The 114,121-nt window shown below is 72.0% G+C and carries 117 protein-coding genes (1 of these 117 running past the window's edge); 50 read left to right on the forward strand and 67 right to left on the reverse strand.

Translation table 11 applies throughout. From position 1 onward, the window contains the following. Positions 1-171: 171 nt before the first annotated feature. Complete coding sequence (gene lexA, locus M6B22_RS01345; protein ID WP_269443969.1) at positions 172-966, forward strand: transcriptional repressor LexA; 795 nt, start codon at positions 172-174, stop codon at positions 964-966. Between the two features lie 24 nt (positions 967-990). Here the strand turns inward: lexA and eccCa are convergent, their stop codons facing one another. Then, positions 991-4,953 (reverse strand): type VII secretion protein EccCa, encoded by a 3,963-nt coding sequence (gene eccCa / locus M6B22_RS01350; RefSeq protein WP_269443970.1) that lies wholly within the window; start codon positions 4,951-4,953, stop codon positions 991-993. A 122-nt stretch (positions 4,954-5,075) separates the two neighbouring features. On the opposite strand from eccCa, the gene eccD reads away from it, so the two are divergent. Next, entirely contained in the window at positions 5,076-6,467 is a 1,392-nt protein-coding gene (gene eccD / locus M6B22_RS01355; RefSeq protein WP_269443971.1) for a type VII secretion integral membrane protein EccD, read from the forward strand. Positions 6,468-6,485: 18 nt separating this feature from the next. On the opposite strand, the gene M6B22_RS01360 is transcribed toward eccD, so the two are convergent. Both M6B22_RS01360 and M6B22_RS01365 read right to left on the reverse strand, forming a co-directional pair. Beyond that, positions 6,486-7,115: a hypothetical protein gene (locus M6B22_RS01360; protein WP_269443972.1), complete on the reverse strand. Its 630-nt coding sequence runs from the start codon at positions 7,113-7,115 to the stop codon at positions 6,486-6,488. Between the two features lie 22 nt (positions 7,116-7,137). Beyond that, entirely contained in the window at positions 7,138-8,226 is a 1,089-nt protein-coding gene (locus tag M6B22_RS01365; protein ID WP_269443973.1) for a type VII secretion protein EccE, read from the reverse strand. A gap of 130 nt (positions 8,227-8,356) precedes the next feature. Between M6B22_RS01365 and eccB the strand changes: the two genes are divergently transcribed. The 10 genes from eccB to M6B22_RS01415 all read left to right on the forward strand — a co-directional run bounded on the left by eccB (position 8,357) and on the right by M6B22_RS01415 (position 15,722). Next, positions 8,357-9,775 (forward strand): type VII secretion protein EccB, encoded by a 1,419-nt coding sequence (eccB, locus tag M6B22_RS01370; RefSeq protein ID WP_269443974.1) that lies wholly within the window; start codon positions 8,357-8,359, stop codon positions 9,773-9,775. 175 nt (positions 9,776-9,950) lie between these two features. Further along, positions 9,951-10,262, forward strand: a complete 312-nt coding sequence (locus M6B22_RS01375; RefSeq protein ID WP_269443975.1) for a WXG100 family type VII secretion target — start codon at positions 9,951-9,953, stop codon at positions 10,260-10,262. Between the two features lie 23 nt (positions 10,263-10,285). Beyond that, on the forward strand, positions 10,286-10,573 hold the full coding sequence (locus tag M6B22_RS01380) for a WXG100 family type VII secretion target (RefSeq protein WP_269443976.1): 288 nt from the start codon (positions 10,286-10,288) through the stop codon (positions 10,571-10,573). A 59-nt stretch (positions 10,574-10,632) separates the two neighbouring features. Beyond that, positions 10,633-11,004 (forward strand): WXG100 family type VII secretion target, encoded by a 372-nt coding sequence (locus M6B22_RS01385; protein WP_269443977.1) that lies wholly within the window; start codon positions 10,633-10,635, stop codon positions 11,002-11,004. 16 nt (positions 11,005-11,020) lie between these two features. Beyond that, the gene (locus M6B22_RS01390) at positions 11,021-12,166 is read left to right on the forward strand and encodes a hypothetical protein (RefSeq protein WP_269443978.1); all 1,146 of its coding nucleotides are present in this window, start codon (positions 11,021-11,023) and stop codon (positions 12,164-12,166) included. Then, on the forward strand, positions 12,163-13,431 hold the full coding sequence (locus M6B22_RS01395) for a S8 family peptidase (RefSeq protein WP_269443979.1): 1,269 nt from the start codon (positions 12,163-12,165) through the stop codon (positions 13,429-13,431). The genes M6B22_RS01390 and M6B22_RS01395 overlap by 4 nt, the downstream gene beginning before the upstream one ends. Next, positions 13,428-14,228: a 2OG-Fe(II) oxygenase gene (locus M6B22_RS01400; RefSeq protein WP_269443980.1), complete on the forward strand. Its 801-nt coding sequence runs from the start codon at positions 13,428-13,430 to the stop codon at positions 14,226-14,228. The genes M6B22_RS01395 and M6B22_RS01400 overlap by 4 nt, the downstream gene beginning before the upstream one ends. Further along, a complete protein-coding gene (locus M6B22_RS01405) occupies positions 14,215-14,970 on the forward strand; it encodes an SDR family NAD(P)-dependent oxidoreductase (protein WP_269443981.1) in 756 nt (251 codons plus the stop codon). The genes M6B22_RS01400 and M6B22_RS01405 overlap by 14 nt, the downstream gene beginning before the upstream one ends. 129 nt (positions 14,971-15,099) lie before the next feature. Beyond that, positions 15,100-15,411 carry a WXG100 family type VII secretion target gene (locus M6B22_RS01410; RefSeq protein WP_269443975.1) on the forward strand — a complete coding sequence of 104 codons (312 nt, stop codon included), beginning with the start codon at positions 15,100-15,102 and terminating at the stop codon, positions 15,409-15,411. A 23-nt stretch (positions 15,412-15,434) separates the two neighbouring features. Next, positions 15,435-15,722 carry a WXG100 family type VII secretion target gene (locus M6B22_RS01415; RefSeq protein ID WP_269443982.1) on the forward strand — a complete coding sequence of 96 codons (288 nt, stop codon included), beginning with the start codon at positions 15,435-15,437 and terminating at the stop codon, positions 15,720-15,722. 44 nt (positions 15,723-15,766) lie between these two features. Here M6B22_RS01415 and M6B22_RS01420 read toward each other — a convergent pair whose 3' ends face one another. Genes M6B22_RS01420 through M6B22_RS01445 form a run of 6 tightly spaced genes read right to left on the reverse strand, consistent with a single transcriptional unit; the run spans position 15,767 to position 21,284 of the window. After that, positions 15,767-17,038: a S8 family serine peptidase gene (locus M6B22_RS01420; RefSeq protein WP_269443983.1), complete on the reverse strand. Its 1,272-nt coding sequence runs from the start codon at positions 17,036-17,038 to the stop codon at positions 15,767-15,769. Then, positions 17,028-17,309, reverse strand: coding sequence for a Sec-independent protein translocase subunit TatA (gene tatA / locus M6B22_RS01425; RefSeq protein ID WP_269443984.1), 282 nt, complete (start codon positions 17,307-17,309; stop codon positions 17,028-17,030). Before tatA ends, M6B22_RS01420 begins: the two co-directional genes overlap by 11 nt. Before the next feature lie 38 nt (positions 17,310-17,347). Then, positions 17,348-18,784, reverse strand: a complete 1,437-nt coding sequence (gene hflX / locus M6B22_RS01430) for a GTPase HflX (RefSeq protein WP_269443985.1) — start codon at positions 18,782-18,784, stop codon at positions 17,348-17,350. 31 nt (positions 18,785-18,815) lie between these two features. Next, positions 18,816-19,676 (reverse strand): diaminopimelate epimerase, encoded by an 861-nt coding sequence (dapF, locus tag M6B22_RS01435; protein ID WP_269443986.1) that lies wholly within the window; start codon positions 19,674-19,676, stop codon positions 18,816-18,818. 2 nt (positions 19,677-19,678) lie between these two features. After that, on the reverse strand, positions 19,679-20,617 hold the full coding sequence (gene miaA / locus M6B22_RS01440; protein WP_407935583.1) for a tRNA (adenosine(37)-N6)-dimethylallyltransferase MiaA: 939 nt from the start codon (positions 20,615-20,617) through the stop codon (positions 19,679-19,681). Further along, on the reverse strand, positions 20,577-21,284 hold the full coding sequence (locus M6B22_RS01445) for a class III extradiol ring-cleavage dioxygenase family protein (protein ID WP_269443988.1): 708 nt from the start codon (positions 21,282-21,284) through the stop codon (positions 20,577-20,579). The genes miaA and M6B22_RS01445 overlap by 41 nt, the downstream gene beginning before the upstream one ends. A gap of 66 nt (positions 21,285-21,350) precedes the next feature. On the opposite strand from M6B22_RS01445, the gene M6B22_RS01450 reads away from it, so the two are divergent. Together M6B22_RS01450 and M6B22_RS01455 are read left to right on the forward strand one after the other, a co-directional pair. Then, positions 21,351-22,535 (forward strand): DUF349 domain-containing protein, encoded by a 1,185-nt coding sequence (locus M6B22_RS01450; protein WP_269443989.1) that lies wholly within the window; start codon positions 21,351-21,353, stop codon positions 22,533-22,535. Positions 22,536-22,584: 49 nt separating this feature from the next. Beyond that, on the forward strand, positions 22,585-23,043 hold the full coding sequence (locus tag M6B22_RS01455) for a limonene-1,2-epoxide hydrolase family protein (protein ID WP_269443990.1): 459 nt from the start codon (positions 22,585-22,587) through the stop codon (positions 23,041-23,043). Positions 23,044-23,063: 20 nt separating this feature from the next. On the opposite strand, the gene miaB is transcribed toward M6B22_RS01455, so the two are convergent. Then, on the reverse strand, positions 23,064-24,473 hold the full coding sequence (gene miaB, locus M6B22_RS01460) for a tRNA (N6-isopentenyl adenosine(37)-C2)-methylthiotransferase MiaB (protein WP_269443991.1): 1,410 nt from the start codon (positions 24,471-24,473) through the stop codon (positions 23,064-23,066). Positions 24,474-24,560: 87 nt separating this feature from the next. Between miaB and M6B22_RS01465 the strand changes: the two genes are divergently transcribed. Beyond that, complete coding sequence (locus tag M6B22_RS01465) at positions 24,561-24,782, forward strand: hypothetical protein (protein WP_269443992.1); 222 nt, start codon at positions 24,561-24,563, stop codon at positions 24,780-24,782. A gap of 182 nt (positions 24,783-24,964) precedes the next feature. Here the strand turns inward: M6B22_RS01465 and rny are convergent, their stop codons facing one another. From rny to M6B22_RS01485, 4 genes are all read right to left on the reverse strand, one after another. Then, entirely contained in the window at positions 24,965-26,698 is a 1,734-nt protein-coding gene (rny, locus tag M6B22_RS01470; protein WP_269443993.1) for a ribonuclease Y, read from the reverse strand. 248 nt (positions 26,699-26,946) lie between these two features. Further along, complete coding sequence (locus M6B22_RS01475; RefSeq protein WP_269443994.1) at positions 26,947-27,540, reverse strand: regulatory protein RecX; 594 nt, start codon at positions 27,538-27,540, stop codon at positions 26,947-26,949. A gap of 3 nt (positions 27,541-27,543) precedes the next feature. Continuing rightward, the gene (recA, locus tag M6B22_RS01480) at positions 27,544-28,587 is read right to left on the reverse strand and encodes a recombinase RecA (protein ID WP_269443995.1); all 1,044 of its coding nucleotides are present in this window, start codon (positions 28,585-28,587) and stop codon (positions 27,544-27,546) included. A 193-nt stretch (positions 28,588-28,780) separates the two neighbouring features. Next, positions 28,781-28,972 (reverse strand): DUF3046 domain-containing protein, encoded by a 192-nt coding sequence (locus M6B22_RS01485; RefSeq protein ID WP_269443996.1) that lies wholly within the window; start codon positions 28,970-28,972, stop codon positions 28,781-28,783. Between the two features lie 139 nt (positions 28,973-29,111). Between M6B22_RS01485 and M6B22_RS01490 the strand changes: the two genes are divergently transcribed. The 5 genes from M6B22_RS01490 (at position 29,112) to M6B22_RS01510 (ending at position 36,831) form a co-directional block, all read left to right on the forward strand. Further along, on the forward strand, positions 29,112-29,681 hold the full coding sequence (locus M6B22_RS01490) for an isochorismatase family protein (RefSeq protein ID WP_269443997.1): 570 nt from the start codon (positions 29,112-29,114) through the stop codon (positions 29,679-29,681). Positions 29,682-29,691: 10 nt separating this feature from the next. Beyond that, positions 29,692-30,600, forward strand: a complete 909-nt coding sequence (locus tag M6B22_RS01495) for a GlxA family transcriptional regulator (protein WP_269443998.1) — start codon at positions 29,692-29,694, stop codon at positions 30,598-30,600. Positions 30,601-30,666: 66 nt separating this feature from the next. Next, a complete protein-coding gene (locus M6B22_RS01500; protein ID WP_269443999.1) occupies positions 30,667-31,299 on the forward strand; it encodes a GNAT family N-acetyltransferase in 633 nt (210 codons plus the stop codon). Between the two features lie 75 nt (positions 31,300-31,374). After that, positions 31,375-36,012 (forward strand): ATP-dependent helicase, encoded by a 4,638-nt coding sequence (locus M6B22_RS01505; RefSeq protein WP_269444000.1) that lies wholly within the window; start codon positions 31,375-31,377, stop codon positions 36,010-36,012. Positions 36,013-36,015: 3 nt separating this feature from the next. Continuing rightward, positions 36,016-36,831, forward strand: coding sequence for an Fpg/Nei family DNA glycosylase (locus M6B22_RS01510; RefSeq protein ID WP_269444001.1), 816 nt, complete (start codon positions 36,016-36,018; stop codon positions 36,829-36,831). A gap of 119 nt (positions 36,832-36,950) precedes the next feature. On the opposite strand, the gene M6B22_RS01515 is transcribed toward M6B22_RS01510, so the two are convergent. The 5 genes from M6B22_RS01515 to rimO all read right to left on the reverse strand — a co-directional run bounded on the left by M6B22_RS01515 (position 36,951) and on the right by rimO (position 40,826). Next, positions 36,951-37,493 carry a hypothetical protein gene (locus M6B22_RS01515; protein ID WP_269444002.1) on the reverse strand — a complete coding sequence of 181 codons (543 nt, stop codon included), beginning with the start codon at positions 37,491-37,493 and terminating at the stop codon, positions 36,951-36,953. A gap of 7 nt (positions 37,494-37,500) precedes the next feature. Next, on the reverse strand, positions 37,501-38,154 hold the full coding sequence (locus M6B22_RS01520; protein WP_269444003.1) for a TetR family transcriptional regulator: 654 nt from the start codon (positions 38,152-38,154) through the stop codon (positions 37,501-37,503). Between the two features lie 136 nt (positions 38,155-38,290). Continuing rightward, positions 38,291-38,638, reverse strand: a complete 348-nt coding sequence (locus M6B22_RS01525) for a helix-turn-helix domain-containing protein (RefSeq protein ID WP_269444004.1) — start codon at positions 38,636-38,638, stop codon at positions 38,291-38,293. Positions 38,639-38,781: 143 nt separating this feature from the next. Continuing rightward, positions 38,782-39,432 carry a CDP-diacylglycerol--glycerol-3-phosphate 3-phosphatidyltransferase gene (pgsA, locus tag M6B22_RS01530; RefSeq protein WP_456237618.1) on the reverse strand — a complete coding sequence of 217 codons (651 nt, stop codon included), beginning with the start codon at positions 39,430-39,432 and terminating at the stop codon, positions 38,782-38,784. Beyond that, positions 39,429-40,826, reverse strand: coding sequence for a 30S ribosomal protein S12 methylthiotransferase RimO (rimO, locus tag M6B22_RS01535; protein ID WP_269444006.1), 1,398 nt, complete (start codon positions 40,824-40,826; stop codon positions 39,429-39,431). The genes pgsA and rimO overlap by 4 nt, the downstream gene beginning before the upstream one ends. Positions 40,827-41,015: 189 nt before the next feature. On the opposite strand from rimO, the gene M6B22_RS01540 reads away from it, so the two are divergent. The 6 genes from M6B22_RS01540 (at position 41,016) to M6B22_RS01565 (ending at position 45,064) form a co-directional block, all read left to right on the forward strand. Continuing rightward, positions 41,016-41,252 (forward strand): hypothetical protein, encoded by a 237-nt coding sequence (locus tag M6B22_RS01540; RefSeq protein WP_269444007.1) that lies wholly within the window; start codon positions 41,016-41,018, stop codon positions 41,250-41,252. A gap of 417 nt (positions 41,253-41,669) precedes the next feature. Further along, positions 41,670-42,611: an MBL fold metallo-hydrolase gene (locus M6B22_RS01545; RefSeq protein WP_269444008.1), complete on the forward strand. Its 942-nt coding sequence runs from the start codon at positions 41,670-41,672 to the stop codon at positions 42,609-42,611. 50 nt (positions 42,612-42,661) lie between these two features. Beyond that, positions 42,662-43,174 carry a SigE family RNA polymerase sigma factor gene (locus tag M6B22_RS01550; RefSeq protein WP_269444009.1) on the forward strand — a complete coding sequence of 171 codons (513 nt, stop codon included), beginning with the start codon at positions 42,662-42,664 and terminating at the stop codon, positions 43,172-43,174. Beyond that, complete coding sequence (locus tag M6B22_RS01555) at positions 43,171-44,274, forward strand: hypothetical protein (protein ID WP_269444010.1); 1,104 nt, start codon at positions 43,171-43,173, stop codon at positions 44,272-44,274. Before M6B22_RS01550 ends, M6B22_RS01555 begins: the two co-directional genes overlap by 4 nt. Before the next feature lie 29 nt (positions 44,275-44,303). Next, a complete protein-coding gene (locus M6B22_RS01560; RefSeq protein WP_269444011.1) occupies positions 44,304-44,810 on the forward strand; it encodes an amino-acid N-acetyltransferase in 507 nt (168 codons plus the stop codon). A 71-nt stretch (positions 44,811-44,881) separates the two neighbouring features. Beyond that, on the forward strand, positions 44,882-45,064 hold the full coding sequence (locus M6B22_RS01565) for a hypothetical protein (RefSeq protein WP_269444012.1): 183 nt from the start codon (positions 44,882-44,884) through the stop codon (positions 45,062-45,064). 23 nt (positions 45,065-45,087) lie between these two features. Here the strand turns inward: M6B22_RS01565 and M6B22_RS01570 are convergent, their stop codons facing one another. The 3 genes from M6B22_RS01570 to thyX all read right to left on the reverse strand — a co-directional run bounded on the left by M6B22_RS01570 (position 45,088) and on the right by thyX (position 49,314). Next, complete coding sequence (locus tag M6B22_RS01570) at positions 45,088-47,439, reverse strand: FtsK/SpoIIIE family DNA translocase (protein WP_407935617.1); 2,352 nt, start codon at positions 47,437-47,439, stop codon at positions 45,088-45,090. A gap of 201 nt (positions 47,440-47,640) precedes the next feature. Then, positions 47,641-48,537, reverse strand: coding sequence for a 4-hydroxy-tetrahydrodipicolinate synthase (dapA, locus tag M6B22_RS01575; protein ID WP_269444014.1), 897 nt, complete (start codon positions 48,535-48,537; stop codon positions 47,641-47,643). Between the two features lie 24 nt (positions 48,538-48,561). Next, positions 48,562-49,314: an FAD-dependent thymidylate synthase gene (gene thyX / locus M6B22_RS01580; RefSeq protein ID WP_269444015.1), complete on the reverse strand. Its 753-nt coding sequence runs from the start codon at positions 49,312-49,314 to the stop codon at positions 48,562-48,564. Positions 49,315-49,458: 144 nt separating this feature from the next. Between thyX and M6B22_RS01585 the strand changes: the two genes are divergently transcribed. The 4 genes from M6B22_RS01585 (at position 49,459) to M6B22_RS01600 (ending at position 51,666) form a co-directional block, all read left to right on the forward strand. Next, a complete protein-coding gene (locus M6B22_RS01585; protein ID WP_269444016.1) occupies positions 49,459-49,980 on the forward strand; it encodes a hypothetical protein in 522 nt (173 codons plus the stop codon). A gap of 16 nt (positions 49,981-49,996) precedes the next feature. Further along, on the forward strand, positions 49,997-50,803 hold the full coding sequence (locus tag M6B22_RS01590) for a DUF4097 family beta strand repeat-containing protein (RefSeq protein WP_269444017.1): 807 nt from the start codon (positions 49,997-49,999) through the stop codon (positions 50,801-50,803). Positions 50,804-50,885: 82 nt separating this feature from the next. Continuing rightward, positions 50,886-51,461 carry a dienelactone hydrolase family protein gene (locus tag M6B22_RS01595; RefSeq protein ID WP_269444018.1) on the forward strand — a complete coding sequence of 192 codons (576 nt, stop codon included), beginning with the start codon at positions 50,886-50,888 and terminating at the stop codon, positions 51,459-51,461. A gap of 67 nt (positions 51,462-51,528) precedes the next feature. Further along, positions 51,529-51,666 (forward strand): hypothetical protein, encoded by a 138-nt coding sequence (locus tag M6B22_RS01600; RefSeq protein ID WP_269444019.1) that lies wholly within the window; start codon positions 51,529-51,531, stop codon positions 51,664-51,666. Here the strand turns inward: M6B22_RS01600 and M6B22_RS01605 are convergent. The 3 genes from M6B22_RS01605 to M6B22_RS01615 are packed head-to-tail and all read right to left on the reverse strand — an operon-like array spanning position 51,663 to position 55,179. Further along, the gene (locus tag M6B22_RS01605) at positions 51,663-53,453 is read right to left on the reverse strand and encodes an ABC transporter ATP-binding protein (protein WP_269444020.1); all 1,791 of its coding nucleotides are present in this window, start codon (positions 53,451-53,453) and stop codon (positions 51,663-51,665) included. The two genes, M6B22_RS01600 and M6B22_RS01605, sit on opposite strands and share 4 nt — an antisense overlap. Continuing rightward, a complete protein-coding gene (locus M6B22_RS01610; RefSeq protein ID WP_269444021.1) occupies positions 53,450-53,911 on the reverse strand; it encodes a MarR family transcriptional regulator in 462 nt (153 codons plus the stop codon). The genes M6B22_RS01605 and M6B22_RS01610 overlap by 4 nt, the downstream gene beginning before the upstream one ends. Positions 53,912-53,940: 29 nt before the next feature. Then, positions 53,941-55,179, reverse strand: coding sequence for a winged helix-turn-helix domain-containing protein (locus tag M6B22_RS01615; RefSeq protein WP_269444022.1), 1,239 nt, complete (start codon positions 55,177-55,179; stop codon positions 53,941-53,943). 112 nt (positions 55,180-55,291) lie between these two features. On the opposite strand from M6B22_RS01615, the gene M6B22_RS01620 reads away from it, so the two are divergent. The 7 genes from M6B22_RS01620 to M6B22_RS01650 all read left to right on the forward strand — a co-directional run bounded on the left by M6B22_RS01620 (position 55,292) and on the right by M6B22_RS01650 (position 59,579). Further along, positions 55,292-55,948 (forward strand): DedA family protein, encoded by a 657-nt coding sequence (locus tag M6B22_RS01620; RefSeq protein WP_269444023.1) that lies wholly within the window; start codon positions 55,292-55,294, stop codon positions 55,946-55,948. A 38-nt stretch (positions 55,949-55,986) separates the two neighbouring features. Next, positions 55,987-56,178: a hypothetical protein gene (locus tag M6B22_RS01625; RefSeq protein ID WP_269444024.1), complete on the forward strand. Its 192-nt coding sequence runs from the start codon at positions 55,987-55,989 to the stop codon at positions 56,176-56,178. Between the two features lie 28 nt (positions 56,179-56,206). After that, complete coding sequence (locus M6B22_RS01630) at positions 56,207-56,398, forward strand: hypothetical protein (RefSeq protein ID WP_269444025.1); 192 nt, start codon at positions 56,207-56,209, stop codon at positions 56,396-56,398. 69 nt (positions 56,399-56,467) lie between these two features. Further along, on the forward strand, positions 56,468-57,721 hold the full coding sequence (locus tag M6B22_RS01635) for a hypothetical protein (RefSeq protein WP_269444026.1): 1,254 nt from the start codon (positions 56,468-56,470) through the stop codon (positions 57,719-57,721). Positions 57,722-57,731: 10 nt separating this feature from the next. After that, the gene (locus M6B22_RS01640; protein ID WP_269444027.1) at positions 57,732-58,322 is read left to right on the forward strand and encodes a GNAT family N-acetyltransferase; all 591 of its coding nucleotides are present in this window, start codon (positions 57,732-57,734) and stop codon (positions 58,320-58,322) included. After that, on the forward strand, positions 58,319-58,945 hold the full coding sequence (locus M6B22_RS01645) for a DUF2461 domain-containing protein (RefSeq protein WP_269444028.1): 627 nt from the start codon (positions 58,319-58,321) through the stop codon (positions 58,943-58,945). Before M6B22_RS01640 ends, M6B22_RS01645 begins: the two co-directional genes overlap by 4 nt. A 16-nt stretch (positions 58,946-58,961) precedes the next feature. Continuing rightward, positions 58,962-59,579, forward strand: coding sequence for a mismatch-specific DNA-glycosylase (locus M6B22_RS01650; protein WP_269444029.1), 618 nt, complete (start codon positions 58,962-58,964; stop codon positions 59,577-59,579). A gap of 544 nt (positions 59,580-60,123) precedes the next feature. On the opposite strand, the gene M6B22_RS01655 is transcribed toward M6B22_RS01650, so the two are convergent. From M6B22_RS01655 to M6B22_RS01680, 6 genes are all read right to left on the reverse strand, one after another. Continuing rightward, positions 60,124-60,570 (reverse strand): hypothetical protein, encoded by a 447-nt coding sequence (locus M6B22_RS01655; RefSeq protein ID WP_269444030.1) that lies wholly within the window; start codon positions 60,568-60,570, stop codon positions 60,124-60,126. Between the two features lie 10 nt (positions 60,571-60,580). Next, entirely contained in the window at positions 60,581-61,333 is a 753-nt protein-coding gene (dapB, locus tag M6B22_RS01660) for a 4-hydroxy-tetrahydrodipicolinate reductase (protein ID WP_269444031.1), read from the reverse strand. An 11-nt stretch (positions 61,334-61,344) separates the two neighbouring features. Further along, positions 61,345-62,682 (reverse strand): M16 family metallopeptidase, encoded by a 1,338-nt coding sequence (locus M6B22_RS01665; RefSeq protein WP_269444032.1) that lies wholly within the window; start codon positions 62,680-62,682, stop codon positions 61,345-61,347. Between the two features lie 52 nt (positions 62,683-62,734). Beyond that, on the reverse strand, positions 62,735-62,917 hold the full coding sequence (locus tag M6B22_RS01670) for a hypothetical protein (protein ID WP_269444033.1): 183 nt from the start codon (positions 62,915-62,917) through the stop codon (positions 62,735-62,737). Between the two features lie 64 nt (positions 62,918-62,981). Beyond that, positions 62,982-63,437 (reverse strand): RrF2 family transcriptional regulator, encoded by a 456-nt coding sequence (locus tag M6B22_RS01675; protein WP_269444034.1) that lies wholly within the window; start codon positions 63,435-63,437, stop codon positions 62,982-62,984. Positions 63,438-63,457: 20 nt separating this feature from the next. Continuing rightward, positions 63,458-64,393, reverse strand: coding sequence for a sulfate/molybdate ABC transporter ATP-binding protein (locus tag M6B22_RS01680; RefSeq protein ID WP_269444035.1), 936 nt, complete (start codon positions 64,391-64,393; stop codon positions 63,458-63,460). Between the two features lie 263 nt (positions 64,394-64,656). Between M6B22_RS01680 and M6B22_RS01685 the strand changes: the two genes are divergently transcribed. Beyond that, positions 64,657-65,922 carry an IS110 family RNA-guided transposase gene (locus tag M6B22_RS01685; protein WP_269444036.1) on the forward strand — a complete coding sequence of 422 codons (1,266 nt, stop codon included), beginning with the start codon at positions 64,657-64,659 and terminating at the stop codon, positions 65,920-65,922. A gap of 11 nt (positions 65,923-65,933) precedes the next feature. Here M6B22_RS01685 and M6B22_RS01690 read toward each other — a convergent pair whose 3' ends face one another. From M6B22_RS01690 to M6B22_RS01705, 4 genes are all read right to left on the reverse strand, one after another. Continuing rightward, entirely contained in the window at positions 65,934-66,764 is an 831-nt protein-coding gene (locus M6B22_RS01690) for a sulfate ABC transporter permease subunit (RefSeq protein ID WP_269444037.1), read from the reverse strand. Continuing rightward, positions 66,757-67,497 (reverse strand): sulfate ABC transporter permease subunit CysT, encoded by a 741-nt coding sequence (cysT, locus tag M6B22_RS01695; protein ID WP_331459778.1) that lies wholly within the window; start codon positions 67,495-67,497, stop codon positions 66,757-66,759. The genes M6B22_RS01690 and cysT overlap by 8 nt, the downstream gene beginning before the upstream one ends. A gap of 137 nt (positions 67,498-67,634) precedes the next feature. Beyond that, on the reverse strand, positions 67,635-68,645 hold the full coding sequence (locus M6B22_RS01700; protein WP_269444039.1) for an extracellular solute-binding protein: 1,011 nt from the start codon (positions 68,643-68,645) through the stop codon (positions 67,635-67,637). Positions 68,646-68,729: 84 nt separating this feature from the next. Beyond that, positions 68,730-69,989: an MFS transporter gene (locus M6B22_RS01705; protein WP_269444040.1), complete on the reverse strand. Its 1,260-nt coding sequence runs from the start codon at positions 69,987-69,989 to the stop codon at positions 68,730-68,732. A gap of 70 nt (positions 69,990-70,059) precedes the next feature. On the opposite strand from M6B22_RS01705, the gene M6B22_RS01710 reads away from it, so the two are divergent. From M6B22_RS01710 to M6B22_RS01720, 3 genes are read left to right on the forward strand one after another with little or no spacing between them, the layout of a single operon-like run. Further along, a complete protein-coding gene (locus M6B22_RS01710; protein WP_269444041.1) occupies positions 70,060-70,380 on the forward strand; it encodes an ArsR/SmtB family transcription factor in 321 nt (106 codons plus the stop codon). Next, entirely contained in the window at positions 70,377-70,910 is a 534-nt protein-coding gene (locus M6B22_RS01715) for an SRPBCC domain-containing protein (RefSeq protein ID WP_269444042.1), read from the forward strand. Before M6B22_RS01710 ends, M6B22_RS01715 begins: the two co-directional genes overlap by 4 nt. Continuing rightward, positions 70,907-71,383: an SRPBCC domain-containing protein gene (locus M6B22_RS01720; RefSeq protein ID WP_269444043.1), complete on the forward strand. Its 477-nt coding sequence runs from the start codon at positions 70,907-70,909 to the stop codon at positions 71,381-71,383. Before M6B22_RS01715 ends, M6B22_RS01720 begins: the two co-directional genes overlap by 4 nt. A 144-nt stretch (positions 71,384-71,527) precedes the next feature. On the opposite strand, the gene M6B22_RS01725 is transcribed toward M6B22_RS01720, so the two are convergent. The 5 genes from M6B22_RS01725 to M6B22_RS01745 all read right to left on the reverse strand — a co-directional run bounded on the left by M6B22_RS01725 (position 71,528) and on the right by M6B22_RS01745 (position 78,131). After that, complete coding sequence (locus tag M6B22_RS01725; RefSeq protein WP_269444044.1) at positions 71,528-73,768, reverse strand: polyribonucleotide nucleotidyltransferase; 2,241 nt, start codon at positions 73,766-73,768, stop codon at positions 71,528-71,530. Between the two features lie 271 nt (positions 73,769-74,039). Then, entirely contained in the window at positions 74,040-74,309 is a 270-nt protein-coding gene (gene rpsO / locus M6B22_RS01730) for a 30S ribosomal protein S15 (RefSeq protein WP_269444045.1), read from the reverse strand. Positions 74,310-74,439: 130 nt separating this feature from the next. Next, positions 74,440-75,087 (reverse strand): bifunctional 4-hydroxy-2-oxoglutarate aldolase/2-dehydro-3-deoxy-phosphogluconate aldolase, encoded by a 648-nt coding sequence (gene eda / locus M6B22_RS01735; RefSeq protein ID WP_269444046.1) that lies wholly within the window; start codon positions 75,085-75,087, stop codon positions 74,440-74,442. After that, the gene (edd, locus tag M6B22_RS01740) at positions 75,084-76,979 is read right to left on the reverse strand and encodes a phosphogluconate dehydratase (RefSeq protein WP_269444047.1); all 1,896 of its coding nucleotides are present in this window, start codon (positions 76,977-76,979) and stop codon (positions 75,084-75,086) included. The genes eda and edd overlap by 4 nt, the downstream gene beginning before the upstream one ends. 201 nt (positions 76,980-77,180) lie before the next feature. Further along, positions 77,181-78,131, reverse strand: a complete 951-nt coding sequence (locus M6B22_RS01745) for a bifunctional riboflavin kinase/FAD synthetase (RefSeq protein WP_269444048.1) — start codon at positions 78,129-78,131, stop codon at positions 77,181-77,183. Positions 78,132-78,308: 177 nt separating this feature from the next. Here M6B22_RS01745 and M6B22_RS01750 point away from each other — a divergent pair, with 177 nt between their 5' ends. Then, complete coding sequence (locus M6B22_RS01750) at positions 78,309-78,875, forward strand: hypothetical protein (protein ID WP_269444049.1); 567 nt, start codon at positions 78,309-78,311, stop codon at positions 78,873-78,875. Positions 78,876-78,912: 37 nt separating this feature from the next. On the opposite strand, the gene M6B22_RS01755 is transcribed toward M6B22_RS01750, so the two are convergent. Beyond that, the gene (locus M6B22_RS01755; RefSeq protein ID WP_269444050.1) at positions 78,913-79,584 is read right to left on the reverse strand and encodes a hemerythrin domain-containing protein; all 672 of its coding nucleotides are present in this window, start codon (positions 79,582-79,584) and stop codon (positions 78,913-78,915) included. Positions 79,585-79,697: 113 nt separating this feature from the next. Between M6B22_RS01755 and M6B22_RS01760 the strand changes: the two genes are divergently transcribed. Next, positions 79,698-81,425, forward strand: a complete 1,728-nt coding sequence (locus M6B22_RS01760) for a BTAD domain-containing putative transcriptional regulator (RefSeq protein WP_269444051.1) — start codon at positions 79,698-79,700, stop codon at positions 81,423-81,425. A gap of 1,571 nt (positions 81,426-82,996) precedes the next feature. On the opposite strand, the gene truB is transcribed toward M6B22_RS01760, so the two are convergent. The 8 genes from truB to rimP all read right to left on the reverse strand — a co-directional run bounded on the left by truB (position 82,997) and on the right by rimP (position 90,908). Then, complete coding sequence (gene truB / locus M6B22_RS01765) at positions 82,997-83,875, reverse strand: tRNA pseudouridine(55) synthase TruB (protein WP_269444052.1); 879 nt, start codon at positions 83,873-83,875, stop codon at positions 82,997-82,999. Then, entirely contained in the window at positions 83,868-85,202 is a 1,335-nt protein-coding gene (locus tag M6B22_RS01770; RefSeq protein WP_269444053.1) for an MATE family efflux transporter, read from the reverse strand. The genes truB and M6B22_RS01770 overlap by 8 nt, the downstream gene beginning before the upstream one ends. Positions 85,203-85,210: 8 nt before the next feature. Then, positions 85,211-85,657 carry a 30S ribosome-binding factor RbfA gene (gene rbfA, locus M6B22_RS01775; RefSeq protein ID WP_269444054.1) on the reverse strand — a complete coding sequence of 149 codons (447 nt, stop codon included), beginning with the start codon at positions 85,655-85,657 and terminating at the stop codon, positions 85,211-85,213. A 9-nt stretch (positions 85,658-85,666) separates the two neighbouring features. Beyond that, positions 85,667-85,966 carry a DUF503 domain-containing protein gene (locus tag M6B22_RS01780; protein ID WP_407935584.1) on the reverse strand — a complete coding sequence of 100 codons (300 nt, stop codon included), beginning with the start codon at positions 85,964-85,966 and terminating at the stop codon, positions 85,667-85,669. 106 nt (positions 85,967-86,072) lie between these two features. Next, on the reverse strand, positions 86,073-88,868 hold the full coding sequence (gene infB / locus M6B22_RS01785) for a translation initiation factor IF-2 (RefSeq protein ID WP_269444056.1): 2,796 nt from the start codon (positions 88,866-88,868) through the stop codon (positions 86,073-86,075). A 94-nt stretch (positions 88,869-88,962) separates the two neighbouring features. After that, the gene (locus tag M6B22_RS01790; protein ID WP_269444057.1) at positions 88,963-89,358 is read right to left on the reverse strand and encodes a YlxR family protein; all 396 of its coding nucleotides are present in this window, start codon (positions 89,356-89,358) and stop codon (positions 88,963-88,965) included. 8 nt (positions 89,359-89,366) lie between these two features. Continuing rightward, complete coding sequence (gene nusA / locus M6B22_RS01795) at positions 89,367-90,404, reverse strand: transcription termination factor NusA (RefSeq protein WP_407935618.1); 1,038 nt, start codon at positions 90,402-90,404, stop codon at positions 89,367-89,369. Positions 90,405-90,410: 6 nt separating this feature from the next. Further along, positions 90,411-90,908: a ribosome maturation factor RimP gene (gene rimP / locus M6B22_RS01800; RefSeq protein WP_269444059.1), complete on the reverse strand. Its 498-nt coding sequence runs from the start codon at positions 90,906-90,908 to the stop codon at positions 90,411-90,413. 61 nt (positions 90,909-90,969) lie between these two features. Between rimP and M6B22_RS01805 the strand changes: the two genes are divergently transcribed. Together M6B22_RS01805 and M6B22_RS01810 are read left to right on the forward strand one after the other, a co-directional pair. After that, a complete protein-coding gene (locus tag M6B22_RS01805; protein ID WP_269444060.1) occupies positions 90,970-91,479 on the forward strand; it encodes a hypothetical protein in 510 nt (169 codons plus the stop codon). Then, positions 91,476-91,907: a DUF4439 domain-containing protein gene (locus tag M6B22_RS01810; protein ID WP_269444061.1), complete on the forward strand. Its 432-nt coding sequence runs from the start codon at positions 91,476-91,478 to the stop codon at positions 91,905-91,907. Before M6B22_RS01805 ends, M6B22_RS01810 begins: the two co-directional genes overlap by 4 nt. Positions 91,908-91,960: 53 nt before the next feature. On the opposite strand, the gene M6B22_RS01815 is transcribed toward M6B22_RS01810, so the two are convergent. The 6 genes from M6B22_RS01815 to M6B22_RS01840 all read right to left on the reverse strand — a co-directional run bounded on the left by M6B22_RS01815 (position 91,961) and on the right by M6B22_RS01840 (position 98,635). Then, positions 91,961-93,196, reverse strand: a complete 1,236-nt coding sequence (locus tag M6B22_RS01815) for a GNAT family N-acetyltransferase (RefSeq protein WP_269444062.1) — start codon at positions 93,194-93,196, stop codon at positions 91,961-91,963. A 40-nt stretch (positions 93,197-93,236) separates the two neighbouring features. Beyond that, positions 93,237-95,276: an ABC transporter ATP-binding protein gene (locus M6B22_RS01820; RefSeq protein ID WP_269444063.1), complete on the reverse strand. Its 2,040-nt coding sequence runs from the start codon at positions 95,274-95,276 to the stop codon at positions 93,237-93,239. After that, positions 95,273-97,018: an ABC transporter ATP-binding protein gene (locus M6B22_RS01825; protein WP_407935619.1), complete on the reverse strand. Its 1,746-nt coding sequence runs from the start codon at positions 97,016-97,018 to the stop codon at positions 95,273-95,275. Before M6B22_RS01825 ends, M6B22_RS01820 begins: the two co-directional genes overlap by 4 nt. A gap of 76 nt (positions 97,019-97,094) precedes the next feature. Beyond that, positions 97,095-97,220, reverse strand: a complete 126-nt coding sequence (locus M6B22_RS01830; RefSeq protein WP_269444065.1) for a hypothetical protein — start codon at positions 97,218-97,220, stop codon at positions 97,095-97,097. 2 nt (positions 97,221-97,222) lie between these two features. Next, complete coding sequence (locus M6B22_RS01835) at positions 97,223-97,768, reverse strand: HAD family hydrolase (protein ID WP_269444066.1); 546 nt, start codon at positions 97,766-97,768, stop codon at positions 97,223-97,225. Beyond that, entirely contained in the window at positions 97,769-98,635 is an 867-nt protein-coding gene (locus M6B22_RS01840; protein WP_269444067.1) for a GNAT family N-acetyltransferase, read from the reverse strand. A gap of 73 nt (positions 98,636-98,708) precedes the next feature. Between M6B22_RS01840 and M6B22_RS01845 the strand changes: the two genes are divergently transcribed. Continuing rightward, the gene (locus M6B22_RS01845) at positions 98,709-98,831 is read left to right on the forward strand and encodes a hypothetical protein (protein ID WP_269444068.1); all 123 of its coding nucleotides are present in this window, start codon (positions 98,709-98,711) and stop codon (positions 98,829-98,831) included. 49 nt (positions 98,832-98,880) lie between these two features. Here M6B22_RS01845 and ispG read toward each other — a convergent pair whose 3' ends face one another. The 7 genes from ispG to efeU form a co-directional block, all read right to left on the reverse strand. After that, positions 98,881-100,035 (reverse strand): flavodoxin-dependent (E)-4-hydroxy-3-methylbut-2-enyl-diphosphate synthase, encoded by a 1,155-nt coding sequence (ispG, locus tag M6B22_RS01850; protein WP_269444069.1) that lies wholly within the window; start codon positions 100,033-100,035, stop codon positions 98,881-98,883. An 8-nt stretch (positions 100,036-100,043) separates the two neighbouring features. Then, entirely contained in the window at positions 100,044-101,387 is a 1,344-nt protein-coding gene (locus M6B22_RS01855) for a M50 family metallopeptidase (RefSeq protein WP_269444070.1), read from the reverse strand. 36 nt (positions 101,388-101,423) lie between these two features. After that, a complete protein-coding gene (gene dxr / locus M6B22_RS01860; RefSeq protein WP_269444071.1) occupies positions 101,424-102,617 on the reverse strand; it encodes a 1-deoxy-D-xylulose-5-phosphate reductoisomerase in 1,194 nt (397 codons plus the stop codon). A 35-nt stretch (positions 102,618-102,652) separates the two neighbouring features. Then, entirely contained in the window at positions 102,653-103,816 is a 1,164-nt protein-coding gene (locus tag M6B22_RS01865; RefSeq protein ID WP_269444072.1) for an alpha-hydroxy-acid oxidizing protein, read from the reverse strand. Between the two features lie 13 nt (positions 103,817-103,829). Then, positions 103,830-105,071, reverse strand: coding sequence for an iron uptake transporter deferrochelatase/peroxidase subunit (gene efeB, locus M6B22_RS01870; protein WP_269444073.1), 1,242 nt, complete (start codon positions 105,069-105,071; stop codon positions 103,830-103,832). Continuing rightward, complete coding sequence (efeO, locus tag M6B22_RS01875) at positions 105,064-106,185, reverse strand: iron uptake system protein EfeO (protein WP_269444074.1); 1,122 nt, start codon at positions 106,183-106,185, stop codon at positions 105,064-105,066. Before efeO ends, efeB begins: the two co-directional genes overlap by 8 nt. Before the next feature lie 138 nt (positions 106,186-106,323). Further along, positions 106,324-107,916 (reverse strand): iron uptake transporter permease EfeU, encoded by a 1,593-nt coding sequence (gene efeU, locus M6B22_RS01880; RefSeq protein ID WP_269444075.1) that lies wholly within the window; start codon positions 107,914-107,916, stop codon positions 106,324-106,326. A gap of 78 nt (positions 107,917-107,994) precedes the next feature. Between efeU and M6B22_RS01885 the strand changes: the two genes are divergently transcribed. Genes M6B22_RS01885 through M6B22_RS01895 form a run of 3 tightly spaced genes read left to right on the forward strand, consistent with a single transcriptional unit; the run spans position 107,995 to position 110,185 of the window. After that, positions 107,995-108,753 carry a LamB/YcsF family protein gene (locus M6B22_RS01885; protein ID WP_269444076.1) on the forward strand — a complete coding sequence of 253 codons (759 nt, stop codon included), beginning with the start codon at positions 107,995-107,997 and terminating at the stop codon, positions 108,751-108,753. Beyond that, complete coding sequence (gene pxpB, locus M6B22_RS01890) at positions 108,744-109,352, forward strand: 5-oxoprolinase subunit PxpB (RefSeq protein WP_407935620.1); 609 nt, start codon at positions 108,744-108,746, stop codon at positions 109,350-109,352. Before M6B22_RS01885 ends, pxpB begins: the two co-directional genes overlap by 10 nt. Further along, positions 109,349-110,185 (forward strand): 5-oxoprolinase subunit C family protein, encoded by an 837-nt coding sequence (locus M6B22_RS01895; protein WP_269444078.1) that lies wholly within the window; start codon positions 109,349-109,351, stop codon positions 110,183-110,185. Before pxpB ends, M6B22_RS01895 begins: the two co-directional genes overlap by 4 nt. On the opposite strand, the gene M6B22_RS01900 is transcribed toward M6B22_RS01895, so the two are convergent. The 4 genes from M6B22_RS01900 to M6B22_RS01915 all read right to left on the reverse strand — a co-directional run bounded on the left by M6B22_RS01900 (position 110,175) and on the right by M6B22_RS01915 (position 112,982). Next, on the reverse strand, positions 110,175-111,176 hold the full coding sequence (locus tag M6B22_RS01900) for an inorganic phosphate transporter (protein ID WP_269444079.1): 1,002 nt from the start codon (positions 111,174-111,176) through the stop codon (positions 110,175-110,177). The two genes, M6B22_RS01895 and M6B22_RS01900, sit on opposite strands and share 11 nt — an antisense overlap. A 3-nt stretch (positions 111,177-111,179) precedes the next feature. Further along, positions 111,180-111,797 carry a DUF47 domain-containing protein gene (locus M6B22_RS01905; RefSeq protein WP_269444080.1) on the reverse strand — a complete coding sequence of 206 codons (618 nt, stop codon included), beginning with the start codon at positions 111,795-111,797 and terminating at the stop codon, positions 111,180-111,182. 101 nt (positions 111,798-111,898) lie between these two features. Continuing rightward, positions 111,899-112,750, reverse strand: a complete 852-nt coding sequence (gene purU / locus M6B22_RS01910) for a formyltetrahydrofolate deformylase (RefSeq protein WP_269444081.1) — start codon at positions 112,748-112,750, stop codon at positions 111,899-111,901. Positions 112,751-112,754: 4 nt separating this feature from the next. Beyond that, positions 112,755-112,982: a DUF3618 domain-containing protein gene (locus M6B22_RS01915; protein WP_269444082.1), complete on the reverse strand. Its 228-nt coding sequence runs from the start codon at positions 112,980-112,982 to the stop codon at positions 112,755-112,757. Between the two features lie 91 nt (positions 112,983-113,073). Between M6B22_RS01915 and bcp the strand changes: the two genes are divergently transcribed. After that, positions 113,074-113,550, forward strand: a complete 477-nt coding sequence (bcp, locus tag M6B22_RS01920) for a thioredoxin-dependent thiol peroxidase (protein WP_407935585.1) — start codon at positions 113,074-113,076, stop codon at positions 113,548-113,550. A gap of 57 nt (positions 113,551-113,607) precedes the next feature. Here the strand turns inward: bcp and M6B22_RS01925 are convergent, their stop codons facing one another. Beyond that, positions 113,608-114,121, reverse strand: partial view of a hypothetical protein gene (locus tag M6B22_RS01925; protein ID WP_407935621.1) — the 3' portion only. 350 nt of this gene lie beyond the right edge of the window; 514 of the gene's 864 nt are visible here — the last part of the coding sequence; its start codon lies off the right edge, out of view; the stop codon is at positions 113,608-113,610.

Here is a 114,121-nt window from a genome sequence, read left to right on the forward strand (position 1 = left end):
CGGTCGAACAGGCGTTCTATCGAATGACTATTCGAATGTGTACCAGCCGGGTCTGACAATTTCCATGACCGCCCGGCGTGTCGTTCGAACAACTGTTTGGAACACCCGGGTGATTCCGCTACCGTCGGCGGTGAACGGATCGCCACATCGGGCAACACACGGGAGTCATTCATGGCTGACAAGAGCGCCACGCCCCGCAAGTCGGGCACCCGGGCACGCAAGGCACCCGCCGCACCCGCCGCATCCGACGGCGCCACGCCGGCACCGCGCGGCCCCGGCCGGCCGAAGGTCACCGAGCTGCCGGATCCGGTCACCGGCCTGACCCGTCGGCAGCAGGCGATCCTGGACGTCATCCGGGAGTCCGTCGAGCGGCGCGGTTACCCGCCGAGCATCCGCGAGATCTGCGAGTCCGCGGGCCTGGCCTCCACCTCGAGCGTCGCGCACCAGCTGGCGATGCTCGAGCGCAAGGGCTTCCTGCGCCGCGACCCGAACCGGCCGCGGGCGGTCGATGTCCGCACCGGCGACAACCCCAAGGCGGCGCGGCGCGCGATCGCCGTCGTCGACGACGCGCCGCGCGGCAGCGCGCCGGTGTTCGTCCCGATGGTCGGCCGGATCGCCGCCGGCGGCCCGATCCTGGCCGAGCAGATGATCGAGGACGTGCTGCCGCTACCGAAGGAACTCGTCGGCGATCCCACCAGCGGCAGCCTGTTCATGCTCAAGGTTGCCGGCGACTCGATGATCGAGGCCGCGATCGAGGACGGCGACTGGGTGGTCGTGCGCCAGCAGCAGGACGCCGACAACGGCGCGATCGTCGCCGCGATGATCGACGGCGAGGCGACCGTCAAGACGTTCCAGCGCCGCGACGGGCACGCCTGGCTGTTGCCGCACAACCCGGCCTACTCCCCCATCCCGGCCGACGAGGCCACCATCTTGGGCCGGGTCGTCTCGGTGCTGCGCAAGCTCTGACCGACAGCGGCCGAGCGCGCGCCGCTACCTGCCGTCCAGGTGCGCCGTCTGGATCAGCACCGAGCCGAACCGGCGGTGCACCAGGCGGCCGCGCCCGGGCGGCAGCTTGGCCATCTTCACCGAACCGAGCACAGCGCCCTCGTCCTTGCTGCCGGACAGCAGCACTCCGGGTGTCCCCATTTCGCGCAGCCCGCGCAGCATGGGCTCGTACATGCCCTGGCCCACGCCGCCGGCCGAGCGGGTCAGCACCACGTGCAAGCCGATGTCGCGCGCCTGCGGCAAGAACTCGGTGAGCGCCGGCATCGGGTTGCCCTGGCTGCCCACCACGAGGTCGTAGTCGTCGATCAGCAGGAACAGCCGCGGGCCGGTCCAGCGCGGCACCGTCCCGGCGGCCGGGTCCACCGAGATTCCGGCCAGCCGCTCGCGCAGCGCCGCCACCACGTTGGCGATCGTCTCCGGCGCGGCGACCGAGCTCATCACGTAACCGATCTGGTGTGCCGTGGTGATCGCACCGAGCATGCCGCGGCGGTAGTCCAGTGTGATGATCTTCGCCTGCTCCGGCGTCCAGCGGGTGGTGATCCCGCGTGCGATCACCCGCAGCAGGTTCGATTTGCCGGACTCGACGTCGCCGATGCACAGGAAGTGCGGCTCGGCGTCGAAGTCGACGAACACCGGCGCGAGGGTGTTCTCGTCGATCCCGATCGGCACCAGCGCGCCGGGCGGGCCGACCGGCGGCAGCTGGGCGAACGGCAGATCCTGCGGCAGCAGCCGCACCGGCGGCGCGGCCGGCCCGGACCAGGCCGCGCCGACCCGCTCGACCAGGTTCGCCACCCCGTCGGCGAGGCTGTCGGCCTGCGGGTCGCCGTCGATGCGCGGCAGCGCGGACAGGAAGTGCAGCTTCTCGGCGATCAGGCCGCGTCCTGGTGCGCTCTCCGGCACGTCGGCGGCGATGCGCCGGTCGAAGTCGGATTCGGACGGGTCGCCCAGGCGCAGCTCCAACCGGGTGCTGATCAGGTCGCGCAGCGCCGGCCGCAACTCCATCCAGCGCTGGACGGACAGCACGACGTGCACGCCGAACCCGAGCCCGCGCGCCGCGAGCTGGGTGATCGCGGCCTCCAGGTCCTCGTGGTCCTGGCGGATCGTCCCCCACCCGTCGACGACGAGGAACACGTCGCCGAAGCCGTCGCCGGGCAGCGCGCCCGAGGCGATCGCCCGCCGGTAGCTGCCCATCGAGTCGATCCGGTTCTGCGTGAACGTCGCTTCGCGCCGGGTCAGCAGCCCGCTGAGCTCGGCGATCGTGCGGCGTAGCCGGTCGGGCTCGAGCCGGGTCGCGACCGACCCGACGTGCGGCAGGTCGGCAAGGCCGGTCAGGGTGCCACCGCCGAAGTCCAGGCAGTAGAACTGCACCTGCTCGGGCGTGTGCGTCACTGCCATCGAGGCGATCAGGCTGCGCAGCACCGTGCTCTTGCCGCTCTGCGGCCGGCCGACGACGACGAAGTGTGCGCTGGTCAGCGACACCCAGTGCGGGTCACGACGCTGGTCGAACGGCCGGTCGATCAGGCCGAGGACGGCGCTGAGCGGCGGCACCGGCGCGCCGGGCAGCAGCCCGTGGCCGGTCGGCGCGAGCGGCGGCACCAGCTCGTCGATCGTCGGCGGCACGTCCAGCGGCGGCAGCCACACCTGGCGCGCCGGACGGCCGTGGCCCTCGATCCGCTCGATCAGGATGTCGAGCATCGTCCGCGACGGACCGGTGTCGGTGCTCGGCGGAGCGTCCGGGACGGCGCCGTCCGCGTCCTCGGTGGGGTCCTCGCGATGGGACACGTAGTCGAGCACGTACGGCAGCACGTGATGCCGGCTGCGCTCGCCGCCACCAGGCGTCGCGCTCGGCGCCCGGGTGTACGCGCCGGACACGTAGGCGGCCTTGAACCGCACCAGCCCCTCGGTGCTCTCCTTCAGGTAGCCGTTACCGGGCGCGCTGGGCAACTCGTAGGCGTCGGGCACGCCCAGCACCACCCGGCTCTCCATGGAGGAGAAGGTGCGCAGCCCGACCCGGTACGACAGGTGCGTGTCCAGGCCGCGTAGCTTGCCCTCCTCGAGGCGCTGCGAGGCGAGCAGCAGGTGCACACCGAGCGACCGGCCCAGACGGCCGATCATGACGAATAGGTCGATGAAGTCCGGCTTGGCCGAGAGCAACTCGCTGAACTCGTCGACCACGATGAACAGCGAGGGCAGCGGATCCAGCGGCGCGCCCTGCTCGCGGGCCCGCTCGTAGTCCTTCACCGAGGCGAAGTTGCCGGCCGCGCGCAGCAGTTCCTGGCGTCGTACCAGCTCACCGGAGATCGCATCCTTCATGCGGTCGACGAGGATCAGCTCGTCCTCGAGGTTGGTGATCACGGCGGACGTGTGCGGCAGGACGTCCATGCTCGCGAACGTCGCGCCGCCTTTGAAGTCGACCAGCACCAGGTTCAGCGTGTCCGGCGAGTGGGTGAGCGCCAGGCCGAGCACGAGGGTGCGCAGCAACTCGGACTTTCCCGAGCCGGTCGCGCCGATCACCAGCCCGTGCGGCCCCATCCCGCCCTGCGCCGACTCCTTGATGTCCAGTTCGACGGGCTGCCCGGTGGCGCCCACGCCGATCGGCACCCGCAGCCGGTCCCGCGGCGCCCGCACCCGCCAGGTCGTCGCCGGGTCGACGGCCCACGGATCACCCAGCCGCAGCAGGTCGGGCAGGCTCAGGTCGACGGCCAGCGCATCGGTCGGCTCGGACGTCGCCGCCGACATCCGCAGTGGCGTCATCCGCCGCGCCAGCGCCTCGGCCTCGACCACGCTGAGCACGTCCGGCACGCCCAGCGCGACCCGCTGCTCGGCGCCGCGCTCGTCGCGCCGCAGCAGGGTCATCGACGGCTCGGTGACCACGATCGGAAGCACGCCGGGACCGGGTTCCAGGCGCGGCGTGGGGCTGATCTCGAGCACGGTCACGCCCTGTACCAGCGCACCCGCCAGCTGCGCCTCGGACGGGACGTGGCCGCCGTCGACGACCACGACGATGTGCGGTCCGTCCACCGCGCCACCGAGACCGAAGCGGGGCCGGCTGGTCAGCGTGTCACCGAAGGCCGACTCGATGTCCAGCATGTTGTCGCTGACGAGGCGCACCTGCCCCACCGCGTCGTACGCGTTCGCGCTCAGCGCGTGCGGCAGCCACTTGACCCAGTTCCACTCCGGCATCGCGACGGCCGAGGCGCACACGGCGATCACCACGTCGTCCGGGGAATGGAACGCGGCGATCTGGCCGAGCATGGCTCGGGCGTGGGCGCGGGTGCGGTCGGGGCGCCCGAGCAGGCCGATCCGGCCGAAGGCGGGGAACGCGATCGCGGCCGGCAGGTCGGCCACCGTCCCGTGGGCGCGGACGAAGCGGCGTAACGACACCGCCGAGATCGGTTCGAGGTCCTCCACCGGCTTCGTCTCCGGCGTCACCAGCCGCACTGCGAGCCGCTGCGGGCCGCGCCCCACGCGGACCGCCAGGAAGTCGCCGTCGGTCGGCCGCCGTTCCCACAGTCGGCTGCCCAGCGCGACGCACCACAGGGCGCTCGGCTCGGGGTGGTGCCAGAGGGCCGAGGCGCGCTGCTGCTCGGCGGCCGTGCGCACCCGGCGCCGCACCTGCTGCAGGTAGCGCTGGTAGTCGCGCCGGTCCCCGTCCAGCCTGCGGCGCTTCTCGCCCGCGCCGCGGCCGATGCCGCCGAGCGCCATGCCGACCATGGACAGGCCCATCATGCCGCTGGCCAGGTAGGTGACCGGACCGCCGCCGCTGCCCTTGACCAGCAATGCGGTCGCACCCGCTCCGGCGAGCATCGGCAGGTAGGTGAGCGTCTGGCTCATCCCGCCGCCGCTGACCGTCTCCGGCAGCTCCGGCGGGGACTCCAGGACGACCTCGCCACGCGGTTCGGGCGGCGGCTGGCGACGGGCCGGACGGCGGAACAGCACCGTGCTCACGCACTACCTCCGTTACCGTCCCCGGTCGTCATCTGTTGTAGTTTCCACACCGACCGGGACAAATCCCGGCGATCAGCATGCTAGCTGTGCGGGGTCGCCGCTCGAGAGCCACAGGAGTCGTGTTGTCCGCCAGCGTCGTCTCGAACACCTGCCGGATCACCGTGCTGTCCTCCGAGTTCCGCGCCGATCTGGCCGTCCCGGTACACATCCCGGTCGCCGAACTGCTGGCGACGTTGGTGTCCAGCCTCGGCCGCCAGGTCGCCGATGAGGGCGCGGCCAACGGCGGCTGGATCCTGCAGCGGGCGGCCGAGCCGGCACTCGAGGCGTCGGCCACGCTCGCCGCCAGCGGCATCCGCGACGGTGACGTGCTGCACCTGCGCACCCGCGCGACGCAGCTACCGGAGATCGCGTTCGACGACGTGCTGGATGCGGTTGCGACCGGCGTGCTGACGCGCACCGTGCGCTGGCGGGCCGAGCACACCGCGAACGCGGTGGCCGCCTTCGCCTCGGCGATGCTGCTCATCGCGCTGGTGAACATCGTGGTCAGCGGTCCGGGCTGGGCCGCGCCGGCCGTCACCGCGGGAGTGGGGGCGGCGCTGCTGCTCGGCACCGCGATCGCGCTCGGCCGCGCGTACCACCGGCGGGTGCCGGCGTTGGCCACCGCGACGGCCGCGGTCGCCTACGCCGCAGCGGCCGGAGCGATGGCGGTCGGCGGCGAGCACCGGCTCTGGCAGTTCGGCAGCACCGAGGCGCTGCTGGGCGCCTGCGCGGCGCTGCTCGTCGCGGTGATCGCGCTGCTCACCCTCGGCGCGGGCGTCTGCGGCCTGGTCGCGGCTGTCACGGCCGCGATACTGGCCGGCATCGGCACCGCGATCGACGTCGCCAGCTCACTGGGGCCGGCCGGCACGGCCGCGCTGGTCGCCGGGATCGCCCTGGCCGTTTCACCGGCCCTGCCGATGCTCTCGTTCCGGCTGTCCCGGCTGCCGCTGCCGTCGATCCCTGCCGACGCTGCCGACCTGCGGCGCGACGACAGTTCGGTCGACGCGACCCGGATCCTGCGCCAGGCCACCCTGGCCGACCAGTTCCTGAGCGGGCTCATCGGCGGGGTGTCGCTGGCGATAGCCGGCGCGGCCCTGCTGCTGGCCGTCGGTGACGGCAGCGCCCGCGCCCTCGCCGCGGTGCTCGGCGTCATCTGCCTGCTCCGCGCGCGGCTGTTCACCGGACGCGGCCAGCGCGCCTGGCTACTCAGCTGCGGCGGCGTCGCGCTCGCCGTGGTCGTGATCGCCCGGGCCGCCGATCTCGCGCCGACCACCCGGCTGCTGGCGATCGCCGTCCCGGTCGCGGTGCTCGCGATCATCCTGTTCGCGCTCGCCGTCGTGCTGCCCGGCCGGCGCTACACGCCGCCGTGGTCACGCGCGGCGGACGTGCTCGAGTCGGTCCTCGTGTTGTCGGTGATCCCGCTGGCGCTGGCGGTGATGGGCGTCTACGGGACGATCCGGCACAACGTCGGCTGAGCGCGATCCGGCCGTCGATCAGCCCGCACGCAGCAGCGAGGCCTCGGCCGCGGTCGGGTCCAGCGTGACGTAGTCCAGGGCACCGCGGCGCAGCACGGCCACTGCCCCGTCGGCGAGCGAGGTCAGGTGCGCCGGATGCGCCGGCGCCACCCCGAACACGCCGGGCACGGCCGCGGCCAGCTCGGCACCGACGCGGCCGAGCAGCACCGCGTCGGCCTGCGCGAGCCCCGCCAGGTCCTGCGGCGTGGCCGGCGTGCGCAGCTCGAGGCGGCACTGGAACTCGCCGGCCTCACCGAGGCCGCGCGCCGCCTCGGGGCGGTCGTCGACGATCACACCCGGCGTGCCGGCGAGCTGCAGCGCATCCGGACCGTGCGGGCTGACCCGCGACGACGGTCCGTGCGCGACCGCGGCCGACCAGAGGTTCGCGCGCCCGGTCAGGACCAGCACCGCCGTCCCGCCCGCAGCGGCGCGGATCGCGAGCAGTTGCGCGACCTGCAGCGCGCCGATCACGGCAATCCGGGTCGGCACCTGGCGGAACAGCCGCAGGGTGACCGGCCCGGCCTGCCCGATCCCGAGGTGTACCCCCGCGCTGGGCGCCGAGGCGCTCACCTCGGACGCGAGCGGCAGGCGCAGGGCGCCACGGTTCACGCCTCCTCCCCGATCGCCGGCCTCATGCCTGCCACGTCCCGACGCCGGCCGGGGTGCTGGCACGCAGCAGTCGGCCCTGCTCGCCGTCCAGTCGTTGCATCAGCAGCCCGACCGACTGCGCCCGGGGCAGCACGGCTGCCAGGGCGGCCGCGTCCGGTGCCGCGCCCGGACCGGACAGGCGCAGCAGCAAGGTGGCCACCAGCTCCTCACGCGGGCCGAGCCGCTGCAACAGCAGGGTGCTCACCGCCACCGCGGCGGGTGCGGCAGCGGCGACCCGGGCGAGGGCGTCGGGTGCGTCTCCGCTGCCGCTGACCACGAACGAGGTCGACCAGGTTCCGCCCACGGTGATGTCGCTCCATCGCTCGGCGGTCGGCGGCAGCGAGTTGTCCGGACGCAGTTCGGCGGGCCCGAGGCAGGTGCTGAACAGGGCGCTGACCCCGCGCTCGTCCAGCCGCCGCACCCGCACGCCGGCGGCGGCCAGGACCTGCTCGCAGCGCAGCGCGCACCGGCGCAGGATCTGCTGCAGTGCGGCCTCGGTGCCGCCCCGGTCGGCCACCGCGGCCGCGGCCAGCACGCTGTCCACGGTGAGCACGCAGTAGCGCATCGTGACCCGGGCCGGTGCGGGCACCGGCCCGGCCGGCGCCCCGGCGGCAGTGCGGGCCGGCGAGTACACGGTCAGCAGCCGGACGCTGGCCAGCGGTACGTCCTCGACGCGCAGCAACGCCGCGAGCTGCTGGACCGACACGGGCGCGTCGTCGTTGCACACGCCGTCGAGGGCGAGCTCCAGCGGCAGCGCCCAGGTCGTGCCCGAACGCACCGCGCCGAACGGGGTCCCCTGGCTGCCCGGCGGGACGGTCACGATCTGGTAGCCGCCGAACAGCGACTGCAGCCCCGGCCCGCGCACGGCCTGCCGCCGGCGCAGCATCGAGAGCCACGACAGCGCGAGCTGGTACAGCCAGCGCCGGTGCACAGGCACCGCGGCCAGCGCGAGCAGGGCGGCCGCCGCCACGGCGCCGATCCACAGCCAGGCTCCGCGGGCGGCGATACCGGCAACCAGCGCGGCCGCGGCCGTCTCGAGCAGGACGAGCTGCACCCGGGTCGGCAGCGGCACCGGTACCTCCTTGAGCCGGGATCGAACGGATCGGAACGAAACCAGCAGATCATCGCAGCTCAGGACACGACGGTCAGGGCCGTATCCTGTGCACCGGCCGACCGAGCCGCAGCCGCGAGACGGGAGCGACGTGCAGACCAGGCGGGACCAGCTGCAGGCATACCGGTTCCTGACCCGGCGTGCCCTCGCCGCACTGGTCACCGGAGAGCCGAACGCCGTCGAGCCGCCCATGCGCCGGCTGACGCTCACCACGGTCTCCGGGATCATGATCGCCGCCGTGGTCGCCGCCGGGTTCGCGTTCGTCGGCCTGGTCCACCCGAGCGTCGGAGACAAGTGGCGCAAGCAGGGCGCGATCATCGTCGAGCGCGAGACCGGGGCGCGGTACGTCCTGCTCAAGAACGTCCTGCATCCGGTGCTCAACTACTCCTCGGCGGTGCTCGCGGTGAGCGGCTCGGGCGGGGCGAACGCCGACGTGGTCCTGGTCGACCGCGCGGAGCTGAACGGCACCACGCGAGGCCCGGCTATCGGCATCGCCGGAATCCCGGACTCGCTGCCGTCGGCGGCCAACCTGGTCAGCTCGCCGTGGACGGCCTGCTCGCGCCAGCAGGCGGACGCCCAGGGCTCGATCACCGCCCGGGTCAGCCTGTACGCCGGCAGCGACCCGGCGCGGGCGGCGATCGGCAAGGACGCCGGGGTCATCGCCCGCACGCCGAGCGGCGACACCTACCTGTTGTGGCACGGCACCCGGATGAAGGTCGGCTCGGACGAGGTGCTGGTGGCGCTCGGCCTGAAGACCGCGCCGGTGCTCACCGTCGGGACGTCGTTCCTGAACGCGGTTCCAGCGGCCGCGCCGTTGCAACCGCCACACCTGACCGGACTCGGCGCGCCCGGTCCGCAGCTCAGCGGACGGCCGCTGCGGGTCGGGCAGATCCTGCAGGTGGGCACGAGCGAACAGTTCTTCGTCGCACTGCAGCACGGCTTCGCCCCGGTCGACTTCGTCCAGGCGCATCTGCTGGAGGCGCTGCCGATGCCCGAGGGCGGCTTCCTGCGCCCGCTGCCGATCACCGAGGACGTCGCGCTGGGCCTGACCGGTGCGGCGGCGCCCGCGCCGGACGTCGACGACCTGCAGCGGCAGTTCACCGGGTTGCCCGACTCGGTGCCGGCGATCGACCCCGGACCGAGTCAGGGCGGTGGCCTGTGTGCGGTCTACCGGCACGCCGAGAGCCCGACCCTGCAGGTACCTCCGAGCCGGCTGACCGACGCGCTGAACGGGCCGGTCACCGACACCGAGCAGTCCCAGCGCGGGCTGGCCGACGAGGTCGTACTGGCACCCGGCCACGCGGCGGTGGTGAGCCCGGGCTCGAGCGCCGGCACCGTGTTCGTCGTCGCCGATCCGGGCAAGAAGTACGCCGCCGCCTCCATCGACGCCCTCGCCGGCTTCGGGTACGGCGCGGTCAGGGCGAGCACGCTGCCGGCCGGGTTGCTGGGCATGATCCCGCTCGGGCCGGCCCTCGACGCCGAGGCAGCGCGCCGCCCGGTGTCCGGTTGAGCCGGAGGTAAAGTCTCGCTGCCGAGACATGTGATCTTGGCGCCTCGGCTGGGTACCACGGCCTCGCGCCGGTTCAGGGCCGTGCACAGTGGCGGGTTCACCACGACTTTTGTACGGTTATGGCCAGCCGACGCAAGATCCACTACAGACCTGATCGAAGAGAGGGGACCGCACCGTGGCTCAGTACACGACCAGTCAGGAGGCCATGGCGCAGGGTGCCGTCAAGGTCGACGACGCCGCCACCCAGATCCAGGGCCACATCAGCAACCTGCGCGCCGAGGTGGAGACCATGCTCGGCGGCTGGCGCGGCCAAGCCGCCGGCGCCTTCGTCCAGGTCCACGACGCCTTCGAACAACAAGCCAACAAGATCAACAACGCGTTGCGGCAGATGCACGACGCCCTGCTGGCCACCCACCGCACCTACGGCACCCAGGAAAGCGACCAAACCCAATCCCTGACCGGCCTCGCCGGCCAGATCAACGCCTGAACCCGAAACGGAACCAGAACACCATGGGTGAGATCCACGTCCAGTTCGAATCCCTGCAGACCGGCGCGCAGGGCATCCACAACAACTACGCCAAACTCACAGCCACCCTCGAACAACTCGAATCAGACCTGCAACCGATGATCGCCACCTGGAGCGGCGCAGCCCAAGAGTCCTACCTGGCCTGCAAGAAACAATGGGACGACGCCGCCCTGGCCCTGTCCCAAGTCCTGAACAACATCGGCCAAGCCGTCAACCAAGCCCACGACAACTACACCGCAGCCGAGAACGCCGCCCGCAACAACTGGTCCTGAGCTGGTAAGCCCGCGCCGGGGGTCCGGCGCGGCTCGGGCCGGGGGGAAGGATCGAGAGCGTGAGCTCACCCACCAAGGGTTTCAGCGTCAAGCCCGATCAGCTCACTGACGTGGCCGACGCGGTGAAGGCGCTGCTGGACGACCTGTCCGGCAACACCGGCTACGTCCCGGGCAATCTGCCGCGCTACCGGGAGAAGGCGGGCAAGCAGGTCCTCGAGCAGGCCCTCGCCAGCTTCTGGAGCGGTGAGGACGTGTTCGCCACCGCATACGGCTACGAGCACGACGGCATCGTGCAGACGATGACCGAGATGGTCAAGCAGTTGACGCAACTGGAGTCGGCCTGCCGCACCACGGCCGCGCAGTACCAGCACCGCGACACGCAGTCGAAGAAGACGGTTACGAACAGCGACCCGCTGTCGTACAACCAGTGACGGATGGGTTCGCGCCATGACCGGTAACCAGCACGTCATCAACACGGGCTCGAACGACTTCGACGTCGTCGTCACGAAGTACGGCGACGCCGCCGGGACGAAGGCCCAGTTCAAGAACAGCGACCCGTCCAAGATCGACCCGCTGATCCAGGAGAACTACTCCACCTATACTTTCGCCACCCAGCACCTGGCGCCTGCGCTGCAGAAGATTCGCAGGGATCTGGCGGCATGCTGGACGGGTGAGAACGCGAACAACGCGCTACAGATCGTCGACACGCTGATGGGCGACGCCGACACGATCGGCACGAACGCCAATGCCTGCAAGGCGTCCTTCGACGAGTTCCAGAAGTCGTGGAGCACGCTCAAGGGCAGGGCCGAGAACCTCGACGACGGCTTCGCGTTCACCAGCCTGGGCGCCGACGACGGCCAGGCGCACGAGATCTACAAGCAGTTCAACGACGCGATGGACACCGCGATGCACGCCATGCCGTCGCAGCTCGTCTACCACACACCGCTGACCCAGGGCGACGACCACAACCAGACGCCCGGCGGCCCTGGTCCCGGGCCGGGAAACTTCGGTCCCGGACCCGGGCCGGGAAGCTTCGGTCCCGGCAACTACGGACCCGGGCCCGCAAGCGGCCCGGGCCACTACGGTCCGGGCCCGGGCGACGGTCCCGGCAACTATGGTCCCGGTAACGGTCCTGGCTACGGTCCTGGCTACGGTCCTGGAAGCTACGGCCCCGGCGGCTACGGGCCCGGAAGCTACGGTCCGGGCCAGGGCAGCTACGGCTCCGGGTACGGCACCGACCCGAGCAACGTCGGCAGCTCGCTCGCCGGCTACGACGGCGGCGCTGCCGGCTCGGGTGGGTTCGGTCCCGGCGGCGGTCTGGGTGCGGGCGGTCTGGGTGCGGGCGGTCTGGGTGCCGGCGGTGGCCTCGGCAGCGGCGCGGCAGGGGGTGCGATGGCAGGCGGCGGTGTCGGTGGCGGTGTCGGCGGTGGCGGCGCGGCCGGGCCGGGCGCTGGCGGTGGCCGGGGCGGCATGATGATGCCGATGCACGGCGCCGGCCAGAACGGTGATCAGGAGCGCGACCGCAGCACCTGGCTCAGCGAAGACGACAGCGTGTGGGGCGCCGACGAAGCGCCACCCGGCCTGATCACGTGACGCTGCGGTTCGCGCGCGCCGCCGGTAGCCCCCGGCGGCGCGCGAGCGTGTCGGCGGCCGGGTCGGCCCTTGTGCTGGTCGCCCTTTGCGCACCACCCGCGGTGGCGGGGGTGCCCGCGGCGCTGCCGCCGGCTGCCGTGTCGCCGAGCCAGGTCCAGGCCCAGCAGTGGTGGTTGGACAAGCTGAACGTCCGCAAGGCATGGACGATCAGCAAGGGCAAGGGCGTCACCGTCGCCGTGCTGGACGGCGGCGTCGACGCCTCGTTCGGCGACCTGCGCGGCGCGGTCGTGCCCGGCTTCGTGCCCGGAGGCAGCGGCGACGGCCGCAAGGACACCGACGCCAGCTATCACGGCACCCTGATGGCCGACGACATCGCCGGCCGCGGCACCGGGTTCGGGCTGCTCGGCATCGCCCCCGAGGCGAAGATCATGCCGGTCGTCGTCCCGAACGACAACAACATCGAGGCCACGACGATCCTCGCCCTCGATCACCTGACGGCAATGGCGCACCCGCCCCAGGTCGTGAACATGTCCTACGGCTGGGAGGCACCCTGCTCGGCCGAGATGCGGCAGAGCGTCGCGCGGGCGACGGCGAAGGGCATGATCCTGGTGGCGTCGGCCGGCAACAAGGGCGAGCAGGGCAATCCGCCGTCAGCTCCGGCCTCGTGCCCCGGCGTCGTGGCGGTCGGCGCGGTCGATCAGAGCATCCAGCCGTGGTCGGGCAGTACCCGCGCCGGCTATGTCGCGCTCGCGGCGCCCGGCGTGCACATCATCGGCTATGACACCTCGGCCTCGACGCACTACGGCTACGCCGACGGCACCAGCGACTCCGCGGCGATCGTTTCCGGGATGTTCGCGTTGCTGCGCTCGCACTTTCCGAAGGCGAGTTCCCGCGACCTGGTGACGCGTGCCCTGTACATCACCTACTCCCTCGACGGCAGCAAGCACCAGCGCAACCCTGAGGTCGGTTTCGGCGTGGTGCTGCCGTACGACGCGCTGACCCGCGCCGTCCCGGCCGGCGCGGCGAACCCGGTCTACGACGCGATCACGACGACGCCGAGCACGCCGCCGGTTCCGGCCACGTCGGCATCGGCACCGACCTCCGCGCCACCCGGCACCGGTTCCAGCAGCGCGCCGCCGGGCGCCGACGCCGGCAGCAACAGCAGCAACACCGGGTTGATCATCGGCATCGTCGTCGCGGTCGTCGTGGCCGCCGGGCTGTTCGTCCTGCTGCTGCTCCGGAGCAGACGACCCGCCCGGCGATGACCTCGGACGGCGCGGGACAGCAGGCGGCGGCCGCCGGGAAGGTCGGCTCCGCGCTCGAGGACGTCCTGGCGCACCGCCGCTGGGTGCGCCGCGGCGCACCGTTCCCGCACGTCGTCGCGCAGAATGTGTTCGTGCCGCGGGTGTACGAGCCACTCGCCGCGCACTTCGCGGGCCTGCTGCGTGAGCACCCGGAAGCGTTCCGCCGGGACATGGCCGGCTACGACGCCGCCGGCGCCGGCCTCGACCGGCACCGCGGCGGCCCGCTCGAGCTGTTCCTGCGGCGCGACTGGCACGACCTCATCGCGGGTGTCACCGGCGTGGCGGGCACGGGCGACGTCTCGGCCAGCCTGCACCACCATCAACCCGGCAGCGCCGCCGGTTGGCCGCACAACGACCTCAATCCCGGCTGGTTCCCCGCGGATCCGCCACCGGCGGACCGGGTTCAGGTGCCCGCCGACGGGCCGGTCTCCTATCACCACGGCACGCGCCCGGACGGCGTCGGCGCGCGCGAGACGGTGCGCGCCGTGGCGGTGCTGTTCTACCTGGCCAACCCGCCGTGGCAGCGCGGGGACGGCGGGGAAACGGCCCTGCTCGCCAGTGGCGATCGTGGACGCGGCCCCGCGACGCTGGTGCCGCCGCTGAACAACTCGCTGGTGCTGTTCGAGTGCACGCCACACTCGTGGCACGCGTTTTGCGCCAACCCGCGCACGCCGCGCAACTCGCTGGTGATGTGGCTGCACCGACCCAAGCCGGACGTCGTCACCAGGTGGGGGGAGCACAGCATTGTCCGCTGGTGAGAACCGCTCGTCGGGCGCCGAGCGGCGCGTCTGCCTGCTGACCGGGGCCGGCGGGACGCTCGGCGACACGTTCTGCCGCCGCTTTGCCGCCGACTACGACATCGTCGCGGTGTGCCGCACCCGCGCGCCCGGCGTCCCGTCGCAGCTCGAGTCGTACCTGGATCCGCTCCAGCCCGCCGCCGAACTGCCCGAGAACGCCGCGCGGGTCCACGTGGTGTACGCCGATCTGGAGCAGCCCGGCCAGGTGGAGCGGGTGGTCGAACTCGCGCTGGCCCGGTTCGGCCGGATCGATCTGCTGGTCAACAACGCCGCGCTCGCCGCGCTGCACCCGCACGGCGTGGCCGACGGCGGTGCCGCGCTGCGCGACGTCGAGCGCATCTTCCGGGTGAATGTCGCGGTGCCGCTGGCGCTCGCCGTCCTGCTGGTGCAGCAGTTCTGGCGCGACCGGCAGGAAGAGAACAGGGCGGTCGGGCGCAACGTCGTGAACGTGTCCAGCCTGTCCGGCTCGCGGGTCTACCCGCACCGCGGCCAGGCCGTGTACGCGGCCTCGAAGGCGGCGCTGACGCACCTGACCCGGCAGCTGGGCGCCGAGTTCGCCACGTACGGCGTCCGCGTCAACGCGGTGGCGCCGACCAGCTTCCCGGCCCTGGTGAGCACCGAGGCGGTTGCCGACGCGATCGTGCGGCTGGACCGCGAACCGGTCACCGGACAGGTGCTGGCGCTCGGGTCAGCACAGAGCTGATCACGGCACGTTAGAAGCGGCGGCGCGCAGGGTAAAGCAGCCGCACAGCGCGGGCGCGAACCCCGGCCAGGACGTCCGGACCGTACCCGCGGACCCGTACTTCGAACCCACGACGAAGGGGACCGCACCGTGGCTCAGTACACGACCAGTCAGGAGGCCATGGCGCAGGGTGCCGTCAAGGTCGACGACGCCGCCACCCAGATCCAGGGCCACATCAGCAACCTGCGCGCCGAGGTGGAGACCATGCTCGGCGGCTGGCGCGGCCAAGCCGCCGGCGCCTTCGTCCAGGTCCACGACGCCTTCGAACAACAAGCCAACAAGATCAACAACGCGTTGCGGCAGATGCACGACGCCCTGCTGGCCACCCACCGCACCTACGGCACCCAGGAAAGCGACCAAACCCAATCCCTGACCGGCCTCGCCGGCCAGATCAACGCCTGAACCCGAAACGGAACCAGAACACCATGGGTGAGATCCACGTCCAGTTCGAATCCCTGCAGACCGGCGCGCAGGGCATCCACAACAACTACGCCAAACTCACAGCCACCCTCGAACAACTCGAATCAGACCTGCAACCGATGATCGCCACCTGGAGCGGCGCAGCCCAAGAGTCCTACCTGGCCTGCAAGAAACAATGGGACGACGCCGCCCTGGCCCTGTCCCAAGTCCTGAACAACATCGGCCAAGCCGTCAACCAAGCCCACGACAACTACACCGCAGCCGAGAACGCCGCCCGCAACAACTGGGCCTAGCCGGCGGCCCGACCAGCGGCCTGATCAGCGACCTGATCAGCGACCTAGCCGGAGCGCACGCGGTGCCGGCTCGCCGGGCGCGCTGCCCGATCGGCGTGATCGGTGCGCGCCCGGCGCAGCACGGCGGCCCCGGCGGCGAGCAGCGCAGCCAGGGCGACCAGCCCCAGCCCGGCGCCAAGCGCAACGTGCTGCAGCCGCCGGTCCGCCGCAACGGGTGCCGACGGCGCCGGCAGCGGGGCCGCCGCCGCCGGGGTCGGCGGTGTCAGCGCGTCGTTGCGCACTGCGGTCAGCGCCCGGTAAGGGTTGATGATCCCGTAGCCGTAGCGCTCGCTCGGCACCGACACCGGCGGCGGGTCGGCGGTGGCCTCCAGCCGGGTCCGCACCTGCGCCGGGGTCATCGCGGGGTCGGCGCCGAGCAGCAACGCGACGGTGCCGGTCACGAACGGCGCCGCGAAGCTGGTGCCGTCCTGCTTGGCGTAACCGCTGCCCCGGGAGGCGATGATCACGCCCACGCCCGGGGCGGCTACCGACACGTAGCCGCCGGCGTCCGAGAACGCGGCGACGGTGTCCTGCTGGTCGACGGCGGCCACGGCGATGACGTTGTCGTAACGTGCGGCATAGGCAGCCGGGTAGGCAGCGGCCTTCAGGTCGCTCTCCCCCGCGTCGTTACCGGCGGCGGCCACGATCACCACCTGCTGCTGCGCGGCGTACGCGACCGCCTGCTCCATGGCCGCGGTGGGCGCGTTGGTCTTGACCGAGACGTTGACGACCCGGGCATGCTGCTGGACGGCGTAGCGGATGCCGGCGGCGATGCCGTCGGAGTCGCCGTCGCGCGGGTCACGCCCGGTCTGCTTGATCGGGATGATGGTGGCTCCGGGTGCCACCCCGACGAACGGGACGCCGGTGAGCTGCGGCGCGGCGATGATCGAGCTGACGCCGGTGCCGTGCCCGTAACAGTCCATCCAGTCCTGCGGGTTCTCCCCTGGGCGCACGTTGTGCCCGTCGGCGACATGCATCCGGCCGACCTGCGGTTGGCTGGGGTCCAGGCCGCTGTCGACGACGCCGACGCGCACCCCGTCGCCCTGGCTGATCGGCCAGGCGTTCTGGAACTTCAGCCGGGTCTGCGGCCACGGCGTGCTGGTCAGCTGCTGACCCACCTGCGGCGGGCAGTCCTGGGACGGCACCCCGTTCCGCACCGGCGGCACGGTGGCCGCAGTAACCGCAGTGGCCGCAGTAACCGCAGTGGCCGGCGCAAGAACCGGCAGGATGGCAGCCGCGAGCAGCGCGGCGGCTACCGCGCGCCCGCTACTGCCCACTCGGCGCGGGCTTGTCCACCTTCACCGGCGTGGTCGCGGCGGGGGGCTCGGGCGTGACGTCCGCCGGCGGCTGCTCGGCGGGCGTGACTGCGCCGGCGGGCCGGTCCGCGGCCTCCCGCGCCTTGTCGTCCTCGCTCATGCCTTTGATCTCGGTCTTGAAGATCCGCAGCGAGCGGCCGAGGGATCGAGCGGCATCAGGCAGCTTCTTGTAGCCGAACAGTGCGATCGCGATCAGCGCGACCACGACCCAGTGCGAGGGTGCTTCCCACATCGCGGACTCCTCGAGACTCGTTCTGCCTGCCTGCGATCCTACGTCAGCGGCGCCGAGACGAACGGTTCCAGTGCCGCCGCCAGCCCCGGACCGACGCGGGCGTGCAGCCGCGTCCCGTCGGCGGTGTGCTCGGTCGCCAGCACTTCGGCACTGTCGTGCACCCGCGCCACCAGGTCGCCGCGGTCGTACGGGACGAGCACGTTCAGCTCCACGTCCGGCCGCGGCAGGCGCTGCTCGATCCGCGCGCGCAGCTCGTCCAGCCCCGCGCCGGTCCGGGCCGAGACGAACACGGCGTCCGGGGCCAGGTGCCGCAGCCGAAGCAACGCGTCCGGCTCGGCGGCGTCCACCTTGTTGAACACCAACTGCTCGGGGACGCCGAGCGCGTCGATCTCGGCGAGGACCTCGCGCACCGCGCGGATCTGCGCCTGCGGGTCGGCGTCGGCGGCATCCACGACGTGCAGGATCAGGTCGGCGTCGGCCACCTCCTCCAGCGTCGAGCGGAACGCCTCGACCAGCTGGGTGGGCAGGTGCCGCACGAAGCCGACGGTGTCGGCCAGCGTGTACGGCCGACCGTCCGAGGCCTGGCAGCGCCGGACGGTGGGATCCAGCGTGGCGAACAACGCGTTCTCGACGAGCACGCCGGCGTCGGTGAGCCGGTTCAGCAGCGAGGACTTGCCCGCGTTCGTGTAGCCGGCCAGCGCGACCCCGGGCACCTGCCGGTCGACCCGCCGGGCGCGCTTGACGTCCCGGGCCGTCTTCATCCCGGCGATCTGGGCGCGCAGCTTGGCCATCCGCGAGTTGATCCGGCGGCGGTCGATCTCGATCTTCGTCTCGCCCGGGCCACGGCCGCCGATGCCCACGCCTCCGGCCGCCCGGCCGCCGACCTGCCGGGACAGCGACTCGCCCCAGCCGCGCAGTCGGGGCAGCAGGTACTGCAGCTGCGCCAGCTCGACCTGCGCCTTGCCCTCCTTCGAGCGCGCGTGCTGGGCGAAGATGTCCAGGATCAGCGCGGTCCGGTCGACCACCTTGACCTTGACGACCTCCTCCAGTTGACGCAGCTGTCCGGGCGCGAGTTCGCCGTCGCAGACCACCGTGTCCGCCCCCTCAGCCAGCACGACGTCGCGCAACTCCTTGGCCTTGCCCGAACCGATGTAGGTCGCCGGGTCGGGCCGGTCGCGCCGCTGGATCAGCCCGGCGAGCACCAGCGAGCCGGCCGTCTCGGCCAGCCGGCCCAGCTCGGCCAGTGAGTTCTCGGCCTCCACCAGCGTGCCGCTCGTCCAGACCCCGACCAGCACCACCCGCTCCAGGCGCAGCTGGCGGTACTCGACCTCGGTGACGTCGGTGAGCTCGGTCGAGAGCCCGGCGACCCGGCGCAGCGCCTGCCGCTCGGCGAGTTCATAGTCGCCGGTGGTGCGAGCGGTGGTGTCGCCTGCCGGGTCGTCCGCGGCGTAGCGGTGATCGTCGAATTCGTTCATCACCTCCATCGTGACACGCCGGGCGAGATTATTAGGCCGAACCGGCCGCGGCGAGGGCCGCCTCCAGCCATGAGTCGTCCAGGTCGAGTTCGGCGACGATCACCGCGGGACCGGACAGCAGCACGGTCCCGTCCGCTCGCCAGGTGACCGAGCAGCTGCCTCCCGGGACCTGCACCTGCCACACCGTGTCGTCGCGTTCGCTGCCTTCAGCGGTGGCCGCGGCGACGACGGCGGCGCAGATCCCGGTGCCGCAGGACTGCGTCTCGCCGACCCCCCGCTCGTGCACCCGCATCAGCAGCTGCCGCGGACCGGTGCGTACGACGAACTCGACGTTCTGTCCGCCGGGCCGGGCCGGCTCGACCAGTGGCGGGTCGGACAGTTCGAGCGCGGCCAGGTCGGCAGGCTCGCCGACCTCGACGACGACGTGCGGGTTGGGCAGCTCCACCCGGGCCCCGGGGGTCGGCGGCAGGGGCGCGGCGGTGACGACCGGCCGGTCGGCAAGGACCCGGGGCTGACCCATGTCGACGGTGATCACACCGTCGGCACCGGTCTGCACGCGCACGATCCCGCCGCGTGTCGCCACCGCCGCATCGTGATCAACGACGCAGGCTCGCTGAAGGTATGCCATGAACACCCGCACGCCGTTCCCGCACATCTCGGCGAGCGAGCCGTCGGCGTTGCGGTAGTCCATGAAGAACTCCGCATCGGCGGCGTAGCGGGCGCCGTCCGGATCCTTCGCGGCCCGCACCACGCGCAGCACGCCGTCGGCGCCGATCCCGGTGTGCCGGGCGCAGAGCGCACGCACCAACTCGGGGGTCAGCTCGAGCGCGCCGTCGAGGTCGGGCACCAGGACGAAGTCGTTCCCGGTTCCGTGGCCCTTGAGCACGCGCATGGTTACAGGGTATTCGCCACGTCCGCGACCAGGCCGCCGGCGGCGGCGTCGAACCACCGGATGCGCGGGTCGCGGCCGAACCAGGACCGCTGCCGGCGTACGAAGCGGCGGGTGGCCCGGATCGTCGCCTCGACCGCCTCGCCCAAATCGCCGGTCAGCTCGCCGTCGCGGTCGAGGCAGCCGAGCAGTTGCGCGTAGCCGAGGGCCTTGCCCGCGGTCGGGCTGGTCCGCAGCCCGCGCGGCAACAGGGCGCGCACCTCGTCCAGCAGCCCGGCGCTCATCATCGCGTGCACCCGCAGCGCCACCCGCTCGTCCAGGTCGGCACGATCCAGTCCCACCTGCACGGTGTCGTAGATCGACTCGAAGTCCGGCATCGTCGCGGTGAACGGCCGCCCGGTGAGCTCGATGACCTCCAGGGCGCGGACGATGCGCCGCCCGTTGCTCGGCAGGATCGCGGCCGCGGCGGCCGGGTCGGCAGCGGCCAGACGGCGGTGCAGCGCCGCCGGGCCGGCCACGTGGAGTTCGGCGTGCAGCCGGGCACGGATCTGCGGAGATTCGCCGGGGAACTCCAGCCGGTCCAGCGCCCCGCGCAGGTACAGCCCGGAGCCGCCGACCAGGATCGGGACGCGGCCGCGGGCGTGGATCTCGCCGATCGCGGCCCGCGCCAGCTGCTGGTACTCGGCCACCGCGGCCGACTTGCTGATCGGCCACACGTCCAGCAGGTGGTGCGGTACCCCGCCGCGCCGCTCGGGCGGCAGCTTCGCGGTGCCGATGTCCATGCCGTCGTACAGCTGCATCGAGTCGGCGTTGACGATCTCCCCGTCCAGCTGCTGGGCGAGCGCGACCGCGAGGTCGGACTTGCCGGTAGCGGTCGGCCCGACCACGGCGACCACGCGCGACTCAGCCACCCGCGGTCCAGGCCGCGACGAAGTAGCCGACACCGTAGGGCGCCTCGGCGTAGAGCACGGTGCCCGTGTACGGCGCGCCTTCGAGCAGCCGGCCCGCGGCGCGCCAGGCCGGGACCCCGGCGGCGAGCAGCTCCGCGCCCAAGGCACCGTCCAGTGCGCTCAGCGCGGCGGCGTCGCCACCGGCCAGCGCCGCCTCGACGGCGGCGTCGAAGGGCTCGGCTCGTTCGTCCAGGTAGCCGGGCGCGGCCCGGCTGCGCCGGGCGCTGCCGTCGCCGAGTACCAGCAGCGCGACGTCGCGCGCCCCGGTGAGTTCGTCCAGTTCGCGCGCCGCGAGGCTGGTGGCGAAGTCCTGGCCGACGGCGAACGCCACCGCGCCGCTGTCCGGTCCCAGGGCGTCACGCACCAGCCACGCGCCGACCGTGAGCGACGGGGGCAGTTCCGCGGCAGCGTCATCGGGGGCGCGCGCGCCGAGGGGCACGTCGCCGGCGACCCCGAACGCGGCCAGGTTGCCGCGCGCCTGCGGCGGGTACGACCGCGACACCGGTCCGGCGCCCAGCAGCACGAGCTGCCTACCGGCGCCGACCCGCTCGATTGCGGTGCGGCACGCGGCGCGCAACCGGTCGAGTTCGGCGGCGGCGCCGACCGCCACGTGCGGGAGCAGAAGCGGCGGTTGCGGACAGAACGCGGCGCCCGAGATCACCGCAGCAGGCTATCGGGCGCCGAGGTCCGCGCGCAGCGGGCGCCTGATCGTGTTCAATGACCAGTCATGGGCTCGGAGTGGGGACGCATCGACGTGGACGGCACCGTCTACGTCAAGACAGCTGACGGCGAACGCGAGATCGGCTCGTGGCAGGCGGGCGACGCGGAGGCCGGGCTGGCTTTCTACGAGCGCCGCTACGAGGACCTCGCGACCGAGGTGACGCTGCTCGAGCAGCGGCTGGCCTCCGGTGCCGGGGACCCGTCGTCCACACGCACCCACGCCGTCGCGATCAAGGATCAGCTGCCCACCGTCGCCGCCATCGGCGACCTCGCCGCGCTGGACACCCGGCTGGACGCGCTCCTCGCCGCGGCCGAGACCAAGGCCAGCGAGCACGCGGCGGCGCGGCAACAGGCGCGCGCGGACGCGATCGCGGCGAAGGAGGCGCTGGCCGCCGAGGCCGAGCAGATCGGCGAGTCCTCGACGTCGTGGAAGGCCTCCGGGGACCGGTTGCGCGCGATCGTCGAGGAGTGGAAGCAGATCAAAGGCATCGACCGCAAGACCGACGACGCGCTGTGGAAGCGCTTCGCGGCCGCGCGCGATGCGTTCGGACGGCGCCGCGGTCAACACTTCGCCAAACTTGACGCCGAGCGCGGATCGGCCAAGGAGGTCAAGGAGGAGCTCATCGCCCGGGCCGAGGAGCTGTCCCAGTCCGCCGACTGGAAGGCCACCGCGACGACGATGCGCGAGCTGATGACCCAGTGGAAGGCCGCGGGACGGGCCTCGCGCGATGTGGAGGACGCGCTGTGGGCCCGGTTCCGCGCGGCGCAGGACGCCTTCTTCGCGCGCCGCTCGGGGGTGTTCGCCGAGCGCGACGCCGAGCAGCAGGAGAACAAGCAGAAGAAGGAAGCGATCATCGCCCAGGCCGAGGCGCTGGACCTCGGGGACGCGAAGGCAGCCCAGGCCGCGCTGCGTGACCTGCAGGCCCGCTTCGACGAGATCGGCCACGTGCCGCGCGACTCGATGGCCCGCATCGACGCCCGGATGCGGGCCGCCGAGCAGCGGGTGCGCGACGCCGTGGACACCGAGTGGCGGCGCGGCAGCGTGGAGTCGAACCCGTTCCTGGCGGCACTGCGCGAGCGGCTCGCCGAGGCCGAGGCGAAGTTGGAGCGCGCCCGCAAGGCCGGCGACGCCGACCGGATCGCCCGCGCCGAGGCCGAGGTCGCGCAGCGCCGCGCCCTCATCCCTGAGTAGCAACGTCGGCTCATCCCGACCTGACGCAGATATCCGTAACATCGCGTCAATGACACCGAATCCGCCGCCGGACGCCCAGGCGACCGTCATCGCGTTCCTGACCGCGCTCGCCGCATCCGACGTCGAGGGCGCCGGCGCGCTGCTGGCCGAGGACGTCGTGTACGCGAATGTGGGGCTGCCGACCATTCGCGGCCGGCGGGGCGTGCTTCGCGTGCTCGGGCCGCTGGCCGGCCATCGCGCGCGGTTCGAGGTCTACCTGCATGCGGTCGCCGCCGACGGGGCACAGGTGCTCACCGAACGCACCGACGTGATCGAGTTCGGCCGGCTGCGGTTCCAGTTCTGGGTGGCCGGCCGGTTCGACGTGCACGACGGCCGGATCACGCTGTGGCGGGACGCCTTCGACTTCCTCGACTGCACCCGGGCCGCGGTGCGTGGCCTGATCGGCGCGCTCGTGCCCGCGCTGCGACCCGGGCCGCCGGCCACGTCCGGTCCCCCGGGGCGGCACTGACCGCAGCGGGTCGCGGGCGGTCAGGCCGGGCGGGTCCCGATGCTGAGCAGTTGCGGTTTCGGCGCCGGGTGGGCGTCGGCACGCTCGGCGCCACGCCAGCGCCGGTGCGCGGTGATGCCGGCGTCGGCCACGAGGTGGTGCGGCGCGGCATAGGTGACCGCGGCGGTGATCGTGTCCCCCGGCGCGGCGTCACCGGCAACATGCACCAGCCTGCCGTCCCGCGCCCGGCCGGACACCCGGCCGGTCGCGCCGTCCTTGCGCCCGCCCGCATCGTTGACGAGCACCTCGACGTCGGCGCCGACCAGCGCCTTCGCGGCGTCCCAGGAGAGCTGCTCCTGCAGCGCGATCAGCCGCTCGTACCGCTCCTGCACCACCTGCTTGGGCACCTGGCCGGCCATCTCGGCAGCCGGGGTCCCCGGCCGCTTGGAGTACTGGAAGGTGAACGCGCTGGCGAAGCGGGCCGCGCGCACCACGTCCAGCGTCTGCTCGAAGTCCGCCTCGGTCTCGCCGGGAAACCCGACGATGATGTCGGTGGTGATCGCCGCGTGCGGCATGGCGGCACGGACCCGGTCGATGATGCCCAGGTAGCGCTCCTGCCGGTACGAGCGGCGCATCGCCTTGAGCACCGCGTCCGATCCGGACTGCATCGGCATGTGCAGTTGCGGCATCACGTTGGGCGTCTCGGCCATCGCGGCGATCACGTCGTCGGTGAAGTCGCGCGGGTGCGGGCTGGTGAACCGCACCCGCTCCAGCCCGTCGATCCCGCCGCAGGCGCGCAGCAGCTTGCCGAACGCGAGCCGGTCGCCGAACGAGCGGCCGTAGGAGTTCACGTTCTGCCCGAGCAGGGTGACCTCGACGACGCCCTGCTCGACCAGGGCGCGGATCTCGGCCAGAACGTCGCCCGGCCGGCGGTCGGTCTCGGTGCCGCGCAGCGAGGGGACGATGCAGAACGTGCACGTGTTGTCACAGCCCACGGACACCGACACCCAGGCGCTGAAGGCCGATTCGCGACGGCTGGGCAGGTCGGACGGGAAGTTCTGCAGCGCCTCGACGATCTCGACCTGCGCTTCACGGTTGTGCCTCGCACGCTCGAGCAGCACCGGCAGTGCAGCCAGGTTGTTGGTGCCGAAGACGACGTCCACCCACGGCGCCTTCTCGAGGATCCGGCCGCGGTCCTTCTGCGCCAGGCAGCCGCCGACCGCGATCTGCAGGTCCGGGTTCTGCTGCTTGGCCGGGTACAGGTGACCGAGGTTGCCGTACAGCCGGTTGTCGGCGTTCTCGCGCACCGCGCAGGTGTTGAACACGACCAGGTCCGGCGCGCCGGTCTCGTCGCGCGTGTAGCCGGCACCCTCCAGCAGCCCGGCCAGCCGCTCGGAGTCATGGACGTTCATCTGGCACCCGTAGGTGCGGATCTGATAGGTGCGTCCCACTGAACCCTCTGCTCTTGACCAGCTGTCGGCGTCAACGCCTGCTCGATGCACTCGAGGATACGGGCCGGCCGGTGGTCCAATGGTTCGGTGAGCCTCTCGGACGCGGACGTGGCAGCGCTGGCCCGCGAAGCGGTCGACCACAAGGACCCGCGGTTGGACGTGCACATCGCGCCGGTGGCGCAGGACGACCCGTACCGCTTCGGCGCGGCGGCCTGGACGGTGAGCGCCGGCGGTGCGAGCAGCTACATCACCGCGACGATGAGCTGGCGCGAGGCGCTGGACAAGCTGATCGCCGACCTCGGCAGCTGATCGACTCTGCGCCGCTTCCCCCCACCTTGTCACCTTCGCGGCGCTTCCCCCACCGTCTGACCAACTTTGCGCCGCTTCCCCCACGCTGTCACGAGATCCGGGCGCTGGATTTCGTCCCTCGGTGGGGGGAGCGGGACGGTCGGTGGGCGGGCACACCTGGCACACCGTGGGGTAAGCGCTGGTCAGTGCGCGATCTCGGTCGAGCGTGATTCGCGCACCACGGTGACCCGGATCTGGCCGGGGTAGGTGAGTTCGTCCTCGATCTGCTTGGCGATCTCGCGGGCGATCACCTGCGCGGCCAGGTCGTCCACCTCGGTGGGCTGCACCATCACCCGAACCTCCCGGCCGGACTGCATCGCGAAGACCTTCTCCACCCCCTCTTTCGCGGTGGCGATCTGTTCGATGCGGGCCAGCCGCTTGACGTAGTTCTCCAGCGACTCGCGGCGGGCGCCGGGCCGCGCGGCCGAGCAGGTGTCCGAGGCCTGGGTGAGCACCGCCTCGATGGTGCGCGGCTGCACCTCGTTGTGGTGCGCCTCCACGGCGTGCGCCACGGCCTCGGTCTCGCCGTATTTTCGCAGCAGCTCGGCGCCGATCAGGGCGTGGCTGCCCTCGACCTCGTGGGTGAGCGCCTTGCCGATGTCGTGCAGGAACGCGCAGCGCTTCACCAGGGTCGGCTCGATGCCCAGTTCGGCCGCCATCACGCCGGCGATGTGCGCGGTCTCCATCAAGTGGCCGAGGACGTTCTGGCCGTAGCTGGTGCGGTATTTCAGCCGGCCCAGCGTCGGCAGCAGCCGCTCGTCCAGGTCATGGACGCCGACATCGGCGAGGGCGTCCCGGGCTGCCCGCAGGCAGAGCGCTTCGACCTCGGTCTTGCTCTGCTCGTACGCCTCCTCGATGCGATGCGGGTGGATCCGGCCGTCCAGGATGAGCTTGTCCAGGGTGAGTCGGCCGATCTCGCGGCGCACCGGATCGAAGCAGCTGAGCAGCACCGCTTCGGGCGTGTCGTCGATGATGACGTTGACGCCGGTGACCGACTCGAAGGCGCGGATGTTGCGCCCCTCGCGGCCGATGATGCGGCCCTTCATGTCATCGGCCGGCAGGTGCAGCACGCTGACCACGGTTTCGGTCGTTTGCTCGCTGGCGACCCGCTGTACCGCCTCGGCGACGATGGCGCGGGCCCGTTCGGTGCCCTCGGTGCGGGCTTCGTTCTCGATGGTGCGTACCAGCTGGGCGGCGTCGCGGCGTGCAGTGATCTCGACGCCGGCCAGCAACTCGGCCCGCGCCTGCTCGGCCGTCAGTCCGGCGATGCGGGCCAACTCACGCTCGTGTTCGGCGCCGCGGGCACGCAGCTCGGCATCGCGCCGCGCCAGGTCGCTCTCCGCGCTGGCAAGTTCTGCCTGACGCTCGGCGAGCAGGCGGGCGGCATTCTCCAGTTCGGCCGCTTCGGCGCTCAGCCGGGACCCGTCGGCGGCGAGCGCTGCTTCACGTTCGTCCAGCCGGCGGGACTGCGCCTGCAGGTCAGCTCGCGCCCCGTCCAGCTCCGCGCCCAGCCGCGCGGCCACCGCCTCACCCTGGCGCCGGCCGTCGGCGATCGCAGCCTCGGCCTCAGCCGCGGCGCGGGCGCGGATCGACTCGGCGTCGGCGTGCACGCTCTGCAGCTCGGACTTGGCGGCCCGACGGACGGCCTCGGCCTCGGTCTCGGCGGCCCGGCGCAATGCGTCGGCTTCGGCAACGGCCCGGCGCCGGGTGGCCTCGGTCTCGGCGCTCGCGAGCGTGTCGCCGGCGCCCTCGGTGGCGCCGGTAGCGTGGCCACCGCGCCTGCCGCCGCCCGAACTGCTCCGACGGCTGTAGGCCTGGATGAACAGAACGCCCAGGATGAACACCGCTCCGACCGCCGCGTACCAGACCCCGTTCACTGTCTTCTCCCGTCCGCAGTCGAACCATCGGTCCAGGAAACGCGGGGTGCGGGCAGTCTGCGGGTTGCCTGATCGGGACGCCGCGCTGGACGCGCGGCGCCGGGGCTTCCGCCGGTTCGGGCTCCTTTCGTGCGCTGCCGTCGTGGTGCTATCAACGAATCGTGCGCTACGGGCGGTTCATCCCGCCCGGCACGATCATGGTGCGTTGTTCCTGGTACCCCTGAGGTTAGGAACGCGCGTCACACAAATCAAGTAAGGTCCGCAGCCGCGTCGTCAAGCGTGCTCGTGTCCGCCATGGCTGCGGCCAGCGCCTCGCGGACCACCTCGTGCGCCAGGCCGGCGGGATAGCCCCGGCGACCGAGCAACCCGACCAGGCGGCGGGCCTGCGCCTGCGGGTCGAGACCGCTGAGCGAGCGCAACTTCTTTGCCACCAGGGTCCGGGCGGCCGCGTACTCGCTGTCCCGGTCGATCGGGCCCAGCGCGGCGGCGACGACCTGCTCGTCGAGGCCGCGGCGGCGCAGCTTGACGGCAACCGCACGGCGGGCCAGGCCGCGCTCGCGGTGCTGGGCCAGCGCGAAGGTACCGGCCAGCGCCTCGTCGTCGATCAGTCCGACCTCGGCGAAGCGATCCAGCACCGCGGCCGCCGGCTCGTCCGGCACGCCCTTCCTGCGCAGCGCGTCGGCGAGCTCGGCACGGGTGCGGGCGCGCTGATCCAGCAGCCGCAGGCAGATCGTCCGGGCGACCGTCTCGGGGTCCCCCGGGGGACCGAGCGCCTTCTCGTCCTCCGGGGGCACCTCGTCCTCCGGGTGCGCCTCGACCGCCGGCTGCGCCTCGAAGGGCATGGGCTAGAAGTCCACCGGGGTGACGTCGATGGGCGCGCTGTCGTCGAGCTTGGCCCCGACGCCCAGCTTCTCCTTGATCTTCTTCTCGATCTCGTCGGCGAGGTCGGGGTTGTCGCGCAGGAAGTTGCGGACGTTCTCCTTGCCCTGACCGAGCTGATCGGTGTCGTAGGTGTACCAGGCGCCGGACTTCTTGATCAGTCCCTGCTCGACGCCGACGTCGATCAGCGAGCCCTCTCGGCTGATGCCCTGCCCGTAGACGATGTCGAACTCGGCCTGCTTGAACGGCGGCGCCACCTTGTTCTTGACCACCTTCACCCGGGTCCGGTTGCCGACCGCGTCGCCGCCGTCCTTGAGCGTCTCGATCCGGCGCACGTCCAGCCGCACCGACGCGTAGAACTTCAGCGCCTTGCCACCGGTCGTCGTTTCCGGGCTGCCGAACATGACGCCGATTTTTTCACGAAGCTGGTTGATGAAGATGGCGGTGGTCCCGGTGTTGCTGAGGGCGCCGGTGATCTTGCGCAGCGCCTGGCTCATCAGCCGGGCCTGCAGTCCGACGTGGCTGTCGCCCATCTCGCCCTCGATCTCGGCCCGCGGCACCAGCGCGGCCACCGAGTCGACCACCACGATGTCGATCGCGCCGGAGCGGATCAGCATGTCCATGATCTCCAGCGCCTGCTCGCCGGTGTCCGGCTGGCTGACCAGCAGCGCGTCGGTGTCGACGCCGAGCGCCTTGGCGTAGTCCGGGTCCAGCGCGTGCTCGGCGTCGATGAACGCCGCGGTACCGCCGTTGGCCTGCGCGTTGGCGACCGCGTGCAGGGCCACCGTGGTCTTGCCCGAGCTCTCCGGCCCGTAGATCTCGATCACCCGGCCGCGGGGCAAGCCGCCGATGCCGAGCGCGACGTCCAGCGCGATCGAGCCGGTCGGGATGACCTCGATCGGTGCGGCCGTGCGATCTCCCAGGCGCATGACCGCGCCCTTGCCGTGCTGCTTCTCGATCTGTGCCATGGCGACGTCGAGCGCCTTGCCCTTGTCGAAACCTGCTGCCATGAAAGACACCTCTTCGTCAGTCGTGGTTGTTCGTCAGTAGTGGGCCGGCGTGCCCTGCTTGTCGGGGACGTTAGGCCGGTGGTCCGACAACTTCGCGCAGAACCGCGCCGCTGTGGACAACTGGCCCGTTGTGGAAAGCTTAGGCGAACACCTGTTCGATGGTGGTAACGGCGCGCGCGACACGCCGGAGCGTTCAGCGCAGGTGACCCGGCACGTCCAGTTCGGCACACACCGCGCGCCACACCACCTTGGCCTCATCGCCCCGGGCGAGCGCCTCGTCCACCGTCGCGCCGAGCGCCGTGAGCCGGTAGTCGGCGGCCACGCTGCGGGCATAGGCGGTACCGAACCGCGCCTCCATCCGGCTCCAGAACTCGGTCAATCGCACCGGCCCAGGGTAGGGTGCGCCGGCCACCGGGGCGTCCAACGACTGCGGGGAGCCGCACGACCCTGTTGGCCAGATCGTTCCGGATGATGCCCCGATCCTGCCTGGCCGGCTGCCCGGGCGACCGGCCAGGATGCCTGGTATGCAGACAGCGCTCCTCGTCATCGACGTCCAAGAGTCCTTCCGGCAGCGCGCTGCCGACTGGCAGGCGAGAGCCAATCCGGGTGTGGTCGAGCAGGTCGGGAGGTTGGTCGACAACGCCCGGGCCGCCGGCGACCTCGTCGTGTGGGTGCTGCACACCGAGCCCGGCTCGGGCGGAGTGTTCGACCCGGAGAAGGGCTTCGTCCGGCCGATCGACCCGCTCCAGCCGATCGCCGGCGAATCGTTGGTGCGCAAGACATCCATCAACGCCTTCACCACCACCAACCTGCAGCAGCAGCTCACCACCCACGGCGTGCGGGAGGTGGTGATCTGCGGCATCCGCACCGAGCAGTGCTGCGAGACCACCGCGCGGGTGGCGAACGACCTCGGCTACCGCGTGCTGTTCGTGGGCGACGCCACCACGACGTCCGCGATCACCGCCACGGACGGTCGGGTCGCGCTGAGCGGGCAGCAGATCATCGCCCGCACCGAAGCCGTCCTCGCCGCGCGCGAGTTCGCGACCGTCGTCAGCACGGACGAGGTGATAGCCCGCGCGGCCCTTCCGGCATGATGACCGGATCATGATCACAGTCGTCTTCTTCCTGGTGCCGGACGTGCACCTGCTGGACCTGGCCGGACCGGCTCAGGCGTTCTCGACCGCGGACGGGATGGGGCTGCACTACCGGCTTCACTACGTCGCGGACGCACCCGGCGTGCTCTCCGCGCAGGGGCTGCCACTGCAGGCGGACACCCACTGGCCACGGCTGAGTGCCCAGGATCTGGTGCTGGTGCCCGGCTGGCGGGGCGACACGCTGGCAGGCACCGGCCCGATCGGTACGGCGGCCCTCGATGCGCTGGCGGCCCATCACACCGCGGGCGGGACCGTGGCCAGCGTGTGCGCAGGTGCCGAGGCGCTCGGCCGGGCGGGCCTGCTGGACGGACGCCGGTGCACCACCCACCACGCCCACCAGGACGAGCTGGCGCGCCGGTACCCGCGAGCGCGCGTGGTGCGCGACGTGCTGTTCACCGAGGACGACGCGGTGGTGACCTCGGCCGGGATCGCCAGCGGCATCGACCTGTCACTGCACCTGATCGCCACCAGGCACGGCCCCGCTGCCGCCGCCCGAGTCGCCCGCTCGATGGTCGTGTACGCCCGGCGCAACGGCGACGCGGCACAGGTGAGCGCCCTGTTGCGGCACCGCGGTCACCTGCTCGATGCCGTCCATCGGGTACAGGACGTGATCGACGCCGAGTTCGATCGTCCGCTGCCGTTGACCCGCCTTGCCGCGACCGCGGGTGTCAGCGAGCGCACCCTGACCCGGCAGTTCCTGCGCGCGACCGGCACCACCCCGCTGCGCTACCAGCAATCGCTGCGGCTGGAACGGGCCGGCCAGCTGATCGCGCAGGGTGCCGGGATGGAGGCCGCGGCCCGCAGCGTCGGCTTCGAGGATGCCCGGATGCTGCGTCGGCTGCGCGCCGCCGCCGGCTGAACGACCGGTCCACCGGTGCGCACGCGGACCGGGCAAACTGCTTGGCGCCGCTGCCAAGATCGGGACGTGAGCCGCCCCGAAGCCTGGTACGCACTGCCCGTCCTGTCCGGCCGCCTCGTCCGCCTGGAACCGCTGGCGATCGAACACGCGCCGGGTTACCTCGCCGCTGCGGCATCCGGCGCGAACGCCGCGGAGGTCTTTCGCTGGCTGTCACCACCGCCGGGCGCGCCGACGCGCGAGCCGGTCACGCTGGCCGACGCCGAGGCGCACATCCTGGACGGGCTCGCGGCCCGGGCGCGCGGGCTGCGGTTCCCGTACGCGCAGCTGGACGCGGTGACCGGGGAGGTCGCTGGGACCACGTCCTACTACGAGGTCAACCCGGCGCTGCGGGCGATCGCGATCGGGCACACCTGGCTCGGCAAGCGCTGGTGGCGCACCGGCCACAACACCGAGTCCAAACTGCTGATGCTCACACACGCGTTCGACCGCCTCGGCGCGTCGCGCGTCGTCTGGCACACCGACATCTACAACGAGCGCTCGCAGGCGGCGATCGAGCGCCTCGGCGCCCGCAAGGAGGGCGTGCTGCGTAAGCACCGGATCCGGTGGGACGGCTCGTGGCGCGACACCGTCCAGTACGCCATGACGGACGACGACTGGCCGGCCACCCGCGATCGCCTCGCCGGCATGTTGGCCCGGTAGCAGGGTCATAAGCGGCGTGGCGACCCTGCTACGGGGCCAAGTGCCGCTGTCGGTCGCGCCAGGCAGACTGGACGGGTGAGCCGTCCGTCCCGATTCAGCCCGCCGACCGCGGCCTGGCTCGACGGCGCCTTCGCCGCTCCGACCCAGGCGCAGCTGGGCGCATGGGACGCGATCGGGCGCGGCGAGCACACCCTGGTGGTCGCGCCCACCGGGTCGGGCAAGACCCTGGCCGCGTTCTTGTCCGTGCTCGACCGGCTCGCCTCCGAGCCGCGGCCGGACGAGCCTGCGCCGCCGGACGAGCCTGCGCCGCCGGACGAGCCTGCGCCGCCGGACTCGCCCGCGCCGCCGGGGGCGTCCCCGCTCCGACGCTGCCGGGTGCTGTACGTGAGCCCGCTCAAGGCACTCGCCGTGGACGTCGAACGCAACCTGCGCTCGCCGCTGGCCGGCATCCGCCAGCACGCCGCCCGCCTCGGCCTGCCCGAGCCGGACATCACGGTCGCGATGCGCTCCGGCGACACCCCGGCCACCGAGCGGCGCGCCTTCGCGCGCCGCCCGGCCGACATCCTGATCACGACACCGGAATCGCTGTTCCTGCTGCTGACCTCGAGCGCGCGCGAGGCGCTGCGCGGGGTGGACACGGTGATCGTCGATGAGGTGCACGCGGTGTGCGCGACCAAGCGCGGCGCGCACCTGGCGCTGTCGCTGGAGCGGCTGGACGCGCTGCTCGAACGGCCCGCCCAGCGCATCGGGCTCTCGGCCACGGTCCGCCCGGTGGAGGAGGTCGCGGTCTTCCTCGCCGGGGGTCGCCCGGTCACGGTGGTGCAACCGCCCACCGAGAAGACGTTCGACCTGCAGGTGGTCGTCCCCATCGAGGACATGAGCAGCCTCGGGGAGGCGACCGACGACCTCACCGGTAGTGGCGCGGCCGCGCAGCGGCGCACCTCGATCTGGCCGCATGTCGAGGAGCGGGTGCTCGATCTGATCGAGCAGCACCGGTCCACGATCGTGTTCGCGAACTCGCGTCGCCTGGCCGAGCGGCTCACCGCCCGTCTGAACGAACTCGCAACCGAGCGCGCCGGGGCCGTGCAGGACCTCAGCGCGGTGCCGGCGCAGCTGATGGGCCAGGCCGGTGCCGGGCTGCCGGCCGGCCCGGTCACCGTCGCACGGGCCCACCACGGCTCGGTGTCCCGCGAGCAGCGGATGCTGGTCGAGGACGCGCTCAAGGCCGGTCGGCTGCCCGCGGTGGTGGCCACCTCGTCGCTCGAACTGGGCATCGACATGGGCGCCGTCGAGCTCGTCGTACAGGTCGAGTCGCCGCCGTCTGTGGCGTCCGGGCTGCAGCGGGTCGGCCGGGCCGGGCACCAGGTCGGTGCCGTCTCCCGCGGCGTCATCTTCCCGAAGTTCCGCGGCGACCTGCTCGAGTGCGCCGTGGTCGCCGAACGGATGCGCGCCGGCGCCATCGAATCGATGCGCTACCCGCGCAACCCGCTCGATGTGCTGGCCCAGCAGCTTGTTGCGATGCTGTGCATGGATCCGTGGACCGTCGACGAGGTCGAAGGGCTGATCCGCCGAGCCGCACCGTTCAGCGGCCTGCCGCGCAGTGCCCTCGAAGCCACCCTGGACATGCTCGCGGGCCGTTACCCGTCCGATGCGTTCGCCGAGCTGCGGCCCCGGCTGAACTGGGATCGGGTCACCGGCGAGCTCACCGCACGCCGTGGCGCCCAGCGGCTCGCCGTCACCAGTGGCGGCACGATCCCCGACCGCGGCATGTTCGGCGTCTTCCTGGCCGGTCAGGAGGGGCCGGGACGACGGGTCGGCGAGCTGGACGAGGAGATGGTGTACGAGTCCAGGGTCGGTGACGTGTTCCTGCTCGGCTCGTCCTCGTGGCTGATCCAGGACATCACGCACGACCGCGTCCTGGTCACGCCCGCGCCCGGCCAGGTGGGCCGGATGCCCTTCTGGAAGGGCGATTCGCCCGGCCGTCCGGTCGAGCTGGGCCGCGCCCTCGGGGCGTTCCTGCGCGAGGTGGCGAGCGCCTCGCCGGAGCTGGCCGCCGCTCGCGCCAGGGCCGCGGGCCTGGACGAGTGGGGGACGGCGAACCTGCTCGCCTACCTCGACGAGCAGCGTGCCGCGACCGGGCACCTGCCCGATGATCGCACCGTGCTCGTCGAGCGGTTCCGTGACGAGCTCGGCGACTGGCGGATGGTCGTGCACTCCCCCTTCGGCGCCCCGGTCAACGCACCGTGGGCGTTGGCGATCGGCGCCCGGCTGCGCGAGCGCTACGGGACGGACGTCGCCTCGATGCACTCCGACGACGGGATCGTGCTGCGGTTGCCGGACACCGACACCGAGCCTCCCCCGGGCGCCGAACTCGTCGCGTTCAACCCGGACGAGATCGCCGCCCTCGTCACCGCGGAGGTGGGCGGCTCGGCGCTGTTCGCCTCGCGCTTTCGCGAGTGCGCCGCGCGGGCACTGCTGCTGCCGCGCCGCGACCCACACCGCCGCACGCCACTGTGGCAGCAACGGCAACGCGCGAACCAGTTGCTGCAGGTCGCCGCCGAGTACGACGACTTCCCGATCGTGTTGGAAGCGATGCGCGAGTGCCTGCAGGACGTGTACGACGTGCCCGGCCTCACCTCACTGATGCGCGAGCTGGCCGGCCGCGATGTGCGGCTGGTCGAGATCGAGACACCGGCCGCCTCGCCGTTCGCGCGATCGCTGCTGTTCGGGTACGTCGGCATGTTCCTCTACGACGGCGACGCGCCGCTGGCCGAACGCCGCGCGCAGGCGCTGTCGCTCGACTCGGCACTGCTGGCCGAGCTGCTCGGCGCCACCGACCTGCGCGAACTGCTCGACCCGGACGCGTTGGCCGAGGTCGAGGCCGAGGTGGCGCGCCTCGCACCCGAACGCCACGCCCGCGGCGTGGACGGGGTGCACGACCTGCTGCGCGGGATCGGCGACCTGACCACCGCGGAGTCGATAGCGCGCGGCGCGACCGCGCAGGATCTCGCGGCGCTGGAGGCCGGGCGGCGCGCGATCCGGGTCCGCATCGCGGGCGAGCAACGCTGGCTGGCGATCGAGGACGCCGGCCGGGTGCGCGATGCGCTGGGCACCGCGCTGCCCGTCGGGGTTCCCGAGGCGTTCACCGAGGCGGTGCGCGATCCGCTCGGCGACCTGGTCGGGCGGTACGCGCGCACGCACGGCCCGTTCCACGCCGCCGACGTCGCGGCTCGTCTCGGGCTCGGCATCGCCGTGGTCGTGTCGGCGCTGGAACGGCTGGCTACGTCCGGGCGTCTGCTGCACGGGGAGTTCTCCCCGGGCGGCGTCGGCCTGGAGTGGTGCGACGCCGAGGTGCTGCGCGCGGTCCGGCGCAGGTCGCTCGCCGCGCTACGCCGCGAGGTCGAGCCGGTCGCGCCCGGCGCCCTGGGCCGGTTCGTTCCCGCCTGGCAAGGGGTCGGCGAGCGCACCACCCGCGGGGTGGACGGTGTGGCACGGGTGATCGAGCAGCTCGCCGGGCTGCGGCTGCCGGCGAGCGCGCTGGAAACGCTGGTGCTGCCCTCCCGCGTCGTCGACTACTCCCCCGCGCTGCTGGACGAGCTGACGCTGGCCGGCGAGGTGGTCTGGGCCGGCGCGGGCGGCCTCGGGACGCACGATTGCTGGGTGGCGCTCGCCCCGGCCGAGCTCGCGCCGCTCGTCCTGCCGCTCCCCGACGACGTGGCGGGCGCGGTGCCGGACGCGATCCGCGCGGCCCTGGACGGCGGGCAGGCGATGTTCTACCGGGCGCTGGCCGAGCGCAGCGGCAGCGAGGGCGACGAGGAAATCACCGCCGCGATCTGGGACCTGGTCCGCGCCGGCCTGCTCACCAACGACACCTTGGCGCCGGTCCGCGCCATGCTGGCGCCGGCCAGCCGCACCGCGCACTCACGACGGCCGCGCACGCCGCGGTCCCGGTACGGCCGGTACTCCGGCCTCGCGGGTCCCGGCGGCGCAGCGTCGGCCCAGCGGCCCGCCCCCTACGCGATGGGCGGGCGTTGGTCGGCCGTACCGGCACGCAACGCCGACCCGACCCTGCGTGCCCTCGCCGCCGCCGACGTGCTGCTCGACCGGCACGGCGTGCTCACCCGCGGCGCGGTCGCCGCCAGCGAGGTGAGCGGGGGCTTCGCTGCGGTGTACCCGGTGCTCAAGGCCGCCGAGGAGTCCGGACGGGTCCGCCGCGGCTACTTCGTCGAGGGGCTGGGCGCCGCGCAGTTCGCGCTGCCCGGCGCTGTCGACCGGCTGCGCGCGCACGGCCGCCCGGCGCCCGGTGGCTACGGACCGTCGGACGATCGCACCCCGGCCCCGGCGCTGGTGCTCGCCGCCACCGACCCGGCCAACCCGTACGGGGCGGCGTTGCCCTGGCCGGCGGCTCCACCGACGGAAACCGGCAGGGGTCACCAGCCGGCCCGCAAGGCCGGCGCGCTCACGGTCCTGGTGGACGGTGCCTGCGTCCTCTACGTCGAGCGCGGCGGGCGCACCCTGCTGTCCTTCAGTGACGACGCCACGGTGCTGCAACCGGCCGCCGACGCGCTGGCGCTGGCGGTCCGCGACGGGGCGCTCGGCAAGCTCGCCGTCGAGCGCGCCGACGGCATCCCGATCGCCGCCTCGGTCCTCGGCGACGCGCTGGCGGCCGCGGGATTCCGGCCGACACCCCGCGGGCTGCGGCTGCGGGGCTGACCGGTGCCCGAGGGTGACACCGTCTGGCTGACTGCGCGCCGGCTGGACCAGGCGCTCGCGACGCGCATGATCACGGTCGCCGAGCTGCGGGTGCCGCAACTGGCCACCGTCGACCTGCTCGGGCACACCGTGTTGCAGGTCCTCGCCCGCGGCAAGCACATCCTGACCCGGCTCAGCGGCGGCCTGACCCTGCACAGCCACCTGAGGATGGACGGGTCCTGGTACCTGTGCCGCGCTGGTGAGCGTCCCCGCGGCCATCCGGGGCACCTGATCCGGGCACAGCTCGGCAACACCGAATGGCTGGCCACCGGGTACCGCGTCCACGACCTGCGGCTGGTCCGCACCGAAGAGGAGGGCGGCCTCGTCGGCCATCTCGGCCCTGATCTGCTCGGCCCGGATTGGGATCCCGAGGAGGCGGTGCGCCGGCTGCGCAGCGAGCCGGACCGGCCGATCGGCGAGGCGCTGCTCGAGCAGCGGAACCTCGCCGGGATCGGCAATCTGTACAAGAGCGAGGTGCTCTTCCTGGCCGGGGTGAATCCGTGGGCTCCGGTCGGTGTGGTGCCGGATCTGCTCGGGCTGGTCAGCCGCGCCCAGCGGCTGCTGTACGCGAACCGCGAGCACCCGGAACAGTCGACCACAGGGATGCTGGCGCGCGGCCGGGCGCACTGGGTGTACGAGCGGGCCGGCGAGCCGTGCCTGCGCTGCCGCACCCCGATCAGACGCGAGCTGCAGGGTGTCGCGCCGCGGCAGCGCAGCAGCTTCTGGTGCCCGACCTGCCAGCCGGCCCCGTCGGCCCCGTCACCTCCGTCACCTCGTTGAGTGGCGGTTTGTCGCGTGAGTGGCGACCTACAAGCCGCCACTGAACGCGTAAGTCGCCACTCAACGGGGCGGGGCGGGGCGGGACGGGTCGGGCGGGGCGGTGTGCGGCGGGGCGGCGGTCAAGGCGGGGAGCGGTGTTCGCGCAGCGCTTCGGCCACCAGCCGCTTGCGTTCGAGCTCCTCCAGCCGGGCCAGCAGCGCGACCTGCTCGTGCAGCGCGGCGCCGAGCCGGCGCCGGTTCTTGGTCAGCAGCGCCCGGGTGCGCTCGGTGTTCTCCCGTGCCCCGGCCTCGATCGTGTCCAGCTGCGCGCCGGACGCGGCGACCACGTCCAGTTGTGAGCGCAACCCGTCAGCGGTGCGCTGATACGCCTCGGCAGCCGCCTCCCCCGCCTCCGCCGCCTCCCCTGCGTCCCCCGCCTCCGCCCGCGCCGAGTCGGCGGCGCGCTGCGCGGCTGTGGCCGCGACCGCGATCTGCTCGGCCGCCTCGGCAAGGGCGCGGCGCTGCAATTGAATCTCGTGCTCGACCCGGGCGACGCCGGCGTACGCGCTGCCGGCGCGGCGATCCAGGTCCTGTTGCTGCTTGCGGATCGTCCGGATGGCCCGCATGATCGCGGCCCGCGGGTCCTGCTCGGGCGTGCCTCGGCGGAACGGTCGGCGCCGCACCGGCCGCTCAGGCCGTCCGGGCGGTCTCGGCGCTGCTCGCGGCGGCCGGGGCGTCGGGCAGCCCGGCGAGCACGATGGCGAGATCGTCGGCGACCGCAGCCGCGCTCGCCGGGGTGAGCAGGTAGGAGGCGAGCCAGCGCAGCACCGTGTCGGTGCCTGCTCGGCCGCCGCGCGTCAGGGCCCCCGCCACTCCTTCGCGGGCCAGCCGCCAGCCCTCGGCCGAGGTGTCGACGCACCCGAGCCGGGCGAGCGTGGCCGGTTCGATCCGGGCCAGGGTACGCAGCACGGGGTGGTGCGCGAGCTCGTTCGCGGCACCGGCCAGGGCGTCCGGCAACGGCAGCGGGGCGAGCCGGGCGATCAGACCGCTGACCTCGTCCTGCACGAGCGCCGCGAGCACCGCTTCGCGGGTGCGGAAGTGGTTGTAGAGCGTGGCCTTCGCGACCCCGGCGGCGGCCGCCACCTGCGCCATCGTGATCTTGGTGCCGCTGACCTCGACCGCGCGCCGGGCCCCGTCCAGCAGGGCGGCACGGGTGCGGTTCATGGCGTTTCCGGCGCGCGAGCGGGTGCCGGCCTCGCGGACCGGCGCGGCCGACGCGATCGCCGGCGACACCGTGGTGGGGCGGAACAGCGTGTCGAACAGCGGGTCGCGGGGCGTGCTCATCGCGGGGTGCACCTCATGGCGCGAACGTACCGCCGGTTGCGGCCGGCCCGCGTGCAGCGCGCGGCGTGGCGCAGCAGATCGTGACGGATGTGACGGCTGTGACGAACTGTGTGGAGCGGGCGCCGGTGCGGCGGACTCAGGCGGCGACGTGCGCGCGTACCTGCGGGCCGGAATCGCCCATCGGCGCGGTGCTGATCCGCGCGGCGCCGGAGCCTGGGATCGCGGCGACCCGGCCGGCGTAGGCCAGCTTCTCCTCGCGGCGCAGCGTGGCGCTGACCTGCTGGAACAGCTCGGACAGCTCGATGTCCAGGGCGCCGCAGATCGCGGCGAGCAGCTCGGACGACGGCTCCTTCTGGCCGCGTTCGACCTCGGACAGGTAGCCCAGGCTCACCCGCGCGCTGGCCGAGACCTCGCGCAGCGTCCGGCGCTGGCGCATCCGCAGGCCACGGAGGGTCTCACCCACCACCTGACGCAGTACCGGCATGTGCACCCCTCCTTGGACGCGGGTCGGATCGATGAGTCAGGTTGTTCACGCTACCTGGCGGGAGCAACCGGGGTGTGCGGCGAGCGGCTGCGTCCGCTCTCAGCGAACGTAACGATCGGCGAGCGCTCGCCATTCCTGAGCGCTCAGGCGGTGCTGGCCCTCCGCGCGCGGCCGACCCGGCGCAGGTCGACGGCCCGCTTGACGTAGTCGGCGCCCGTGGCAAGCGCGACCGCGATCGCGGCGACCATCACGACCCAGGCGATGTCCCGCAACCAGCCCCACGGCGGCAGCACGAACAGCCCGATGGCCACGCCCTGCAGCAGGGTCTTGAGCTTGCCGCCGCGACTGGCCGCGATCACCCCGTGCCTGATCACCCAGAAGCGCAGCAGGGTGACCCCGATCTCGCGGATCAAGATCACCACGGTGACCCACCACGGCAGGTCACCGAGCATGGACAGCCCGATCAGCGAGGCCCCGACCAGGGCCTTGTCGGCGATCGGGTCGGCAAGCTTGCCGAACTCGGTGATCAGACCGCGACGGCGGGCGATCTCACCGTCCAGCCGGTCGGTGACGCTGGCAAGCGCGAACACCGCCCACGCGATGACCCGCCACAGCGTGTCGTCCCCGCCGCGGGCGAACAGCGCGAGCAGGAAGATCGGGACGAGGGCCAGCCGGAACACGGTGAGCCCGTTCGCCAGGTTCCACGTCGATACCGCGCTCGGCGGGTCGGCGATCGGATCGTCCGGAAGCGGCGTACGCGGTCGCAGCACGCCGTCGGTGCGTGGCGGCTTCACCACGGCTGGCCGTCCGGACGGGCGATCAGGTCGATGCCCTCCGTCGCGGTGACCAGGGCCGGCACGATCCGGCCGCGCGCGGCGTTCGATCCGGCGGTGAGCGTTGTCGTGCCGTCGGTATCGGGGCCCTGGTGGACGGCTCGACCGACGAGCTCGCCGTCGACAACGGACTCGACCAGCACCTCGACGCGGGTACCCAGCCGGTCCTCGGCGCGCTGGGACATCAGCTCTTCGGCGAGCGCGCTCACCTGCTCGACGCGGGCCGCGATCTCGGCCGCGTCCAGCTTGCCGTCGTAGGTGGCGGCCTGCGTGCCGTCCTCGTCGGAGTAGCCGAACACACCGACCACGTCCAGCCGCGCCCCGGTCAGGAACCGCTCGAGTTCGGCAACGTCGGCCTCGGACTCGCCGGGGAACCCGACGATGACGTTGCTGCGCGCCCCTGCGTCCGGGACGAGCTCCCGCACCCGGCCGAGCAGCTGGAGGAACGCCTCGGTCGAGCCGAAGCGCTTCATTCGGCGCAGCACCGGCGCGCTGGCGTGCTGGAAGGACAGGTCGAAGTAGGGCGCGACGCCCGGCGTTCCGGCGATCGCGGCCAGCAGCGATGGCCGCAGCTCGGCCGGCTGCAGGTAGGAGACGCGGATGCGCTCGATGCCGTCGACGGCGGCCAGATCCGGCAGCAGCGACTCCAGCGCCCGCAGGTCGCCGAGATCCTTGCCGTAGGACGTGGAGTTCTCGCTCACCAGCACCAGTTCGCGAACACCCGACTCGGCGAGCCAGCGCGCCTCGCCAAGCAGGTCCTGCTGCGGCCGCGAGACGAACGAGCCGCGGAAAGAGGGGATCGCGCAGAACGAGCAGCGCCGGTCGCACCCGGAGGCGAGCTTGAGGTACGCGGTGGGCGAGTCGTCCAGCCGCTTGCGGGCCATTCCCGAAGGCAGCCAGGCGTGTCCGGGGACGGCCACCTCCGCCACCGCGGCCGGCCGGTGCGCCGGGGCCACCGGCAGCAGGGTGCGGCGATCCCGCGGTGTGTGCGCGGGTACCGGACGTCCGGCGGCGAGATCGTCCAATCGCGCCGCGATGTCGGCGTACGAGTCGAACCCGAGAACTGCATCCGCCTCCGGCAGCGAGGCAGCCAGTTCGGCGCCGTACCGCTCGGCGAGGCAACCGACGGCGACCACCTTCTTGCCGCTCTCGGCCGCAGCGAGCACGGTGTCGATAGAGTCCTTCTTGGCCGAGTCGATGAACCCACAGGTGTTGATCACCACGACGTCGGCGTCGTCCCCGTCGGTCACAGTCCAGCCACCGGCCCCGAGCCGCCCGGCCAGCTCCTCGGAGTCGACCTCGTTACGGGCACAGCCCAGGGTGACGAGGGCGACGGAGCGGGAGGGGGACGGCACCTGTGCAGGTTACCCGCGCGACTGCAACACTTCGGCTGCCCGACCGCGTCGCAGGGAGCGTGATCACCGGGCCCGAGCGCTGCGCGGACGACCGGCCGGGTTCGGCACGTCGACCCGAACACGACCGACACTGATACCGAGCCGACACCGGGCGCCATCACGCGCGAGCTCGAGCAGCGCGCCGGCACGGTGACCGTCGACGCAATTGCGGGGACCTTCGTGTTCTTCCATCGGTACGACGTGTCCGACGCGATCGAGGTGCTGGACACCCGGTCCGGTTCGATCGCGACGACCGGCCTGTGCACGACCGGCGTGGCCGGGTCCGGCTACGGCGTCGCCTATTTCGGCGGCGCACTCGCCTCGACCGGCGGGCCGGCGCCGCTGCGTGTCATCGACACCCGCAACCTGCCTCGGATCGCGTGTTGAGCGACATGTTCAGCAGGTGAGCGAGTTCTTGCGTGGCGTGCTGCGGACGTTTCCCGCGACCGGCACCGCGGAAGTCGACGTCTCGGCCCTGCCCGGCCTCGGCCGCTAACACGGCTCATGCGTCTTGCTGTATCGGGCTCTGCATGCACAGTTGCGCGCAGAGCACGAAATTCCAGCGCACAGGTCCGGGCACATCGGGCTCTGCATGCACAGTTGCGCGCAGAGCCCGATTGGTCTGCACGACGGTGGGCATGCGGGATGCCGACTGGGGCCGTTGCTCGCGCACCGCCACGGCGGAGCACCGTGCCGCGCTGCGCGCTGGCAGCACCGTGCCGTGCTGCGCGCTGGCGGCGGCGCCGCGTGTCGTAGACACCAGCAACCTGCCCCTGATCGAGTGTCGAACGATACGTTCAGCAGGTGAGCGAATTCCTGCAGAACGTGCTGCGGACGCTGCCGGCGACCGCCACCGGGCTGACCCGGCCGCGGCAGCCGACCGGCGCGGAACTGGCCGACCTGCGCAGCACCGAACCGCCGCCGGCCGAGGGCGGCGTCCGGGTACGCGCGCTGGTGCAGACGCAGTGGGACGCCCCGACGGCAGGCGTGATCGAGGGCCGGTTCCGTCCGGCGACGACACGGATGGCGATCGGGGCATTCGTCGTCGAGCACAAGTCGGCGACCTTCCTCGCCGACGCCGGGATCTGCGCCGACGCGCACACCCGGCACCTGTCCGACATGCCGGCCCTGGCGCGCAAGGTGCTCGCCGGGCCGCCGCCGCGGCTCGGCCTCGCCGGCGCGCTGCACGAGACGGGAATCGACCCGGCCACATTGCAGTTCGCGTTGCTCACCCATGTGCACTGGGATCACGTTTCCGGCCTTGCCGAACTGCCCGAACTGCCGGCGCGGATCAGCGCGGCGGAACTGGAGACGGTCGCGCGCGTCCGTGACTCGGACGCCGCCGCTCCGCCCGGGTTCTCGCGCGCGTCGCTGCAGGGCGTGCGCTTCGAGGCGGTCACACTCGACGGACCGCCGATGCTGTCCTTCCCGTCGAGCCATGACGTGTTCGGCGACGGCACCGTTCTGCTGTGCGATCTGTCCGGCCACACGCCAGGGCACGTCGGGATCCTGCTGACGCTGCGCTCCGGACGGCGGCTGCTGCTCGCCGGGGACGCGGTCTGGAACAGCGCGCAACTCAAGCCGCCGCGTCAGCGTCCGGCCACTGCCCGGCTCGCCGACACCGAGCCGGACGCCGCGTGGCGTACGGTGGTCCGGCTGTCCAGGGTGCCGGCCGGAATCACCGTGGTGCCGGCGCACGATCACGACCTGATCGCGGCGACCTTCGGCGACGACTGGCTGGAGTGACTGCAGCGGATCGGCCTGCTCATCGCGTCCTGACTGATGTGGGAGCACCGGTGCTCGGGACCTGGGAGGGCACGCTGCGCGGCGACCAGACCCTCGCGGACTTCGCGGCCGAGCAGTCGGTCGCGCTGACCCGCTTCGCCTACCTGCTCTGTGGCGACCGCCAGCGTGCGGAGGATCTGGTGCAGGATGCGTTCCTCGCGCTGCACCGCCGCTTCGGGGGCACCCTGAGCCTGGCCGCGCCCGTCGCCTACGCCCGCAAGGCGATCGTCAACGCCCACATCTCCCAGTCGCGCAAGCGATCAGCGTCCGAACGGGTCACCGACAGCGTGCCCGACGCCCCCGCGCCGGCCGCGGACCGGTTCGAGCAGGACGCCATGTGGCACGCGCTCCAGGGCCTGCCCGAGCGCCAGAGAGCGGTGCTGGTGCTGCGCTACTACCTCGACCTTTCCGACCCTCAGATCGCCACCACGCTCGGTTGCCGCGAGGGGACGGTGCGCAGCCTGGCCGCGCGCGGCTTCGCCGCCCTGCGGCGGCTGCCCGAGTTCAGCAAGGACGGGCCATGAACGACGACCAGATCGGCGAGGTGCTGCGAAAGACGCTGGCCGCGCGCGCCGCGACCGTGACGCAGGGAGCGCCGTGGGACGAGGATGAGGAGCCACCGGACATTGCGCCGTATCGGCATTGCCGCGTGCGCTGGTTGGCGCCGCTGGCCGCCGCCGCGGTCGTGCTCACCGTCGTCGGTGTCACGTTCGCCCTACGTGGCAAGGACGAGCAGTCGGCACCGCCGCTGCCTGGCGCGGTGGAGCAGCCAGCGGTCCCGGCCGGGATGAAGCCGGTCGACGCCCTCGGCGTCGAGATCTTCGTACCCCGCACCTTCGGGATCGACAACCCGTGCGCAGGCGGAACCAAGGTGCTCCGGCCGATTCCCACCTCGAGCTTGTGCCCGGGGCCGCAGCAGTCCGTACCGCTCGTTCGCATCACGACACCGCAAGGCCATCCCGGCTCGAACAGCTGCGCCCACCCGATCAGGTTGGACCGCGAGCCTGCCTGCCCGATGAGCGCGGCTTCAACCGGTCGATCCGGCCCCACGAGCACCACCCTGATCTGGCCGAAGCACGGCGCACAGTTGACAGTGGCGAACCTCGACAGCAAAGCCACCATGCAGATCCTGCGCAGCGCCCACGCGGTACCCGTCGACCGCAACGGCTGCCGGGCGACGAACACCGACCTCGATCGCGCGCTGCCGCGGAACATCCCGGACCCGGCGAACATCCAGCTCCACGGCCTGCCGTTGCCCACGAGCGGCCTGGACCGGATGAGCGTGTGCTGGTACATCTCCAATCGACTCGCTGCATCCGCACAGGTCGGCGGCGCCGGTGGCCGGCACATCGCACAGACGGTCAATGCGCTGCTTCCGAAATGGCCGGCACCGCAGCCACAGCCAAACCTGCCGTCCTGCGACCAGGTCGACCGTCATGACGGCGTGCAGCTAATAGCCCACACGCGCGCCGGCGATGTCGAGGCCATCGCGCAGCTCGCAGCCTGCAATGGCCAGCGCACCGTCAATGCCGGAAGCCGGGCCGTACTCGTCGAGCCCGAACTCGCCGCTGCGCTGGCCAGGGCCACCGGCATTCCCTTTGCCGACGGCTACCCCGCCAACTGATCAGGCGGGCCGGCGATACCGTTCTGGGCGTGCCCGATACCGTGCTCGTCCGCCGCGCCCGCACTCCCGACGTCCCCGCCGTCAAGGCGATCGTGGACATCTACGCCGGGTCCGGACGACGCCTGCTCGCCAAAGAGCTCGTCACGCTGTACGAGGACGTGCAGGACTTCCTGGTCGCCGAGCTGAACGGGACCGTGGTCGGCTGCGGCGCACTGCACGTGCTGTGGTCCGACCTCGGCGAGGTGCGCACCCTGGCGGTGCACCCCGAGCACGTCAAGCAGCGCATCGGCGCCGTGCTGATCGACCGGCTGATCGACACCGCGCGCGAACTGGGCCTGTCCCGGCTGTTCGCGCTGACCTTCCACGTCGACTTCTTCGCCCGGCACGGCTTCCACCCCATCGAGAGCGCCCCGGTCGACCCGGACACCTATGACGCGCTGCGCCGCTCGTACGACCCGGGCGTGGCCGAGTTCCTGGGCCTGGAGTACGTCAAGCCGAACACGCTCGGCAACACCCGGATGCTGCTTCACCTTTAACAAAAGTACCGCGCGCCTCACGTGTCACAGCCGCCTCAACAGCTAGCGTCTGCCCCACGGAGGTGATCACCGTGACCACTGTGGATCGCGTCGAGTTCCGGGCGTGGCCGCCAGCGTCGGCTGCCACGCCGGCGACCGTCGGCACGCATGCCGCGACCGACGAGGAGCTGTACGTCGGCAGGCACCGCAAGCCAGGAGCCAGGGCGCTGTCCCTGCTCCGGATGTTCTACAGCCCGCGCCACCGCGCCGGCTGAACCGCACCGCGCAGCGAGAACCCTCAGAGGGCGCCGGTCTCGGCGCCCTCTTCGCTGTCCTCGTCGGGTTCCTCGTCCTCGTCGGCTGCGACCAGGTCGTCGGCGCTACCGCCGTTGCGCAGCGCGTACAGCAGGCCGGCCAGCTCGTCCGGCATGACCAGCACCTCGCGCGCCTTGGACCCTTCCGACGGGCCGACGATCGAACGCGACTCCATCAGGTCCATCAGCCGGCCCGCCTTGGCGAAGCCGACCCGCAGTTTGCGCTGCAGCATCGACGTCGAGCCGAACTGGGTGGAGACGACCAGCTCGACCGCCGACAGGAACAGGTCTAGGTCGTCGCCGATGTCCTCGTCGATCTCCTTCTTGGCCACTGCCGGCGCCGTGACGTCCTCGCGGTAGCTGGGCTGCAACTGCCCCTTGCAGTGCTCGACGATCGAGCGGATCTCCACGTCGGTGACGAACGCCCCCTGCATGCGGGCGGGCTTGGACGCGCCCATCGGCAGGAACAACGCGTCGCCCTTGCCCAGCAGTTTCTCCGAGCCGGGCTGGTCCAGGATGACCCGTGAGTCGGTGACCGAGGAGGTCTTGAAGCCCAGCCGTGACGGCACGTTCGCCTTGATCAGCCCGGTGACGACGTCGACGGACGGCCGTTGGGTGGCGATCACCAGGTGGATACCGGCGGCGCGGGCCAGCTGGGTGATCCGCACGATCGCGTCCTCGACGTCGCGCGGCGCGACCATCATCAGGTCGGCCAGCTCGTCGACGATCACCAGCAGGTAGGGATATGCGCTGTAGACGCGCTCCGAGCCGGGCGGCGCGACCAGCTCGCCGTTGACGACCTTCTTGTTGAAGTCGTCGATGTGCCGCGTGCCCGAGTGCTCCATGTCCTCGTAGCGCATGTCCATCTCGCGCACGACCCACTGCAGGGCGTCGGCGGCTTTCTTCGGGTTCGTGATCACCGGGGTGACCAGGTGTGGGATCCCTTGGTAGGCGGCGAATTCGACTCGTTTGGGGTCGACCAGGACCATGCGCACCTGCTCGGGCGTGGCGCGGGTCAGGATCGAGAGGATCAGCGTGTTGATGCAGCTCGACTTGCCCGCCCCGGTCGCGCCGGCGACGAGCAGGTGCGGCATCTTGGTCAGGTTCGCGACGACGAAGCCGCCCTCGACGTCCTTGCCGAGCGCGACCAGCATCGGATGGTGATCGCGCTGCGCCACCGAGCTGCGCAGCACGTCGCCGAGCATGACGATCTCCGGGTCGGCGTTGGGGATCTCCACGCCGACCGCGCTCTTGCCGGGGATCGGCGACAGGATCCGCACGTCGGCGCTCTTGACCGCGTAGGCGATGTTGCGGGTCAGGTTGGTGATCCGCTCCACTTTTACGCCCGGCCCGAGTTCGACCTCGTAGCGGGTGACGGTCGGCCCGCGGTTGAAGCCAGTGACGGCGCAGTCGACGTCGAACTCGGTGAACACCTGGGTGAGCGAGGCGATCACCTCGTCGTTCGCGCGGGTGTGCTCCATGTGCGGGGCGCCCTGGGCGAGCGTGGCCAGCGACGGGAGGGTGTACAGGCCGCCGCCGTTGCTCAGCTCCAGCTGCAGCGGCGCGTTGATCGGCGGCAGGTCGTCCTCGACGATCTTGGGCTTGCGCGGCTTGCGCGGCCGGGGCAGCGGCTCGTCGAGGTCCGCTGTCGGCTCGTCGAGGTCGGACAGCTCGCTCAGATCGGTGGTTTCGGTCAGGTCGCTGTCGGCCGGCGCCCGACGCAGCCGGCGGCGCGCCTTCGGTTGCACCGGCTGCTCGACGAAGTCGGCCTCGTCATCGGCGGCTGCGTCACTGGAACGGCCGGTGACCAGCTCGCGGACGTACCCGGCGATCGCGCTGATCGGCGTCGCCGTGACGACCAGGATGCCGAACGCGCCGACGATCAGCAGCAGCGGCACCGCGATCGCGGCGGACAGCCCGCTCGCGAGCGGTTGCGCGGCCAGCGCGCCGATGAGCCCGCCGGCGTGATCACGCCCGTGCGAGCTGCCCGGCGAGCCGGCCCAGAGGTCGAACAGCCCCAGCACCGAGAGCGTGACCGCAGTCGTTCCCACGACCAACCGGCCGCGCGACCCGGGTTCGGGTGCCTGCCGCAACAGATGCGCCCCGGACGCGAGCAGTACGACAGGCAGCAGCAGCGCGCCGTTGCCGGCCAGCAACCGGCACAGCGAGGTCAGGCCGCGCCCGAGCGGGCCGGCGGCGGCGAACCACATCGCCATCACGCTGATCAGACCGACGGCGAGCACGCCCAGCGCGAGGCCGTCGCGGCGGTGCTCGGCCTCCAGGTCGCGTGCGGTGGCGGCGTTGCGGCCGACGGCGCGCGCGAGGCTGCCCAGCATCGCGGCGAGCGCCCGCCAGATCGCCGCGAGCGCCCGGCCGAGCAGGGCGAACGGGACCAGGTAGCCGGGCGTGCGCCGCCCGGCTGCCGGTTTGCGGGCAGGGGCTCGCGTGCGTGTTGCGGTTGCCACCGGAAAACCCTAACCCTGAACTCGACCGTTATCAGGGAGTTCCGGACGGTGTCGCGGCCGGGCGTCCCGTGGTCAGAGGTCGGCGGCGGCCAGATCCTGGCGCAGGTGGCTCAGCTCATGCTCGGTCGCGTCCACCAGCGGCAGCCGCACCGGCCCGACGTCCATGCCCCGGTCCCGCAGCCCGGCCTTGACCAGAATGGTGCCCTGAGTGCGGAAGATCCCGGTGTAGATCGGCAGCAGCCTGCGGTGCAGGGCGAGCGCCTCGGCCACCTCGCCGCGCTCGAACGCGCCGATCATCGCCTTGGTCGCCGCCCCGGAGAAGTGCGTGGACGTGCCGACCACCCCGACGCCCCCGACCGACAGCAGCGGCAGCGTCATCGCGTCATCGCCGCTGTAGTACGCCAGGGACGTCTCGGCCATCACCCGAGCGGATCCCGGCAGGTCGCCCTTCGCGTCCTTGACCGCCACGATGCGCTCGTGCTCGGCCAGCGCGATCAACGTCTCGGTCGCGATCGGCACGCCACTTCGGCCGGGGATGTCGTAGAGCACGATCGGCAACTCGGTCGCGTCGGCGACGGCCCGGAAGTGTGCGAGCAGGCCGGCCTGCGGCGGCTTGGAGTAGTAGGGCGTGACCACCAGCAGCCCGTGCGCGCCGGACTTCGCGGCCTGCTCCGCGACGGCGATGGTGTGCACGGTGTCGAACGTGCCGACGCCGGCGACGATGTGCGCGCGGTCGCCCACCGCGTCGACGACCGCGCGCACCAGGTCGGCCTTCTCGGCGTCCGACGTCGTAGGCGACTCGCCGGTCGTGCCGTTGATCACCAGCCCGTCGTTGCCCTGCTCGTCGACCAGGTAGGCGGCCAGTTCGACCGCCCTGCCGAGATCGAGGCCGCCCGCCACGTCGAACGGGGTGACCATGGCGGTGAGCAGGCGACCGAACGGGCGGGCCGGGTCAGCAGCAGCGGGCATGGGCCAAAAATACCGCGTGGCGCCTCAGGATTCGGTGACCAGCGGGCTGGAGGCGACCTCGGTGCCGTCCGGCAGGGCGGTGATCTCGAAGTCGGCGAACGCGTTCGGGGCGATCCGGCGCAGTTCGCGCAGCACGGCGACCGCGAATGCCCGGATCTCCACGTCGGCGTGCTCCGACGCGCGCATGCCGATGACGTGCCGCCAGGCACGGTAGTTGCCGGTGACCACGAGCTTGGTCTCGGTCGCGTTCGGCAGCACCGCGCGTGCTGCCTGCCGGGCCTGCTTGCGGCGCAGGGTGGCGTCCGGCGACCCGGCCAGCCGCTCCTCCAGGCCGGCCAGCAGCTCGCGGTAGGCCGTGCCGGTCGCCTCGGTGGCGGCCGCGAATCGTTCGTGCAGCACCGGGTCGGCGGCGATCACGTCCGGCTCCACGACCTCGCCGGCGCCCATCGCGACGTACCGCTGGGACAGCTGGGAGAAGGACAGGTGGCGGTGCCGCACCAGTTCGTGGGTGAGCGAGCGGGACACGCCCGTCACGTAGAAGCTGGCGGTGCCGTGCTCGAGCACCGACAGGTGACCGACATCCAGGATGTGCCGCAGGTAGGTGGCGTTGGTGGCGGTGGCCGGGTTCGGTTTGGACCAGGACTGGTAGCAGGCCCGCCCGGCGAACTCACTGAGCGCCTGGCCGCCGTCCGCGTCGGTCTCCCACGGGACGTCCGGCGGCGGCTCGAAGTGGGTCCAGGCGATCGGCACCACGCGCAGCTGAGCCGGTTCCGGCACGGCGGGCTGCACCTCCTCGACCGCCGGGCGCGCTGACTCGCCCGGCGTCCTCACCCTAGCCGCCGGCCGCGGGAGGGCAGGACGGACCAGCATGACGCCGAGTAGACGTTGCGGTGGCGCCGTGAGTGATGTCATGATGACATCATGCATCTGGACGACTACGTACGGCAAGTACACGACCAGCTCGGCGCGGCGGCGGCCCTCGGTGACGAGCGGACCCAGCAGATCGCCGGGACCCTGGCCGCCGGGGCCGCCCCGGCGATGCGGCTCGCGATCATGAACGCGCTCGGCGCGGCGGCCGACGAGATCACCGCGGCACTGCTCGACTCCCCCGGCTCGCCGACGGTCTCGGTGCGGCTCGACGGCGACGACGTGCGGGTCGAGGTGACGGCCGCACCCCCCGAGCCCGCCGCGGCCCGCGCGGACGACGGCGACGCGACCGCCCGCATCTCGCTGCGGCTGTCCGAGGCCCTCAAGGCAGAGGTCGAGGAGGCCGCGGGCCGCGACGGCGTCTCGGTGAACACCTGGCTGGTGCGCGCTGCGAACAGCGCGCTCAGCCCGACCTGGCCGACCTGGCCGGGCGGTCCCGACTTCGGTGCGCGCGGCGGCCAGGCCGGCCGGCGTGCCACCAACGTCCACCGGGTCACCGGCTGGATCAACGGCTAGCAGCAGGAGACGACAAATGACGACGAAGACCTTTCCGCTGACCGGCCCGATCAACCTGCAGGCGCGGGTCGGCCGCGGCAGCCTCACCGTCCACGCCCTGGACGAGCTGACCGAGGCGCGGGTATTGATCACCCCGCGCCGTAAGGGATCGGACGTCGCGGAGCGCTACACGATCGAACTCAACGGCCCCACCCTGTCGGTGCTCGGTCCGCGCGAGGGCGGCATCTTCGACCTGCCGATCTTCGGCACCCGCGGCAACGAGGCGGTCGACGTGGTGATCGACGTGCCCAGTGGCACCGCGGTCAAGCTGAGCACGTTCTCCGCGGACGTCGTGGTCAGCGGACGGGTCGGTGGCGCCGACATCGCCACCGGATCGGCGAACATCACGGCCGAGCACGTCGACGGCGACCTGCGAGTGCGCTACGGCAGCGGGAACTGCAAGGTCATACGGGTGACCGGCTCGGTCGAGGCACGCTCGGGTGCCGGGCGCGCCCAGTTCGGCTCGATCGACGGCTCGTTGAACAGTGCGTGCGGCAGCGGCGAGTTGCGGGTGCAGGAGGTGCACGGCTCGGTGCGCAGCCGGTCGGGTTCGGGCAGCGCCTCGCTCGAGACGGTGCACGGCGACGTCGATCTGGCCAGCGGATCCGGCCCGATGAGCATCGGCCTGCCCGCCGGCCGGCCCGCGCGCCTGGACGTCACCACCGGCTCGGGCCAGGTCAGCTCCGACCTGCCGATCGAGGACGCGCCGCGCGGCACCGGTGAGCCGATCATGGTGCGGGCGCGCACCGGCAGTGGGGACATTCGGCTGTACCGCGCCGCATAGTCCGAGGCGTTGTCGGCACCGTGCGCAACAGTCAGGGCCTTCGCCGGGCGAACCGCGCCCGCCTCGGCTGAAGGGCAACCGCATGGCCACCGTCGTGCTGTTCCACCACGTGCAGGGGCTGACGCCCGGTGTCACCGGGTTCGCCGACACGCTGCGCGCCGCCGGGCACACCGTGCACACCCCAGATCTGTTCGCGGGGCGCACCTTCGAGAGCATCGAGGCGGGCATGGCCTTCGTCGAACAGACCGGCTTCGACGAGATCTCCGGGCGCGGGGTGAAGGCGGCCGAGAACCTGCCGGCGGACGCCGTCTACGCGGGCTTCTCGCTGGGCGTCATCCCGGCACAGCGCCTGGCCCAGACCCGGCCGGGCGCGCGCGGCGCGCTGCTGTTCCATTCGTGCGTCCCGACATCGATGTTCGGCGCCTGGCCGGACGGCGTGCCGGCACAGATCCACGCGATGGACGCCGACCCGTTCTTCGTCGACGAGGGTGACATCGAGGCGGCGCGAGCCCTGATCGAAGAGGCCGAGAACGCGCAACTGTTCCTCTATCCCGGATCGGCGCACCTGTTCGCCGACGCGTCGCTGCCCTCCTACGACGCGGCTGCCGCCCAGTTGCTCACCCAGCGGGTGCTCGAGTTCCTCGCCGCCGCAGGCTGATCGCGACGCCCGCACGGTCCCGGCGCGGGAACCCGCCGACGGCGGCCACACCTGGCGCCGGCTGCGCGTGCGGCACGCCGCCTCCGGCTGGTCGGCGGTCGTGCACAACCCGCAGTCGGGCTACGTCAGCCTGCGCAGCACGGTGACCGACACCCACGGCAGCGCTTCGACCACCCAGGTGATCCGCGCGTACGCAGTGCGCTAATCGAGCTCGCCGACCAGCCGGCTGTAGTGCCCACCGGCCGCGAGCAGTTCGGCGTGCGTACCCCGTTCGACGATGCGGCCACGGTCGAGCACCACGATCTGATCCGCACCGCGCACCGTCGAGAGCCGATGGGCGATCGCGATCGTCGTGCGCCCCTTGGCGAGTTCGTCGAGTGCGGCCTGGACCGCCCGCTCGGTGCGGGTGTCCAGGGCGCTCGTCGCCTCGTCCAGCACGAGGACCGGCGGGTTGCGCAACAACATCCGGGCGATCGCCAGCCGCTGCCGCTCGCCGCCGGAGAACCGGTACCCACGGGCCCCGACGACCGTGTCGTAACCGTGCGGCAGCGCACTGATCAACTCGTGGATGTGCGCCGCGCGCGCAGCCTCAGTCAGGTCGGCGTCCGTCGCGTCCGGTGCAGCGAAACGCAGGTTGGCCGCGATCGTGTCGTGGAACAGGTAGGTGTCCTGCGCGACCAGGCCGACCGCGTCGGACACGCAGCCGAAGCTCAACGCCCGCACGTCGACGCCGTCGATGCTGACGACGCCCTGATTCGCGTCATACAGACGGGCAACCAGGTAGCCGAGCGTGGTCTTGCCGGAACCGGTCTCGCCCACGATCGCAGTGGTTCGCCCGGCCGGCACCTCGAGCTCGATGTCGCGCAGCGTCCACTCCCCCGCGTCGTCGTACCGGAAGCTGACGCCCTGGAGGCAAACGTCGCCGCGCACCTCGGCCAGCGTGCGCGCGCCGGGCGCCTCGACCACGTCGACGGGCAGGTCGAGGACCTCGAAGATCCGCCCGAACAGAGCGACCGACGTGGACACCTGGACGCCGATGCTCTGCAGCGCGGTGGCCGGCGCGACCAGCCGGTTCAGCATGCTGGTGAAGGCCACCGCGGTACCGATCGTGATCGTCGCGGCGCCGTTGGCCAGCGCGACGCCGGCGATCCAGTAGACGATCGCGGGGATCATCGTGAGGCTGGCGCGACGGGTGGAGAGCACCCACTTGCCGCTCATGGCCGCCGCCATCTCGGTGTCCGAGAGCTCCCGGGATTCGGCGGCGAACCGGTCGGTCAGCGCCTGCTGCCGGCCAAGGGTCTTGGTGAGCAGCACGCCGGCGACCGACAGCGACTCCTCGAGCAACCCGGTCAGCCCGGCCAGCCGCCGCTGCCGACCGCGCGCGATGGCACGGCGGCGGCGGCCCAGCCGCATCGAGAACAACAGGAACAGCGGCACGACGATCAGGCAGATGCAGCCGAGCCTGAAGTCCATGATCAACGCCGCGATCGCGACCGCCAGCGCGGTGAAGACGTTCTGGATCGTCGAGCTCGCGGTGTTCGTGACGACGTTGTCGACGCCACCGACGTCGTTGCCGATCCGCGACAGCAGCTCGCCGGCCCGGGTGCGGGTGAAGAACCGCAGCGACATGCGCTGCAGGTGCGCGTAGACGCCCACCCGCAGGTCGTGCATCACGCGTTGCCCGATCAGGTTGGACAGCCAGGTGGTCGCGACACCCAGCCCGGCGGCGGCCATGGCGGCCACGAGCATGCCGCCCGCGAACCAGCTGACCAGCGCCGCACTTCGCTCCGGCAGCGCCCGGTCGATGATCTCGCGCAGCAGGAACGGCGAGACGACGTTGGCTAGCGCCTGGACGGCCGCTAGTGCGAGCAGCGCGAACACGGCCCATCGGTAGGGCGCGAACAGGGCGGCCATGCGCCGCAGCGGGACGGCGTCTGCGACGTCCGCGTCGGCGTCGGCATCACGCAACTGGGCGGCCGCGGCCGCCGTCATCGCTCCGTCACCGCGCCGCCGGGTTCGAAGTCGGCCAGCCGTCGCATCACCGCGGCGGCCCGGACCAGCACGTCGCGGTCGGCATCGTCGAGCAGCTGCGCCATCGCCCGGGCGAGCCATGCATCGCGTGGCGCGAACTCCGCTCGCAGGGCGCGCCGGCCCGCGGTCGTCAACACCAGCAGGTACTGGCGGCCGTCGGTCGGATCGGCGGTGCGCTCCAGGTAGCCCGCTGCCTCCAGCGCGGCATAGGTCCGGGTGAGCGACTGCGGCTGGGTGCGCAGCTGGTCGGCCATATCGCCCGGCGTCATCGAGCCATTGGTGACCAGCCGGCCGAGCACCGCGGTCTGGTTCAGGCTGAGGTGGCCGGCGCGCTCAACCCGGGCACGGGACGCGAGCGCGGTCGCGGCCCGGCACACGGTCGCGGCCTCGGTCCTGAGCTCGCGTGAAGTGGTACGCATGTGCTTACGATATAGTAAGCAACAACGTACTAAATGTCGGCGACCGCCTTCGCCAGCCGGGGCGCGAGATCGCCGCGGGGCATGACCTCGATGCCGTCCAGTTCGAGCCATTGCGCTGTCAGCGCGAGTTCGGCGGCCAACTGGTTCGCGACCACGTTCGGGTCCGCGCCGTCTTGCGAATGCGCGCTCTGTACGCGCAGCACGCCGCTCTGGCGGTCGGACTTGAGATCGACACGCGCGACGATCGACTCGCCGAGCAGGAACGGCAGGACGTAGTAGCCGTGCACGCGCTTGGCCGCCGGCGTGTAGATCTCGATCCGGTAGTACAGGTCGAAGAGCCGCTCGGCACGCTCGCGGAACCAGATCAGCGAGTCGAACGGCGACAGCAGGGCGCGAGCACGGACCTGCCGCGGCTGCCTCGCCTCGTGCCACAGGTAGGCAGGCGCCGACCACCCGTCCACCGCAACCGGGAGCAGTTCGCCGGTCTCCACCAGGTCGGCGACGCGCGCCTTGCAGTCGTGGTGGCTCAACCGGAAGTAGTCGCGCAGGTCCGGCTCCGTCGCCACTCCAAGGGCTCGCGCGGACAGCCGGACGAGCTCGCGGGTCGCCTCGGCCCGCGACGGCGTGGGCGCTGCCAGGACCGCGGACGGTAGCACCCGCTCGGTCAGGTCGTAGTACCGCTCGAAGTTGACGCGGCGCGCAGTGGTGACCCGACCGGCGTAGAACAGGTACTCCAGCGCGGTCTTGCCGTCGTGCCAGTTCCACATGTGCCCCGGACGCGGAGCCGGCCGGGCGATGCCCGTGTCGCCGGCGCGGATCGGGCCCTGCTCGGTGACCAGCCTGACGCAGTCCTCGAGCAGGCCGGGATTCTCCTGTGCGATGCGCCGGATCGCCGGCCAGGGCTCGATGTGCGCGCGCTCCATCCGCCAGCGCAGCAACGGCTGGTACCGCACCGGAACGAGCGAGGCGGCATGGGCCCAGTACTCGAACAGTTCCGGCCGCACCGGGGCTGAGGTATACGCGGTGAGCCGGTCCAGCAGGGCGCGCGGGTACGGCCCGAGCCGGGCGAACACCGGCAGGTAGTGCGCCCGGGAGAACACGTTGACCGAGTCGATCTGCAGGATCGCGATGCGGTCGAGCACCCGGCGCAGGTGCCGTGCGTCGACCCGGCCGGTCGGCCGCGGGTCGGCGAAACCCTGGGCGGCGAGCGCGATGCGCCGCGCCCGCGACGCCGAGAGCGCACGCACGCGACGGGGCGGGACGGCCATGGCCGCACTGTATGCGTCGCTGCCGACAGCAGGACGGGCGCAGAGCGTGCCATGGGCGGCAGAGCGCTCGAGGACAGCGCGGTGGATGGGGCGGACGTGGCAGGATGCCGGAGTGTTCGAACACCTCGTCGAGTCGGTCGGCAACGCGGTCGGCGCGTGGCTCTACGTGATCGCCGGGGCGCTCTGCTTCGCCGAGGCGGCAATCCTCGTGGGCATGGTGCTGCCGGGCGAAACCGCACTGCTGGTAGCCGGCGTCTTCTGCGCGCACCACAAGCTCAACTTGTGGGTGATGATCGTCGTCGCCGTGCTGTGCGCCGTGGCCGGCGACTCGGTGGGCTTCGAGTTCGGCAAGAAGTTCGGCCCCCCGCTGCGCGCGTCCCGGCTCGGGCACTGGGTGGGCGAGCACCGCTGGGCGATGGTCGACGGTTTCCTGGTGCGGCACGGCGGCAAGGCGGTGCTGCTGGGGCGGCTCACCGCACTGTTCCGTGCGCTCGTGCCGTCGATGGCCGGGATGAGCAGCATGCGCTACCGCACGTTCGTCGTCTGGAACGTCGCCGGTGGACTGATCTGGGCGCCGGGCTGCGTCCTGCTGGGGTTCGCCTTCTCCAAGTCGCTGTCCACCGTGGGCAGGACGCTGACCTGGGCACCGCTCGCGATCGTGGCGCTCGTGGTTCTCGGCTACGTCGCGCTGCACCTGCGCAAGCGGCGCATCGAGCGCGCCGAAGCAGACGCCTTCGCCGAGTCCGACGCCGCCAGCCCGAGACCCTGACCGATCCGCCGGCGCGGCCGGCGGCCCGCAGTGCGCTGATGGTCCGCGAACTGGATCGCCGGCAGGTGCGCTGGGTGATGAGCGGTTCGACGGTCGCCGCGATCTACGGTGCCGCCCTCGTGCCCAATGACCTCGATGTCGTGCCGGCGCCGGACGAGGAGGACCTGCAGCGCCTCGCCGGGCTTCTCGACGCGCTGGACGCCGTCCCCGCCCCCTGCCGCCGCCGGTGAAAGGCCCCACGCTGGAGGAGTGCCGGGCGTGGCGCGTGGCGCCCCGAACCACCGACCGCCGAGCAGCTGGACCACCTCTTCGTCGTGGCAGATGCTGGACCGGCTGCCGGCCGAAGCCAGGGCCAGGGACATCGCGCGAGCGGAGGTCTACGCGGCGCTGCGCGAGCGATTGCCGTGCGATCCCGATCCGGACCCCCGAGCACTGGCCGCATTGGCCTGAGCGGCCGGCCACGACGCGCCGTCCACAGGCTACGAAGTCGATCAGCTCGCGCACAGTAACCTCACGGCCATGACCGGTCCCGATCAGCCGTACTACCCACCTTCGGGCGCCCAGCCGCAGGGCCCGTACCCGCAGCAGCCGTCCGGGGCAGGTCCGCAGTACCCGTCCGGCGGGTACGCGCAGCAGCCGTACGGTACGTACCCGCAGCAGCCGGCCGGCGCAGGTCCGCAGTACCCGTCCGGGGCCGAGCCCCCCTACCCGCCCTACCCACCGGCCCCGCCCTACCCACCGGCCCCGTCCGGCCCGCCGCGGGGCCCGGGACCGATCGAGCGGATCGGCCCGCGCGCCTGGCGCCGTCCGGATCCGCGGCTCGGTGTCGCGTTGGCCGGTGTCGGAGTGGCCCTGGCGATCATCGGCGTGATCGTCTGGGGCGGCGACTACGTCGTCGAGGGCAGCTTCGGCTCGGGCGGCACCAGCGGCTCGGACAGCCGGCGGCTGCTCGGCGCCGGCCTGGCGTTCCTCGTCGTGGTCATCGGCTACGTCCTGGCGATCCGCCGCAAGCACGGGCCGCTGGCCACCGCCGGAGTCGCCGGCAGCGCGCTCGGCGTCCCGGTGACCCTCACCTTCCTCACCCTCGACCTGCACAGCAGCTCGCTCGCCTCCAGCGATGCGGTCGTGATCGTGTCGATCGTGATCTGGCTGATCAGCTACGTGTACGTCCCGGGAGCCCGCGGCCACGCGTTCTACCTGGGGCTGGCCACGCTCGAGCTGTGGGCCTACCTGCTCGACAAGTCCCAGTCCAGCGGTGTTACCGGGCTCGCGACCGGGTCGATCGGCCGGCTGACGCCCTTGCCGGCCAGCTCGGGACGGCCGGACTGGGCGACGATCGCGGCGATCTCGCTCATCTTCGGCCTGGCCTACTACGCGATCGGCTACTACCTGGACCGGTCCGGGCGGCACGGCATGTCGGTGGCCCTGGCGGTCAGCGGCTTCGTCGCGACCGGCGTCGGCATCGGGGCGCTCGCAGCGGAGATCGACAACGCGACCGGCACCGGCGTGCTCCTCGTGCTGCTCGGGCTCGCCCTGGCCGGCTACGGCGCGCGAACCGGACGCCGATTCACCACCTGGGTGTGGGCCGCGGTGGTCGGCGCCGGCGTGCTAGTGATCGTCTTCGACCAGATCGACTCCGACACCGTCCCGCTCGGTGGCTTCCTGTTGATCCTCGCCGGGCTCGTGGTGGTGGCTGCCGGGCACGTGCTGGGGAACGCCCTCGGCGAAGACGAGTTCCCGCCCGTCGACCAGGTGGCACCGCCCGGTCACTAGTCTCGGGCGCATGGCCGATGTGAGCGTGCGCGCGGCGCGGGAAGGTGACGCCGACGAGATCGGCCGGATCCAGGTCGAGACGTGGCGAACCGGGTACGGCTCGATCCTGCCCGATCCGGTTCTGCAGTCACTCACCCCCGAGCTGGCCGCCGCCGCCTGGCGCGATGCCGTCCTCGAGCCGCCGTCGCCGCGCCACCACGTGCTGGTGGCGCAGGAGCAGACCTGGACGGTCGGCTTCGCCGGCTTCGGCCCCGCCGCCGACACGGTCGCGGCCGAGCCGCCGACCGGGGACGCTGACCCCGCGGAAGCCGCCCCTGCCGAGGATGCCGTCCCGGAGGGCACTATCGAGATCAGCCCGCTGCTGGTCGAGCCGCGCTGGGGACGGCGGGGGCACGGGTCCCGGCTGCTCGCCGCGGTCGTGGACCACGCCCGCGCCGACGGGATGCAGCGCGCGATCGTGTGGATCCCGGAGGCGGACACCGCGTCGCGCGAGTTCTACCTGTCCGCCGGCTGGGCGCCCGACGGGCTGGTGCGCGCGCTTGACACCGGGGCCGGCGAACTGCGCGAGGTCCGGCTGCACGTGTCGCTGGCCGAGTCATGACCTTCACCGGCATCCCCGTCACGGCGCTGGACTTCTACGAGGACCTCGAGGCGGACAACACCAAGGCGTTCTGGACCGCGCACAAGGGCGTCTACGACGAGTCGGTGCGCGGCCCGCTCGAGGCACTCGTCGCCGCGCTGGCCCCCGAGTTCGGCTCGGCCAAACTGTTCCGCCCCTACCGGGACGTCCGGTTCAGCAAGGACAAGACGCCGTACAAGACGCACCAGGGCGCCTGGTTCGGCGAGTCCTCGCGCTACCTGCACGTCTCGGCCGCCGGGCTGTTCGTGGCAGGCGGGTACTGGGACACCTCGTCGGCGCAGGTCGAGCGACTGCGTCGCGCCGTCGGCGACGACGTGGCCGGCCCGGCGCTGGAGCGTGCCCTGGCGCAGACCCGGCGTGCCCGGCTCACGCTCGGCGGCTCGACGATCACCCGGGTGCCCAGCGGCTACCCGAAGGACCACCCGCGAGCCGACCTGCTGCGCTACAAGTCGCTGACGCTGGGGCGCGAGTTCGGTTGCCCGGCGTGGCTGGCGACCTCACGCGCGCAGACCGAGATCGCCAAGGCGTGGCGCGCGATGGCCCCGGTCGTCGAGTGGCTGGACACGCACGTCGGTCGCGACTGACGGCACGCGCACTGACATGGCCCTGCCGGACGTCCTCACCAGCGGGTTGCGCGTCGTGATCGTCGGGACCGCGCCCGCGGCGCCGGCTCGCGGACACTACTACGCCGGCCGCGGCAACCTGTTCTGGCAGTTGCTGCACGAGGCCGGGCTCACCGCGGAACTGCTCACGCCCGAGCAGGACAGGCTGGTGGTGCGCTACGGCCTCGGTCTGACCGACCTGCACAAGAGCGTCGAGGTGCTCGGCCGGGAACGCACCGTGCACTGGCACATCCGCGAGTTCACCGCCAAGCTCCGCCGGTACCGGCCGCAGGCGGTGGCGTTCGTCAGCGCGACGGCCGCGGGCGCGTACGCGCGCGGCGCGGGACTGCGCGGGCTGCGTCCCGGGCCCTGGGGCTCGACGCCGTGGCCGGTCGCCGGGCTGCCCGGGTTCGTGCTGCCGGGGCCGTCCGGCGCGAACAACGGGATGCCGCTGCCGCTGCGGATCGCGCTGTGGCGCGACCTGGCCGATTTCCTCGACACGCACGGCCCGCCTCCCCCCACGGTGCGACCAGCCCCGTCCGGGCCTCGCTTGCGCTGGTGCGGTCGCCTTCCCCCCTGGTGTGACCAACCCCGTCTGCCTTCCCCCCTCGTGTGACCAACCCCGTCTGCTTTCCCCGGGCGTGACCAGCCCCGTCCGGGCCTCGCTTGCGCTGGTACGGTCGCCTTCCCCCCTGGTGTGACCAACCCCGTCTGCCTTCCCCCCTGGTGTGACCAACCCCGTCTGCTTTCCCCGGGCGTGACCAGCCCCGTCCGGGCCTCGCTTGCGCTGGTACGGTCGCCTTCCCCCCTGGTGTGACCAACCCCGTCTGCCTTCCCCCCTCGTGTGACGAAATCTGGGCACTGGATCTGGTAACCGCGTGGGGGGAGCCGCCGCACACTCGTCAGTCGGTGGGGGAAGGCGCACCGGTTCGCCAGTCGGTGGGGATGCGGACTCGTCAGCCGGTGGGGGAAGCGGGTACCGCTGGTCAGCCCGTGGGGAGCCGCCGCACACTCGTCAGTCGGTGGGGGAAGGCGCGCCGGTTCGCCAGTCGGTGGGGATGCGGACTCGTCAGCCGGTGGGGGAAGGCGCGCCGGTTCGCCAGCCGGTGGGGGAAGGCGCGCCGGTTGGCCAGCCGGTGGGGGAAGCGGGTAACGGTTCGTCAGCCGGTGGGGGAAGCGGACGCCGCGGCGATGGCGGTGCGCATGGCGGCCCTCGCCCGCTTGCGGTCGCCCGCGTGGTCGTACGCCTCGGCCAACCGGTACCAGCCGCGCCAGTCCCCCGGCGCCGCCTCGACCTCGGCCCGGCGCTGCGCGAACAGCTCGTCGGCCGCGTCCCGGTCGATACGCCCGGCGGCGGTGCGCGGCAGGTCGTCCGGCGGGACGCCCTGTGCGTCCAGCTCACGACCGAGCCGGGCGGTCGCCGCGCCGAAACGCAGCTCTGCGACGACAACCCAGATCCCGATCAGCGGCAGCACGAGCACGGCCACACCTAGAACCTTCAACCCCACCGAATGTTCGGCAAGCAGGTAGGCGCCGCGGTAGCCGATCAGCGCGAAGTAGGCCGCGAGCGCGAGCAGCAGCAGCGCGACGACGCGTTTGGCGCTCACCGGACCGGGTTCACAGGTCGAGCAGCGGGTCCAGCCCGACGGTGAGACCGGGACGGGACCGGATAGCGCGTACCGCGAGCAGCACACCGGGCATGAACGAGGACCGGTTCAGCGAATCGTGCCGGATGGACAGCGTCTCGCCCTCGGTGCCGAGCAGGATCTCCTGGTGCGCGACCATCCCGGCCAGCCGCACCGCGTGCACCCGCACCCCGTCCACGTCCGCGCCACGCGCGCCGTCCAGCGACTGACTGGTCGCGTCGGGCGGCGGCGCCAACCCGGCCTCGGCACGCGCGGCGGCGATCAGCTGGGCCGTATGGACGGCGGTGCCGCTCGGCGCGTCGACCTTGCCCGGGTGGTGCAGCTCGATCACCTCGGCCGACTCGTAGAAGCGGGCCGCCATCTGGGCGAACCGCATCGACAGCACCGCGCCGATGCCGAAGTTCGGCGCGATCAGCACGCCGAGCTGGGGAGCGTCGGCCAGCCAGGTGCGCACCGTGTCCAGCCGATCCGGCGTGAACCCGGTCGTGCCGACGACGGCGTGCATGCCCTGGTCGACGGCGAAGCGGACGTTGTCCATGACAACGTCGGGGTGGGTGAAGTCGACGAGGACCTGGGCGCCGGCGTCGGCCACGCTGAACAGCCAGTCGCCGGCGTCGACCATCGCGACCAGCTCGAGGTCGCCGGCAGCGTCGACCGCCTTGCACACCTGGGCACCCATCCGCCCGCGCGCACCGAGCACGCCCACCCGGATCGGCTCGCTCATCGCCGCCACCCCTACAGTGCGCCGTCGAAGTCGTGGTCGCCGAAGGGGCCGACCACCGTCAGGCAGCGCGGCCGGCCGAGCAGGTCCGCGGCCACCGCGGCGACGTCCGCCGGCGTGACCGAGTCGACCCGCTGCAGCAGTTCGTCCATGCCCATGACGTCGCCGTAGGCCAGTTCGCTCTTGCCGATCCGCGACATCCGGGATCCGGAGTCCTCGAGCCCCAGCACGATCGAGCCGCGCATCTGCCCCTTGCCGCGGGCGATCTCCTCCGCGGTCAGCGAGCCGCGGGCGGCCGCATCGAGTTCGGCGATCATCAGCCCGAGCACCTCGTCGGCCTTGCCGGGCTGGCAACCCGCGTACACGCCGAACTGGCCGGAGTCGGAGTAGCCGGTGTTGAAGGTGTACACCGAGTACGCCAGGCCGCGCTGCTCGCGGATCTTCTGGAACAGCCGCGAACTCATCCCGCCGCCGAGTGCCGCGGACAGCACTCCGGACGCCCAGCGCCGCGGATCGTGCCTGGTCACACCGTGGACGCCGAGCAGCAGATTCGCCTGCTCGCTGTCCTCCGCGACCACGTGCGTCGGGCGCACCGGCAGGTCGGTCACCTCGATCCGGCTGGGACGCAGCGGCGCGGGAGCGCGCCCCGGCTGCAGGTGTCCGGCGAACGCGCGGCGCAGCAGCCGCACGACCTCGGCATGCGCGACGTTCCCCGCAACCGACACCACCATCGCCTCCGGCACGTACCGGCGCCGGTAGTAGCCGGCGATCTGGCGCCGGGTCAGCCCCGCGATCGACTCGACGCTGCCCAGGATCGGCCGGCCCAGGGGGGTGTCGCCGTGCAGCGCGGCGGCGAACTCGTCGTGCACGAGGTCGGCCGGATCGTCGTCGCGCATCGCGATCTCCTCGAGCACGACACTGCGCTCGACGTCGACGTCCTGGGCGGTGATCGTCGCGTTCAGCACCACGTCGGCGATGATGTCCACCGCGAGCGGCAGGTCGCGATCGAGGACGGTGGCGTAGAAGCAGGTGTGCTCCTTCTCGGTGAACGCGTTGAACTCGCCGCCGACCGCGTCCATGGCGCTGGCGATGTCGAGCGCCGAGCGGGTGGCGGTGCCCTTGAACAGCAGGTGCTCGAGGAAGTGGCTGGTCCCGGCGAGCGTCGAGGTCTCGTCCCGCGAGCCCACCGGCACCCAGACGCCGACGCTGACGCTGCGCACTCCGGGCATCGCCTCGCTGACCACCCGCAGCCCGCCCGGCAGCACGGTTCGGGTGATGACGCCGCCTCCGGTGGCGGGAAGTCGCCGGGTCACGGCCCGGTCGACCGGACGTGCCGTGCGTGACGAGCTCATCCCGCGATCCTAGGGGGTGGTCGGTGCCGGTCCGGACGGCGCGGGATCGGGCTCAGCGCGCGACCGCGCTCGGGGGCTGCGGCATCGGCTCGGGGCTCGGCACCGGTTCGGGGCTCGGCACCGGCTCGGGGTCGGGCAACGGCGCGGGCTGCGGGTCCGGCACCCGGGCGCGCACCGGCTCCAACGCCGGCACCGCGTCCCCGGCGATCAGGGTGGCGATCAGAGTCTCGGTCATCACGGGCTCCCCTCGGCTCAGGTGATCCAGGCTACGCAACGCGGTCGGCGCGGGCGCCGCTCGTTCAGCGGGCCGACCAGGCATCCGGGGCGCTGAGCATGGTGCGCACCTGGGGCGAGAACTCACCGCTGAGGACCTGCGCCAGGGTCGTCTCGTCCAGCACCGACCGCAGCGCCGCGCGTACCGCGACCCAGACGTCGGGCAGGTGTTCGGCGACCCCGGCATAGGTCGTCTCGTGCGGCCGCAGCCCGCGCACCTCGGCCAGTGGGCCGTCGACGGCCCGGATGACAGCCGCGATGGTGATCTCGGTGGCCGGACGGGCGAGCGCATACCCGCCGTCGGCGCCGCGCTGGCTACGGACCAAGCCGGCCCGGCGCAGTTCGCCCAGGATCGCCTCGACGAACTTGCGCGGCAGTCCCTGCTCGCCCACCACGACCTCGACCTTGACCAGGTCCGGTTCGTGCGAGGCGAGCGAGAGCAAGGCCCGCACCGCGTAGTCGGTCTTCGCCGAGATCTGCACCCCGGCATCCTCTCACCCGGCTAACGCGGGCTCCGCACCCAGACGCCGCGGCCGGGAGCCAGCTCCAGCGCCTCGGCCTGACCCCGTGTCAGCTGTACCCAGGGCGTCTGCCCGGCCAGCTCCAATTCGGCCCGGACCTCGAACCCGACCCGCTGCACGCGTGCGACCTGCGCCTGGACCGCGCCTTCGACGGCCGCGCCGAAGACCTCGATGTCGTGCGGGCGCACCAGCCGTCCGTGCAGCGTGGTGACCGGGCCGAGGAAGCGCATCACGAAGTCCGAGGCGGGCTTGTCGTACAGCTCATCGGGCTGGCCGGCCTGCTCGATCCGGCCGGCATTGATCACCACGATCTCGTCGGCGACCTCCAAGGCCTCCTGCTGGTCGTGCGTCACGAACACGGTCGTCACGCGCACCTGGTCGTGCAGCCGCCGCAGCCAGTCGCGAAGCTCCTTGCGCACCGTGGCATCGAGCGCGCCGAACGGCTCGTCCAGCAGCAGGACCGACGGCTCGACGGCGAGGGCGCGAGCCAGTGCCATGCGCTGACGCTGGCCGCCGGACAGCTGCGCGGGCATCCGGTCGGCGAACTGCGCCAGGTGCACCAGGTCGAGCAGCTCGTCCACCCGCGCGCGGATCTCGGCCTTGGGCCGCTTGCGGATCTCCAGCCCGAACGCCACGTTGCGGTACACCGACATGTGCTTGAACGCCGCGTAGTGCTGGAAGACGAAGCCGACGTTGCGGCGCTGCGCGGGAATCCGGGTGCTGTCCACCCCGTTGATGCGCACCGACCCGACGTCAGCGTCCTCCAGCCCGCCGATGATGCGCAGCAAGGTGGACTTGCCGCCGCCGCTGGGTCCCAACAGCGCGGTCAGGCCACCGCTGCGCACGTCGAGATCGACGTCCTCCAGCGCGACGAACGAGCCGAACCGCTTGGTGATGCCGGTGGCGACGATGCTCACTGGTGCACCATCCTTGTGTCACTGATCTCGGATGGATTGGTGATGCGCCCGAGGTGCCGCCAGGTCATCGCCCAGCTCGCTCGACCCGGTTGAGGTCCATCGTGAGATATGCGAGGCCTGGTGGTTGCCCGGGACGTGCCGACCGTCGACAGGGCTGAGCGCCGTCGAGCGCCGATCAGTGAGCGAACCGGCTGCCACGTCCGGGAACCACCGGTACCGCACGTGGGCGCCTCCCCACTGGGTCTAGCAGCGAGGAGGCTGACGTGAAGTCTGCCAGCACCACCCCGAACAGCACACTGCCCGACGAGCCGCCCAACGGTCTTACCGGCGGGTTGGATTGGTCGCGTGATGACCATGCCGTCTCGGTCGTTAGCGACCGCGGCCGCGAACTCGTCCGGCACACCGTCCAGCACACCGCCGACGGGTTGCGCGAGCTGGTCGCCGTCCTCATCGACGCCGGCTGTCACGAGGTCGCGATCGAACGCCCGGACGGGCCGGTAGTCGACGCGCTGCTCGCCGCTGGCCTGACCGTCGTGGTGATCAACCCGAACAAGGTCAAGAACCTGCGCGGTCGGTACGGCTCGGCCGGCAACAAGGACGACCGGTTCGACGCGTTCGTGCTGGCCGACACGCTGCGCACCGACCGAGCCCGGCTGCGACCTCTTATCCCCGACACTCCGCCCACCGTCGCGCTGCGCCGCGCCGTCCGCGCCCGTCGCGACCTGGTCGCCAACCGCGTCGGCACCGCGAACCAGCTGCGGGACCACCTCAAGCGAGTTTTCCCTGGCGCGGTCGGCCTGTTCGCCGATCTCGACAGTGCGATCAGCCTCGCCTTCCTGACCCGCTTCACCACTCAGCAGCAGGCCGACTGGCTCACCCCGATCCGCCTCGGAACCTGGCTGGCCAAGCAGGGTTACTCCGGCAAGGTCGATCCGGCGGTGTTGCACGCCCGCCTGCTCACCGCCCCGCGCGGCCCCATCGGCACCGAGGCCGACGCCCACGCTGCGATCACCCGCGGCTACGTCGCTGTGCTGACCGTGCTGCTCGAACAGATCAAAGCCCTCAGTACCGAGATCGAGACCCAGCTCGCCTCGCACGCTGACGCGCACATCTTCACCAGCCTGCCCCGCGCCGGAAAAGTCCGAGCCGCCCGGCTGCTCGCCGAGATCGGCGACTGCCGCGCCCGCTTCCCCACCCGAGAATCGCTGGCCAGCCTGGCCGGCGTCACACCCTCGACCCGACAATCGGGCAAGAGCCACGTCGTCGCGTTCCGCTGGGCCCGCGACAAACAACTGCGCGACGCCGTCACCGACTTCGCCGGCGACACCCGCCGCGCCAACCCCTGGGCTGCTGACCTCTACAACCGTGCCCGAACCCGCGGCCACGACCACCCCCACGCCGTCCGCATCCTCGCCCGCGCCCGGCTCAACATCATCTGGCACTGCTGGCAGACCCACCAGGCCTACGACCCCGAACAACACCTCGCGCTCCAACGCATCCTCAAGCAAGATCAACTCGAGGCGGCTTGACACAGGGCTTCTCACGGGAGCTCCTTGGGACGCAGCAGCGAGACGGCGACGATGGCCACGACCGCGACGGCGATGAGGACGACGGACACCTGGTAGGCGCCCGGGACGAGCTGCTGTACGCGCTCGTTCACCAGCAGCGTCGCGGTTTGGGTCTGCCCGGCGCCGCTGACGTTCCCGGACACCACCTGTACCGCGCCGAACTCGCCGATCGAGCGGGCCAGGCTCAGCACGATCCCGTAAGCCAGCGCCCACCTGATCGTGGGCAGGGTGATGCGTACGAATCGCTGCACGGCCGAGGCGCCGAGCACCCGCGCGGCATGCTCGGCGTCCATGCCTTCGTCCTGCAGGACCGGGACGATCTCGCGGAGCACCAGCGGCAGCGAGACGAACACGGTCGCGAGGATCATCCCGGGGACGGCGTAGATCACCTCGATCCCGCTGTCGGCGAGTGGCCTGCCCAGCCAGCCGTTGCGCGGGCCGTACACCAGCACGAGCGCGAGCCCGACAACGATCGGCGACACCGAGATCGGCAGGTCGATCACGACGTTCAGCAGCCGCTTGCCGGCGAACCGGTATCGCGTCAACAGCAGCGCGACACCGACCCCGAAGAGCACGTTGATCACGACCGCGACGCCCGCGACGAGGCCGGTGAGCCGGAACGCCTGGACGGCCTGTTCCGAACTGATCGCCGCGCAGAACTGACCGACCCCCTCATCGAAGGCGCGCCACAGCACTACCGCGACGGGCAGTGCCACCAGGATCGCGACGTACCCCAGGGCCAGCGCGCGCAGGGCATAGCGCGACCGGCGCGGCGCCGCCGCCGTTTGGCTGCGTTCAGCCATCGCGCACCGCCCGCCGCTGCAGCAGGTCGAGCGCCGCGAGCACCACCAGGCTGACCAGCAGCAGCACGGTCGCGGTCGCAGCGGCACCGACGAAGTCGAAGTTCTGGATCTGCTGGAACACGTACATCGACGACACGCGCGTGCGGTTCAGCCCGCCCGAGATGAGCAGCACCGACCCGTACTCCCCCATCGCGCGGGCGAACGCCAGCGCTGTCCCGGAAACGACGGCGGGGGTGATCACCGGCAGCACGATCCGGCGGAACGTGGTGAACCGGCCGGCGGCGAGCGACGCGGCTGCCGCTTCGGCCTCGAGGTCCACACCCATCAGCACCGGCTGCACGGTGCGGACCACGAAGGGCAGGGTCACGAACAGCAGGGCGAACACGATCGCGCGCTGGGTGCCCAGCAGGTCGATGCCCACCGGGCTGCTTGCGCCGTAGAGGGTGATCAGCACCAGGCCGGCGACGATGGTGGGCAACGCGAACGGCAGGTCGATAACGATCTCGACAAGCCGCTTTCCCGCGAACTCGTCCCGTACGAGCACCCAGGCGATCACCGTTCCCAGCACGGCATTCACCGCGGCGACCAGCAGCGAACTGGTCACGGTGAGCCGCAGGGCGTCGCGGGCCGCCGGAGTCGAGACGGCGCTCCAGAAGCCCCACCAGCCATCGCTGCCGGCCTTGGCGAGCACCGCGGCGAGCGGGATCAGCACCAGCAGGCTCAGCCAGAGCACCGCGGTGCCCAACCCGAGCCGAGACGCTGTACCGAGCCGAACTGCTGCGCCGGGCGGTGCACCGGCGGCCGACGCGGTGGCCCTGCGTGGGACCGCGCGGCCACCGTCGGCGTGTACCGTCTCCGAACCCGGCACGTTCAACCCACCTCGGCGGCGATCTTGGTGACGATGCCGTCGGCACCGAAGAACTCCTCGTTGACCTTCGACCAACCGCCGAGGTCGGCGATGGTGGTCAGCTTGCCGACCTCGGGGAACGGCTCGCTCGGGTTGTTGGCCCCCTTGACGGTGCCGGGGTCGACGCCCGCGACCACCGGTCGGAGCCCGTTCGCGGCGAAGGTCTGCTGCCCGGCGGTGCTCAGCGCGTAGGCCAGGAAGTCCTTCGCGGTCTGCGACGCGTCCTTGGTGACGGCGGCCGGGTTCTCGATCAGGAAGGTGGCGTCAGGCACCACGTAGTCGACGTCCGCGCCCTTCTGGCGCGCGCTGATCGCCTCGTTCTCGTAGGAGATGAGCGCGTCGCCGGTGCCCGAGTCGAACGTGGCGGTGGCCTCGGCGCCGCTGGCCGGCCGGCTGACGGTGTGCCGGTAGAACTCGGTCAGGTAGGCACTTGCTTCGGACGCGCTGCCGCCGCCGGCGAGCGCCTGGGTGTAGGCGGCCAGGATGTTCCACTTGGCCGACCCGGACGACGCCGGGTCGGGCGTGACGATCCTGACGCCCGGCTTGATCAGGTCGGCCCAGCCCTCGATGTGCTTGGGGTTGCCCGTGCGCACGACGATCACGACGACCGAGTCCGAGACCATGCCCTTCGTCGGCCCGCGGTTCCAGTCGGCGGCAACGGTGTTCGGTACCAGCCGGGTCAGGTCCGGCTCGAGCGAGAACGCGACATAGTCGGCGGCCTGGCCGTTCGCCACGGCCTTGCTCTGCGAACCGCTCGCGCCGTACGAGGCGGAGAAGCTCGCGCCGTTGCCCGCGCCGGTCTTCGCGAAGGCGGACGTCAGCGCGTCGTAGGCGGGCTTGGGTACCGAGTACGCGACGATCGCGACCGTGTGCGCCCTTCCGACGCCGGACGACCTGCACCCGGCGAGCACGGACGCGGTGGCGAGCGCGAGCGCGACGACCGCGCGAGCTCGGTGGGACGGCGGCGTGAACATGGGGCGACCCCTCGCTTGTCGGTTATGCCTATCGATTCACTAGACAATACGAGAGGCCGGGCAACTGCGCCAGTGCCGAATGGGTCAGCTCACTCCGCTGTGCCGTGCCTCCGGCGGCTCGGGTGGCTCCGGCGACTCCCCCGGGTCCATCGCGAGAGCGGGCACCGCGGCCTCCCCCGCCGGCTTGAGGGTCTCCGGAGAGGCGGCGACCAGGGGCAGCGGCGCCAGCGCGACCGCGGCACACACCAGGAACGTCGCGCCGTAGCCGTGCGCGTCGGCGATCGCGCCCGCCGTCACCGGGCCGATGATCGCGCCGAGGTCGCCGGCCATCTGGAACACCGCGACCACGGTGCCGCCGCGCGAGCCGACCACGTCACCCATGACCGCCCCGGGCGCCACCGAATCGGCGGCGCCGGCGACCCCGAGCAGGGCCATCGCGACCATCAATCCCGCGAGCGTGGGCGCGCCGGGCAGCAGCACGTACCCGACGGCGCCCAGCGCCAGGCCGAGCAGGATCAGCGGCCGGCGGCCGCGGGTGTCGGCCAGCCGGCCGAAGGGCAGCAGCAGCGCGCCGCTGACGACACTCACGACCAGGAAGGCCAGGTACACCCACCCGGAACCGAGGTGCAGCCGGTCGCTCATGAACTGCGGGACGATCGCCGAGCGCGCGCCGACGATCGCGAAGTCTCCGGCGAAGCCTGCCGCGAGCGCGCCGAGATAGGCGCGTTGGCGCAGTGCGGCCTGCAGCGGGAGCGGCGAGGTGCGGGCGGCACCCGGGGCGGCGAACTCGCTGTGCCGCAGCGTGGCGAGCGCGAGCAGACCGGCGACGACCAACGTCCCGGCGTACAGGAAGAACGGCGCCCGCAGCGACCACACGGCGACCGTTCCCACGGCCGGTCCGGCGATCATGCCGAGCAGGAACGCGCCGGCCCAGGTGCCCTGTGCCCGCCCGCGCAGGTGGCTGGGCGTCACCCGCACCAGGATGCTGGCCGCGCTCACGCTGAACATGATCGAGCCGACGCCACCGATCCCGCGCAGCACCAGCAACTGCCAGTACGCGCCGGAGAACCCGGCGAGCAGGCTGGACACCGACACGATGCCGATGCCGGCCGCGAGCATCACCCGCTCGCCGAACGCGTTCACCAATCGGCCGACGAACGGGGCGGTGATCAACCGCATGAACGCGAACGCGCTGATCACCGCGCTGGCTGCCGTCTTGCTGACGCCGAACTCGCGCGCGAACAGCGGGATCGCCGGCGCGACGACGCCGTAGCCGAGCGCAACCATGAAGGCGACCACGACGAGTGCGCGCACCTCGGTGGGCAGGTCGCGCAACACGCGCATGCAGCCTCCCCCGGGTCGTGATCCCGGTCCATCTTGACAGGTGACTATTCGGTCACCTATTTTGGCTGCCATGGACGACGGCGATCGGGTGTTCAAAGCACTCGCCGACCCGACCCGGCGTCACCTGTTGGACCGGCTCTTCGAGCACGACGGCCGCACGCTCACCGAGCTGGAGCGCGAGCTGGCGATGAGCCGCTTCGGCGTCATGAAGCACCTCAAGGTGCTCGAGGAAGCCGGCCTCGTCACCACCCGCAAGCAGGGCCGGGAGAAGCTGCACTTCCTCAACCCGGTGCCGATCCGGCTGATCCACGACCGCTGGATCGACAAGTTCACCGAGCGCCACGTCAGCGCGCTCGCCGACCTCAAACACGAATTGGAGAAGGGCTCATGACAGCACCTGACCTGACCGCGACAATGGCTGCGACCCAGGTGTACCGCGTGTACATCCGCGCGACGGCTGAAGCGATCTGGACCGCGATCACCGATCCCGATTGGACGGTGCGCTACGGCTACGGCGGGTACGCGCACTACGAGTTGCGCGCCGGTGGCCGCTACTACGTCACGCCGGACGACGCCTTCCGCGCCGGCGCCGAGGCGCGCGGCAACGTGCTGCCCGAGGTGATCATCGAGGGCGAGGTACTCGAGTGCGATCCACCCCGCAAGCTGGTCACCACGTTCCGCATGCTGATGGATCCCGCGATCGCCGCCGAGCCGCTCACCCGGATCACCCACGAGATCGCCGACCGCGGCAACGGCACCTGCGCGCTCACCGTCACCCATGAGCTCGAGGGCGCGCCGAGGCTGGCGATGATCCTCGGCGGCGCGTGGGAGGACGGCGGTGCCGGCGGCGGGTACGCCTGGGTGCTCAGCGACCTGAAGACGCTGCTCGAGACCGGGTCGCCGATGGCGGGTGCGCAATGACGTCCGCAACCGGCGCGCACGCACCGACCACCGAGGCCCTGACGACTCAGGTGTACACGATCTTCATCCGCACCACCCCTGAACGGCTCTGGGCGGCGATCACCACTGCGGAGTTCACCCGCCGCTACTTCCACGGCGCGAGCGTGACCATCCGCGACAGCCGGCTAGTCTCGCTCAGCCCGGCCGACGCGGTCTGGATGGACGAGGCGGTCGAGGTGTGGGATCCGCCGCGCCGGCTCGTTCACGGCTGGCACTCCGGCTACGACCCGGACATGGCGGCCGAGCCGGCGAGCCGGGTGAGCTGGGAGATCGACGAGGACGAGCCGGGGGTGTGCCGGCTGACCGTCACCCACGACCGCCTCGACGGCGCGCCGAAGACGGCCGAGAGCGTGTTCGGGCGCGGCTGGATGCGCGTACTGTCCGGCCTGAAGACGCTGCTGGAGACCGGCGAGCCGCTGGCGGCGACGCGATGAGCTGCGCGTTCCTGGCGGCGCGGCCACGCGAGCGGTTCCACCTGGAGCGCTACCGGCCCTGACCGTCCGTCCCGTCAAGCACGTTGTCCTCGCTTCCCCACCGCAGACGGCAGGGAGGCGAGGACAACTGTGTGAGCAGGAGGGTTACTCCGCCGCGGCGTCCGCGGTGGCGGGCGCGGCGGCGTCGGCCGGGGCGGCGGAGTCGTCCACCAGGCCGAGGCTGATCTTGCCGCGCTGGTCGATCTCCAGGATCTCGACCTGGATCTTGTCGCCGACGTTCACGACGTCCTCGACCTTGCCGATCCGCTTGCCCTTACCGAGCTTGCTGATGTGCACCAGGCCGTCCTTGCCCGGCAGCAGCGAGACGAACGCGCCGAACGCGGCGGTCTTGACCACCGTGCCCAGGAACCGCTCGCCCACCTTGGGCATCTGCGGGTTCGCGATCGCGTTGATCCGGTCGATCGCGGCCTGCGCGGACAGACCGTCCTCGGCGCCCACGTAGATCGTGCCGTCGTCCTCGATGGTGATCTGCGCGCCGGTGTCGTCCTGGATCGAGTTGATCATCGCGCCCTTGGGACCGATGACCGCGCCGATCTTGTCGACCGGGATCTTCACCACGGACACGCGCGGCGCGTACGGGCTCATCTCGTCCGGGCCGTCGATGGCCTCGGCCATCACGTCCAGGATGTGCAGCCGGGCGTCACGCGCCTGCTTCAGCGCCGCAGCGAGCACCTCGGACGGGATGCCGTCGAGCTTGGTGTCCAACTGCAGCGCGGTGACGAACTCCTTGGTTCCGGCGACCTTGAAGTCCATGTCGCCGAACGCATCCTCCGCACCGAGGATGTCGGTCAGCGCGACGTACTCGGTCTTGCCGTCGACCGTGTCGGAAACCAGGCCCATCGCGATGCCCGCGACCGGTGCCTTCAGCGGCACACCGGCGTTGAGCAGGCCGAGGGTCGAGGCGCACACCGAGCCCATCGAGGTCGACCCGTTGGAGCCGAGCGCCTCGGACACCTGGCGGATCGCGTACGGGAACTCGTCGCGGCCGGGAAGGACCGGCACGAGCGCGCGCTCGGCCAGGGCGCCGTGGCCGATCTCGCGGCGCTTGGGCGAACCGACACGGCCGGTCTCCCCGGTCGAGTAGGGCGGGAAGTTGTAGTTGTGCATGTACCGCTTGGTGCGGGTCGGGCTGAGCGTGTCGAGCTTCTGCTCCATCCCGAGCATGTTCAACGTGGTGACGCCCAGGATCTGCGTCTCGCCGCGCTGGAACAGGGCCGAACCGTGCACCCGCGGCACGACCTCGACCTCGGCCGAGAGGGTGCGGATGTCGGCGAGCCCACGGCCGTCGATGCGCACCTTGTCGCGCAGGATGCGCTGGCGTACCAGCTTTTTGGTCAGCGCGCGGTACGCCGGGCTGATCTCGTTCTCGCGGCCCTCGAAGCGTGGGCCGACCAGGGACTTCGCCTGGTCCTTGAGTTCGTCCAGCCGCGCCTCGCGCTGCTGCTTGTCGGCGATCGTCAGCGCCTCGGCCAGCGCCGCGCTGACCTCCTCGGTGACGGCGGCGAGCACGTCGTCCTGGTAGTCCAGGAACACCGGGAACTCGGCGACCGGCTTGGCCGCCTTCGCGGCGAGTTCGGCCTGCGCGCGGCACAGCGCGGCGATGAACGGCTTGGCGGCCTCCAGGCCCTCGGCGACGACCTCCTCGGTCGGCCGGGTGGCACCGCCGGCGATCAGTTCGATGGTGTTCTCGGTGGCCTCCGCCTCGACCATCATGATCGCGACGTCACCGGAGTCCAGCAGCCGGCCGGCAACCACCATGTCGAAGGTGGCGCGCTCGAGTTCGGAGTGCTTCGGGAAGCCGACCCACTGCCCGTCGATCAGTGCGACGCGGGTGCCGCCCACCGGGCCGCTGAACGGCAGACCCGAGATCTGCGTGGACGCCGACGCCGCGTTGATCGCCAGCACGTCGTACGCGTGGTCGGGGTTGAGCGCCATGACCGTGATCACGACCTGGACCTCGTTGCGCAGGCCCTTGATGAACGTGGGCCGCAGCGGCCGGTCGATCAGCCGGCAGGTGAGGATCGCGTCCTCGCTGGGGCGGCCCTCGCGGCGGAAGAACGAGCCGGGGATACGGCCCGCGGCGTACATGCGCTCCTCGACATCGACCGTGAGCGGGAAGAAGTCGAAGCCTTCCCTGGGGTGCTTGCCGGCGGTGGTCGCCGACAGCAGCATGGTGTCGTCGTCCAGGTAGGCGACGACCGAGCCGGCGGCCTGCTTGGCCAGGCGTCCGGTCTCGAAGCGGATGCTCCGGGCGCCGAACGAGCCGTTGTCGATGGTTGCGACGGTCTCGAAGACACCGTCGTCGTTCTGGTTTGCCTCTGACACAGAGGACTCCTCTCGTACGTCACGCCACGCACCACCGCCGGATGGCGGCAGCACGGTGCGCTGGACTGATGCCAGACGCGCTGCGACGTACGAGCTCACACCTTGTACAGGTGCCGGTCTTCGATCGAAGCGGGCGGATCACAGGACCCGTCCGCCACTACCGAGGACCGGCGTCCTCTCGTGTCGCAAGGACGCGCATGAGTGCGTCCGGCTGGGGATTGTTCAGTTGTGCGACGGGGGCGACTCCGGCTGGAGTCGCCCCCGTCAGGAGCTAGCGGCGCAGACCGAGCCGCTCGATGATCGAGCGGTAGCGGTTGATGTCGGTCTTGGCCAGGTAGTTGAGCAGCCGGCGGCGCTGGCCGACCAGCAGCAGCAGCCCGCGGCGGCTGTGGTGGTCGTGCTTGTGCTGCTTGAGGTGTTCGGTCAGGTCACTGATCCGGCGCGACAGCAGCGCTACCTGGACCTCGGCCGAACCGGTGTCGCCCTCGGAGGCGCCGTACTCGGTGATGATCTGCTTCTTGACGTCGTTGGCCAGCGGCACGGACGGCTCTCCTCGTGTTCGTCTTGCAGGGCGCCCCGTCGGTTTTCCTCACGACGGGAGTCAACGCACGCTGCGGCAGGCACTGCCGAAGCGTGCCCACGGCAAGGCTACCAGCGCCGAACGGGCCGCCCTAATTGGCAGGCCGGTCGGCGCCCCGTTCGGACGGGGGGCGCAGGGCCGCGGCGGCGCGGGCCAGCGCCTCGATCCGGGGCCAGTCCCCGGCCGCGAGAGCCTCGGCCGGGGCGAGCCAGCTGCCACCCACGCAGCCCACGTTCGGCAGCGCCAGGTACTGCGCGGCGTTCGCCGGGGACACCCCGCCGGTCGGGCAGAACCGCAGCTGCGGCAGTGGCCCGGACACGGACCGCAACAGCGCTAGCCCGCCGACGGCGGCGGCCGGGAACAGCTTGGCCTCGGTGATCTCGCGCTCGAGCAGGCGCAGCATGTCCGACGCGGTGGCCGTCCCGGCCAGGAACGGCAGCCCGCAGTCCTGCATCGCGTCCAGCAGCCTGTCGGTCGCTCCCGGGCTGACCAGGAAAGCGGCACCGGCGTCAGCAGCCTGCTCGGCCTGCGCTGTCGAGCAGATGGTGCCGGCGCCGACGGTCAGCTCGGGCACCTCGGCGACGATCGCCCGCACGGCGTCCAGCGCGGCCGCGGTGCGCAGCGTGATCTCGATGACGGGCAGCCCGCCGGCGAGCAGCGCCCGGGCCAGCGGCACCGCGTGTGCCACCTCGCGCACGGCGACGACGGGAATGACCGGCGCCAGATCGAGCACCCTCATCGCACTGGCCCCGCGAATTCGGGGACGGACCTGCTGAAGATCGACGCGCCGCGATCGGCCGGCCCGACCAGGCGGCGCATCGGCTCGAACAGCGCGCGGCCCAGGGTCGTCCCCGGCGGAGGCACCGCGGCGGGCTCGCGCGCGCGCAGTTCGGCCGCCTCGACGAGCACGTCCAGCCGGCCACCGCCGGCATCGACGCGGATCCGATCCCCGTCGCGGACCCGGGCGAGCGGGCCGCCGTCGGCCGCCTCGGGCGTGACGTGGATGGCCGCCGGCACGGTACCCGACGCCCCGCTCATGCGCCCGTCGGTGACCAGCGCCACCCGGTGCCCGCGCTGCAGCAGCACCGACAGCGCCGGCACCAGCTTGTGCAGCTCGGGCATGCCGTTGGCGCGCGGGCCCTGGAAGCGGACGACGACCACCACGTCACGGTCCAGCTCCCCCGCCGCGAACGCCGCGGCGAACGCGGCCTGCTCGTCGAACACCCGGGCCGGCGCCTCGGTCACCAGGTCGGCCCGCGCGATCGCGGACACCTTGACCACGCCCGTCCCCAGGCTGCCCCGCACCAGCTTCAGGCCGCCGTCGGGCAGGAACGGTGCGGCGGCGCCCGTCAACACCGTGCCGTCCCGGGACTCGTCCGGGGCGGGCTGCCAGCTGAGCGCCCCGTCGTCGTCCAGCTGCGGCTCGTTGCGGTACCGCGACAGCCCGGTACCGGCGAGGGTCGCGACGTCCTCGTGCAGCAAGCCGGCGTCCAGCAGGCTGCCGATCAGCACCGCGGTGCCGCCTGCCGCGTGGAAGGCGTTCACGTCGGCCGGGCCGTTCGGGTAGATCCGGGCGAGCAGCGGCACGACCGCGGACAGCGCGTCCAGGTCCTCCCAGCGCAGGTCGATGCCCGCGGCCGCCGCGATCGCGACCAGGTGCATGGTGTGGTTGGTCGACCCGCCGGTGGCGAGCAGGGCGACGACGGCGTTCACGATCGCCCGCTCGTCGACCTGCCTGCCGAGCGGCAGCCACTGCCCGCCGAGCGTCGTCAGCTCCGCGACGCGCCGGGTGGCCGCCCGGGTGAGCGCCTCGCGCAGCGGGGTGTTCGGTGCGACGAAGGCGGCGCCCGGCAGGTGCAGCCCCATCACCTCGACCACCAGCTGGTTGGAGTTGGCGGTGCCGAAGAACGTGCAGGTGCCCGGTGCGTGGTAGCTCGCGGACTCGGCGTCGAGCAGCTCGGCGTCGCTCACCTGCCCTTCGGCGTGCAGGCCGCGCACTTTCTTCTTCGCCGGGTTGGACAGTCCGCTCGGCATCGGGCCGGCGGGGATCAGCGCGGCGGGCAGGTGGCCGAAGTGCAGCGCCCCGATCAGCAGGCCCGGGACGATCTTGTCGCAGACGCCGAGCAGCAGGGCCGCGTCGAACACGTCGTGGCTGAGCGCGACGGCGGTGGCCATCGCGATCACCTCGCGGCTGAACAGGCTCAGCTCCATGCCCGGGTAGCCCTGGGTGATCCCGTCGCACATGGCCGGGACGCCGCCGGCGACCTGGGCGAGCGCGCCGGCGTCGCGGGCCGCCTGCTTGATGACGGCGGGGTAGCCCGCGTACGGCTGGTGCGCCGAGAGCAGGTCGTTGTAGGCGGTGACGATGCCCAGCTGGGCCCGCTCGGCACGGCGCAGTTCGGTCTTGGCCCCCGGGCCGCAGGCGGCGAACGCGTGGGCCTGGTTCGCGCAGCCCAGGCCGGCCCGGCGCGGGTGCGCCGGGTGCGCGACGGCGTCCAGCCCGGCGAGGTACGCCGATCGGGCGGGCCGGGATCGCTCGAGGATGCGGTCGGTTACCGCGCCGACCACCGGGTGCAGCGGTGTGTCGCCGGGCAGGCGGGCGGGCAGGGCGAGAGGGTGCGCTGTGGGCACGGTGCGGTTCCCGGGGCTCGAAGCGGACGGCTGGTGTCACCGCACTCCGTTGTGCGCCGGCGCCGCACCGGGATGAGCCGACGTGCTGACCGGCCGGTGTGAGCGCTGTCACCATCCAAGCGGTTGCCTGCCGCGGCTGGCAAAAGCGTTTACAGCCGGTGCCAGCCGGCCCTCAGCTGGGCCGCCGCCGCCGCGAGCGGATCAGTCGATGAGCGTGCGGATCTGCGCCACGTCCTCGTGCATCTGCGCGACCAGCGCGTCGACGCCGTCGAACTTGACCATGCCGCGCAGCCGGTGCGTGAACTCCACGCCGAGCGAGTGCCCGTACAGGTCGTCGTCGAAGTCGAGCAGGTGCGCCTCGACGCGGCGCTTGGTGACGTCGAAGGTGGGGTTGCTGCCGACCGAGATGGCGGACGTGCCCAGCGGCTCCGGCCCGACCGTGCGCCCGTCGCCGTCCAGCCGCCACACCCGCCCGCCGTAGACGCCGTCGGCAGGGATCGCCGTCCACGCGTCGGTGCGCAGGTTCGCGGTGGGAAAGCCCAGCAGCCGCCCGCGCTGATCACCGCGCTCGACGACTCCGTCGACGCGGTGCGGGCGGCCCAGTGCCACCGCGGCGCTCTCGACGTCACCGGAGAGCACGCAGGTGCGCACGTAGGTCGCCGACAGCGGCGTCTCGCCGTCACGCAGCAGCGGGATACCGATCGCCGAGAAGCCGAAGGCCTGCCCGAGCGACTGCAGCAGCGCCACGTCGCCGGCGGCCTTGTGGCCGAAGCGGAAGTTCTCACCCACGACCACGCCGACGGCATGCAACCGCTCGACCAGCGCGTGGTGCGCGAACGCGTTCGGGGCCATCTTGGAGAACTCGAGCGTGAACGGCAGGGCGCAGAACACGTCGACACCGAGTTCGTCGACGAGTTCGGCGCGCCGCACGATGGTCGTCAGCACCGGCGGGTGGGTGCCCGGGCGCACCACCTCCGACGGGTGCGGCACGAAGGTGATGAGCACGCTGGGGACGCCACGGTCCTTCGCCAGCTTCACCGCGCGGCCGATGATCTCGGCGTGCCCGCGGTGCACACCGTCGAACACGCCGATGGTGGCCACGCACTGGCCCCACCCCGGGGGGATCGCATCCAAGCCATGCCAGAACTGCACGAGCGAGCAGCCTACTTGCCCTCGCTGGGCACGGCCGCCGATCCCCCGGGACTCGCCCGATCGCACCACGGCGCGCCACTGTTGATCACCACCCTTTCGCGCGCTTCGGGGTCGGCAATAAGGTGCTGTTGCCGACGTCGCAAACACGCGACGTCCCACTGAATGTTTGGGGCCCCGATGGTTCAGTACAAGATGCCTATCCCGAGTCGTAAGGAATGGCAAACGCTGCGCGACAAGAACAAAGTGCCCAAGGGCGCTGCAAAGGTGAGTATCGGCGATGACATCGACGCGGTGCACAAGACCTTCGCGCTGGCCACGATGAGCGCGAACCAGAAGGCCACCGACAAGCTGGTCAAGGATCTGGACCTCTACATCGCCACGATCAAGAAGAAGTACCCGGCGTTCGAGGCTGTCGTCACCAAGGAGGTCAAGAAGAAGGCCGATTCCCATCTGCGTTTCGTGGCCGATCAGCTCAAGGCCAAGACCGAGTATTACCCGCGCTACTCCGCCGTGCAGACGACCTTCAAAGAGCTGACCGGCGGAAAGGGCAAGCCTAAGGACGTCGCCAAGGCGATGGAGCGTTTGCTCGGCTGCCTGGCCGCATTTGCACTGGTAGAGCCGGACAACTGGGACAAGAAGCGGCAGGGCCTGAATCGGGTCATGTCCGAATTCGAGCGCGCCGACGCGCTCACCGACGGTCACCGCCAGGTGTTCACCAAGCTGATGGTCGATCTCAAGCCCTGATCGCGAGCCGGGCAGCCCCGTCAGCCACACGTCCGGCTCAACGGCCGCCGTAGATGCGGGCGACCTCGTTGCCGTACTGCCGCTTGCCGACGAGCCGCCAGGCGATGCGGGCGGCCAGCGGCAGGTGAGACAGGAACTCGCGACGCTCGTGCGCATCCAGGCCGTCGAGGATCCAGCCGACCTGGATGAGCAGGCGGTCCTTGGGAATGCCGGCGCGGCCCCGGTCGGCGAGCTCGCGCCACTCGGCGACAGTGATGAATCGCTCGACGAGGGGCAGGACGTATCGCTCCTCGTCGGCCATGTGCTCGCACAAGGCGGCGTTCAACTCGTCGGCGAGCTCGGCGAACCGCTCGCGGGCGCGTGCGTCGCCGCTACCGGCGAACGCCGTGGCCAGGGGCTCGCCGCGCTCGAGCAGGTCGGCCACCCGTTCGTGCTGCTCCTCCGCACGCAGCACGAAGGCCTGATCGACGTCGACGCGGGTGAGCAGCTTGGGCCAGAGCAGTTCGTCCTCGCCCGTGTGGTGATGGTGCAGGCTGGTCGCGATCTCGGCGTAGAACCCGGCGATCACTTGCGCCCGGGCGCTGTCACCGGCAGCCACACCGCGGATCAGCCCCGGCAGATCGCCGAAGCCACGGCGGAACGTGTTGTGCACGACGATCATCTCGCGTGTGTCCGGGCGCCCGGCCGCGACTGCGGTGGCAATGGTCATGACAGATCTCCTTCGGTCTCGTCCGCGACGTGTGCCGCGGCGTCCTGTCACTGTCGCGCAGGGCACTTGCAGCCGAGTTGGAGACGGCTGCGGGCGCACTAGGCTGCCGCTTCATGGAAGGGGCACAGGTTCGGGTGCGCCTGCTCGGCACCTTCGAGGTGGACGTCGCGGGCCGGGTCATCGACGTCGGTGGCCCGCGCCAGCAGGCGGTGCTCGCGCTGTTACTCGTCCACCACGGCTCGGTCGTGCCGGTGGACCGCATCGTCCACGACCTGTGGCGCGGCGAGCCGCCACCACGGGCGACGGCCGCGCTGCAGGCCTACGTCTCGAACCTGCGCCGGCTGCTCGAGCCGGAACGCGCGCCACGTAGCCCGGCACGGCTCCTGGTCAGCGCCGCACCCGGGTATGCCGTCCGGCTGCCGGACGACTCCGTCGACGCGTGGCGGTTCGAAGCGCTGCTGCGCGCAGCCGGTACGACGACCGACCCGGGGCAGTCGCTCAGCGCGCTGCAACGCGCCCTCGCCCTGTGGTCGGGGCCGGCGTTGGCTGCCTTCGCCGCCGAACCGTGGGCCGAGGCCGAGGTGGCCAGGCTGGCCGAACTGCGCCTGCTCGCGCACGAGCGGCTGGTCGAGGCGCGCCTGCTCGCCGGCGCGGCGGCCGAGGCCGTGCTGGACGCGGAGGCGTTGGTGCGCGCGGCGCCACTGCGCGAGGAGGGTTGGCGGTTGTTGGCCATGGCGCAGTACGGCTGCGGCCGGCAGGGCGAGGCGCTGACCACCCTGCGGCGGGCGCGTGCCCGGCTCGCCGACGAGCTGGGGATCGATCCGGGCGCCGCGCTGATCGAGTTGGAACAGGACGTCCTGCACCAGCGCCTGCTGCTCCCCCGGGCGCATGCCGTGACGGGCACCGTGCCGTCCGAACTGCAACCGGACGTCGCCGGGCCCGACGTGGTCGCGCCGTTCGTCGGCCGTACGGCTGAGCAGGGCGCGCTCGTCGGGGCAGCGGACGCGACCCGAGGGGGTACCCCGGGCGTGGCGGTCGTGGTCGGCGAGCCCGGCGCGGGCAAGTCGGCGCTGCTGCACCGGCTGCGCCATGAGCTGCGCGAGCGCGGCTGGCGGGTCGCGTCCGGCCGCTGCCCGGAGTCCGACGGCAGCCCGGCCGCCTGGGCATGGGTTCAGGTCCTGCGCGGCCTCGCGTCCGACGTCGACCCGGGCACGTTCACGGCGCCACTCGCTGCGCTGCTGTCCGACGACGCGACGGCGCCCCGTCCGGAGGAGGCGTTGCGGGCCAGGTTCCGGTTGCATCGCGCCGTCACGGACTGGCTCGCCACCCTCGGCGACCGGCCACTGGCGATCATCCTGGACGACGTGCACCGAGCCGACACCGAGACCCGCTCGCTCGTCCGCAGCCTCGCCGAACGCCCCTTCGACGGCCGTGTGCTGCTGGTGCTGGCGCATCGACCGGAGCGCGAACCCGGGCTGGACGAGTTGCTGGCCGACCTCGCGGCGTCCCGGCCGGCGCGGGTCGCGCTCGCCGGCCTGGACGATTCCGCCGCCGCCGAACTGATCGCGGTCACGACCGGCGCGGAGCCGGACACCGAGACGGTCTCCGCCTTGACCGAGCGCACCGGCGGCAACCCGTTCTACCTGGTCGAGAGCGCCCGGTTGCTGGCCGGTGAAGGCGCCGTCGTCGCCCAGTCGCAAGTGCCGGCGGGCGTGCCAGGACGTCCTGCGCCGGCGGTTCGCCAGGCTGCCGGACGAGACCGTGTCGGTGCTGCGCCTGGCCGCCGTCCTCGGGCGCGACGTCGACATCGAACTGCTCATCGAGGCGGCCGAAGCCGGTGAGGACACCGTGCTGGACGCACTCGAGTCGGGCGTCCTGGCGGGCTTGCTGACCGAGCCGGGGCACGGTCGGGTTCGCTTCTCGCACGTCCTGGTGCGTGACGCGCTGTACGCCGGGGTGCCTGCGCTGCGCCGCGCCCGTTGGCACGCCCGGGTGCTTGCCGCACTGGAACGGTCCGGCTCGGCTGACAGTGCAGCGCTCGCGCACCACAGTGTGCACTGCGCCACCCCGTCGACAGCCGGGCGTGCCGCCGAGCACTGCTGCCGAGCGGCCGAGCACGCTGAGGCGCGGTACGCGTACGACGCCGCCGCCGCGCTGTACCGGCAGGCGCTCGAGTGTGTGGGCCTGGCGGCGGGCGATTCGGACGGCCGGCGGGTCCAACTGCTGGCCCGGCTTGCGTCCGCACTGATCCGGGCCGGCGCCACCGAGCCGGCCCTGGCCGTGCGCGAGGATCTGATCCGGTTGGCCCAATCGTGCGGCGAGGACGTGCTGGTCGGCGCGATCACCTCGTGGAACGTGCCCACTCCCTGGACGAATCGTGGCTACGGCACGGTCGATGCGAACCTGGTCGAGGTGATCGACCGGCTGCTGCGCACGGCTCGGCTGAGCGACGAGCAGCGCTGCCGGCTGCTGTGCGCGTTCGTCCGCGAGACGAGTTACAGCGGTGATGCGCGCACCGAACCGGCCGCCCGCGAGGCGGAGGCGCTGGCCGACCGGGTCGGCGCGCCCGAAGTGATCGCGCTGGCCATGATGGCGCAGGCAGAGGTGTACCTGGCCGACGTGCACCCGGATGAGCGCGACCGCATCCGGCGCCGGTTGCGCGCGGTGGCCGAGCCGAACGGGATGCTCGCGTTCACGCTTCTCGCCGACATCCTCGACGCCCAGTCGGCGTCCGTTCGGCTCGACCTGGACGAGCTCGCGCGGCGCGCCGAGTCCGCGCATGCGACCGCGCGGCGGTACCAGTTACGGCAGGCGCAGGTCGTGGCCGGCGCGCTGCACGCGATGCTCGCTCACCTACGCGGCGATCTCGCCGGCGCCGAGGCGGGTTACGAGCGGCTGCACGCCGAGCAGCGGCGCGCCGGGGCGGTGGATGCCGACGGGCAGTGGCTGCTCGCGCTCCTCACGGTGCGGCTGGACCAGGACCGGCTCGGGGAGCTGATCCCGGTTCTGCAGCAGGCGCACGACGCCGGCCTGGCTCAGGTGGACGACGCCCTCGCCCTCGCGCTGGCCACGGCCGGTGACATCTCGCAGGCGCGGTCGCTGCTGGCCGACCCGGCCCCGATCGCGCTCGATTACCTCTGGCTCATCTTCCAGGCGGTCCGGGGACTCGCCGCGGCCGCCACCGGCGCGACCGAACTCTGCGCCGAGCAGTACCGGGTATTGCTGCCGTATCGCGAGCAGGTCGCCGGCGCCGGCACCAGTGGCTTCGTCGTGTCACCGGTCGCACTCGTGCTGGGCCGGCTTGCGGTCGCCCTCGGTAACGCCGAGCAGGCCCGGCAGCACTTCACCGAAGCGTCCGCGGTCGCCACGCGTTGCGGGTCGGCGGTCTGGCAGGCCCAGTCGGCAGCCGAACTCAACCGGCTGGGGTGAACACGAGCACCGGCCGGGCGCGGCCGGCGTCCTCGGCGAGCAGGGCCGTGACGACGCCCTCGGTGGTGATCGCCGCGTAGGTGCCGGCGAGTCCGACCGGTTCTATCGCGCGCCCGTAGGACAACTCGCGCGCCTGGCCGGCACTGATGTCGCGGACCGGCATCGCGGCCCGCACCGCGGCCGGCAGTGGCAGCGTCACCGGGTCCTCGAGCGCGGCCAGTTCCTCCAGCGTGCGAGCCTGCTCGAGCGTGAACGGCCCGACGCGGGTGCGCCGAAGCACGGTCAGGTGGCCGCCCACGCCGAGCGCTGCGCCGAGGTCGCGGGCCAGCGCGCGGACGTAGGTGCCGGACGAGCAGGCGACCTCGACATCGACGTCCAGGATGCTGTCGATGCCGCGAAAGGCCAGTGCCACGAAGCGATCCACGGTGACCGGGCGTGCCGGCAGTTCGACCGCTTCGCCCTCGCGTACCCGCTTGTACGCGCGCTGCCCGTCCACCTTGACGGCCGACACCGACGACGGTCGCTGCAGAATCGCACCGGTCAACGGCACCATCGCAGCGCGCACGTCGCGCTCGCCGAGCGCGGCCGCCGATGCGGTGGCCACCACCTCTCCCTCGGCGTCGTCGGTCACCGTGCTCTGCCCCAGCCGGATCGTCGCGGTGTACGCCTTGTCGGCGAGGACGAGGTGGTGCAGCAGCCGGGTGGCGCGCTCCACGCCGAGGACGAGCACACCGGTGGCCATCGGGTCGAGGGTGCCGGCGTGCCCGACGCGCCGCGTCCGCGCGAGCCGCCGCATCCGGGCGACCACGTCGTGCGAGGTCAGGCCGGCCGGCTTGTCCACGATCACCAGCCCGTCAGTCACAGCTGCCCCCCGTTCCCAGGACCACCCAGCGGTCCCCTCGCGCGCGCCACAGCATGCCGACGAAGCGGACCACGATGAAGGCTGTCAGACCGGCCCAGACGCCGCCGATCCCCCAGTGCCAGTGCAGCGCCGCGACGTTCAGCGGCGCGAACGCGAACACCGCGGCGACGATCGTGATGGTGCGCAAGAAGGCGATGTCTCCGGCGCCGATCAGCACTCCGTCGAGCGCGAACACGATGCCGGACAGCGGCAGCATGCCGACGAACCACGGCCACAGCAGGTGGGCCTGGTGCAGCACAGCCGGCGCGGAGGAGAACGCGCGTGGCACCAGCCACCACCCGGCGGCGTAGAGCGCTCCGAAGGCGATGCCCGCGTACAGCCCCCAGCGGGACACCTGCAGCGCCATCCGCCGCGCGCCGGCCGCATCCGCCCCGCCGAGTGCCGCGCCCACCAGTGACTGGGCCGCGATCGCGAACGAGTCGAGCAGCAACGCGGTGAACTCCCACAGCTGCAGCCCGATCTGGTGCGCGGCGATCTGCGCGGTGCCCATCCGGGACGCGACCGCGGCGGCGGACAAGAAGGCGACCTGGAACGCGGCCGCTCGCAGGATCAGGTCGCGGCCGACGAGCACCTGGGCGCGCATGATCGCCCGGTCCGGGCGCAGCCCCCCGGCCGCGCGGTGCAGGGCACGCAGGAACAACGCCCCGCCGACGCCCTGCGCCACCACGTTCGCCAGCGCCGAGCCCGCCAAGCCCAACCCGGCCGGGTACACCAGCAGCGGCGAGGCCAGCGCCGACAGCGCGTTGGCGATCAGGACGATGCGTACCGGCTCGCGGGTGCGCTGCACGCCGCGCATCCAGCCGTTGCCGGCCAGCACGAGCAGCACGCCGGGCATGCCGATCACCGCGATACGGAACCACGACTCGGCGGCCGCCTGGGTGGCGCCACCGCCGCCGGCGAGCAGCCGGGTGAGCGGTCCGGCGACGGCCTCGCCGACCGCGACCACGAGCACGCCGATCCCCAGCGCGAGCCAGGACGCCTGCACGCCCTCGTTCACGGCCGCCTCGCGGCGGCCGGCGCCGAACCAGCGGGCAGCCCGCGAGGTCGTGCCGTACTCGACGAACGTCCCGACGATGGTCAGCAGCGCCATGAGTGCGGCACCGATCCCCAGCCCGGCCAGCGGGGTGGAGCCCAGGTGGCCGACCACGGCGGTGTCGACCAGCAGGTAGAGCGGCTCGGCGGCGAGCACGACGAACGCCGACACCGCCAGGCTCAACAGCCGCCGTGTGGACCGGTCGTCGATCCCCGGTGCGCCCGTGGTGCTCACCGGCCGGTCTAGAGCTCCGAGTCGTCGGTCTCGAGTTCGCGTGGCTTGCGGTACGGGTCGGCGTCACCGGCCGGCCGGGCGTCGCGCCGGGCCTGCTCGACCCGCGCGTCGGCCTCCGCGGCGACGGCGAGCAGCTCTTCGATGTGCTGGGCGGTCTCGGGGACGGAGTCGAGCACGAACGTCAGCGTCGGGGTGAAGCGCACCCCGGTCTGCCGCCCGACCTCGCTGCGCAGCACTCCTTTGGCCGACTCGAGCGCGATCGCGGACTCGGCGTGCGCGGCCTCGTCGCCGAACACGGTGTAGAAGATCGTGGCGTCGTGCAGGTCGCCGGTCACGCGCACGTCGGTGATCGTGACCATGCCGAGGCGCGGGTCCTTCACCTGGGTCTCGATCCCGATGGCCACGATCTGCTTGATCCGGCCCGCCAGCCGCCGGGCACGAGCTACGTCACCCACAACATCCTCCTAGTCGAGATCATCGTCGTCGAGCACGCGTTGCCGGCTCGAGAGCAGTTCCACCTCGGGACGGCCGGCGAGCAGCCGCTCGCAGGCCTGCAGGGTGTCCAGGACGCGCCCGTGTTCACCGCTGACCGTGCTCACCGAGATCTCGGCCCGCCGGTACAGCTCCTGCGCTCCGGTCTCGGCGGCCGCCACCTCGAAGCGGCGGCGCAGTTCGGCCACGATCGGCCGAACCACGCCGCGCTTGTCCTTCAGCGACCGGATGTCCCCCAGCAACAGATCCGCCACCAACACCCCGATTACCAACCCAGGCTCCCTAGAAGGCGACCCACCACGCGATGAGCTCCCCCGCAAGCGGGGAGGTACCCCCAGCGCGAACAGCCCGCGCGCGGCGCGACGAAGGAGCTTGCCGCTAGGCTCTCGGCTTCTCGCGCAGCTCGAACGTCTCGATCACGTCATCGACACGCAGGTCGTTGTACGAGCCGAGGCCGATACCGCACTCGTAGCCGTCGCGGACCTCGGTGGCGTCGTCCTTGAACCGCTTGAGCGAGTCGACGGTGAGGTTGTCGGCGACGACCACCCCGTCCCGGATCAGGCGCGCCTTGCTGTTGCGCCGGATCAGGCCGCTGCGCACCAGCGAGCCGGCGATATTGCCGATCCGCGGGACGCGGAACACCTCGCGGACCTCGGCGGTACCGAGCTGCACCTCTTCGAACTCGGGCTTGAGCATGCCCTTGAGCGCAGCCTCGATCTCGTCGATGGCCTGGTAGATCACCGTGTAGTACCGAACGTCGACACCTTCACGCTCGGCCGCCTCACGCGCCTTGCCCTCGGGCCGCACGTTGAAGCCGATCACCACCGCGTCGGACGCGATCGCCAGGTTGATGTCGTTCTCGGTGATGGCACCGACCCCGCGGCCGATCACCCGCAGCGAGACCTCGGACTTGTCCTCGCCCAGATCGATGTTCAGCAGCGAGTCCTCCAACGCCTCGACCGAACCGGACACGTCGCCCTTGATGATCAGGTTCAGCTGCTGCACCTCACCTGCCGCGAGCGCCTTGTCCAGGTCGTCGAGCGAGACGCGCCGGCGCGAGGACGCCAGCTGCGCGTTGCGCTCGCGCGCCTGCCGCCGGTCGGCGATCTGCCGCGCGATGCGGTCCTCCTCGACGACGAGGAACGAGTCGCCCGCGCCGGGCACCGAGGTGAGGCCGAGCACCTGGACCGGACGGGACGGTCCGGCGACGTCGACGGTGTCGCCGTTCTCGTCGAGCATGGCCCGCACGCGACCGAACGCGTCGCCGGCCACGACCGAGTCCCCGACGTTCAGGGTGCCGCGCTGCACGAGCAGCGTGGCGACCGGGCCGCGACCGCGGTCCAGGCGCGCCTCGATGACGATGCCCTGCGCGTCCTGGTCCGGGTTCGCCCGCAGGTCGAGCGCGGCGTCGGCGGTGAGCAGGATGCCCTCGAGCAGGCCGTCGATGTTGATTTCGTTGCGCGCGGACACGTCGACGAACAGCGTGTCGCCTCCGTACTCCTCGGCGACCAGGCCGTACTCGGTGAGCTGCTGGCGCACCTTCGCCGGGTTGGCGCCCTCCTTGTCGATCTTGTTCACGGCAACCACGATCGGCACCTCGGCTGCCTGCGCGTGGTTGAGCGCCTCGATCGTCTGCGGCATGACGCCGTCGTCGGCCGCCACGACCAGCACCACGATGTCGGTGGTGGCCGCGCCGCGGGCACGCATGGCGGTGAACGCCTCGTGGCCCGGGGTGTCGATGAAGGTGATCGGGCGGTCCGTGCCGTCGTGCTCGACGTGCACCTGGTAGGCGCCGATGTGCTGGGTGATACCGCCGGCCTCGCCCGCCTGCACGTGCGTCTTGCGGATCGCGTCGAGCAGTCGCGTCTTACCGTGATCGACGTGGCCCATCACGGTCACCACCGGCGGCCGCGCCTGCAGGTCACCCTCGACTCCTTCATCGGTACCGAAGGTCAGGTCGAAGGACTCCAGCAGTTCGCGGTCCTCGTCCTCGGGGCTGACCACCTGCACCTGGTAGTTCAACTCGGCACCGAGCAGCTGCAGCGTGTCCTCGTTGACCGACTGGGTCGCGGTGACCATCTCGCCGAGGTGGAACATCACGGTCACCAGCGACGCCGGCTCGCAGTTGATCTTGTCGGCGAAGTCGGACAGCGACGAACCGCGCGGCAGGCGCAGGATGTCGCCGTTGCCACGGGGGACCTGCACGCCGCCGATCGACGGCGCGGACATGTTGTCGAACTCCTGGCGCCGCTGCTTCTTACTCTTGCGGCCGCGAGCGGGACGTCCACCCTGGCGGCCGAACGCGCCGGCGGTTCCGGCGCCGCGACCGCGGCCACCCGGTCCGCCGGGTCGGCCACCGGGGCCGCTGCGGTACGGGCCGCCGCCGCCCGGTGCACCAGCGCCGGCACCGCCGCCGCCGGGGCCGCCGCGGAAGCCGCCACCGCCACCGCCGCCGCCGGGGCCGCCGCGGAAGCCGCCACCGCCACCGGGTCGGCCGGCGCCGCCGGGTGCGCCGGGGCGCCCGGGCGCACCGGGGCGCGCGCCGCCGGGACGGCCGGGCATCGAGCCGGGGTTGGGCCGCGGCGGCATCATGCCGGGATTCGGCCGGGGTCCACCGGGACCGGCCGCGCCGGGGCGCACGCCGGGACGCGGCGGCATGCCGGGGGTCGTCCCGGTACGGGGCACCGGCCGGGTCGCCGGGCTGCTGCCGCCGACACCGAACGGGTTGTTGGCGATCCGCGGGCCGGGCCGCGGGCCCGGGCTCGGTGCGGGCGCCGGGGGCGCCTCGGCCGACGCAGCGGCCGCCGCAGGCTGCTCGGCCGGCGCGAGCGGGGCCGGGGCGGGCGGGGCCGGGGCGGGCGGGACGACGGGCGCGGGTGCCGGGGCGGGAGCCTCGGCGGCGGGCGCGACCTCAGGGGCGGCCGGCGTCTCGGGCGCCTGCTCCGGCGCGGGGGCGGCAGCCTTCGTCGCCTTCTTCGCCGGGGCCTTCTTGGCCGGTGCCGGCGCCTCGGCCGGCGCGGGGAAGGCCTCGCGCAGCCGGCGCGCGACCGGCGCTTCGACAGTGGAGGATGCGGTCTTGACGTACTCGCCCATCTCGCCGAGCTTGGCGAGTGCGTCCTTGCTCGTCATGCCGAGCTCTTTGGCGAGCGCGGAAACGCGGATCTTGCCTGGCACGTGACTCCTTTGGGAGGGCCAGGCGCTACCGCTCGGCCCCGTTAGATGGTGGACGTACTCATTGCTGGCGCTTCATCGAGTGCCCATAGCTGCTTCACTCCTGCGGGATTCCGCTGGTGGACGTGCCGGGTGGCGCTGCGAGGTACTCACGGACCGGGGTCGGATCCACCGGACCGGGCACGCGCAGTGCCCGGGCGAAGGCCCGACGCCGCTCGGCGAGTTCGACGCACTCCAGGTCACGATGCAACCACGCACCGCGGCCGGGAGCGCGACGACGCGGGTCCGGGACGACAGGCAAGGCGACGGGCCCTCGGTCTCCCTCGGGCCTGGCGTGCGCCTGGCCGATCGCCCCCGACGTCACGACGACGCGGAGCAACTCGGCGGCCGAGGCTCGCTTCCGGCATCCGATGCAGGTCCGGACCGGGCGCGGTGTCGAGGACACCTGCCCGCGCTGCGCAGCATCAGACACCGTCGATGATCCGACGGCCATCGAAAAGTCTACTCCCTCGGCCCGGTGGGAGTGGGCCCCGCCGCCGGGGTGGTGTCGGTATCGGCCGCTTCGCCCTCGGCGTCGCTGTGGATGTCGATGCGCCAGCCGGTGAGCCGGGCGGCCAGCCGGGCGTTCTGTCCCTCGCGGCCGATCGCGAGGGACAGCTGGAAGTCCGGGACCACGATGCGCACCGACTGGGTGACCGGGTCGACCACCTCGGCCGACAGCGCGTGCGCCGGCGACAGCGCGTTGCCCACATAGGTGGCCGGGTCGGCGTGCCAGTCGATGATGTCGATCTTCTCGCCGTGCAGTTCGGCCACCACGTTGCGCACCCGCTGCCCCATCGGTCCGATGCACGCCCCCTTGGCGTTCAGTCCGGCCACCGACGTCCGGACCGCGATCTTGGTCCGGTGCCCGGCTTCGCGGGCCACGTCGATGATCTCCACGCTGCCGTCGGCGATCTCCGGGACCTCCAGCGCGAACAGCTTCTTCACCAGGTTCGGGTGGGTGCGGCTGACGGTCACCTGGGGGCCGCGCATGCCGCGCGCCACGCCGACGACGTAACAGCGCAGCCGGCTGCCGTGCGTGTACTCCTCGCCCGGCACCTGCTCGGACTGCGGCAGCACCGCCTCCACCTTGCCGATGTCGACCAGCACCAGCCCGCGCTGCGAGGCTTGCGCGTCGGCCTGGATCACGCCGGTGACGATGTCGCCCTCGCGGCCGGAGTACTCACCGAACGTCTGGTCGTGCTCGGCGTCGCGGAGCCGCTGCAAGATCACCTGGCGCGCGGTCATCGCCGCGACCCGGCCGAAATCGGTCGGCGTGTCGTCGTACTCCTCGACCAGCTCGCCGTCCGGACCGAACTCCTGCGCCCACACGACGATCTCGCCGCTCTTGCGATCGACCGCGACCCGCGCGTGCGGCATCGAGTGCGGCGTGTGCTTGTACGCGGTCAGCAGGGCGGTCTCCAGCGCGTGGACGAGCGTCTCGAACGGGATCTCCTTCTCCCGCTCGATGCTGCGCAGTGCAGTGATGTCGACGTTGATCACGGGTCAGTCTTCCTTCGCATCGGCGCGGCTGAACTCGACCTGAACCCTGCCGCGACCCAACGACGCCCAGCCGACCTCGCGCCGGTCGCCGCTGACGTCGAGCGTGACGCCCGCATCGTCGGCGGCCACGACGCGGCCGGTCAGCGTCGCATCGCCGACGCTCACCTCGACGAGGCGGCCGACTGCGCGGCGCCAGTGCCGCGGCTCGGTCAGCGGCCGGTCGACGCCGGGCGAGCTGACCTCCAGCACGTACGGGCCTGCGAACCCGCTGTCGTCCTCGGCATCCAAGGCCTCGGAGACGGCACGGCTGACCTCCGCGACGGCGTCCAGGTCGATCCCGCCGTCCGCGTCGACACTGACCCGGACCAGGCTGCGGCGCCCCGCGGACGTGACGGTGACGTCCTCGAGGTCGTAACCGATTCCCTCGACGACCGGCCGAAGGGTGTGCAGCAGGTGCTCGCGCGCGTTCGCTGCGGCTCTGCCTGCGGGGGCGGGCGCCATGCTTCGCTCCTGTCCTTCAGTTGTCGAACGACGAGCCTACTGGCTCTGCCAGACTCGGCACATGCACTCTCAGCCGGACGATCCCGGCGGCCCGTCCCGGCGCGCGTTCCTGATCGCCGGCGGCACCGCGGTCGTCGCCGGAGCCGGCGCCGGGGTCGGCGTCGAGTTGTCCCGGCACGAGCCGCGTCCCCGCGCGTCCGCGCCACCTCCCCCGCCACCGGCCGAGCTCGTCAACGCCCTGGCGGCCGAGCGTGAGCTGATCGCGACGTTGGACGCCTCGATCCCCACGGCGCCGCAGGTGCGCGAGCGACTGACGCACATCCGGGCCGACCACGCGGCGCACGAACGGGCGCTGGCCGCAGCCGTCCGGCAGGTGTCGGGGCCGAGCACGGCGCCGACTGCGTCGGGAACGCCCGCGGCGGCGCCGATCGGGGCGGCCGAACTGGCGGGCGCCGAACGCGGGGCCGCGCAGGCGGCGGCCGCACGCGCCGCCCGGCTGACCGGCCGCAACGCGGTGCTGCTCGCCTCGATCGCCGCCTGCGAGGCGACCCATGCGGAGCTGCTGAGATGAGCGATCTGGTCGCCGCGTGGCAGGCGGCGCTGGCCGCCGAGTACCGGGCGGCGTTCGGCTACGGCGTGCTCGGCGCGCATCTGCACGGCAGCCCACAGCTGGGGCTGGCGATCAGTTGCTCCGACGCGCACGAGGCGTTGCGCGACTCGACCGCCCAGGCGATCGCCTCGGCCGGGCTCACGCCGGTGCCGGCCACCGCCGACTACCCGGACGTCTACCCGGTGGACGACGCGGCCGCGGCGCGCGCGCTGGCCCCGCGGCTGGAGGACGACTGCGCCGCCGCGTGGCGCTACCTGTACGCGGTGGCTGCCGCGACCAGCGGCCCGCAGGCGAGCGGGCTGCGCCGCAGCGCCCAGGTGGCACTGACCGCGAGCGCGGTGCGGGCGACCCGCTGGCGCGGCACGACCGATCCGTTCCCGGGCCTTTGACCCGATGTGGCAACCTGCTGCGTCGTGGCGCCGCGGCGGGTTGCCCCATCGGCTCAGATGTGAGTGCCGTGGAACGGTGCACGGTCGGTGAGCAGGGCCAGCTCCAGCCGGCGCAGCGCATCCGGCGAACCACCGGCCCGGCCGGCCCGGGCCAGGGTCGCCAGCCGGGTACCGCCGAGGCAGATCGCGCCGAGCGCACCGACGCCGAGCTCGATGTCGGCGACCCGCTCGGTTCGGGTGCAGGTGGCGCCCTCCGGGCCGCCGCGCAACAGGTACCGCCCGTCGCCGAGCAGCGGGTCGGTCACCTGCAGCACGACCTCGACCTCCAGCGGGTAGCTGCGGCCGCCGAGCAGCGCGGCCACGTCCAGCGGCCGGACCCACATGCCGTCGCCGATGTGCAGCGTCTCGACCCGGCGCGGGTCGGTGAGCAGGTGCGGCAGCGGATCGTCCAGCGGGACTGCGTAGCTGGTGATCGTGCCGACGAGGTCCATGCCGAGGAGCGTCTGCCACAGCGCGGCGTGCGCCTCCGCCGTGACCGGCACGTAGTCGACCAGCTGGCACTCGTGCCGCGGGTCGCCGTCGCCCCAGTCGGGCTTGATCCGGTACGAGACGTAACCGTCCGGGTGAACGAGATGGAACAGCCCGGACGCGCCGCGGCGCTGGTACTCGCGATCGAGCAGCAGGAACTGCCAGCGCCGCTCGTCCCGGCCCAGCGCGCCCGGGGTCGTCGCGCGCCACCGCTCGTACAGCTCCGGCAGCACGTCGCGAGCCCGATCGGTGCTGAGCCGCCGCACCGCACCGGCGTCCACAGGGACCGCCAAGTGGCCGCGCAACCGGTCGATCGACGCGCGGCGCACCGAGGAGGCGACGCCGAAGCCGAACCGCCCGTAGATGCCTGCCTCACTCGCACCGAGGACGGTGGCGGCGTAGCCCTGCTCGGCGTGCGCACGCAGCTGGTGCTCGATCAGGGCGCGCAGGATCCCGCGCCGGCGGTGCGTGATCTCGACCGAGACCCAGGTGATGCCCATGGCCGGGAGGTCGCCGCCGGGCACGGCCAGCTGCAGCGGCACCTCGGCACTGACCGCGACGATGCTCCCCCGCCGGCCAGGCACCCGTTGGTGAGCGCACCCCGACTCGCCGTCGACGGCGACCATGATCCGGGCCGGGTCGATGTCGAGTGCGGCGTCAGCCAGCTCCTGCGCGGAGTAGTGGAAGCCGAAGCTGGCCCCGTCGAGTTCGGCGACCGCGGGGAACTCCTCGACCCGCGCGCGCCTGATCCGGATGTCCACGGCCACCGAGTCTGCCCGAGCGGGCAAGCCGATTCACCGCTCAGCCCACCGGCACCGGTACCTCGCCATCGAGGTCGCCGGGCGCCTGCGCGAACTGCACCTGGTACAGGTCGTAGTAGGCGCCGCGCGCGGCCAGCAGTTCCTCGTGGGTGCCTTGCTCGAGGATGCGGCCGCCGTCCATCACCAGGATCAGATCGGCATCGCGGATGGTCGAGAGCCGGTGCGCGATCACGAAGCTGGTGCGGTTGGAGCGCAGCGCGGCCATCGCGTGCTGCACCAGCAGCTCGGTGCGGGTATCGACCGAGCTGGTCGCCTCGTCGAGAATCAGCAGCGACGGCTCCGCGATGAACGCGCGCGCGATGGTCATCAGCTGCTTCTGCCCGGTGGACAGGTTGCTGCTCTCCTCGTCGATCACCGTGTCGTAGCCGTCCGGCAGGGACTGGACGAACCGGTCGACGAAGGCGGCGCGCGCCGCGGCCAGGATCTGTTCCTCGCTCGCCCCCGGGCGGCCGTACGCGATGTTGTCGCGAATCGTTCCCCCGAACAGCCAGGTGTCCTGCAGCACCATGCCGATCTCGCCGCGCAGGTCGTCGCGGCGCATCGTGGTGATGTCGACTCCGTCCAGGGTGATCCGGCCGGCGTCCAGTTCGTAGAAGCGCATGATCAGGTTGACCAGCGTCGTCTTGCCCGCACCGGTGGGCCCGACGATCGCGATGGTGTGTCCGGGCTCGGCGACCAGCGAGAGGTCCTCGATCAGCGGCGCGTCGGGCGAGTAGCTGAACGCGACGTGCTCGAACTCGACCCTCCCCCGTCGGCCAAGCCCTTGTTGACGGGGGGAAGCCCACTCCGGCTCGTCGACCGGACGGGCGGGGTGGACGGGGTCGGGCGTCTGCTCCGGCGCGTCGAGCAGGTCGAACACCCGCTCCGCGGACGCGACCCCGGACTGCAGCAGGTTGGCCATCGAGGCGACCTGGGTGAGCGGCTGGGTGAACTGCCGGCTGTACTGGATGAACGCCTGCACGTCACCGAGGCTCATGGACCCGGACGCCACCCGCAGCCCGCCGACGACCGCGATCGCCACGTAGTTCAGGTTCCCGATGAACATCATCGTCGGCATGATGATGCCGCTGATGAACTGGGCGCCGAAGCTGGCCTGGAACAGCTCCTCGTTCTTGCGGTCGAACTCTGCCTGCACCTCCCGGTGCCGGCCGAAGACCTTCACCAGCTCGTGCCCGGAGAACGCCTCCTCGATCTGCCCGTTGAGCTGCCCGGTGTTCTTCCACTGCGCGATGAACTTGCCCTGCGAGCGCTTGGCGATCGCCTTGGTGACGACCATCGACACCGGGATCGTGACCAGCGCGATGACCGCGAGCACCGGGGAGATCACGAACATCATGGTGACCACGCCGACCACGGTGAGCAGCGAGGTCAGCAGCTGGCTCATCGTCTGCTGCAGGCTCATCTGGATGTTGTCGATGTCGTTCGTGACGCGGCTCAGCAGCTCGCCGCGCGGCTGCCGGTCGAAGTAGGGCAGCGGCAGCCGGTTGATCTTGTCCTCGACGTCCGAGCGCAGCCGGCGCACCGCGGTCTGCACCACGTCGTTCAGCAGCCAGCCCTGCAGCCAGGACAGCAGGCTGGCGCCGACGTACACGGCGACCGCGAGCAGCAGCACGTGCGCGAGGTCGGTGAAGTCGATCCCGACGCCGGGCGTGGGGTGCGCCGTGGCCAGCAGCTGGGCACGGTTGTCGTCACCGCTCGCGCGAGCCTCGGCGATCGCCTGCTGCAGCGAGATGCCGCTGGGCAGCCGGCTGCCGAGGAACCCGGTGAAGATGACGTCGGTGGCGCGACCGAGGATCTTCGGGCCGATCACCGCCAGCGACACGCTGCCGACCGCGAGCAGCAGCACCAGCAGCACCTTGGCGCGTTGCGGCCTGAGCCGGCCCACCAGCCGCTTGGCGGACGGGCCGAAGTTCATCGACTTCTCCGCGGGCATCCCGGCCGACATCCACGGCGGGCCGCCGCGGCGTGCCTCGGCGCCCTGGATGCGCTTCGGGACGACCTTCCCGTTCGGCGCGCTCACGCCCGGGCCCCGGTCGTCTGTTCGGCCGAGAGCTGCGACCCGACGATCTCGGCGTAGGTCGGGCAGCCGGCGACGAGCTCGTCGTGGCGCCCGATACCCGCGACCGCGCCGTTGTCGAGCACGATGATCTGGTCGGCGTCAATGATGGTCGACACCCGTTGCGCCACCACGATCACGGCGGCATCGCGCGTCACCGGCCGCAGTGCGGCACGCAACCGGGCGTCCGTGCCGAGGTCGAGCGCCGAGAACGACTCGTCGAACAGGTAGATCTGCGGCTTGCGCACCAGCGCACGGGCGATCGCCAGGCGCTGCCGCTGGCCGCCGGACACGTTGGTGCCGCCCTGCGCGATCGGCGCCTGCAGACCTTCCGGCGTGGCCGCGACGAAGTCCTTTGCCTGCGCGACCGTCAGTGCCTCCCACAGCTCGTCGTCGCTGGCCGCCGGGTTGCCGTAGCGCAGGTTGCTCGCCACCGTCCCGGTGAACAGGTAGGCCCGCTGCGGCACCAGCCCGAGCGTGCTCCACAACAGCTCCGGGTCGAGGTCGCGCACGTCGACGCCGTCGACCAGCACCTGCCCCTCGGTCGCGTCGAAGAGCCGGGCGATCAGCGAGACGAGGGTGGTCTTGCCCGAGCCGGTACTGCCGATCACCGCGGTGGTGCGGCCGGCCTCGGCGCGGAAGTTGATGTGCTGCAACACCGGCGCCGCCGCCCCCGGGTACGCGAAGCCGACGTCGCGGAACTCCACCTGGCCGCGCCCGCGCAGCGTGCCGACGGGCACGGCCGGCGGCGCGATCGACGGCTCGGTGTCGAGCACCTCCTGGATGCGCTCGGCGCACACCGCCGCGCGCGGCACCATCATCAGCATGAAGGTGGCCATCATCACCGACATGAGGATCTGCATCAGATAGCTCATGAACGCGGTGAGCGAACCCACCTGCATCTCGCCGGAGTCGACGCGCGAGGCACCGAACCAGAGCAGGGCGACGATCGAGATGTTCAGCACGAGCATCACGGACGGGAAGATGCGCACCATCAGCCTGCCCGCGCGCAACGCCGTGGCGGTGAGCTCGTCATTCGCCTCGCCGAACCGCTCGGCCTCGACCGGCTCGCGCACGAAGGCGCGTACGACGCGGACCCCGGTGATCTGCTCGCGCAGCACCCGGTTCACGACGTCGATGCGTTCTTGCATCGCGCGGAACTGCGGCACCATCTTGCGGATGATCAGCCCGACCGAGATGGCCAGCGCGGGCACGCTGACGGCGACCAGCCAGGACAGGCCGACGTCCTGCCGCACCGCCATGATGATGCCGCCGACGCACATGATCGGCGCCGCGATCATCATCGTGCAGGTCATCACCACCAGCATCTGCACCTGCTGGACGTCGTTCGTGTTGCGGGTGATCAGCGACGGCGCGCCGAAGTGCGACACCTCGCGGGCGGCGAACCGGCCGACCGTTCCGAACAGTGCGGCACGCACGTCACGGCCGAAGCTCATCGCGGTGCGGGCCCCGAAGTAGACCGACACGATGGAACAGGCGATCTGGGCAAGGCTGACGGCGAGCATCCAGGCACCGATGCGCATGATGTAGCCGGTGTCGCCGGTGGCCACGCCGTTGTCGATGATGTCCGCGTTCAGGCTCGGCAGGTACAGCGCCGCGATCGTCCCGAGCAGTTGCAGCACCACGATCGCCAGCAGCCAGCGGCCGTACGGGCGCAAGAAGGTGCGCAGCAGTCGGGTCAGCACAACGACCAGCATCCCCCGCGCCGCTGACAGCGCGCGTACACAGCACTGGCATTTCGCGCAGGGCGAACCGGTCGGCTCAGCGCCACCGGTCGACCACCGCGAGGACGTCGCCGAGCCGCTGCACGACCGCGTCCGGAGTACCGACGACAGGACCGTGCTGCTCGGCCGGGATCGCGCTGTGCGGGATGTGCACGGTGCGCATGCCTACCGCAGCGGCACCGTAGATGTCGTCGAACACCGGTCGCCCACGAAGACCGTGCCCGCCGGGTCGTCCACCTCGACAGCCGCCAACGCGGAACGGAACGCCTCGGGATGCGGCTTGGTCCACGGGATCTCCGAGGTGTAGACGGCGCCGTCGATCAGGTGCGCCACCTCGTCCCGGACGAAGATCTGCTCGTGCACGCTGCGCGGCCAGATGGTGTTGGACAGCACGCCGACCTTGATCCCCCGCTCGTGCAGCGCGGTGAACAGCCCGATCGCGTCCGGGTCCAGCATCGTGTGCGGCTCCCACCAGGCGTGGAAGGCGGCCAGCATCTGCTCGGTGTGCGCGATGCCGGCCTGCGCGAACACCTCGTCCAAGGTGGCGCTGCGCTGCTCGTCGCGGCACCGCAGCCACATCGCGTTCTCGGCCTCGTGCAGCCGCGCGGCGGCTGGCGGGTCACCGACAGCGGCGAGCCACGCCTCGAGCGGTTCGATGGTGTGCCAGGGCGTGAGCGTGCCGCCCCAGTCGAAGATGACTGACGTGATCATTTAGAGCAGCACTGTAGACAGCGTGCCGTGCTGGTGCATACCGAGTTTCGCGTACACGCGGCGAGCCGCGGTGTTGAAATCGTTGACGTACAGGCTCACGGTCGGCGCGAGGGTCAGCCCGTGCCGCACGACCGTGGCGAGCGCGGCCGTGCCGATCCCGCGGCCACGCAGGTCCGGACGCACCCAGACGCCCTGGATCTGACAGGTGTGCGCGGTGAGCGCGCCGACATCGGCCTTGAACACGACCTGGCCGCGGCGATCGAAGCTGCCGAACGCGCGGCCGGCACGGATCAGTTCGTCGACGCGGCGCCGGAACGCGGCACTGCCCGGGGCGACGTGCGGCGACACCCCGAGTTCCTCGGTGAACATCGTTGCCGCGGCGGCCAAGTAGCGCTCGGTGTCGTCCGGGCGGGCGGCCCGCACGCTCTCGTCGCCCGGCACCAGGATCGGCCCGCTCGTGACGAGCAACGGCTGCTCGCGGCGGATGGCTCGCGGCGGGCCCCACCGCTCGGACAGCACCGGCCACATGGCGGCCACCGCGTCGGCGCGGCCCACGATCGAGGTGCAGATGCGGGGGCGCTGCGCGACCAGCGCGGCCAGCGCGGTCCACGACGCGGGGTCGCCACCGATCGGGATCAGGTTCCCCCCACTGAAGCAGGCGGCGACCAGGTCGTCGCCCTCGCGGACCGCGAACACGGTGCCCCCGAGGCGCTTCGGCTGCACCGATCCGACCGCGCGCACCCGCGAGTCGACCACCACGTTCGTGATCGGATCGGCACCGAGCAGGCGGGCGAACCGGCCGCGCGAGCTGTCGTCCAACGCGGCCACCCGGGCCCGGCGGCTCAGCCCCGGGTGCAGCGCAGTCACGTCCGCTGACGCTACCGGCAGACGCTGGTGTCGCGCAGCATCCTGTTCGCCGAGTTGACGACTGGACACGCCGGTGTGTGACTCCGAGGCCGCCAGGGTGCGCGACCTGACCACCTTCGCCCCGCTGCGGCTGCGCACCCGTGAGGCGTTGCAGACCCAGCTCGCCGTCTGCGGGTCGCGAGCGCAGGCTCGCTGATCCCGAGGCCAGCCGCCATCGGCCCGGTCGAGGCGGCGATGATCGCCGCTCAGCTCACCGAAACAGAGGGCTCTCCTGAAGCCACACCGGCCTTGCCCATCTCTTCGGCCAGCCGCATCGCCTCCTCGATGAGGGTCTCGACGATCTGCGACTCCGGGACGGTCTTGATCACCTCGCCCCTGACGAAGATCTGGCCCTTGCCGTTGCCGGACGCCACACCGAGGTCGGCCTCCCGAGCCTCGCCCGGGCCGTTCACGACGCAGCCCATCACCGCGACGCGCAGCGGCACGGTCATGCCCTCGAGGCCTGCCGTGACCCGCTCGGCGAGGGTGTAGACGTCGACCTGGGCGCGCCCGCAGGACGGGCAAGAGACGATCTCCAGCTTGCGCTGCCGCAGGTTCAGCGACTCCAGGATCGCCAGACCGACCTTGACCTCCTCCACCGGCGGCGCGGACAGCGAGACGCGGATGGTGTCGCCGATGCCGCGCGAGAGCAGTGCGCCGAACGCAGTCGCGGACTTGATCGTGCCCTGGAACGTCGGGCCGGCCTCGGTCACGCCGAGGTGCAGCGGGTAGTCGCACCGCGCGGCGAGCTGCTCGTAGGCCTGCACCATGATGACCGGGTCGTGGTGCTTGACCGAGATCTTGAAATCGCGGAAGCCGTGTTCCTCGAACAGCGCGGCCTCGTTCAGCGCCGACTCCACCAGTGCTTCCGGCGTCGCCTTGCCGTACTTGGCCAGCAGCCGCTTGTCCAGCGAGCCGGCGTTCACGCCGATGCGCAGGGACACCCCGGCGTCGGTCGCCGCTCGCGCGATCTCGGCCACCTTGTCGTCGAACGCCTTGATGTTGCCCGGATTGACGCGCACGGCCGCGCAGCCGGCGTCGATTGCCGCGAACACGTACTTCGGCTGGAAGTGGATGTCGGCGATGACCGGGATCTGCGAATGCTTCGCGATCTCGGGCAGCGCGTCGGCGTCGTCCTGCGACGGGACGGCGACGCGGACGATGTCGCAACCGGTCGCGGTCAGCTCGGCGATCTGCTGCAGCGTCGCGTTCACGTCGGCCGTCAGGGTCGTGGTCATCGACTGCACCGACACCGGCGCGTCACCGCCGACGAGGACCGATCCCACCCTGATCTGGCGGGACTTGCGGCGCGGCGCGAGGACGGGCGGGGGGCTGCTGGGCATACCGAGCGAGACTGTCACGCCTGCCATTATCCGCCGAAGAGCTGGACGGGTTTGAAGATGTCCGCATAGAACGTCAAAAGTGTGAGCAGGACGAGCACCGAGGCGACGCCGTACATCACCGGAAGCATCTGCGCGGTGTCCACGTAGATGGGCTTGCCGATGGCCTCGCCACCGTCGCTGTCGAGCGCCGGCGCCTTCTTGCGCACCCGCAGCCGCGCCCAGCCACGCCGGGTGGCCTCGACGATCGCGCCGGCCACGTGGCCGCCGTCCAGCGGCAGCAGGGGCAGCAGGTTGAAGAAGAACAGCAGCAGGTTGACGCTGGCGAGCAGCGAGATCAGCGCGAACACCTTGTCCTTGGTGTCCAGCAGGTTGGTCTCGGCGTACTCGCCGCCGATGCGGCCGATGCCGACGACGCCGATAGCCCCGTTCGGGTCGCGCGGCGTGCCGTGGAAGACGGTGTCCCAGAGGCTGCCGATCTTCTCCGGGTACCGGCCGAGCGCCGACAACCCCTTGCCGATCTGGCTGCCGATCTGGCCCGGCACCGCGGTCAGCGCGACATTCTCGTAGAAGTGGTGGTTCGTCGGCGAGATGCCGACGAAGCCCGCGGTCTTGGTCTTCGTGCCGGTGTCGTTCGCGTATTTCAGGTTGCGCACCGGGGTGATGGTCAACGGAACCTGTGCGCCGCCGCGCTCGACGACCACGGACAGCTGCTTGCCGGCGGACGGCTCGACCAGCGCGACGAGCTGATCCCAGCTGGACACCGCCGTGCCGTTCACCGAAAGGATCTTGTCGCCGGGCTTGAGCCCCGCGATCGCTGCCGGCGAGTTCGTCTGCGTGCATTTCTGCAACTCGGCCTTGGTGGCGTTGGCCGGCGAGACGCACTTGGTCACGGTCGCCACGGTCGTCGTCGGCTCGTCCTTGGGCAGGCCCAGGCCGACGAGCAGCACGAGGGTGAGCACCAGGTAGATCAGCAGGTTCATGCTCGGTCCGCCGAGCATGACGATCATCTTCTTGCCCGGAGTGAGCCGGTAGAACTCGCGGTCCTCGTCGCCCGGCTGTACCTCGGCGCGGCTGACCTGCCGGAAGTCCTCGACCGCGCTCGCCATCCGGCGCGGCCACCGCGAGACCTTGCCATCGGCGCGCGGCGGAACCATCCCGATCATCCGGATGTAGCCGCCCAGCGGGATCGCCTTGAGGCCGTACTCGGTGTCGCCCTTCTTGCGGGAGAACATCGTCGGGCCGAAGCCGACCATGTACTGGGTCACCTTCACGCCGAACTTCTTGGCCGGCACCATGTGCCCGATCTCGTGCAGCGCGATCGAGACCAGCAGCCCGACGGCGAACACGATGACGCCCAGTGCGTACAGCACGTTCGTGTCGTCCTCTCGATGCGTCCTGGTGCTCGCTCAGGCGTGGTTGCCGGGGGCGACGAGCGCGCGAGCACGCTCGCGGGCCCAGTCCTGCGCCCGTTCGACGTCCTCGACGGTACCTGGGCTCGCGGCGGCCGGGTGCTCGTTCCTCAGCCACTCATCCAGTACATCGGCAACGGTGTCCACGATCTGCAGGAAACTCACCGCCCCGGCGTGGAAGGCGGCGACCAGCTCCTCGTTGGCCGCGTTGTACACGGCAGGCGCCCAGCCACCGGCCTCGCCCGCCCGCCGCGCGAGGTCGACCGCCGGGAACGCCTCGCAGTCCAGCGGCTCGAAGGTCCACTGCTGCGACTTCGTCCAGTCCAGCGGGGCGGCGGCACCGCCGACCCGGTCCGGCCAGCCCATGGCCAGCGAGATAGTCAGCCGCATGTCCGGCGGCGATGCTTGCGCGATGGTCGAGCCGTCGGTGAACTCGACCATCGAGTGCACGACCGACTGCGGGTGGACGACCACGGCGATGTGCTCGTAGGGCACGCCGAACAGCAGGTGCGCCTCGATCAGCTCCAAGCCCTTGTTCACCAGGGTGGCCGAGTTCGTGGTGATCAGCTTGCCCATGTCCCAGGTGGGGTGCGCGAGCGCCTGCTGTGGCGTCACGTCGGCGAGGTCGGCCCGGCTGCGGCCGCGGAACGGGCCGCCGCTGGCTGTCAGCACCAGGCGGCGCACCTCCTCCGGGGCGCCGGCGCGCAGGCATTGCGCCAGCGCCGAGTGCTCCGAGTCGACCGGGACGATCTGACCGGCCGCTGCGCGATCGGCCACCAGCGGGCCGCCGGCAACCAGCGACTCCTTGTTGGCGAGCGCGACGAACCGGCCGGCCTCGAGCGCGGCGAGCGTGGCCCGCAACCCCTGCGCGCCGGCGACCGCGTTCAGGACCACGTCCGCCTCGCGCGCGGCGAGTTCGGTGGCGGCGTCCGGGCCGCCCAGCACGCGGATCCCGGCGGCGCCGAGCCCGGCGAGTCGCGTCCTGAGCTCGGCGGCCCGCGCGGTGCCGCCGACGCCGACCACCTCGACGCGCAGTTCGGCAGCCTGCTCGGCGAGCAGCGCCAGGTTGGCGCCGCCCGCGGCCAGCGCGGTAACCCGGAACCGGTCCGGCGCGTGCTTGGCGACGTCGATCGCCTGCGTCCCGATCGAGCCGGTCGAGCCGAGCACCGTGACTGTCCGCAGATCGCTCACGTCCCCATCCTCTCGCTGCCCAATCCTCGCGCTGCTCAGTGGGGCTGCAGCGCGTCGCGGCCGAGGCCGGCCGCGCTCGCGTGGCCGGACAGCGCCAGCGCCAGGTCGAGGTCGGCGAGCAGGCTGCGCAGCACGTGCCGCACGCCGGCCGTCCCGCCCAGGGCCAGGCCGTACACCCAGGGCCGCCCGACGAGCACCGCCCGGGCCCCGAGGGCGAGCGCTTTGAGGATGTCCGCGCCGGTGCGCACGCCGGAGTCGAACAGCACCTCCAGCGAGTCACCCACCGCGTCGGCGATCGCCGGCAGCGCGTCGAGCGAGGCGATCGCTCCGTCGACCTGGCGCCCGCCGTGGTTGGAGACTACGATGCCCTGCACACCGCAGTCGAGCGCACGGCGCGCGTCGTCGACGTGCTGGATGCCCTTGAGCACCACCGGGCCGTCCCAGTTCTCGCGCAGGAACGCCACCTGGTCCCAGGTGTGGTCGACGCCGCTGAACACCGGCAGCCAGCGCATCAGGGCGGCCGGCAGATCCTCGGCCGGCGGCTTGTCCAGCGGCGCGCAGAACGCCGGATCGGTGAAGTAGTTGGCCAGCCCCTCGCCGGTGAGGAAGGGCAGGTAGGCGCGGTCCAGGTCGTGCGGACGCCAGCCGAGCAGCCAGGTGTCCAGGGTGACGACGAGCGTGGTGAACCCGGCCGCCTTCGCCCGCGCCAGCAGGCTCAGGCAGACCTGCTCGTCGTTGGGCCAGTACAGCTGGAACCAGCGCACCCCGTCGCCGTTCGCGGCCGCGACGTCCTCCAGGCAGAACGAGGACACCGTCGAGAGCGCCATCGCCAGCCCGAGTTCGGCGGCCACCGCCGCGACGGCCTTCTCCGCCTCCGGGTGCACGATCGACTGCACGCCGATCGGTGCGGTGATGATCGGCGCGCGCAGCCGCTCGCCCAGCACGGTGGTGCCCAGGTCGCGGTCCGTCGCGCCGGTGAGCATCCGCGGTACCAGCCGCCACCGGTCGAACGCCTCGCGGTTCGCCCGGTTGGTCGCGCCGGAGCCGGCCGCGCCCGCGACGTACCAGAACGGTCCGGGTTCCAGGGCCTCGCGGGCGGCCTGCTCCAGCGCGCATGAGTCGGTGGTGAACGGCGGCAGCACGCCACCCATGCCCTGCAGGTAGATCTCGCTCGCGTACGCGGACAGCGGTGCACTCATGGGCCGCAGTCTGTCAGGCGAACAGCGCCTTGCCGAAGTAGTCGCCCGCTTCGGCGAGCCCGGGCGGCACCGCGAACAGCCCGCTGCCGGTGTGCCGGATGTACTCGTTCAGCAGGTCGTGCCCGCCGAGCCGGCGCTGGATCGGCACGAACTGGGTGCGTGGATCTTTCTGGAACACGATGAAGAACAGCCCGGCGTCCAGCAGACCGGTCTGCGGGTCGATGCCGTCGGTGTAGGAGTAGCCGCGGCGCAGCAGCTTCTGCCCGCCGTTGGTCGCCGGCGCCGCGAGCCGGATGTGCGCGTTCAGGTCGATCACCGGCTTGCCCTCGCCGTCCTTGGCCGCCAGGTTCACCGTGTCGGACTCGGACTTGCCGGTCAGCGGCGCGCCGCTGGTCTTGAACCGGCCGAAGACCTGCTCCTGGTCGAGCAGGAAGTCGGTGTCCCAGTTCTCGATCAGCATCCTGATGCGCCGCGCCACCAGGTAGCTGCCGCCGCGCATCCAGTCCTGGTCGGTCTCCGCACCGACCCAGACGAACTCGTCGAACGAGCGCGTGTCCTCGGCCTTGATGTTGTTCGTACCGTCCTTGAAACCCATCAGGTTGCGCGGCGTGTCCTGCGAGGTGGACGTGGACGAGGTACGCCCGAAGCCCAGCTGCGACCAGCGGAGCACCGCCGTGCCGCGCGCCAGCCGCGCGAAGTTGCGGATCACGTGGAAGGCGACCTGGGGGTCGTTCGCGCAGGCCTGCACACACAGGTCGCCCCCGCTGCGGTTCGGGTCGAGAGTGTCACCCGGCAGCGGTGGGATGTCGGCCAGCGCGGCCGGCCGGTAGCGGCTGAGCCCGAACCGGTCGTCGAACAGCGTCGGCCCGAAGCCGACGGTGATCGTCAACTGCGACGCCGGCAGTCCGACGGCCTCACCGGTGTCGATGGGCGGCGCGTGCGGGCTGATGTCGACCGCACCCACCGGTTCGCCGCGGGTCAGCTGGGCGGCCGCCGCGGCCCAGCGGGCGAGCATGGTCTGCACCGCGGTCTTGTCCCGTGAGGTGATGTCGAAGGCGCCGAACGCGAGCCGGTCCTGCGCGGGCGTCGCGATGCCGGCCTGGTGCGCGCCGTAGAACGGCACAGCCTCCGCGTGGGCGGACGAGCCGGTGCGCTCGGTGGCGCGGGCCACGCCGAAGCCCGCGCCACCTGCGGCGGCCAGCCCGGCCGCGCCCAGTGCTCCGCCGAGGAAGCGCCGTCGGGAGGTGTCAGGCATCGGCAACCTTGCTGGCCACCCTCGACAGCGGCTCCTGCACGGCCTTGATCGCGGCCGCCAGGTCACGCTTGTCCTGGTCGGTGAGCGCGGTGTACAGCACGAAGCCGGACTTCTCACCGGGGCTGCGGTACTTGTCCACGAGCTTGTCCAGCGCCGCGAAGTCCTGCTCGATCGTGCCGGCGAGCGCGCCGTCGATCTTCTCCAGCGCCGGCTGCAGCTGGGCGAACGCCTGCTCGGCGCCCTCGATGTTGTTGGCGAAGTCGAGCACGTCGATGTGCGAGTACCGCTCCTCTTCACCGGTGATCTTGCTCGCGGCCACCTCGTCGAGCAGCTCCTGCGCGCCGTTCGCCAGCTCGGTGGGCTGGTAGGTCAGCGTGCTGGTCAGCCTCTGCAGCTTGCCGATGTCGGTCACCAGGCCGGTCCCGTACACGGCCAGCCCGGTCAGGCTCTTGTCGGCGAACAGGCCCTTCTCGATGCGGTGAAAGCCCGTCCACTTGCTCGCCGGGACGTCCCCGTCGCGGGCGTCGATGTCGGCGTCCAGGCTCTCGCTGCCGACCGTGAAGGACTCGGCTACCGGCTCGATCTTCTCGTAGAACGGCCGGGCCGCCTGGTAGGCCTCCTGTGCGGCGGCGAGGTCGGTGCCCTGCAGCGCCGTCGCGAGCTTCTTGCTGGTCTCGAGCAGGTACCCGACCTGGGTGTTCACGTAGGCGGCGTAGCCGGTCGTGGCGTCCTGCAGCAGCGCCGCCACGTCGGCGTCCCCGGTCGAGGCCTCGCCGGTGACGGTGAGCGCGGTCTTCTCGTTCGCGGCTCCCGGGCAGTAGAGCGTGTACGTGCCGGCTCCCAGCTTCACCGCGAACTCGCCGGACAGGCCGGGCGGCAGATTCTCCTTCTCGCCGACGATGCGCTGGCCGCTGAGCACCTCGACCTCGCTGACCGCGGTCGCATCGGTGTTGCTGATCTTGAAGGTGATGCCGCCCGCGGCGAACTCGGTGCGGTCGCTCTCGCAGCCCTTGGCCGCGGTGATCGTGACGTTCGCGGTGTGCGCGTCTCCGCTCGCGGGCTTCGGGTCCGCGCTGCCGCTGCTCGTGCAGGCGGCCAGAGCGGTGGCCAGCACGGCGCCTGCGGCGGCGGTCGTAGCGGCTCGGCAGGTCCGGACGGCGCGGGTCCGGACGGGGCGGGTCCGGACGGGGCGAGGCGGCATCGGGTCTCCAGGGTCGACAGGTCAGCAGGTCAATAGTTAGGACAGGCTAACCTAACTTGCGACCAGACTCTGCGCCGGGGCCCCTACCGGGCGGCGCGACTGCCGGCGCTCCCGCTGCGACGCGGCCGCGACGGCCAGAGCACCCAGGCCGCACGCCACCGCGACCAGGCCGCAGCTCCAGGCACCGGCGACGAACGCCTGACGGCGGTCCAGGTCGTGCAACTCCGGCCGGGCGGCGGCCGCAGCGGCAGCGATCACGCCGGCGGGCAGCGCGCTGTGCCCCTGCGCGGCGATGCCGGCAAGCGCGAACCTCGCCCCGCCGGGGCCGGTGACGCTCGCGGTCACCCGTTCGGTCCAGCTCAGGTCCAGGACGCGGCCGGTGCGCGGCTCGACCCATACGCTCAGCACGGCGCTGTCGTGGTACGTCGCGGCAAGCGTGGAGTCCGATGCCGCCGAGAGCCCGATCGGCAGCCGCCCGCCGTTGAGCGCGGCGATCCGGTCCACGCCGAGGGACGCGGGCAGGCTCGCGGAAGCACTGCCGGTGCTGGTGGCCGCGTACACGTCCGCGGCCAGGCCGGCGCGCGTGTCGGTGCCGGTCCGGGTGAGCACGAAGTCCTCGGCCGGTCCGACCGCCTGGACGGCCGGGCTCTGCGCCTGGGTGCGCACTGTCGCGGTGTCGCCGTGCCGGTCGCTCACCCGGGCGGACACCGGGCCCGCCGTTGTCGCGGCAGGCGTCGCGGGACGTCCGGGCGCGAACAGCACCAGCGCCACAGCGCCGACCGCGAAGACGGCCGCGGCGCCGATCAGAACGCGCGACGTGGCCCGCTTGGGCAGTGACCTGCCGGGCGGCCACGCGACGTACAGGCCTACCGGGATCAGGTAGACCAACCAACCGACGACCTCGATGAACACCGGCTTGCTCTGGACGCCGAGCATGCCGGTGAGCAGCGAGGACTGCACCGAACCGGGGTGCACCAGCCAGGTCAGGTCGACGGTGCCGCCCTGTCCCGCGTTCAGCCAGCCCGCCTCGTGGGCGGTGCGCAGCGCGTTGACGACCAGCCCGGCCGCGACCAGCACCAGCACCAGGCCGGTGGCCCGGAAGAACTTGGACAGGTTCAGGTGCACGCCGCCGCGGTAGATGCCGTAGCCGAGCCCGATCGCCACCACGATGCCGAGCACGGCTCCGGTCGCGGCCGCCGACCCACTGCCGGACTCGTTGAACGCCGCGAGCAGGAACACGACGGTTTCGAAGCCCTCGCGCAGCACGGCGAGGAAGGCCATCAGGATCATCGCGCGGCCGGCCCGCGAGGTGCCCGCCATGGCACCGGCGGCCATCCCCTCGAGCTGGCCCTTCAGTTCGCGCGCGTGCCGGCGCATCCAGATCACCATGTAGGTGACCATGCCGACGGCCAGCGCGCCGATCACCGTCTCCAGCCCCTCCTGCTGGCGTTGCGGCAGGTTCTGCGAGAGCCGGTCGAGCGTGATGCCCACCGCGACGCACAGCAGCGTGGCCGAACCCACGCCGACGAACACCCACCGGAGTAGCTCGCGGCGGCCCTGCTTGCGCAGGAAGGCCGCGATGATGCCGACGATCAGGGCGGCCTCGAGGCCTTCACGCAGGCCGATCACGAAGGTGGGGAGCATCCGCCGGTCCTCGTCGTCGTCGTTAGGTAAGGCATACCTTCGTAACGATAACCGGGGCCGACCACTAGCGTCACGCGGGTGCCCATCGACCTGAACGCCGACCTCGGCGAGAGCTTCGGTGCCTGGCGTCTCGGTGACGACGACGCCCTGCTCGAGCTGGTCACGAGCGCCAACGTGGCCTGCGGCTTCCATGCCGGTGACCCGGTGACCATGCGCCGGGTGTGCGCCCGCGCCGCCGAGCGAGGGGTGAGGATCGGGGCGCAGGTCGGCTACCGCGACCTGGCCGGGTTCGGCCGGCGGCGCATCGACATCGACCCCGAGGACTTGACGGCCGAGGTCATCTACCAGCTCGGCGCGCTGGACGCGTTCGCGCGCGCGAGCGGGTCGCGGGTGCGGTACGTCAAGCCGCACGGCGCGCTGTACAACACGGCGGCCGACGACTCCGGGCAGGCCGGTGCGATCGCCGCGGCCGTCGCCGCCGTGGACCCGGAGCTGCTGGTGCTCGGCCTGCCCGCCTCCGAGCTCGAACGCGCGGCGCGGGGGGCCGGACTGGCGTTCGTTGCCGAGGGGTTCGCCGATCGTACCTACCTGCCGACCGGTCGGCTCGTACCGCGCGGGCAGCCGGGCGCGGTGCACACCGACCCGATGGCCGCGGTCGCGCAGGCGGTGCAACTGGCCCGCTTCGGCACCGTGACGGCTGTGGACGGAACCCGCATCGAGGTGCAGGTCGAGTCGGTGTGCGTGCACGGTGACACCCCCCGCGCGGTGCACCTGGTGCGCGAGATCCGCCGGACGCTGGCCGACGCCGGGATCGAACCGGCCCCGTTCTGCGCGTGATCAGCCGACCGTACGGCGACCGCGCCGTGCTCCTCGAGCCCGACGATCCGGCGCAGCTGGCCGGCTTGCGGGCGACGCTGGGCGCCGCGCCCGGGGTGCTGGAGGTAGTGCCCGCCGCCCGGACCCTACTGGTGAGCTTCGACCAGGCACGCACCTCGGGGGCCGCGATCGTCGAGGCCGCTCGGCAGGCCGAACACGCTCCGCAGGAGCTGCCGGAGGCCGCGCTTGTCGAACTGCCGGTCCGCTATGACGGCGCCGATCTGCAGGACGTCGCCGAGGAGGTCGGGTGCAGCGTGCCGGAACTCATCGCGCGGCACAGCTCGGCCGAGTACACCGTGGACTTCTGCGGCTTCGCGCCCGGCTTCGCCTACCTCAGCGGGCTCGAGCCGGCCCTGCACCGCCCCCGGCTGGCCACCCCGCGCACGCAGGTCCCGGCCGGCTCGGTCGGCATCGCGGGCGAGTACACCGGCGTCTACCCGCGCTCCTCCCCCGGCGGCTGGCGGCTGCTCGGGCGTACCGAGGCGGCCCTGTGGGACCCGTCCCGGACGCCGCCTGCACTGCTGGCGCCCGGCGTCCGGGTGCGGTTCCGGCCGCTGTGAGCCGCGCCGTGCTGGAGGTTCTCGCACCCGGCCCGCTGACAACCGTCCAGGACGGCGGCCGCGCCGGATACGCGCGGCTGGGGGTGCCGCGAAGTGGCGCGTTCGACCGCAGCGCACTGCGGGCCGCCAACCGGCTGGTGGGCAACCCGCCGGACGCGGCCGCCCTGGAGGTCACGCTCGGCGGCCTGCAGCTTCGGCTGCACCATGCCCTGACGTTGGCGATCACCGGCGCGCCGTGCACCGGGCTCGACCACGGCGTCGCCGTCACCCTGCCGGCGGGCGCCGTCGTCCGGCTGGACACCCCGCGGGCGGGATTGCGCAGCTATCTGGCGGTGCGGGGGGCGATCGCGCTTTCCGCGGTGCTGGGTTCGCGCAGCACCGACACGCTCAGCGGTCTGGGCCCGGCGCCGCTGCGTGCCGGCGACCGGCTGGCGGTCGGGCCGGAGCCACCGGCCCCGGTGGACGGGTCGCTCGTCCCGGCGCCGGCGCTGCCCAGGCGGCTGCGCGTCGTCCTCGGCCCGCGCGCCGACTGGTTCGCGCCGGACGCGCCGACCGCGCTGACCCGGACCGGGTGGACGGTGCGCCCCGACTCGGACCGGATCGGCGTGCGGCTGGTCGGCCCGCCGTTGCGACGGATCCGCGCGGGCGAGCTGCCGAGCGAGCCGACCCTGCCGGGGGCACTGCAGGTGCCGCCGGACGGCCGCCCGATCCTGCTCGGGCCCGACGCGCCGGTCACCGGCGGCTACCCGGTGATCGCGGTCCTGCGCACCGCCGAGCTGTCCGCGGCCGCACAGCTGCGCCCGGGCGATCGGGTCCGGTTCGTCACGTCGTGAACGGGTGCACACCGAGCCAGACGAGCGCCGCGACGAGCGCCGCGGCCGGCATGGTCAGCACCCAGGCGACGACGATGTTGCCGGCCACGCCCCAGCGCACCGCGGAGAACCGCCGGGTCGCGCCGACGCCCATCACGGCCGAGGAGATCACGTGCGTGGTCGAGACCGGCAGGCCGTAGGCCGAGGTGCCGAGCATGACGCCGCTGGCGACGGCCTGCGCGGCGAACCCGCTCGGCGGGGTCAGCGAGAAGATGCGCCGGCCCATCGTGCGCATGATGCGCCAGCCGCCGGAGTAGGTGCCGAGCGAGATCGCGGCCGCCGAGGACAGGATCACCCAGAGCGGGACGCCCGCGTGCGCATTCAGGTGACCGGACACGATGAGGGTGAGCGTGATGACGCCCATCGTCTTCTGCGCGTCCTGGGTGCCGTGCGCGAAGGACATCGTGGCCGCCGACGCGATCTGTGCCCAGCGGAAGCCACGGTTGGCCCGCACCGCGTTGATGCTGCGAAACGTCCACAGCACGAGCAGCATGAACAGGTAACTGAGCCCGAAGCCGATCAGCGGCGAGAGGACCATCGGGACGATCACCTTGTCCACGACGCCGGACCACTTCACCGCCTCGGACGCGGCGAGCGCGGCCCCGACGAGCCCGCCGATCAGGGCGTGCGACGAGGACGACGGCAGCCCGAAGTACCAGGTGCCGAGGTTCCAGACGATCGCGCCGACCAGGGCGGCCAGCACGACGGCGAGCCCTGCCGTGCCGCCGGTCGGCGTCTCGATGATGCCCTTGCCGACCGTCGCGGCGACCTTGGTCGAGATGAGCGCGCCGACCACGTTGGCGACCGCTGCCATGGCGAGCGCGACCCGGGGGGTCAGCGCCTTGGTCGAGATCGACGTCGCGATCGCGTTGGCCGAGTCGTGGAAGCCGTTCGTGTAGTCGAACCCGAGCGCGACGACGACGATGACCACCACGAGGGCGGTTGATCCCACCGGTCAGGACTCCTTGACCGCGATGGTCTCGACGGCGTGCGCGACGTGCTCGAGGGCATCGGCGGCGTCCTCGAGGCCGTCGGCCACCTCGCGCAGCTTGACCATCGTCAGCGCGTCGTAGTCGCCGCTGAACAGCTTGGACAGCAGCTTGCGGTAGACCCGGTCCGCCTCGTTCTCCAGGCGGTTCACCTCGATCCAGTAGGGCTCGAGGTCGCGCAACGTCTTCAGCCGCGCCATCGCGTCGGCGGTCTCGTGCGCCGAAGTCACCAGCAGGTTGATCTGATCGGCCATCAGCGCCGGCAACTTGCCCACGTCGGCCAGCACGACGAAGTCGGCGGCGGCCTCCATCGCGTCGACCACGTCGTCCAGCGCGGCCGCCAGCCGGTAGATGTCCTCGCGGTCGAACGGGGTGACGAAGCTGGTGTTCAACTGGCGCATGATCCGGTGCGTCACCGAGTCGCCGGCGTGCTCGCGCTCGCGCAACTGCTTGGCGATCGATTCGCGGTTCGCGTTGGGATCGAGCAGGCCGGACAAGATGTCCGCCGACGCCGCGACGTTCTGTCCGGCTTCGGTGAACATCGCATAGAAGGCGCTGTCACGCGGGGTGAGGCTGAAGGCCACGATGCTCCTCGCAGGTCGTGCGGTGGCAAGCGGAACGAGCCTAGTCACAGGTCAGTCGGCGATCCGCACCCGCCCGCCCGCACCGGGCATCACGCCGCTGGTCAGCCGAACACGATTGTCTTGTTCCCGAAAACGAGCGTTCTGTGCTCCACGTGCGCCCGGACGGCGCGCGCCAGCACGACCGTCTCCAGGTCACGCCCCTTGCCGATCAGGTCGGCCACCGAGTCGCGGTGGCTCACCGGTTCGACGTCCTGGGCGATGATCGGCCCCTCGTCCAGGTCCGCGGTCGCGTAGTGCGCGGTCGCGCCGATGAGCTTCACGCCGCGCTGCTGCGCCTGGTGGTAGGGCCGCGCGCCGACGAACGCGGGCAGGAACGAGTGATGGATGTTGATGATCTGCGCGGGGAACGCGTCCAGCACGGTCGAGGTGAGCACCTGCATGTAGCGGGCCAGCACCACCAGTTCGACGCGGTAGCCGCGCAGCAGTTCGACGAGCGCGGCCTCCTGCGCGGCCTTGGTGTCGGGCGTCACCGGCAGGTGGTGGAAGGGGACGCCGCTGAAGGTGGCGAGCGCGGCGTGGTCGGCGTGGTTGCTGATCACCGCGACGATCTCGGCGGGCAACTCGCCGGCCCGCCAGCGTCCGAGCAGGTCACCCAGGCAGTGCGCTTCCCGCGAGGCGAGCACCGCGATCCGGGGCCGCTCGTCGGAGAAGTGCACGTCGGCGTGCATACCGAACCGGTTCGCGACCGGCGCGAACGCGGTGGCGACCTGATCGCGGCCGAGCGTGGCCTCGTCCAGCTCGAACTCCACCCGCTGGAAGAAGACTCCGGCTTCCCGGTCGACGTGCTGCTCGGCGTGCAGCACGTTCCCGTTCGCGGCGAGCACGAACTCGGCGACTGCGTGGACCAGGCCGGGCCGATCCGGGCAGGAGATCAGCAGGACGGCAGTGGGCACGTGCTCAGTGCTTGCGGAGCTTGCGGACGATCATGACGACGACGAACGCACCGACGCCACCGATCACGGCCTTGCCCTGTGGCGTCTGCGCCTTCTCGGCAAGCGACTTCTTGGCGTTCTCGACGAGGCGCTTGGGGTTGGTGCGATACGTGATCTGGTCGACTGCGACCGCGAGGGAGGCGCGCGCCCGCTCGATGTCGCGCTGGATCTGGTCTGCCGTGCGGTCGGCCACGTCACGCTCCCTTCCCCTGGCCCGCTGTCGGGCCGGCTGGGCCTAGTGGGTTGCTGGGCCGAGCCTAGTGGGTTGCTTCGGCGCCGGTAGCGTGACGGCCATGAGCCGCCTCACGCCCGGTGACACCGCGCCCGCGTTCACCCTTCCCGACGCCGACGGCGCACCCGTCTCGCTCGCGGACTTCCGCGGCCGCAAGGTCGTCGTGTACTTCTACCCGGCCGCGATGACGCCCGGCTGCACGAAGCAGGCCTGCGATTTCCGGGACTCGCTCGCTTCGCTCAGCGCGGCCGGTTACGCGGTCGTCGGCATCTCGCCGGACAAGCCGGAGAAGCTCGCGAAGTTCCGCGAGCGCGACGCGGTCAACTTCCCGCTGCTGTCGGACGTGGACCGTTCGGTGCTGCAGGCGTACGGCGCGTTCGGCGAGAAGACGATGTACGGCAAGAAGGTCACCGGCGTGATCCGCTCCACCTTCGTGATCGACGAGCAGGGCAAGGTCGAGCTGGCCCAGTACAACGTGAAGGCGACCGGGCACGTGGCCAAGCTGCGCCGCGACCTCGGCCTGGACTGACAGTTGGCCCCGTAGCAGGGTCTCGCCCGCGTGTCGCGCCTGCTATGAGGCCAACGCTCAGTGCCGGATGCGGCCGGTCGCGACCACCTGGAATGCCGAGCCGGGCACCCGCTTCAACTGGTTGAGGTCGTCGTCGTTCCAGCCGCGGTAGGTGGCACCGGAGATGAACCAGTTCGAGCCGTTGTCCGCGACGAACATGCCGTACTTCTTCAGACACCGCAGGATGATCAGCGCCGCGCCGTGGTAGCCCTTGAGGCTGAACGAGGCCTTGAGCCGGAAGCGGGCGCCCATGGGCGGCGCGGACATCGAGTTGGTGGAGCCCGCCTGGTGCGTGGCCGGATGGATGTAGCCGCGCTGCGTGCGCGCCACCGTGAACCGCAGCGCGTGGTCGATGTGCCCGGCGCGGATCTCGTCCGGGCGCACCAGCCCCGGCAGGATCGGCAGCCCGGCAGCGTCGGCGGACGTCCAGCCCGCCGGGCGCAGCTTGTTGCTGCGCAGGTCGAACACCGCGCCGGACGCCGCGCGCCAGCTGTTGCCGGACCGGCGGGCGCCGTACAGCTCGTACACGTGA

This window comes from Jatrophihabitans cynanchi (assembly GCF_027247405.1).
GTDB classification, from domain to species: Bacteria; Actinomycetota; Actinomycetes; order Mycobacteriales; family Jatrophihabitantaceae; genus Jatrophihabitans_B; species Jatrophihabitans_B cynanchi.

Coding starts and splice junctions, on each gene's coding strand:
- lexA (WP_269443969.1), top strand. CDS start 172: ATGGCTGACAAGAGCGCCACGCCCCGCAAGTCGGGCACCCGGGCACGC.
- M6B22_RS01380 (WP_269443976.1), top strand. CDS start 10,286: ATGGGTGAGATCCACGTCCAGTTCGAATCCCTGCAGACCGGCGCGCAG.
- M6B22_RS01390 (WP_269443978.1), top strand. CDS start 11,021: ATGACCGGTAACCAGCACGTCATCAACACGGGCTCGAACGACTTCGAC.
- M6B22_RS01400 (WP_269443980.1), top strand. CDS start 13,428: ATGACCTCGGACGGCGCGGGACAGCAGGCGGCGGCCGCCGGGAAGGTC.
- M6B22_RS01415 (WP_269443982.1), top strand. CDS start 15,435: ATGGGTGAGATCCACGTCCAGTTCGAATCCCTGCAGACCGGCGCGCAG.
- tatA (WP_269443984.1), bottom strand. CDS start 17,309: ATGTGGGAAGCACCCTCGCACTGGGTCGTGGTCGCGCTGATCGCGATC.
- hflX (WP_269443985.1), bottom strand. CDS start 18,784: ATGAACGAATTCGACGATCACCGCTACGCCGCGGACGACCCGGCAGGC.
- dapF (WP_269443986.1), bottom strand. CDS start 19,676: ATGCGCGTGCTCAAGGGCCACGGAACCGGGAACGACTTCGTCCTGGTG.
- M6B22_RS01450 (WP_269443989.1), top strand. CDS start 21,351: ATGGGCTCGGAGTGGGGACGCATCGACGTGGACGGCACCGTCTACGTC.
- M6B22_RS01455 (WP_269443990.1), top strand. CDS start 22,585: ATGACACCGAATCCGCCGCCGGACGCCCAGGCGACCGTCATCGCGTTC.
- M6B22_RS01475 (WP_269443994.1), bottom strand. CDS start 27,540: ATGCCCTTCGAGGCGCAGCCGGCGGTCGAGGCGCACCCGGAGGACGAG.
- recA (WP_269443995.1), bottom strand. CDS start 28,587: ATGGCAGCAGGTTTCGACAAGGGCAAGGCGCTCGACGTCGCCATGGCA.
- M6B22_RS01490 (WP_269443997.1), top strand. CDS start 29,112: ATGCAGACAGCGCTCCTCGTCATCGACGTCCAAGAGTCCTTCCGGCAG.
- M6B22_RS01495 (WP_269443998.1), top strand. CDS start 29,692: ATGATCACAGTCGTCTTCTTCCTGGTGCCGGACGTGCACCTGCTGGAC.
- M6B22_RS01520 (WP_269444003.1), bottom strand. CDS start 38,154: ATGAGCACGCCCCGCGACCCGCTGTTCGACACGCTGTTCCGCCCCACC.
- M6B22_RS01525 (WP_269444004.1), bottom strand. CDS start 38,638: ATGCCGGTACTGCGTCAGGTGGTGGGTGAGACCCTCCGTGGCCTGCGG.
- M6B22_RS01555 (WP_269444010.1), top strand. CDS start 43,171: ATGAACGACGACCAGATCGGCGAGGTGCTGCGAAAGACGCTGGCCGCG.
- M6B22_RS01570 (WP_407935617.1), bottom strand. CDS start 47,439: ATGCTGGGCAGCCTCGCGCGCGCCGTCGGCCGCAACGCCGCCACCGCA.
- dapA (WP_269444014.1), bottom strand. CDS start 48,537: ATGCCCGCTGCTGCTGACCCGGCCCGCCCGTTCGGTCGCCTGCTCACC.
- M6B22_RS01585 (WP_269444016.1), top strand. CDS start 49,459: ATGCATCTGGACGACTACGTACGGCAAGTACACGACCAGCTCGGCGCG.
- M6B22_RS01590 (WP_269444017.1), top strand. CDS start 49,997: ATGACGACGAAGACCTTTCCGCTGACCGGCCCGATCAACCTGCAGGCG.
- M6B22_RS01595 (WP_269444018.1), top strand. CDS start 50,886: ATGGCCACCGTCGTGCTGTTCCACCACGTGCAGGGGCTGACGCCCGGT.
- M6B22_RS01605 (WP_269444020.1), bottom strand. CDS start 53,453: ATGACGGCGGCCGCGGCCGCCCAGTTGCGTGATGCCGACGCCGACGCG.
- M6B22_RS01610 (WP_269444021.1), bottom strand. CDS start 53,911: ATGCGTACCACTTCACGCGAGCTCAGGACCGAGGCCGCGACCGTGTGC.
- M6B22_RS01615 (WP_269444022.1), bottom strand. CDS start 55,179: ATGGCCGTCCCGCCCCGTCGCGTGCGTGCGCTCTCGGCGTCGCGGGCG.
- M6B22_RS01625 (WP_269444024.1), top strand. CDS start 55,987: ATGGTCCGCGAACTGGATCGCCGGCAGGTGCGCTGGGTGATGAGCGGT.
- M6B22_RS01635 (WP_269444026.1), top strand. CDS start 56,468: ATGACCGGTCCCGATCAGCCGTACTACCCACCTTCGGGCGCCCAGCCG.
- M6B22_RS01640 (WP_269444027.1), top strand. CDS start 57,732: ATGGCCGATGTGAGCGTGCGCGCGGCGCGGGAAGGTGACGCCGACGAG.
- M6B22_RS01645 (WP_269444028.1), top strand. CDS start 58,319: ATGACCTTCACCGGCATCCCCGTCACGGCGCTGGACTTCTACGAGGAC.
- M6B22_RS01650 (WP_269444029.1), top strand. CDS start 58,962: ATGGCCCTGCCGGACGTCCTCACCAGCGGGTTGCGCGTCGTGATCGTC.
- dapB (WP_269444031.1), bottom strand. CDS start 61,333: ATGAGCGAGCCGATCCGGGTGGGCGTGCTCGGTGCGCGCGGGCGGATG.
- M6B22_RS01665 (WP_269444032.1), bottom strand. CDS start 62,682: ATGAGCTCGTCACGCACGGCACGTCCGGTCGACCGGGCCGTGACCCGG.
- M6B22_RS01670 (WP_269444033.1), bottom strand. CDS start 62,917: ATGACCGAGACTCTGATCGCCACCCTGATCGCCGGGGACGCGGTGCCG.
- M6B22_RS01690 (WP_269444037.1), bottom strand. CDS start 66,764: ATGGCTGAACGCAGCCAAACGGCGGCGGCGCCGCGCCGGTCGCGCTAT.
- M6B22_RS01700 (WP_269444039.1), bottom strand. CDS start 68,645: ATGTTCACGCCGCCGTCCCACCGAGCTCGCGCGGTCGTCGCGCTCGCG.
- M6B22_RS01705 (WP_269444040.1), bottom strand. CDS start 69,989: ATGCGCGTGTTGCGCGACCTGCCCACCGAGGTGCGCGCACTCGTCGTG.
- M6B22_RS01710 (WP_269444041.1), top strand. CDS start 70,060: ATGGACGACGGCGATCGGGTGTTCAAAGCACTCGCCGACCCGACCCGG.
- M6B22_RS01715 (WP_269444042.1), top strand. CDS start 70,377: ATGACAGCACCTGACCTGACCGCGACAATGGCTGCGACCCAGGTGTAC.
- M6B22_RS01720 (WP_269444043.1), top strand. CDS start 70,907: ATGACGTCCGCAACCGGCGCGCACGCACCGACCACCGAGGCCCTGACG.
- eda (WP_269444046.1), bottom strand. CDS start 75,087: ATGAGGGTGCTCGATCTGGCGCCGGTCATTCCCGTCGTCGCCGTGCGC.
- M6B22_RS01750 (WP_269444049.1), top strand. CDS start 78,309: ATGGTTCAGTACAAGATGCCTATCCCGAGTCGTAAGGAATGGCAAACG.
- M6B22_RS01755 (WP_269444050.1), bottom strand. CDS start 79,584: ATGACCATTGCCACCGCAGTCGCGGCCGGGCGCCCGGACACACGCGAG.
- M6B22_RS01760 (WP_269444051.1), top strand. CDS start 79,698: ATGGAAGGGGCACAGGTTCGGGTGCGCCTGCTCGGCACCTTCGAGGTG.
- M6B22_RS01790 (WP_269444057.1), bottom strand. CDS start 89,358: ATGGCCGTCGGATCATCGACGGTGTCTGATGCTGCGCAGCGCGGGCAG.
- rimP (WP_269444059.1), bottom strand. CDS start 90,908: ATGGCGCCCGCCCCCGCAGGCAGAGCCGCAGCGAACGCGCGCGAGCAC.
- M6B22_RS01805 (WP_269444060.1), top strand. CDS start 90,970: ATGCACTCTCAGCCGGACGATCCCGGCGGCCCGTCCCGGCGCGCGTTC.
- M6B22_RS01810 (WP_269444061.1), top strand. CDS start 91,476: ATGAGCGATCTGGTCGCCGCGTGGCAGGCGGCGCTGGCCGCCGAGTAC.
- M6B22_RS01830 (WP_269444065.1), bottom strand. CDS start 97,220: ATGCGCACCGTGCACATCCCGCACAGCGCGATCCCGGCCGAGCAGCAC.
- M6B22_RS01835 (WP_269444066.1), bottom strand. CDS start 97,768: ATGATCACGTCAGTCATCTTCGACTGGGGCGGCACGCTCACGCCCTGG.
- M6B22_RS01865 (WP_269444072.1), bottom strand. CDS start 103,816: ATGAGTGCACCGCTGTCCGCGTACGCGAGCGAGATCTACCTGCAGGGC.
- efeB (WP_269444073.1), bottom strand. CDS start 105,071: ATGCCTGACACCTCCCGACGGCGCTTCCTCGGCGGAGCACTGGGCGCG.
- efeU (WP_269444075.1), bottom strand. CDS start 107,916: ATGCTCCCCACCTTCGTGATCGGCCTGCGTGAAGGCCTCGAGGCCGCC.